The 81,577-nt window shown below is 69.5% G+C and carries 88 protein-coding genes, 1 tRNA gene and 3 pseudogenes; 36 read left to right on the forward strand and 56 right to left on the reverse strand.

Annotation, left to right across the window (positions count from 1 at the left end; genetic code table 11):
• Positions 1-162: 162 nt before the first annotated feature.
• Positions 163-663 (reverse strand): MogA/MoaB family molybdenum cofactor biosynthesis protein, encoded by a 501-nt coding sequence (locus AB0383_RS44845; protein WP_328604492.1) that lies wholly within the window; start codon positions 661-663, stop codon positions 163-165.
• A gap of 122 nt (positions 664-785) precedes the next feature.
• On the opposite strand from AB0383_RS44845, the gene AB0383_RS44850 reads away from it, so the two are divergent.
• Both AB0383_RS44850 and AB0383_RS44855 read left to right on the forward strand, forming a co-directional pair.
• Positions 786-1,847, forward strand: a complete 1,062-nt coding sequence (locus tag AB0383_RS44850) for an NAD-dependent epimerase/dehydratase family protein (protein WP_366190488.1) — start codon at positions 786-788, stop codon at positions 1,845-1,847.
• Positions 1,848-1,912: 65 nt separating this feature from the next.
• On the forward strand, positions 1,913-2,749 hold the full coding sequence (locus tag AB0383_RS44855) for an MBL fold metallo-hydrolase (RefSeq protein ID WP_366190490.1): 837 nt from the start codon (positions 1,913-1,915) through the stop codon (positions 2,747-2,749).
• A 27-nt stretch (positions 2,750-2,776) separates the two neighbouring features.
• Here AB0383_RS44855 and AB0383_RS44860 read toward each other — a convergent pair whose 3' ends face one another.
• Genes AB0383_RS44860 through AB0383_RS44870 form a run of 3 tightly spaced genes read right to left on the reverse strand, consistent with a single transcriptional unit; the run spans position 2,777 to position 5,954 of the window.
• Positions 2,777-3,838 carry a HAMP domain-containing sensor histidine kinase gene (locus tag AB0383_RS44860; RefSeq protein ID WP_220244412.1) on the reverse strand — a complete coding sequence of 354 codons (1,062 nt, stop codon included), beginning with the start codon at positions 3,836-3,838 and terminating at the stop codon, positions 2,777-2,779.
• Positions 3,835-4,536 (reverse strand): response regulator transcription factor, encoded by a 702-nt coding sequence (locus AB0383_RS44865; protein WP_220244413.1) that lies wholly within the window; start codon positions 4,534-4,536, stop codon positions 3,835-3,837. The genes AB0383_RS44860 and AB0383_RS44865 overlap by 4 nt, the downstream gene beginning before the upstream one ends.
• An 8-nt stretch (positions 4,537-4,544) precedes the next feature.
• Positions 4,545-5,954, reverse strand: a complete 1,410-nt coding sequence (locus AB0383_RS44870; protein ID WP_366190492.1) for a hypothetical protein — start codon at positions 5,952-5,954, stop codon at positions 4,545-4,547.
• 144 nt (positions 5,955-6,098) lie between these two features.
• On the opposite strand from AB0383_RS44870, the gene AB0383_RS44875 reads away from it, so the two are divergent.
• The 5 genes from AB0383_RS44875 to AB0383_RS44895 all read left to right on the forward strand — a co-directional run bounded on the left by AB0383_RS44875 (position 6,099) and on the right by AB0383_RS44895 (position 9,937).
• Positions 6,099-6,758 carry a glycosyltransferase family 2 protein gene (locus tag AB0383_RS44875; protein WP_364182131.1) on the forward strand — a complete coding sequence of 220 codons (660 nt, stop codon included), beginning with the start codon at positions 6,099-6,101 and terminating at the stop codon, positions 6,756-6,758.
• Entirely contained in the window at positions 6,755-7,438 is a 684-nt protein-coding gene (locus AB0383_RS44880; RefSeq protein WP_364182134.1) for a DUF2064 domain-containing protein, read from the forward strand. Before AB0383_RS44875 ends, AB0383_RS44880 begins: the two co-directional genes overlap by 4 nt.
• Complete coding sequence (locus AB0383_RS44885) at positions 7,435-8,064, forward strand: class I SAM-dependent methyltransferase (protein WP_364182136.1); 630 nt, start codon at positions 7,435-7,437, stop codon at positions 8,062-8,064. Before AB0383_RS44880 ends, AB0383_RS44885 begins: the two co-directional genes overlap by 4 nt.
• Before the next feature lie 254 nt (positions 8,065-8,318).
• Entirely contained in the window at positions 8,319-9,485 is a 1,167-nt protein-coding gene (locus AB0383_RS44890; protein WP_364182309.1) for a molybdopterin-dependent oxidoreductase, read from the forward strand.
• Complete coding sequence (locus AB0383_RS44895; RefSeq protein WP_366190495.1) at positions 9,482-9,937, forward strand: hypothetical protein; 456 nt, start codon at positions 9,482-9,484, stop codon at positions 9,935-9,937. Before AB0383_RS44890 ends, AB0383_RS44895 begins: the two co-directional genes overlap by 4 nt.
• Positions 9,938-10,456: 519 nt before the next feature.
• Here the strand turns inward: AB0383_RS44895 and AB0383_RS44900 are convergent.
• From AB0383_RS44900 to AB0383_RS44930, 7 genes are all read right to left on the reverse strand, one after another.
• Complete coding sequence (locus tag AB0383_RS44900) at positions 10,457-11,872, reverse strand: trypsin-like peptidase domain-containing protein (protein WP_366190497.1); 1,416 nt, start codon at positions 11,870-11,872, stop codon at positions 10,457-10,459.
• A 79-nt stretch (positions 11,873-11,951) separates the two neighbouring features.
• On the reverse strand, positions 11,952-13,034 hold the full coding sequence (gene galT / locus AB0383_RS44905; RefSeq protein ID WP_366190499.1) for a galactose-1-phosphate uridylyltransferase: 1,083 nt from the start codon (positions 13,032-13,034) through the stop codon (positions 11,952-11,954).
• Positions 13,031-13,831, reverse strand: coding sequence for a DeoR/GlpR family DNA-binding transcription regulator (locus AB0383_RS44910; protein ID WP_364182146.1), 801 nt, complete (start codon positions 13,829-13,831; stop codon positions 13,031-13,033). The genes galT and AB0383_RS44910 overlap by 4 nt, the downstream gene beginning before the upstream one ends.
• 104 nt (positions 13,832-13,935) lie before the next feature.
• Complete coding sequence (locus AB0383_RS44915) at positions 13,936-15,366, reverse strand: HAMP domain-containing sensor histidine kinase (RefSeq protein ID WP_364182149.1); 1,431 nt, start codon at positions 15,364-15,366, stop codon at positions 13,936-13,938.
• Positions 15,363-16,055, reverse strand: a complete 693-nt coding sequence (locus AB0383_RS44920; RefSeq protein ID WP_220244423.1) for a response regulator transcription factor — start codon at positions 16,053-16,055, stop codon at positions 15,363-15,365. Before AB0383_RS44920 ends, AB0383_RS44915 begins: the two co-directional genes overlap by 4 nt.
• Before the next feature lie 52 nt (positions 16,056-16,107).
• A complete protein-coding gene (locus AB0383_RS44925; protein ID WP_364182150.1) occupies positions 16,108-16,728 on the reverse strand; it encodes a trimeric intracellular cation channel family protein in 621 nt (206 codons plus the stop codon).
• A 3-nt stretch (positions 16,729-16,731) separates the two neighbouring features.
• On the reverse strand, positions 16,732-17,385 hold the full coding sequence (locus AB0383_RS44930) for a response regulator transcription factor (RefSeq protein ID WP_366190503.1): 654 nt from the start codon (positions 17,383-17,385) through the stop codon (positions 16,732-16,734).
• 403 nt (positions 17,386-17,788) lie between these two features.
• Between AB0383_RS44930 and rph the strand changes: the two genes are divergently transcribed.
• Positions 17,789-20,386, forward strand: coding sequence for a rifamycin-inactivating phosphotransferase (rph, locus tag AB0383_RS44935; protein WP_366190505.1), 2,598 nt, complete (start codon positions 17,789-17,791; stop codon positions 20,384-20,386).
• A 48-nt stretch (positions 20,387-20,434) separates the two neighbouring features.
• Here rph and AB0383_RS44940 read toward each other — a convergent pair whose 3' ends face one another.
• Positions 20,435-20,905, reverse strand: a complete 471-nt coding sequence (locus AB0383_RS44940) for a DUF4190 domain-containing protein (RefSeq protein ID WP_366190507.1) — start codon at positions 20,903-20,905, stop codon at positions 20,435-20,437.
• Positions 20,906-21,186: 281 nt separating this feature from the next.
• Here AB0383_RS44940 and AB0383_RS44945 point away from each other — a divergent pair.
• A tRNA-Arg gene (locus tag AB0383_RS44945) sits at positions 21,187-21,262 on the forward strand.
• Positions 21,263-22,214: 952 nt separating this feature from the next.
• On the opposite strand, the pseudogene AB0383_RS44950 reads toward AB0383_RS44945, so the two are convergent.
• Positions 22,215-23,540, reverse strand: a pseudogene (locus AB0383_RS44950) (recombinase family protein); the annotation flags it as partial.
• 84 nt (positions 23,541-23,624) lie between these two features.
• Here AB0383_RS44950 and AB0383_RS44955 point away from each other — a divergent pair.
• From AB0383_RS44955 to AB0383_RS44980, 6 genes are all read left to right on the forward strand, one after another.
• Positions 23,625-23,885: a hypothetical protein gene (locus AB0383_RS44955; protein ID WP_366190509.1), complete on the forward strand. Its 261-nt coding sequence runs from the start codon at positions 23,625-23,627 to the stop codon at positions 23,883-23,885.
• A gap of 410 nt (positions 23,886-24,295) precedes the next feature.
• A complete protein-coding gene (locus AB0383_RS44960; RefSeq protein ID WP_366190511.1) occupies positions 24,296-24,730 on the forward strand; it encodes a hypothetical protein in 435 nt (144 codons plus the stop codon).
• A 3-nt stretch (positions 24,731-24,733) separates the two neighbouring features.
• The gene (gene amcB, locus AB0383_RS44965) at positions 24,734-25,837 is read left to right on the forward strand and encodes a cyclophane-forming radical SAM peptide maturase AmcB (RefSeq protein ID WP_366190513.1); all 1,104 of its coding nucleotides are present in this window, start codon (positions 24,734-24,736) and stop codon (positions 25,835-25,837) included.
• Complete coding sequence (gene amcA / locus AB0383_RS44970; RefSeq protein ID WP_366190515.1) at positions 25,834-25,995, forward strand: multiple cyclophane-containing RiPP AmcA; 162 nt, start codon at positions 25,834-25,836, stop codon at positions 25,993-25,995. Before amcB ends, amcA begins: the two co-directional genes overlap by 4 nt.
• Positions 25,992-26,879 (forward strand): hypothetical protein, encoded by an 888-nt coding sequence (locus AB0383_RS44975; protein WP_366190517.1) that lies wholly within the window; start codon positions 25,992-25,994, stop codon positions 26,877-26,879. The genes amcA and AB0383_RS44975 overlap by 4 nt, the downstream gene beginning before the upstream one ends.
• A gap of 82 nt (positions 26,880-26,961) precedes the next feature.
• Positions 26,962-27,783 carry an alpha/beta fold hydrolase gene (locus tag AB0383_RS44980; protein ID WP_366190519.1) on the forward strand — a complete coding sequence of 274 codons (822 nt, stop codon included), beginning with the start codon at positions 26,962-26,964 and terminating at the stop codon, positions 27,781-27,783.
• Positions 27,784-27,787: 4 nt separating this feature from the next.
• On the opposite strand, the gene AB0383_RS44985 is transcribed toward AB0383_RS44980, so the two are convergent.
• From AB0383_RS44985 to AB0383_RS44995, 3 genes and pseudogenes are all read right to left on the reverse strand, one after another.
• Complete coding sequence (locus AB0383_RS44985) at positions 27,788-28,783, reverse strand: XRE family transcriptional regulator (RefSeq protein ID WP_366190616.1); 996 nt, start codon at positions 28,781-28,783, stop codon at positions 27,788-27,790.
• 234 nt (positions 28,784-29,017) lie between these two features.
• Positions 29,018-29,200, reverse strand: a pseudogene (locus AB0383_RS44990) (helix-turn-helix transcriptional regulator); the annotation flags it as partial.
• A 160-nt stretch (positions 29,201-29,360) separates the two neighbouring features.
• Positions 29,361-29,690: a hypothetical protein gene (locus tag AB0383_RS44995; RefSeq protein WP_366190521.1), complete on the reverse strand. Its 330-nt coding sequence runs from the start codon at positions 29,688-29,690 to the stop codon at positions 29,361-29,363.
• 37 nt (positions 29,691-29,727) lie between these two features.
• Here AB0383_RS44995 and AB0383_RS45000 point away from each other — a divergent pair, with 37 nt between their 5' ends.
• On the forward strand, positions 29,728-30,810 hold the full coding sequence (locus AB0383_RS45000; protein WP_366190606.1) for an LLM class flavin-dependent oxidoreductase: 1,083 nt from the start codon (positions 29,728-29,730) through the stop codon (positions 30,808-30,810).
• Here AB0383_RS45000 and AB0383_RS45005 read toward each other — a convergent pair.
• A complete protein-coding gene (locus AB0383_RS45005; RefSeq protein ID WP_366190523.1) occupies positions 30,771-31,397 on the reverse strand; it encodes a hypothetical protein in 627 nt (208 codons plus the stop codon). The two genes, AB0383_RS45000 and AB0383_RS45005, sit on opposite strands and share 40 nt — an antisense overlap.
• A 260-nt stretch (positions 31,398-31,657) precedes the next feature.
• Between AB0383_RS45005 and AB0383_RS45010 the strand changes: the two genes are divergently transcribed.
• Together AB0383_RS45010 and AB0383_RS45015 are read left to right on the forward strand one after the other, a co-directional pair.
• Positions 31,658-32,551 (forward strand): hypothetical protein, encoded by an 894-nt coding sequence (locus AB0383_RS45010; protein WP_366190525.1) that lies wholly within the window; start codon positions 31,658-31,660, stop codon positions 32,549-32,551.
• Between the two features lie 192 nt (positions 32,552-32,743).
• Entirely contained in the window at positions 32,744-32,929 is a 186-nt protein-coding gene (locus tag AB0383_RS45015) for a hypothetical protein (protein ID WP_366190527.1), read from the forward strand.
• 6 nt (positions 32,930-32,935) lie between these two features.
• Here AB0383_RS45015 and AB0383_RS45020 read toward each other — a convergent pair whose 3' ends face one another.
• The 6 genes from AB0383_RS45020 to AB0383_RS45045 form a co-directional block, all read right to left on the reverse strand.
• Complete coding sequence (locus AB0383_RS45020) at positions 32,936-33,526, reverse strand: hypothetical protein (RefSeq protein WP_366190529.1); 591 nt, start codon at positions 33,524-33,526, stop codon at positions 32,936-32,938.
• A 417-nt stretch (positions 33,527-33,943) separates the two neighbouring features.
• Positions 33,944-34,270, reverse strand: coding sequence for a transcriptional regulator (locus AB0383_RS45025; protein WP_366190531.1), 327 nt, complete (start codon positions 34,268-34,270; stop codon positions 33,944-33,946).
• Between the two features lie 4 nt (positions 34,271-34,274).
• Positions 34,275-34,742, reverse strand: a complete 468-nt coding sequence (locus AB0383_RS45030; protein ID WP_364182163.1) for a hypothetical protein — start codon at positions 34,740-34,742, stop codon at positions 34,275-34,277.
• Between the two features lie 252 nt (positions 34,743-34,994).
• A complete protein-coding gene (locus tag AB0383_RS45035) occupies positions 34,995-36,035 on the reverse strand; it encodes a hypothetical protein (protein WP_366190533.1) in 1,041 nt (346 codons plus the stop codon).
• Positions 36,036-36,037: 2 nt separating this feature from the next.
• Positions 36,038-36,607 (reverse strand): sigma-70 family RNA polymerase sigma factor, encoded by a 570-nt coding sequence (locus AB0383_RS45040; RefSeq protein WP_366190535.1) that lies wholly within the window; start codon positions 36,605-36,607, stop codon positions 36,038-36,040.
• A 61-nt stretch (positions 36,608-36,668) separates the two neighbouring features.
• Positions 36,669-38,612, reverse strand: coding sequence for a S53 family serine peptidase (locus tag AB0383_RS45045; RefSeq protein ID WP_366190537.1), 1,944 nt, complete (start codon positions 38,610-38,612; stop codon positions 36,669-36,671).
• A gap of 99 nt (positions 38,613-38,711) precedes the next feature.
• Between AB0383_RS45045 and AB0383_RS45050 the strand changes: the two genes are divergently transcribed.
• The 6 genes from AB0383_RS45050 to AB0383_RS45075 all read left to right on the forward strand — a co-directional run bounded on the left by AB0383_RS45050 (position 38,712) and on the right by AB0383_RS45075 (position 42,702).
• Positions 38,712-39,161 (forward strand): hypothetical protein, encoded by a 450-nt coding sequence (locus AB0383_RS45050; RefSeq protein ID WP_366190539.1) that lies wholly within the window; start codon positions 38,712-38,714, stop codon positions 39,159-39,161.
• Positions 39,162-39,277: 116 nt separating this feature from the next.
• Positions 39,278-39,856 (forward strand): VOC family protein, encoded by a 579-nt coding sequence (locus tag AB0383_RS45055; protein ID WP_364182177.1) that lies wholly within the window; start codon positions 39,278-39,280, stop codon positions 39,854-39,856.
• A complete protein-coding gene (locus AB0383_RS45060; RefSeq protein ID WP_366190542.1) occupies positions 39,853-40,254 on the forward strand; it encodes a nuclear transport factor 2 family protein in 402 nt (133 codons plus the stop codon). Before AB0383_RS45055 ends, AB0383_RS45060 begins: the two co-directional genes overlap by 4 nt.
• The gene (locus AB0383_RS45065; RefSeq protein WP_366190544.1) at positions 40,254-41,090 is read left to right on the forward strand and encodes a fumarylacetoacetate hydrolase family protein; all 837 of its coding nucleotides are present in this window, start codon (positions 40,254-40,256) and stop codon (positions 41,088-41,090) included. Before AB0383_RS45060 ends, AB0383_RS45065 begins: the two co-directional genes overlap by 1 nt.
• A gap of 1 nt (position 41,091) precedes the next feature.
• Entirely contained in the window at positions 41,092-41,730 is a 639-nt protein-coding gene (locus tag AB0383_RS45070; RefSeq protein ID WP_366190546.1) for a TetR/AcrR family transcriptional regulator, read from the forward strand.
• A 57-nt stretch (positions 41,731-41,787) separates the two neighbouring features.
• Positions 41,788-42,702 carry an NADP-dependent oxidoreductase gene (locus tag AB0383_RS45075; RefSeq protein WP_366190548.1) on the forward strand — a complete coding sequence of 305 codons (915 nt, stop codon included), beginning with the start codon at positions 41,788-41,790 and terminating at the stop codon, positions 42,700-42,702.
• A gap of 73 nt (positions 42,703-42,775) precedes the next feature.
• Here AB0383_RS45075 and AB0383_RS45080 read toward each other — a convergent pair whose 3' ends face one another.
• From AB0383_RS45080 to AB0383_RS45095, 4 genes are read right to left on the reverse strand one after another with little or no spacing between them, the layout of a single operon-like run.
• Entirely contained in the window at positions 42,776-43,270 is a 495-nt protein-coding gene (locus tag AB0383_RS45080; protein WP_366190550.1) for a flavin reductase family protein, read from the reverse strand.
• Entirely contained in the window at positions 43,201-43,662 is a 462-nt protein-coding gene (locus tag AB0383_RS45085; protein WP_364182194.1) for a hypothetical protein, read from the reverse strand. Before AB0383_RS45085 ends, AB0383_RS45080 begins: the two co-directional genes overlap by 70 nt.
• Before the next feature lie 17 nt (positions 43,663-43,679).
• Positions 43,680-44,282 carry an NADPH-dependent FMN reductase gene (locus tag AB0383_RS45090; protein ID WP_364182197.1) on the reverse strand — a complete coding sequence of 201 codons (603 nt, stop codon included), beginning with the start codon at positions 44,280-44,282 and terminating at the stop codon, positions 43,680-43,682.
• A gap of 5 nt (positions 44,283-44,287) precedes the next feature.
• Positions 44,288-44,572: a Rid family hydrolase gene (locus AB0383_RS45095; protein ID WP_366190553.1), complete on the reverse strand. Its 285-nt coding sequence runs from the start codon at positions 44,570-44,572 to the stop codon at positions 44,288-44,290.
• Here AB0383_RS45095 and AB0383_RS45100 point away from each other — a divergent pair.
• The gene (locus AB0383_RS45100) at positions 44,551-44,955 is read left to right on the forward strand and encodes an SDR family oxidoreductase (RefSeq protein ID WP_366190555.1); all 405 of its coding nucleotides are present in this window, start codon (positions 44,551-44,553) and stop codon (positions 44,953-44,955) included. The genes AB0383_RS45095 and AB0383_RS45100 overlap by 22 nt on opposite strands.
• Positions 44,956-44,989: 34 nt before the next feature.
• Here the strand turns inward: AB0383_RS45100 and AB0383_RS45105 are convergent, their stop codons facing one another.
• From AB0383_RS45105 to AB0383_RS45170, 14 genes and pseudogenes are all read right to left on the reverse strand, one after another.
• Positions 44,990-46,585, reverse strand: coding sequence for a cytochrome bc complex cytochrome b subunit (locus tag AB0383_RS45105; RefSeq protein WP_366190557.1), 1,596 nt, complete (start codon positions 46,583-46,585; stop codon positions 44,990-44,992).
• Positions 46,582-46,971 (reverse strand): hypothetical protein, encoded by a 390-nt coding sequence (locus AB0383_RS45110; RefSeq protein ID WP_364182208.1) that lies wholly within the window; start codon positions 46,969-46,971, stop codon positions 46,582-46,584. Before AB0383_RS45110 ends, AB0383_RS45105 begins: the two co-directional genes overlap by 4 nt.
• Positions 46,968-48,277 (reverse strand): annotated as a pseudogene (locus AB0383_RS45115) (FAD-dependent oxidoreductase). Before AB0383_RS45115 ends, AB0383_RS45110 begins: the two are co-directional and overlap by 4 nt.
• 245 nt (positions 48,278-48,522) lie before the next feature.
• On the reverse strand, positions 48,523-48,804 hold the full coding sequence (gene catC, locus AB0383_RS45120; RefSeq protein ID WP_364182213.1) for a muconolactone Delta-isomerase: 282 nt from the start codon (positions 48,802-48,804) through the stop codon (positions 48,523-48,525).
• A 7-nt stretch (positions 48,805-48,811) separates the two neighbouring features.
• A complete protein-coding gene (catA, locus tag AB0383_RS45125) occupies positions 48,812-49,657 on the reverse strand; it encodes a catechol 1,2-dioxygenase (protein WP_220244467.1) in 846 nt (281 codons plus the stop codon).
• A gap of 27 nt (positions 49,658-49,684) precedes the next feature.
• Positions 49,685-50,785: an enolase C-terminal domain-like protein gene (locus AB0383_RS45130; protein WP_364182218.1), complete on the reverse strand. Its 1,101-nt coding sequence runs from the start codon at positions 50,783-50,785 to the stop codon at positions 49,685-49,687.
• 24 nt (positions 50,786-50,809) lie between these two features.
• A complete protein-coding gene (locus AB0383_RS45135; RefSeq protein ID WP_366190561.1) occupies positions 50,810-51,862 on the reverse strand; it encodes a 2Fe-2S iron-sulfur cluster-binding protein in 1,053 nt (350 codons plus the stop codon).
• Positions 51,863-51,876: 14 nt separating this feature from the next.
• A complete protein-coding gene (locus AB0383_RS45140) occupies positions 51,877-52,197 on the reverse strand; it encodes a phenol hydroxylase subunit P4 (protein WP_220244470.1) in 321 nt (106 codons plus the stop codon).
• Between the two features lies 1 nt (position 52,198).
• On the reverse strand, positions 52,199-53,725 hold the full coding sequence (locus AB0383_RS45145) for a YHS domain-containing protein (RefSeq protein ID WP_364182225.1): 1,527 nt from the start codon (positions 53,723-53,725) through the stop codon (positions 52,199-52,201).
• Positions 53,726-53,728: 3 nt separating this feature from the next.
• Positions 53,729-54,013, reverse strand: coding sequence for an MmoB/DmpM family protein (locus AB0383_RS45150; protein WP_220244472.1), 285 nt, complete (start codon positions 54,011-54,013; stop codon positions 53,729-53,731).
• Positions 54,010-55,026 carry a phenol 2-monooxygenase gene (locus AB0383_RS45155; protein WP_366190564.1) on the reverse strand — a complete coding sequence of 339 codons (1,017 nt, stop codon included), beginning with the start codon at positions 55,024-55,026 and terminating at the stop codon, positions 54,010-54,012. The genes AB0383_RS45150 and AB0383_RS45155 overlap by 4 nt, the downstream gene beginning before the upstream one ends.
• Positions 55,027-55,041: 15 nt before the next feature.
• Positions 55,042-55,449, reverse strand: coding sequence for a hypothetical protein (locus AB0383_RS45160; RefSeq protein WP_220244474.1), 408 nt, complete (start codon positions 55,447-55,449; stop codon positions 55,042-55,044).
• Positions 55,450-55,580: 131 nt separating this feature from the next.
• Positions 55,581-56,474: a LysR family transcriptional regulator gene (locus tag AB0383_RS45165; protein WP_354874937.1), complete on the reverse strand. Its 894-nt coding sequence runs from the start codon at positions 56,472-56,474 to the stop codon at positions 55,581-55,583.
• A gap of 28 nt (positions 56,475-56,502) precedes the next feature.
• Positions 56,503-57,735: an FAD-dependent oxidoreductase gene (locus tag AB0383_RS45170; protein WP_364182234.1), complete on the reverse strand. Its 1,233-nt coding sequence runs from the start codon at positions 57,733-57,735 to the stop codon at positions 56,503-56,505.
• 225 nt (positions 57,736-57,960) lie between these two features.
• Here AB0383_RS45170 and AB0383_RS45175 point away from each other — a divergent pair, with 225 nt between their 5' ends.
• A complete protein-coding gene (locus tag AB0383_RS45175) occupies positions 57,961-58,638 on the forward strand; it encodes a fumarylacetoacetate hydrolase family protein (RefSeq protein ID WP_364182237.1) in 678 nt (225 codons plus the stop codon).
• Here the strand turns inward: AB0383_RS45175 and AB0383_RS45180 are convergent.
• Entirely contained in the window at positions 58,631-59,419 is a 789-nt protein-coding gene (locus AB0383_RS45180; RefSeq protein WP_366190568.1) for an IclR family transcriptional regulator, read from the reverse strand. The two genes, AB0383_RS45175 and AB0383_RS45180, sit on opposite strands and share 8 nt — an antisense overlap.
• Positions 59,420-59,590: 171 nt before the next feature.
• On the opposite strand from AB0383_RS45180, the gene AB0383_RS45185 reads away from it, so the two are divergent.
• Complete coding sequence (locus tag AB0383_RS45185) at positions 59,591-60,097, forward strand: RidA family protein (RefSeq protein ID WP_366190570.1); 507 nt, start codon at positions 59,591-59,593, stop codon at positions 60,095-60,097.
• Positions 60,098-60,114: 17 nt separating this feature from the next.
• On the opposite strand, the gene AB0383_RS45190 is transcribed toward AB0383_RS45185, so the two are convergent.
• Genes AB0383_RS45190 through AB0383_RS45205 form a run of 4 tightly spaced genes read right to left on the reverse strand, consistent with a single transcriptional unit; the run spans position 60,115 to position 63,293 of the window.
• Positions 60,115-60,885: an SDR family oxidoreductase gene (locus AB0383_RS45190; RefSeq protein WP_364182243.1), complete on the reverse strand. Its 771-nt coding sequence runs from the start codon at positions 60,883-60,885 to the stop codon at positions 60,115-60,117.
• Positions 60,886-60,897: 12 nt separating this feature from the next.
• Positions 60,898-61,494: an ester cyclase gene (locus AB0383_RS45195; protein WP_366190572.1), complete on the reverse strand. Its 597-nt coding sequence runs from the start codon at positions 61,492-61,494 to the stop codon at positions 60,898-60,900.
• A gap of 12 nt (positions 61,495-61,506) precedes the next feature.
• The gene (locus tag AB0383_RS45200) at positions 61,507-62,649 is read right to left on the reverse strand and encodes a phospholipase (RefSeq protein ID WP_366190574.1); all 1,143 of its coding nucleotides are present in this window, start codon (positions 62,647-62,649) and stop codon (positions 61,507-61,509) included.
• A gap of 14 nt (positions 62,650-62,663) precedes the next feature.
• Positions 62,664-63,293, reverse strand: a complete 630-nt coding sequence (locus AB0383_RS45205; protein WP_366190576.1) for a prephenate dehydrogenase/arogenate dehydrogenase family protein — start codon at positions 63,291-63,293, stop codon at positions 62,664-62,666.
• A gap of 109 nt (positions 63,294-63,402) precedes the next feature.
• Between AB0383_RS45205 and AB0383_RS45210 the strand changes: the two genes are divergently transcribed.
• From AB0383_RS45210 to AB0383_RS45220, 3 genes are all read left to right on the forward strand, one after another.
• Positions 63,403-63,849 (forward strand): MarR family transcriptional regulator, encoded by a 447-nt coding sequence (locus AB0383_RS45210; protein WP_364182252.1) that lies wholly within the window; start codon positions 63,403-63,405, stop codon positions 63,847-63,849.
• Between the two features lie 64 nt (positions 63,850-63,913).
• Complete coding sequence (locus AB0383_RS45215; protein WP_366190578.1) at positions 63,914-65,044, forward strand: LLM class flavin-dependent oxidoreductase; 1,131 nt, start codon at positions 63,914-63,916, stop codon at positions 65,042-65,044.
• Between the two features lie 117 nt (positions 65,045-65,161).
• Positions 65,162-66,034, forward strand: coding sequence for an SAM-dependent methyltransferase (locus AB0383_RS45220; RefSeq protein WP_366190580.1), 873 nt, complete (start codon positions 65,162-65,164; stop codon positions 66,032-66,034).
• Between the two features lie 20 nt (positions 66,035-66,054).
• On the opposite strand, the gene AB0383_RS45225 is transcribed toward AB0383_RS45220, so the two are convergent.
• The gene (locus AB0383_RS45225; RefSeq protein WP_366190582.1) at positions 66,055-67,044 is read right to left on the reverse strand and encodes a hypothetical protein; all 990 of its coding nucleotides are present in this window, start codon (positions 67,042-67,044) and stop codon (positions 66,055-66,057) included.
• 184 nt (positions 67,045-67,228) lie between these two features.
• On the opposite strand from AB0383_RS45225, the gene AB0383_RS45230 reads away from it, so the two are divergent.
• Positions 67,229-67,855 carry a MerR family transcriptional regulator gene (locus AB0383_RS45230; protein ID WP_366190608.1) on the forward strand — a complete coding sequence of 209 codons (627 nt, stop codon included), beginning with the start codon at positions 67,229-67,231 and terminating at the stop codon, positions 67,853-67,855.
• 32 nt (positions 67,856-67,887) lie between these two features.
• Here the strand turns inward: AB0383_RS45230 and AB0383_RS45235 are convergent, their stop codons facing one another.
• Complete coding sequence (locus tag AB0383_RS45235) at positions 67,888-68,412, reverse strand: PadR family transcriptional regulator (RefSeq protein ID WP_366190584.1); 525 nt, start codon at positions 68,410-68,412, stop codon at positions 67,888-67,890.
• An 80-nt stretch (positions 68,413-68,492) separates the two neighbouring features.
• Here AB0383_RS45235 and AB0383_RS45240 point away from each other — a divergent pair, with 80 nt between their 5' ends.
• Positions 68,493-69,062 (forward strand): hypothetical protein, encoded by a 570-nt coding sequence (locus tag AB0383_RS45240; protein ID WP_366190586.1) that lies wholly within the window; start codon positions 68,493-68,495, stop codon positions 69,060-69,062.
• A gap of 4 nt (positions 69,063-69,066) precedes the next feature.
• Here AB0383_RS45240 and AB0383_RS45245 read toward each other — a convergent pair whose 3' ends face one another.
• The 3 genes from AB0383_RS45245 to AB0383_RS45255 are packed head-to-tail and all read right to left on the reverse strand — an operon-like array spanning position 69,067 to position 72,340.
• Positions 69,067-69,939, reverse strand: coding sequence for an SDR family NAD(P)-dependent oxidoreductase (locus tag AB0383_RS45245; RefSeq protein WP_366190610.1), 873 nt, complete (start codon positions 69,937-69,939; stop codon positions 69,067-69,069).
• Positions 69,936-71,357 (reverse strand): neutral zinc metallopeptidase, encoded by a 1,422-nt coding sequence (locus AB0383_RS45250; RefSeq protein ID WP_366190588.1) that lies wholly within the window; start codon positions 71,355-71,357, stop codon positions 69,936-69,938. Before AB0383_RS45250 ends, AB0383_RS45245 begins: the two co-directional genes overlap by 4 nt.
• Before the next feature lie 59 nt (positions 71,358-71,416).
• Entirely contained in the window at positions 71,417-72,340 is a 924-nt protein-coding gene (locus AB0383_RS45255; RefSeq protein WP_366190590.1) for a hypothetical protein, read from the reverse strand.
• 183 nt (positions 72,341-72,523) lie between these two features.
• Between AB0383_RS45255 and AB0383_RS45260 the strand changes: the two genes are divergently transcribed.
• The gene (locus AB0383_RS45260) at positions 72,524-75,238 is read left to right on the forward strand and encodes a BTAD domain-containing putative transcriptional regulator (protein WP_366190592.1); all 2,715 of its coding nucleotides are present in this window, start codon (positions 72,524-72,526) and stop codon (positions 75,236-75,238) included.
• On the opposite strand, the gene AB0383_RS45265 is transcribed toward AB0383_RS45260, so the two are convergent.
• The 3 genes from AB0383_RS45265 to AB0383_RS45275 all read right to left on the reverse strand — a co-directional run bounded on the left by AB0383_RS45265 (position 75,224) and on the right by AB0383_RS45275 (position 77,286).
• Positions 75,224-75,625, reverse strand: a complete 402-nt coding sequence (locus AB0383_RS45265; RefSeq protein WP_366190594.1) for an SRPBCC family protein — start codon at positions 75,623-75,625, stop codon at positions 75,224-75,226. The two genes, AB0383_RS45260 and AB0383_RS45265, sit on opposite strands and share 15 nt — an antisense overlap.
• Positions 75,626-75,636: 11 nt before the next feature.
• Positions 75,637-76,368 (reverse strand): LLM class F420-dependent oxidoreductase, encoded by a 732-nt coding sequence (locus AB0383_RS45270; protein ID WP_366190612.1) that lies wholly within the window; start codon positions 76,366-76,368, stop codon positions 75,637-75,639.
• Positions 76,369-76,488: 120 nt separating this feature from the next.
• Positions 76,489-77,286, reverse strand: a complete 798-nt coding sequence (locus tag AB0383_RS45275) for a CDP-alcohol phosphatidyltransferase family protein (RefSeq protein WP_366190596.1) — start codon at positions 77,284-77,286, stop codon at positions 76,489-76,491.
• 69 nt (positions 77,287-77,355) lie between these two features.
• On the opposite strand from AB0383_RS45275, the gene AB0383_RS45280 reads away from it, so the two are divergent.
• From AB0383_RS45280 to AB0383_RS45290, 3 genes are read left to right on the forward strand one after another with little or no spacing between them, the layout of a single operon-like run.
• Positions 77,356-78,330 carry a zinc-binding alcohol dehydrogenase gene (locus AB0383_RS45280; RefSeq protein ID WP_366190598.1) on the forward strand — a complete coding sequence of 325 codons (975 nt, stop codon included), beginning with the start codon at positions 77,356-77,358 and terminating at the stop codon, positions 78,328-78,330.
• A 27-nt stretch (positions 78,331-78,357) separates the two neighbouring features.
• Positions 78,358-78,756, forward strand: a complete 399-nt coding sequence (locus AB0383_RS45285) for a 6-carboxytetrahydropterin synthase (RefSeq protein ID WP_354874893.1) — start codon at positions 78,358-78,360, stop codon at positions 78,754-78,756.
• 5 nt (positions 78,757-78,761) lie between these two features.
• On the forward strand, positions 78,762-79,496 hold the full coding sequence (locus AB0383_RS45290) for a class I SAM-dependent methyltransferase (protein WP_366190614.1): 735 nt from the start codon (positions 78,762-78,764) through the stop codon (positions 79,494-79,496).
• A gap of 22 nt (positions 79,497-79,518) precedes the next feature.
• Here AB0383_RS45290 and ligD read toward each other — a convergent pair whose 3' ends face one another.
• Both ligD and AB0383_RS45300 read right to left on the reverse strand, forming a co-directional pair.
• A complete protein-coding gene (gene ligD, locus AB0383_RS45295) occupies positions 79,519-80,478 on the reverse strand; it encodes a non-homologous end-joining DNA ligase (RefSeq protein ID WP_366190601.1) in 960 nt (319 codons plus the stop codon).
• A gap of 41 nt (positions 80,479-80,519) precedes the next feature.
• Positions 80,520-81,317: an oxygenase MpaB family protein gene (locus AB0383_RS45300; RefSeq protein ID WP_366190603.1), complete on the reverse strand. Its 798-nt coding sequence runs from the start codon at positions 81,315-81,317 to the stop codon at positions 80,520-80,522.
• Positions 81,318-81,577: the final 260 nt, after the last annotated feature.

An 81,577-nucleotide genomic window follows, 5' to 3' on the forward strand; every position in this document is an offset into this window, starting at 1 on the left:
GCCTCAAGCGAATCATCGCCCGCCAACTCTTCCGCACTCTCCAACAACACCACAACACCGCACCTACGACCCCTTGACGCCACATAGCAGCGTCACAGAGAGACGCGAATCGCCTGGCCCTCGTGGTGACGGGCCAGGCGCGGCGGCCGGTACGAGAGGGGTTCAGACCTCTTCGAGGCCGGAGAGCTCGTCGATCACGTGTGGCACGAGCGACGACAGGGTGGCCATGCCGTCGCGCACCGCGGCGCGCGAGCCGGCGAGGTTGACCACCAGCGTGCTGCCCGAGACGCCCGCGAGGCCCCGGGAGATGCCGGCATCGACCGCGCCCGCGGCAAGGCCGGACGCGCGCAGCGCCTCGCCGATGCCCGGGATCGGCCGGTCGAGCACGCCGGCCGTGGCGTCGGGCGTGCGGTCGCGCGGCGAAACGCCGGTGCCGCCGACGGTGATCACGAGGTCGGCACCGCCGATCACCGCGGTGTTGAGCGCGTTGCGGATGCCGGCGGTCTCGGCCTCGACCACCACGACGCCGTCGACTATGAAGCCGGCCTCTTCGAGCAGCTCGGTGACGAGCGGTCCGGTGTTGTCCTCGTGCTCCCCGTGGGCGACCCGGTCGTCCACGATCACCACGAGGGCCCGGCCCAGCCGCTGTGCGCTCCGTTCCATGCCGACACCGTATCCGGTGACGGCACCCGCCCGCCGCCGTGGGCGGGTGATTCCTGACGATTCGGTGACGTGGTCCGGTTGAACCGGGCGTGGTCCGGTCCGCGCGCCCTAGCGTCGGCAGGGTGCGAGTACTGATCACCGGTGGAGCCGGGTTCATCGGGTCCCACGTCGCGGACCAATTGGCCGACGCGGGCGACGAGGTCGTGGTGCTGGACACCCTCCTGCCCACTGCCCACGGCACGGCCACGCCGCCGGAGTACACGGGCCGCCACCGGTTCGTGCGCGGCGACGTCACGGACCCGGACGAGGTCGCCGAGCTGCTTGTCGGCGTCGATGCGGTGTGCCACCAGGCGGCCGTCGTCGGGCACGGCGTGGATCCGTCGGACGCGCCGTCGTACGCGCTGAACAACGACTACGGCACGGCGGTGCTGCTCGCCGGGATGCACGCGGCCGGCGTCCGCAAGCTCGTGCTGGCCTCGTCGATGGTGGTCTACGGCGAGGGCCGCTACTCGTGCCCGCGCCACGGGATCGTGCCGCCTTCGCCACGGCGGCAGTCCGATGTGGACGCCGGCCGTTTCGAGCCCACGTGCGGCGACTGTGGCGTGGAGCTGCACTGGCAACTCGTGCCCGAAGGTGCACCACTTCTGCCCAGGAGTACCTACGCCGCAACGAAACTGGCGCAGGAGCACCTCGCCGGCGCGTGGGCGCGCCAAACAGGCAGCACGGTGTGGGCGTTGCGCTACCACAACGTATACGGCCCGCGGATGCCGCAGAACACGCCGTACGCCGGGGTGGCGTCGCTGTTCCGCTCGTCGCTCGAGCGTGGTGACGCGCCGACCGTGCTGGAGGACGGGCGGCAGCAACGGGATTTCGTCCACGTCCACGACGTCGCGCGCATCAACGCCTTGGCGCTGCACGCCGAAGGGCCGAGTGGGGACATCACGCCGCTCAACGTCTGCTCGGGTGATCCGCACACGGTGGGCGACCTCGCGCGGGAACTGGCGCGTGCGTACGGCGGGCCGGAGCCGCGCATCGTCGGCGGCGCGCGGCCCGCGGACGTCCGGCACGTGGTCGCCGATCCCGCTCTGGCCAGGAAATTGCTGGGGTTCACGGCGGAAACGACGTTCGAGGACGGCATCACCTCGTTCGCCACGGCGGAGTTGCGCGCGCCCGTCTGCGCCTGAGACGCGCTTGAGATGAAGGTCACTTCCCGGAATTATTTCCGGGCACTGTGATCTTGGTCGTGTGCATGCGGTCCATCGAGGTGGGGAACATCGAGATCCATGCGCTGGCCGACGGCCGTATCCGGCTGCCGGCGCCGTTCTTCCCGGGACTCGACGCGGGGAGACATCCCGACGCGTTCGCGGAAGACGGCACCGTCCACGTCCCCACCGGTGCGTTCCTCGTCCGCGGTAACGGCCGGACGATCCTCGTCGACGCGGGGCTCGGCCCGCGTGAGATCGAGTTCCCGGAGGGCCTGCGGCCCGACGACGGCGACATGGGCGCGGGCGGCGGCCTGCCCGTCGCGCTCGCCGAGGCCGGGTGCTCGCCGGCCGACATCGACACGGTTCTGTTGACGCACTTGCATTCCGACCACGTCGGTTGGCTGGCGCCGCAGGGGAAGCCGTATTTCCCGAACGCCACGGTGCTCTACGGCGCGCAGGACTGGGCCGCGCTCGTCGAGCCGGTCGGGCGCCACGACTGGACGCGGATCGGCCTGGAAACCGTGCGCAGCCACGGACACCTGCGCGCGCTGAACGGGGACGCGGAGATCGCGCCGGGTGTCACCGCGCGGCACGCGCCCGGGCACACGCCGGGCCACTACGTCGTGGACATCACCGCGGACGACCGTCGCGTGGTGCTGCTCGGCGACGTGCTCCACACGCCGGCGCAGCTGGTCGACTCGAACATCCGGTTCATCAGCGACAGCGATCCCTCGCTCGCGCTGCTCACGCGCCAGCAGTGGCTGCGTCAGGTCGCGGGTACCGACACGATCGTCGCGCCTGCGCACTTCCCGGGGATGCAGTTCTTCCGCGTGACCGCGGAGCGGGTGGCGGAGCCGGTGGAGGCTGTCACCGTCGGCTGATCGCGCGCGTCCACTGTGGCCGGTCGGTCACACGGACGCGGCGACCTTGGCCAGCGGCAGCCGGACCTCGAACCGGCAGCCGGGGCCGTGGTTGTGCACGCCGATGTGACCGCTGTGGGCTTCCACGAGGCCCTTGGCGATCGCCAGGCCGAGGCCACCACCGGAGGTCGTGCCGCTGCGGTCGGGAGTGCGGGCCTGGGTGCCGCGGAAGGCGACGTCGAAGACGCGGCCGATCTCGTCGTCCGGGATGCCGCCGCAGGAGTCGTCGACGGCGAGGATGGCCTGGTCGCCGTCGATGTCGAGCTGCACGGCGACCGTGCCGTCCGGCGGGGTGTGGCGGATGGCGTTGGAGACGAGGTTGCGCACGATCCGCGCGAGCTCCGGGTCGCTGCCGGACACGACCGGCCAGGCCTCGGCGTTCTCCAGCACGCGCACGCGTTTGCGCTCGGCCACGGGTGACTGCGCGGCGACCGCGTCGCTCACGACGTCGCGCAGCGGCACGGCGGACATGGTGAGTTCCAGCGCGCCCGCGGTGATGCGGGAGAGCTCGAACAGGTCGCCCACCATGCCCGAGAGCCGGGTGGTCTCGCCGCTGATGCGCTGGGCGTAGTCGGCGACCTCGTGACGTTCCGAGACCACGCCGTCGGCCAGCGCCTCGGCCATGGCCTGGATGCCGGCGAGCGGGCTGCGCAGGTCGTGGCTGATCCAGGCGACGAGCTCGCGCCGGGACGCTTCGGCGGCGCGTTCGCGTTCGCGCGCCTCGCGCTCCCACACGCTGCGGCGCGCGATCACGCGGCCGAGCACGATCGCGGCGGGCACCGTGACGAGGGCGACGAGCAGGCAGACGAGCAGCTCCGTCATCAGAGCCTCGGTGAACATGAAGCCACTGATGCCGATGACGCCGACGAGCAGGGCGATCACGGGAATGAGTACCAGCACCGTCATCGTGGTGGCCAGCGAGCGGTTGCGCAGCTTGTAGAGCACCAGCCCGCCCACCGCGGCCACCGGAAGCGCGAACAGGAGCGCGAACGGCAGGATGTGCAGGACGTGGGTGAGCATGTCCAGGGCGGATTCACCGGTGTTGATCATGACTGCTCCCGGTCGTAGCGGTAGCCGACGCCCCAGACGGTGGCGACCCGCGTCGGCTTGGCCGGGTCGCGTTCGATCTTTTCGCGCAGCCGTCGCACGTGGACGGTCACCGTGGACTGGTCGCCGAAGTCCCAGCCCCACACCTTCTCGAGCAGGTCGGCGCGGGAGAAGGCCACTCCGGGGTGGCCGAGGAAGAACGCGAGCAGGTCGAACTCGCGTGTGGTCAACGGCAGCTCGGCGCCGCCGAGGGTGGCCTGGCGGGCGGTCATCTGCAGGCGCAGGTCGCCGTCGACGAGCTCAGGCGCGGGAGGCGCGGCGCGCGGCATGCGGGCGCGGCGCAGCACCGAGGCCACGCGCAGCGCCAGCTCCTTGGGGCTGAAGGGTTTGGTGACGTAATCGTCGGCGCCCAGCTGGAGGCCCGCGATGCGGTTCTCCTCCTCGCCGAGGGCGGTGAGCATCACGATGGGTACGTGGCTCACCTGGCGCAGGCGGCGACAGACCTCGAGGCCGTTGATGCCCGGCATCATCACGTCGAGCACCACCAGGTCGGGATCGCGTTCGGCGAACAGCGCGAGGCCCGCGGCGCCGTCACCCGCGACGTCGACCGTGAAACCGGCGACTTCGAGGTAGCGGCGGACGACGTCGCGCACCGTCTCGTCGTCGTCGACCACGAGCACGCGCCCGGCCTGGTCCTCCATGCCTCACCTCACCAGCTCGTCAGAAGAAGATGGTTGACCGCCAAGGCGGTCACTGCCTGCCCGGCCAGCCACCAGCGGCGGCCGGGTGCGGGCAACAGGGCCGTCATCGGCAGCAGCCACGCGCCGAACGGTAACCAGATGCGTTCCACCTCCGCCTTCGACAGGCCGGACACGTCGGCGAACACGATCGTGACCACGGCAGCGATGCCGAGCAGCAGCACCGGGTCGCGCAGCAGGCCGCGGCGCGACTCGGGCAGGAACGCCCCCGTGACCCCGCGGCGAGCGGCGGCCACCACCGCCGGGCCGGCAGCGACGGCGACGGCGGCCAGGTCGGCCCACACCCAGTACGAGTATGGCCGAAGTGTGGCGATGCCCTGGTAGTAGCGCTCGACGACGAGGTGGTAGCCGTCGAGCCACCAGAAGCCGGCCAGCGCGAAGGCGGCCACCACGGCCAGGGCGCCGACCACGGCGAGGGCGGCGGCGCGCCACTGGCGGCCGAGCACGGCGACAGCGAGCGCGACGAGGCCGAGCAGCACGAGGCCGTAGGAGAGAAAGGCGCCGTAGCCGAGGAGCACGCCCGAGGCCAGCGCGGTCGGCGCGGCGTAGCGGCGGCCGTGGGTGAAGCCGACGGCGGCCAGGGCGAGCAGGGCGATGCCGGTGGCCGTGACGCCGGCGAATAGGCCGTCGGCGGAGACGCCCAGCCACACCGCGCCCGGGGAGAGCACGGCGAAGGGCAGCACGGCGCGGGCGGCGCTCTGGCGGCCGAGGAGGGCGACGGTGGCCGGCACGGCGACGGCGATGAGCGCGGCAACCACGACCACGGCCGTGGAGGCCCAGGCGCCGCCGCGCAGGCCCAGATGATCGAGCCAGACGAACACCAGCGTCGCGCCCGGCGGGTGGCCGGAGACGTGCGTGGTCCACGAGTTCGGCTGGAAGTCGAGGATGCGGGAGCTGAACTCGCGCAGGAAACGCGGGATGTCCGTGATGCCGGGCACCTCGTGGAGGTACTCCTGCGGGGTGGTCAGGCGGCCGGTGAAGCCGCGCGACCAGCCGTCGATCATGGCGAGGGAGAAGATCCAGGCGAGTGACGTCGCGTACCCGGCGGCGAGGGCCCGTCGCCAGGACAGCCGGGCCGCGACCGCGGGGCCCCACAGGACCACGGTGGCCGCGACCAGCGCGGCGAACACCGAGCCCGGGCCCACGTGGGGCAGCCAATGGGCGAAGATCGGCGCGGTGGGCGCGTAGATCACCACGCCGGAGTTCGGACGGTTGTAGTAGACCCCGACGGCGGCCGCGGCGGCGACCAGCACGAGGGCGGCGCCGACCGCGATCACGTCGCCGCGCGTGTCGGCACGACGGGGCTCGGGTGGTGGCGCGGGCGGCTCGGCGAGCCGGGCAGCCGAAGTCGACTCGCTCATCGACCGCACGATAACCCCGGCCGAGGTGTCTCACGGGCCTGGAAGGGGCAGCTGTGAGAACTCGGTAAGAACTGGCCACGCGTCATGATTCGGTAAGCACCGCAAGGGTTCTCGACCGTCCTTTACGGACCTACCGTACGCCGTGTGAGCGATCTTCAGGTAGACGTCGTGCTCCCGTGCCTCGACGAGGCGGGCGCGCTGCCCGGTGTGCTGGCCGCGCTGCCGGCGGGATTCCGCGCGATCGTGGTGGACAACGGCTCGTCGGACGGCTCGCCCGACGTGGCGGCCGCGCTCGGCGCGAAGGTGGTGGACGAGCCCCGCCGCGGGTACGGCGCGGCCGTGCACACGGGGCTCGAGGCCGCGACGGCGGACATCGTGTGCTTCGCCGACGCCGACGGCTCCCTCGACCTCGGTGACCTGCCGCGCCTGGTGGCCGCGGTGGAAGGCGGCGCCGACCTCGCGGTGGGGCGCCGGGTGCCGACGCACGCGGGTGTGTGGCCGTGGCACGCGCGGGCGGGCAATGCCGTGCTTTCGCTGTTGCTACGCAGCCGGGGGCTGCCTGTACGGGACATCGCGCCCCTGCGGGCGGTGCGGCGGGACGCGTTGCTGGGGCTGGGCGTCACCGATCGCGCCTTCGGTTATCCGCTGGAGCTGCTGATCCGTGCGCAACGCGCGGGCTGGCGGGTGCGGGAGTTCGACGTGACCTACGGGGAGCGCGCGAAGGGCACGAAGTCGAAGGTGTCCGGGTCGGTGCGGGGCACGCTGCGCGCCGTCCGCGACTTCGGGCGGGTGCTGGCCCGATGACCTCCCGGTTCTGCGTGCTCGTGGTCGCCAAGGCGCCCGTGCCCGGCTTCGCGAAGACCCGCCTGTGCCCGCCGGCGACGGCGCGGCAGGCCGCGGAAATCGCCGCGGCGGCGTTGCTCGACACGCTCGACGCGGTGTGCGCGACGCCGGGCGCGCTGCCCGTGGTCGCGATGACCGGTGATCTCGGCTCGGCCGCGCGCGGAAGCGAGATCGGCCGGTCGCTGCGGCGGGCGACGGTGATCGCCCAGCGCGGCTGGGACTTCGGGGCGCGGCTGGCCAACGCCCACGCCGACACAGCGTCGGTGCACGCCGCGCTGCCGGTGCTGCAGATCGGCATGGACACACCGCAGGTGACGCCGGAGCTGCTGGGCGCGTCGATCGAGCCCGTGCTGCACGGGGTGCACGACGCGGTGCTGGGGCCGGCCGAAGACGGCGGTTGGTGGGGGCTCGGGCTCAGGGACCCGCACCACGCGCAGGTGCTGGCGGGCGTGCCGATGTCGCAAGAGGACACGGGCGTTCGCACGCTTCGGGCGCTGGCCGCGGTCGGCCTGGTGGCCGGGCCGCTGCCAGAGCTGTCCGATGTGGACACAATGGGTGACGCCGTGCGAGTGGCCGCGGAGGCGCCACGCGGGCGGTTCGCGGTGGCCGTGCGCGCGGTCGAAGGACGGGAAGTGGCGTGAGAAAACTGAGTACCGGCACGGAGTTCGACCGCGGGCTGCTGGGGCAGCACTGCTGGCTGGAGCTCGCCAACGGCGACCGGGTCGACCTGCCCGTCGACCGCTGGACCGACGGGTGCGACCTGGGCGACACCGTGCTGCTCGACGCGTGCGACGGCCCGACGCTCGACATCGGCTGCGGCCCGGGCCGGCTCACGGCGGCGCTGGCGAAGCGCGGTGTGGTGGCGCTGGGAGTGGACAGCTCGCCCACGGCCGTGCGGCTGACGCAGGAGCGGGGCGCGGTGGCGTTGCGGCGCGACGTCTTCCAGCCACTGCCCGGCGAGGGGCGCTGGCACCACGCGTTGCTGGCCGACGGGAACATCGGCATCGGGGGCGACCCGCGCTTGCTGCTGGACCGGATGCGGGAGCTGATCGCGCCCGACGGGGACGTGCTGGTGGAACTGGAGCCGCCGGGGCGGGGCATACGGCGGGAGGCGGTGCGGCTGCTGCCGGGCTCGTCCGGGCCGTGGTTCGGCTGGGCGTGGGTCGGGGCCGACGCGATCGCGGAAGTCGCCATGCGCGCGGGATTCCGCGTGGACTGGACCACGAGCCGGGGCCACCGCTGGTTCGCGAGGCTGGAGCGGGCATGACCGAAGAGAAGCCCACCGGCCGGGGTTTGGCCGACGAAACTCCCGCGGACGAGGCACGAGCCGAGGGCGCCGTAAATACCGCAGTAGAACCCGAGCCGTCACGGGAACACCGGCTCGGCGCGGCGTGGAGGCGCTTCGACGTGCGCGTGTCCGAGGCGCAGGTGCGGTTCGGCGAGCGGGCCGCACAGGCGCGGGCGGGTGCCACGCGCGCGAAAGTCCGTGCGGAGCACGCGAAAGCGCGCGTCGACGAGCGGATCGAGAAGCTGCCGATCCCGCGTGAGGAGCAGTTCAAAGGCGGGGCGCACGGCGAGCGCGTGACGGCGCGGATCGGCTCGCTGCTGGGGCTGGCGTTCCTCATCTGCTTCGTCACGGGCCTGCTCAGCCACCTGATCCAGCACCCGCCGGAGTGGTTCTTCTGGCCCAGCCGTCCGGTGTGGCTGTACCGCGTGACACAGGGCGCGCACGTGATCTCGGGTATCGCGGCGATCCCGTTGCTGCTGGCGAAGCTGTGGAGCGTCTTCCCGAAGCTGTTCGAGCGGCCGTTGGTGAAGTCGTTGCCGCACGCGCTGGAGCGGGTGTCGATCCTGGTGCTGTCGGGGTCGGCGTTCTTCGAGCTGAGCTCGGGGTTGCTGAACGTCGCGCAGAACTACCCGTGGAACTTCTACTTCCCGGAAGTGCACTACGCGGTGGCGTGGGTGGCGATCGGGTCGGTGGTGGTGCATGTGGCGGTGAAGCTGCCGATCGTGCGGCGGGCGCTGACCCGCGAGACCGAGCCGGAAGCTCAGCCCGAGGAACAGCCGGCGAAGAAAATCGAGAAAAAGCCGGTCTACGGGTTCACCCGCCGCGGTTTCCTGCGGACCACTTGGATCGCGACGGGTGTGGCGGTGCTGTCCACCGCGGGCGCGACGGTGCCGTGGCTGAAGGACGTCTCCGGGCTGTCGTGGAAGACCGACAAAGGCCTGCAGAAGCTGCCGGTGAACCGCACGGCCGTCGCGGCGCGCGTCACGCGGACGGCGGTCGATCCGAGCTGGCGGCTGTCGGTGGTGACGCGGGGCGGGACGAAGCAGTTCACGCTGGCCGACCTGCGAGCGCTGCCCCAGGTGAGCGCGGACCTGCCGATCGCGTGCGTCGAGGGCTGGAGCCAGATGGCGAGCTGGCGCGGGATCTCCTTCCCGACGCTGCTGCGCGCGGTCGGGGCCGAGCCGGGCGCGGAGGTGCGCGTGTCGTCGCTCGACAAGACCGGCCTGTACGGCGCCAGCACGCTCCCGGGCGAGCACACGGCCGACGACCTGACCCTGCTGGCGCTGGAACTCAACGGCGAGGTACTCGACGTCGACCACGGCTATCCGTGCCGTGTGATCGCGCCGAGTCGCCCTGGCGTGCTCCAGACGAAGTGGGTCGAAAAGCTGGAGGTGCTGTGAAGGTCATCCGAATCCTGCTCGCGCTCATGGGCCTGGCGGCGCTCGGCTTCGGCGCATCGCTGTTCATCGACTACGCCGCGCCCGCGTGGCCGGAGAGCTTCAAGACCGTGCTCTGGATCGGCGGCGGCCCGATCGCGAACGACGCTGTGTTCGCGCCCGTGGCGGGCGTCGTCGGTCTGCTGCTCTCGCGCGTGCTGCCCACGGCGTGGCGGGCACCGGTTCAGGTGGGCGCGGTGCTGACGGCCGTGCTCGGGTTCATCGCGTTCCCGTTGCTGTGGCGCACGTACGGCGTCATCCCCAAGCCGGGCCTGCACGACGGCAACACGTGGGCGGGGCTGCTGCTGACGCTGGCGGTGGTGTGGGCCGTCGTAATCCTCACCGGGGCGGCCCGCATGGTGCTCGCGCATCGGAAGCCGCGTCGCCGCGCGGCGAAGAGCGTTGCCGCGCAATAACCCCGAGAAGACGCCGAAGACCTCTCCGTACCGCCTCCGACTCGGTACGGAGAGGTCTCCGTGCGGGGTGTGAGGTGCCCACAGGTTGCGCGGGCTAAACATCGATTGCCCACTAATTTTCCTTACCGGGCAAAGAGCCTGGTCACAGTGCCGGGATGGCAGAGGATCTTCCGGACAACGCAGCCGCCCGCGTCTGAAGCGCCGCGAGCCGGCTGCCGCCATGCCGTTCGCGGAGACCAAACTTACCGACCAAACGCTCTACGAGCCGCCGAGCGCATTCGTCCGCGCCGGGAATCAGGTCGTGGAGTTCCGCCGCGAGCACCCTTGCCGATCCCCGGCAGCAACCGTGAACCGCCGCGAGACCACGTGAGCACGAGGCTGTTGCCGAACACCCCGGCAACGGAGACGGCCACGCGCGACCGGCATCGAGTGCCCGGTCGCGCGTGGCCTTCAAGGGTCCGGCCCCTGCCCAGGGGGTCGAGCCGTGGTTGGTCTCGGTCGCGCCCGGCGACCGAGCGATCAGTTGGCCGGTACGGGCTGGCCGCCGAGGGTCACCTGCAGGGTGCGGCCGTCGGAGAGGGTGAACGTCGCCTTCTCGTCGGGGGCGCGGGTGCGGATGGCCGCGATGAGCGTGTCGGCGCTGTCGATGGTGCGGTCGTCGATCTTCGTGACGATGTCGCCCGACTTGAGGCCGGCCTTCTCGGCGGGGCTGCCCGGCGTGATGTCGCCGAGCTGAGCGCCGCCCTGCGGGGCGTCGGCGACCTTGGCGCCGATGAACGTCTGCGTGGCGTGGCCGGTCTTGATGATGTCGTTGGCCGTGCGGCGTGCCTGGTCGATCGGGATGGCGAAACCGATGCCGACGTTGCCGCCCTGCGCCTGGCCGCCCTGGCCACCCTGCCCGCTGTTCGGGCTGTAGATGGCGGAGTTGATGCCGATGACCTGGCCGTTCATGTTGGCGAGCGGGCCACCGGAGTTGCCGGGGTTGATCGCGGCGTCGGTCTGGATGGCGTCCATGACCGTGGTCTGGTCGGTCTCATCGCCGCCGGCCTGCACCGGCCGGTGCAGGGAGCTGACGATGCCGGAGGTGACGGTGCCGCTGAGCTCGAACGGCGAGCCGATGGCGACCACCGGCTGGCCGACGCGCAGGTCGTCGGACCGGCCGAGCTCGACCGGGGTCAGGCCGCTGACGTTGTTGACCTTCACCACGGCGATGTCGGTCGTCGGGTCGCGCCCGACCACGCTCGCGGCGGCCTTCTTGCCGTCCTGGAACACGGCCTGGATCTGGCCGCCGTTGGCGGCGACCTCGACCACGTGGTTGTTGGTGAGGATGTAGCCGTCGGTGCTGAGCACGAACCCGGAGCCCTCGCCCGCGGCCGTGCGGCCGGAGACCTGCAGCTCGACGACGCTCGGCGACAGCTTCTGCGCCACGGACTCGATGGAGCCGGCCGGCGCGTTGCCCGTCTGCTGCGCGGGCTTCGGCTGGTCGAGCGCGTTGACCGACGGGCCGGACGAGCCGCCCGTGAGGTAGCCGACGGTGCCGCCCGCCACGCCGCCGATGACGAGCGCGATCGCGGCGACGGCCGCGAGCAGCTTGCCCGGGCCGGACTTCTTGGGCGCGGGCGCCGGGGGAACGCTATAGGTCCCTGGGGCGGCGTACTGCTGCTGCGTCGTGCCACCGGTGGGCGGGTACGGGTTGTTGTAGCCCATCGGACCGGTCTGCGCGCCCTGCGCGGACCACGGGTTCGGCGTGGCGTACCCGGGGTTCTGCTGCTGCGCCTGCTCGCTGTACGTGGGCTGCTCACCGGACGCGGGCGCGGGTGACGCGCCGGGGGCGGTAGGCTGGCTCCAGGCCGCCTGACCCTCGGTGCCCGGCTGGGCACCCGGGTTCTGGCGACCCGCCGCGGAGTCGTGCGCGTGGGGGTCGTTCTCGGTCATGTCCTCACCTAAGCGGCCGGGCCTGAGAGGTTCCTGAGCCGAACCTGTGTTTCGGAGATGAGTATGCCGCGCCCGGTACTCAGCCCGCCGCGCGAAGGCGCTCCGCGATCTGCTCGGGCGTCGCGTCGTTGATCCACACGGCCATGCCGGACTCGGAACCCGCGAGGTACTTGAGCTTGTCCTTGGCCCGCAACACCGAGAACAGCTCGAGGTGCAGCCACGCCAGGTCGCGGTCGCGGCGCACCGGTGCCTGGTGCCACGCGGCGATGTAGGGCAACGGGCGGTCGTACAGCGCGTCGCAGCGGCGCAGCACGTCGAGGTACACGCGGGCGAAGTCGTCGCGCTCGGCGTCGGTGAGCGCGGGAATGTCGGGCACCTGCCGGTGCGGCACGACCTGGATGTGCACCGGCCAGCGCGCGGCCGGCGGCACGAACGCCGTCCAGTGCTCACCTTCCACGAGCACGCGCGCGCCGGACTTCTGCTCGGCCGCCAGCACATCGCCCATCACCGCGCGGCCGTGTTCTTCGCGGTACGCGCGCGCGACGTCGAGCATCCGCTCGCTTTTGGGCGTGACGAAGGGGTAGCCGTAGATCTGGCCGTGGGGGTGCGAGAGCGTCACGCCGATCTCTTCGCCGCGGTTTTCGAACGGATAGACCTGCTCGACGCCCGGGGTCTCACCCAGTGCGAGAGTGCGGTCGGCCCACGCGTCCACGACGAGGCGCACGCGTTCGGGGCTCAGCTGGGAGAACGAGCCGCCGTGGTCGCTGGAGAAGCACACGACCTCGCAGCGCGCGCGGCCCGGCGCTGTCGGCACGAGGCCGAGCTCGTCCACAGTGGACGGATCGCCGTGCGCGTTCTGGGAGAAGGACGGGAACCGGTTCTCGAACACGACCACGTCGTAGTCGGGCTCCGGGATCTCCGTGGGGCGTCCCGGCGTCGTCGGATCGAGCGGGCACAGGTCGGCCGGCGGCTTGTACGTGCGCGTCTGCCGGTGCGCGGCCATGGCGACCCACTCGCGGGTCAGCGGGTCGAGGCGGATCTCCGACGCCGCGGCCACCGGCGGGAGGTCGCGGGTGTCCTCGGCCGTGCGCTCGTGGTCGCCGTCGTGGTCGAAGTAGATGATCTCCCGGCCGTCGGCCAGGTGTCGCAAGGTGCGTTTCACGCGTCTTCTGCCTCGAGGTTCTCCGCCGTTTCGGCGATCATCAGTTCTCCGACCCGCTCGGCGAGGCTCTCCCTCGCCGAGTCGGGAAGTCCGTCGTCGGTCACCACCACGTGGGCCTCTTCGAGGTCGGCGATCGTGGAGATGCCGACGGTGCCCCACTTCGTGTGGTCGGCGAGCACCACCAGCCGCCGGCCGGCCTCGACGAGCGCGCGGTCAGTCTCGCTCTCGGTGAGATTCGGGGTGGTGAACCCGGCGCCCTCGGCCATGCCGTGCACGCCGAGGAAAACGAGGTCCAGGTGCAGCGAACGCAGGCTGTGCACGGCGACCGGGCCGACGAGCGCGTCGGACGGCGTGCGCACGCCGCCGGTGAGCACCACCGTGCGGTCGGGTTGCGTGGACGCGCGCAGCACGTCGGCGACCTGGATGGAGTTGGTGACGATCGTCAGCCCCGGGATGGGGTCGAGCGCGCGGGCCAGCGTCCACGTGGTGGTTCCGGCGGACAGGCCGATCGCGGTGCCCGGCTTGACCAGGCCGGCGGCAAGCTCGGCAATGGCCTCCTTCTGGGCGCGCTGGCGCACGGACTTCGCCTCGAAGCCGGGCTCGTCGGTGCTCTTGCCGACCACCGACGTCGCGCCGCCGTAGACCTTCTCGACCAGGCCGCGGCCGGCGAGCACGTCGAGGTCGCGGCGCACCGTCATGTCGGACACGCCGAGCCGCGCGACGAGGTCACTGACCCGGACCGCACCGGTCCGGCGTGCCTCCTCGAGGATCACCGCCTGTCGCTGACGTGCGAGCACCACCACTCCTCAAGCACGAACCATCAACCACACAAAATCCTACACGATTAAACATGTGGTGTGCGGGACGTGCTTCGCGCGGCGTCCCCCGGACGGGCGAGGAGTCAGCCGGGAGCGCCCGGCAGCCGGATCGTGAGCAGCGCCCCACCTCCCGGGGCGTGCATGGCGTAGACCGCGCCGCCGTGACGTTCGGCGGCCTGCTTCACGATCGACAGGCCGAGGCCGGAACCCGGCAGCGTACGGGCTTCAGAGGAGCGGTAGAAGCGGTCGAACACCTTGGGCAGGTCCTCCTCGGCGATGCCCGGGCCGGAGTCGGCGACCTCGACCACGGCCGTGCCGTCGCCGAGGGGCCGCAGCATCACCCGCACGCGCGAACCGGACGGCGAGAACTTGACGGCGTTGTCCAGCAGGTTGAGCACGGCCCGTTCGAGGGAGCTGTTGTCGCCGGTGAGGACCCACGGCTGCAGGTCCACTTCAAACTCGATGTCCCCGGCGCGGCGGCGGGCGCGGTCGAGCGCGCGCTCGACGACGTCGACCAGCTCCACGCGTTCGGTCTGCTCGCGCGGCTCGTCCTGGCGGGCGAGCTCCACGAGGTCGCCGATGAGCTGGGTGAGCTCGTCGAGCTGCCCGCGGATGTCGGCCTCGATGTCGGCGCGGTCCTCCTCCGGCAGCGATCGGGCGCCCGGCCGGCTGGCTGAGAGCAGCAGCTCCAGGTTGGTGCGCAAGGAAGTCAGCGGCGTCCGTAGCTCATGGCCGGCGTCGGCGACGAGCTGGCGTTGCCGTTCTTGGGAATCAGCGACCGTGCCGAGCATCGTGTTGAAGCTCTGGGTGAGGCGGGCGAGCTCGTCGTCACCGCTCACGGGGATCGGCCGCAGGTCGCCGGTGGCGGCGACGCGCTCGGCGGCCGACGTCAGCCGGTCGACCGGCCGCAGCCCGGTGCGCGCGACGGCCGTGCCGGCGCCCGCGGCGACCACGATCCCGGCGCCGCCCACGAGGAAGAGGACGACGGCCAGCTCATTGAGCGTGCGTTTCGTCGGCTCCATCGACTGTGCGAGAACCATGGCCTCGCCGTGCCCGGACGGCAGCGCGACCACGCGCGTGTCCGTGGATACGTCGGTGCGCAGCGAGCGCGGCGACTCACCCGTGGCCACCGCCAGCTCCAACGGCCCGTACGGCGGCGGCGAGCCGGCCTGCGGGTAGATCAGCTTGTTGCTGTACGCGTTGAGCTGGCCGATCTGCAGGTCGGCGCTCGCCAGGAACGCGCCGGGCACCTGTTCGAGCTGCGTCTGCACCGGCGGCGAGTTCACGGCCGCTTGGGCGCGCGCGAGCAGATTGTCGTCGAGCTGCTGGTAGAGGTTGCTCGACACGATCATGTACGCGCCCAGCGACACGAGCGCCACGGCGCCGGCCACGCAGGCGGCGGCCAGCAGCGTCACGCGGCCGCGCAGCGAGAAGCGGCGCGTGCCCCAGCGGTCGCCGCGCGGGTCGCTGACGTCGACGGTCGGAACGGCGGTGCTCGGGGGGGCGTCGGTCACGGCGGGGTTTCGCGCAGGACGTAGCCCACTCCCCGCACCGTGTGGATCAGCCTCGGTTCGTTGCCGGCTTCCGTCTTTCGACGCAAATAGCCGACGTAGACCTCCAGCGCGTTGCCCGACGTCGGGAAGTCGTAACCCCATACTTCCTCCAGAATCCTTCCGCGGGTCAGCACGTGCTTGGGGTACGAGAGGAACAACTCGAGCAGCGCGAACTCGGTACGGGTGAGGCTAATCTCGCGGCCGCCGCGGCGGACTTCGCGAGTGCCGGGGTCCAGCGTGAGGTCGGCGAAAGACAGCACCTCGCTCGTCTCGCCCTGCTGGGGGTCCGGCACGGCGCGGCGCAGCAGGGCGCGCAGGCGGGCCAGCAGTTCTTCGAGGGCGAACGGTTTGGGCAGGTAGTCGTCGGCGCCGGCGTCGAGGCCGGAGACCCGGTCGGAGACGGTGTCGCGGGCGGTCAGCACGAGAATGGGCAGGTCGTCGCCGGTGCTGCGCAGGCGGCGGGCCACCTCGAGCCCGTCGAGGCGCGGCATCATCACGTCCAGCACCATCGCGTCCGGCCGGTTGGCGATGATCGTCTCCAGGGCCTGCGCACCGTCGCTGGCGAGCTCGACGGTGTACCCGTTGAACTCCAGGGACCGCCTGAGCGACTCACGGACGGCTCGATCGTCGTCCACCACAAGGATGCGCATGACGTCAGTCTTACGCAGAGTGCTGAGACCCGCCTAAGAACACACGCAGAACTCACAAAGAGTCGGTATCACCAGGCCTGGCCACGGGCGCGTTCCAGTGCCGCCACAGAGCCACCAGCCGAATCGTTACCACCACGGCCGCCGCGACGACCGTGACTGCGCCCGACGGCAGTGGCAGAGCGTGACCGATCGCGACGAGCACCGCCCCGGCGAGCGCGGCGACGGCGTAGATCTCCTTGCGGAGGACCAACGGGATCTCCCGCAGCAGCAGGTCACGCAGTGCGCCGCCACCGATGCCGCTGGTCATGCCGATCAAGCACGCGGCGTAGGCGGTGGCGCCGGCGTTGAGCGCGATCGTCGTGCCGGCCGTCGCGAAGACGCCCAGGCCCAGCGCGTCGGCGAGCAGCACCGCGCGCCTCAGCCGCGCGACCTGGGGGTGGAACGCGAACACGACGAGCGCCGTCGCCGCGCAGACGGCGAGGTACGGCCAGTTCCGCAACGTCGTGGGCGGGTGGATGCCGAGCAAGACGTCGCGGATGATGCCGCCGCCCAGCGCCGTGGTGAGGCCGACGACGATCACGCCGAACACGTCGAGGCGCGCCCGGACGGCGGCCAGCGCCCCGGACGCCGCGAACGCCACCAGCCCGAGCAGCTCGAGCGCGGTCAGGACCATCCGCTACTGGCCGAGCAGCCCGCCGCGGTAGGCCAGCAGCGCGGCCTGCACGCGGTTGGCGGCGCCGATCTTGGAGAGCACCGCGGACACGTACCCCTTCACCGTGGCCTCCGACAGGTGCAGCCGCCCGCCGATCTCCGCATTGGAGAGCCCCTGCCCGATCAGCGCGACGACCTCGCGCTCGCGTTCGGACAGACTCGCGAGGAGCTTGCGCGCCGGTTGCGCGGCCCGCTGCTCGTCGCGATGGGACTGGACCATGCGCGCCGCCACGCCCGGGTCCAGCACGGCGCCGCCTTTGGCCAGGTCGCGGATGGCGCGCAGGAGAGCCGACGGGTCGATGTCCTTCAGCAGGAAGCCATTGGCTCCGAGCCGCAGCGCGAGGCTCACGTACTCGTCGATGTCGAACGTCGTCAGCATCGCGACCATCGGCGGGTCCGGCAGCGCGAGGATGGCCCGCAGCGCGCGGATCCCGTCGTCGGGCGCCCGCATCTTGATGTCGAGCAACGCCACGTCGGGGTGGTAGCGCCGCGCCACCTCCACCGCGGATCTGCCGTCGCTCGCCTCACCCACGATCTCGATGTCCGCGGCCCCGGACATCATGGCGCGCAGGCCCGAACGAACCAGTTCCTCGTCGTCCGCGAACATGAGCTTGATCAACGAAGCCCTCCGGCAGCCGGTGGTCGAAGCGGTTCCCCGCTTCCCGTTAAGGAAGATTACCTACTGTTGTTCAAGGTTTCGAAACCAGACACGACCAGGTGACGCGACTGGTCCGGCCGGGTCCCTGATCGTGCTGGTCCCCGCCTACCGGGGTCACCCACACGGGCCACGCCATCGGTCGGGCGCGCAGGTGGTTCCGGACCCGCGGCCACCCGGCTTGCGAGGTGGGCGTCCGGACTCGACAGAAAAGGCAGAAAGAGTGATCACTCTTCCTGCCACTCCCAACGTATAGCGCACCCCCGGCCTTGCGGCAAGACCCCGGTGGTCCTGCAAAATCGTCGGCTCGGCCGGAATTCGCGGAGCTCTTCGCGCCGGCGACCATCGAAGTACGGGGGAACCAATAGTGAGCGGGACCGAGCTCGTGCTGGATTTCCGGGAGATCGACCGGGACCAGGTCGACCTCGTCGGGGGCAAGGGCGCACATCTGGGGGAGCTTTCACGGATCGACGGCGTCCGGGTACCGCCCGGGTACTGCGTGACGACGCACGCTTTCCGCCGGGTGCTGGCGGGCGTACCGGACCTCGGCCGCGGTCTGGACCGCTTGGCCCGGCTGGACCCCGACGACCGGGGCAAGATCGCCACGCTGAGCGGCGAGGTGCGCGAGGCCGTTGCCACGGCCGCGATTCCGGACGACCTCGCGGCGGCCTTGCTCGCGGCGCTGAGCCGGCTGGACGAAAGCGCGGCCTACGCCGTGCGTTCCAGCGCGACGGCCGAAGACCTGCCGACGGCCTCGTTCGCCGGCCAGCAGGACACGTACCTCAACGTTGTCGGGCCGGCGGCGGTCCTCGAGCACATCCGGCTGTGCTGGGCCTCGCTGTTCACCGACCGGGCCGTGACCTACCGGCTGCGCAATGGTTTCGACCACCGCCGGGTCCTTATGGCCGTGGTGGTTCAGCGGATGGTGCTGTCGGAGGCGTCCGGGATCCTGTTCACGGCCGACCCCATCACGTCGAACCGGAAGGTCACGACCATCGACGCGGGTTTCGGGCTCGGCGAGGCGCTCGTTTCCGGGCTGGTGAACGCCGACAGCTACCGGGTGCGCGAAGGGGAAATCGTCGAGAAGACGGTGTCGGCCAAGCAGCTCGCCATCCACGCGTTGCCCGGCGGCGGCACCCGGGAGGACGCACTCGCCCCAGAAGTGCAGGAACGGCCGGCGCTGACCGACGAGCAGGTGCTGGAGTTGGAGCGGCTCGGCCGCCGGATCGAGGCGCACTTCGGCCGGCCCCAGGACATCGAGTGGTGCCTGGCCGACGGTGAGTTCCAGGTCGTGCAGAGCCGACCGATCACCACGCTGTTCCCGATCCCGCCCGCCGTCGACGACGGCAATCACGTCTACCTCTCGGTCGGGCACCAGCAGATGATGACCGACGCGATGCGGCCGCTCGGGCTGTCCGTGTGGCAGCTGACCACGCCACGGCCCATGGCGGAGGCGGGAAGCCGGCTGTTCGTCGACGCGACCCCGGGCCTCGCGACGAAGGCCGGGCGCGCCGGGTACCTGGAGATGATGGGGGCGTCGGACCCGCTGATGCGCGACGCGCTGCAGACGGTGCTCGACCGGGGTTTCCTGCCGGAGCCGACCGACGGCGGCGCCGCCCCGCTGCCGTTCGGCGTCGCACCCGAGCCGATCGAGGCGGACCCTGCGATCGCCCGCGGGCTGATCGCGGAGAGCAAGGCGTCGTTGGCCGCGCTGGAGCGTGACATCCGCGAGAAACGCGGCGCGGAGTTGTTCGACTTCATCCTCGCGGATCTGCAGGAACTGCGGCGCCTGTTGTTCAATCCGCGCAGCCACCAGGCGATCATGGCCGGAATGGACGCGACGACGTGGCTGAACAAGCAGCTGCGCGAATGGCTGGCCGAGGAGAACGCCGCCGACACGCTTTCGCAGTCCGCGCCCGATAACGTCTCGTCGGAAATGGGCCTCGCCCTGCTGGACGTCGCCGACGTCGTCCGGCCCCACGCGGAAGTGGTGGCGTTTCTCCGGACCGTGCGGGACGAGGGCTTCCTGGACGAACTGCCCGCGCTGCCGGGCGGAAGCGAAGCGCGAGAGGCGATCCGGGGCTATCTGGACACCTACGGCATGCGTTGTGTCGGCGAAATCGACATCACGCGGCCACGGTGGAGCGAACGTCCCAGCACGCTGCTGCCCGTGCTGCTCGGCAACGTCGACAACTTCGAACCCGGCGCGGCGCGACGGCGCTTCGACCAAGGGCTGCGGGAAGCCGCGCAGAAAGAACAGGAACTGCTGGAGCGTTTGCAGGTTCTGCCCGACGGCGCGCGGAAAGCCGAAGAGACCAAGGCGATGATCAACCGGCTGCGCACCTTCGTCGGCTACCGCGAATACCCCAAGTACGGGATGATCAGCCGCTATTTCCAGTACAAGAAGGCGCTGCTGGCCGAGGCCGAGCGGCTCGTGGCGGCCGGCGTGCTCGATGCTCCGGAAGACATCTACTCGCTGCGGTTCCAGGAACTGCACGAGGTCGCGCGCACCGGTGTCGCCGACACCGACCTCATCCGGCGGCGCACGGAACAGTTCGCGGCGGACCAGGCGCTCACCCCGCAGCGGGTGCTCACCTCCGAGGGCGAAACCGTCTCCGGGAGCTACCGACGTTCGGACGCACCGGCCGGCGCACTGCCCGGCCTGCCGGTGTCCGCCGGGACCGTCGAGGGCCGCGCCCGCGTCGTCCTGGACCTCGCCGAGGCCGACCTGGACACGGGCGACATCCTCGTGACTGCCTACACCGACCCCAGCTGGTCACCGGTGTTCGTCACCATCGCCGGCCTGATCACGGAGGTGGGCGGCCTGATGACCCACGGCGCGGTGGTCGCCCGCGAATACGGCCTGCCCGCCGTCGTCGGCGTCAACCAGGCCACGCGGCTGATCCGAGACGGCCAGCGGGTCCGCGTGAACGGCACCAACGGCTACGTCGAGTTCCTCGACTGACGCCTGGCCGTCGGGGATCACCCGATCCCCGACGGCCCTACGGCTTGATCAGCGGTTCTGCACGTTGTCGCTGAACTGCTGCCGGCAGTTCTGGATCTGGGACTGGTCGGTGCCGGCCTTCTGCAGGCAGTCCTGCAGGTCGCCGATCTGGCTGCCGAACGTCGCGAAGATCGAGCCGACCAGGATGGCCAGCAGCAAGCCGATGACCAGGCCGATGCTGCCGGTGACGATGCCGGCGATGGAGGCACCCTTGTTCGTCGCCTGTCCGCGGTTGGCGCGCTTCACGCCGAGGATGCCGAAGACCAGCGCGAGGACGCCGAGGATGATGCCGCCCCACACCGTCCAGCACAGGACGAGGGCGATGATGCCCAGCACGAGGGCCGTGACGCCGAACCCGTTGCGCGGCGCGCCCACGGGCTGCTGCTGCCCGTAACCGGCGCCAACCGGCGGCGCGGCGAACGGGGCGCTCTGGCCGGCCTGGTACTGCTGGTACTGCTCAGGGTTGTCGGGCGTGCTCACGTGCTTCCTTTCAACGATGGGAACCGGAACTTTACGACCCGGCGCACGCCTTATCGGGCGGATGGCCTGATCGTTACCAATCGTGCGTACGTTGTTTGACCTGGTCGCCCGGAACCCGTCACGGTCTCCCCGGCGGGCCGGCCCCGAGCAGCCACCAGATCTGGTCCCCGGTGTGCCGGTTCCCCGCTGATCGGGTCCCCCACCTGGTCGATGCCGCCGGTCAGGCAGGTAGGTGCTTGTCAGAGGGTCCGGGACCGGTAAGCTGCTGGCTGGCTACACATGCCCTCGTAGCTCAGGGGATAGAGCACCGCTCTCCTAAAGCGGGTGTCGCAGGTTCGAATCCTGCCGGGGGCACCACGCAGACGGTCCCGGAAACACCGTCTACCACCCGCAGACGCTCAGCTGAGGCCGTGCCACTTTCAGACACGGCCCCAGCTGCCGTCCGGGCATCGCTGGCCTTCATGGCGTGGCCACGCTGCATATCCATTCCGGTCTCTCTCTGTTCGGAGAAGGGGATCACGACCGCCTCCCGCATCGTTCCGGCGACGACCTTGATGGTGTCGCCGAGCAAGGTCACGCGACACCGTGCATCACATGTGCTGTAGTCGTAGTGGATCTCCAGCCGCAGTGCCTCGAAGAGTCGGCGTGACAGTTCGTCGGGAAGTTCGGCGAGGTCGACCGCGGTGACCGGTAGGTGGTCGAGCAGAGCGGGGTTGGGCGCAAGGCGGATCTCGTCTTCGACCTCGGCGAGTTGTTGCTCCATCGCCTCCCGCTCTACCTTCAGTTCGGCGCGCCGCTCGTCGATGTCCCGGATGAAGTCCTTGTCCACGTCGTCTGCAACTTCGAGACTGCGGACCAGGCGCTTTCTCTTCGCTTCAGAGTCTGCAACGGAGCGTCGCAACGCAGCGATCTTCTCCCGACGTACGCGTTGAGCATCTTGGTCGCCGGCCCGAAGATTGGCATCGAGCAGCTCCCGTCGGTAGGGGCCGAACACGTTGTTCGCGAGAAACTCAGTCAACCCGTCCAGGAAGTAGCTTTCTCGAATCCACGGGGTCGAGTTCGGGTGGCCTTCAGGCAGCCACGCCTTCTTGGGCGCGCACACGTAGTAGGCGTGTTCGCGTTTGGTCTTGCCGTGAAGCCGTCGCCCACAGGCCACGCAGAAGATGTAGCTGCGCAGCCGGTACGTCCGTTTGGCCTGAGGGTCGCGGTTCTTGCTGGACGTCCGCGACCGTTCACGATGCTGCGCCACGAGTTGGGCCTGGACGAACGTTTCCAGATCGACGAGTGCCGCGTGGGTCTTGCAGGTGGACCAGACCCATTCCGAGACGGGGTTCATCCTGTTCTTGCCGGCACCCTTCCGCGCCCGGCGGTTCCACACCATGTGCCCGGTGTGCTTCGGGTTGGTCAGCATGTCGCGCACGCTGGAGTACGTCCAGATGCCGACCGCGCGGCCCGGTTCGACCGGGGTTGGCGGTGGGTTCGTGACGAGGTCCAGGTTGAGGCGGTCTGCGATGTCCTGATAGCCGAGTCGTTCGGCAACCCTCCAGCCGAAAGACTTGGTAACGACCGGCGCTTCGATCGGATGGGGTTCGAGCAGAGTCTTCTTGATGCCCTTCGCCCGCTTCGCCGGCACCGGGTGTGGGATCTTCCGTGCTTGATGGCCGTAGCACGGCTTGCCGATGTTGTAGCCCTGCTCGGTGTGGGTTTCGAAGCCATCCCAGCTTTTTTCGAGCATCTCCATGACGTACCACTCGGCGACACCTTGCTTAACGCGTCGAGTGAGGACCTGGGTGGAAGTCTTGGCCCGACGTCGCGGAACGTCAAGACGGAAGGGCTCGTCTGAGGCGACCAGGAGGACGCCGGCCATCTCCAGACGGTTCTCGATCTCGGTGGAGATGTAGGTCCGTCGGCCGATGCGACCGATGTCCTCGCAGATGACGACATCGAAGCGCCGGCCGGGTCGCTCGGCTTCCTCGAGAAGATCCTGGATTCCCCCGTCTCGGGGTACGGGGATCTGGAACAGCTCGTGTGCGTCGCCGTCGCCGCGGTCAGCGAGGTTCTTGCGCCCGGACTCGATGTCGTAGAAGCAGACAACGATGACCGCGTTCTCCGGCAAGGCCTGAGTGCAGTTGCGGAACTGGCGCGGAATCGACAGCGTCGGGTCCTGCTGATCCTTGGTCGACGTCCGTCCGACGAAGGCCACTCGGATGATCTGCGGCTCGCTCGACGCACTTGGCCCGGCGAGTGGGTTCGTACGATCTACGCGGCGCGGTCCTGCCCACTCTCGGAGTGCCTCTGGGCCATCCACTGCGTCACCTCTCACAAAACCTGTGTTTGCTCCAACCGAAGCCGGTCGGCTTCGGCGCCCAAGGCCGTCACGACTACAACTCGCGCGCGCCACGTTTCCGCAGGTCAAGCGAGTGGATGCACGAATCACGCCTGATACACGCTCTGGTAGTACGCCTCGTCCGGGTCCAAGGTCGATTCGGCATCCCGGCGGTCGGTCCAAGGAACATCCCCGCAGCGCCGAGCATCGAGCTAGTCGCCCCGACGTTTCAGCTCGCATGAATCGGCACTGCTCCTGCCGTCGGGATGCCCCATCGACGACGAGCGAGCCGAAAGAGGCGGTCTGCATGACCGGTCAGCGCGCAACTACAGCTTCAGGAAATCCCGGAACATACCCGGAACGAAACAGCCGTTCGACGATCGACGGCGTGTCGTGAAGCTGGAGACGGCGGAGTTGCTCCAGGCACTCGGCCTCGTCGCGCAGCACGCCCCCGAAGCCGTGCGCGCGCTCGCGACCGGCGCGATGACGGCGAAGCGCCAGCGTGAGTACGGGGATCTGCTCATCGAACTGGGCGCGCAGTTGAAGTCCCATGCCGATCGTGTCGCCGGCACGAACTTCGACCATCCGATCCAGCCGTCGCGAGCGGAATCGCAGCCTGACCATGGCGCGGGACACGGTGCCACGGAGACGTGATCGGTGCCCTCGCTGCGCTACTCGCTGTGGGCGGGATTGCGGCGGCGTGGGTCTTGTGCACGGTCAAGGCCGATCGACGTCACGCTCGCGAGATGCACCGCGCCGGCCGATCGGTCGCGTTCCTGCGAGATCGCGTCGACCGCGAGCGCATCTACGAGATGCCCACGGAGGTGCTTCCTGTGTCAACGAGTGAGCGTCCCGTGTCGTCGCTGCCACACCGGGTTCCTGGTCGAGTCCGACCCTACGTGCGAGACCTCGCCGATCCCGGCGTCGACCCGGTCGTGCTGCAGCGGGTCCTCACCGGTTTGCGGAACCTTCCCGACGCAGCGACCCCGTCTGAAGAGCCCAAGTACCCGACAACCGATCCCGACGCCTGCTGAAACCCATCCCGATCGGAAAGGACTCGAGTAATGACCGCCACCGTGATGAGCAAGACATCCTGGTCCGAGCTGTTGGCCGGCATGCTGCGCGTGCATCGCAGCTACAGCCGCCACACCGAACTCATCGCCGAGTTGCAGACGGCCCGGCTAACACCCGCGTGCATCGTCAAGGGCATCGAACACCAGAACGCCGAGGCGATCGTCCGAGCCGGGCTTCCCACGGTCGAATACCGGCGCCGCACTCTTCACCGCCACCTGGACGAGCACCTGTTCGTGGACACCACTGCCGATGCCGGCGTGCGAGTCCTGGCTTGCTGGGACACCCGAGCGAGCCGGATGCGTATGCACGTCGCCGAAGTCGGTGCGCCCGGGCTCTGGGACAGGATCGTCATCCACTTCACCGAGTGGGAGAAGGCCGGCCGACCCGTCCCCGGGCCGACGCGGTATTCCGGAACGCGGGGTTGAGCCGTGAGCCGGTGGATCAGTGACCGCCCGAAGACGATCGTCCTGCAGCCGACCACGCTGTGCCCGATGGACTGCGAGTACTGCTACCTGCTGCAACGGAGCCTGAAGCAAGAAATGTCACCGGCTGTCTCGGCGGCGATCGCGGCAGGAATCGAGCCCTCGTGGGCGCCGGTCGAGCTCGTCTGGCACGGCGGTGAGCCCTTGGCCGTCGGCGTGCCCCGGTTCAGGAAGCTGCTGGAGCCATTCGAGCCGCTCCGCCTGGCCGGACAGGTGCGGCATCAGGTGCAGACCGGCGGCGGAACGCCGATCACCGACACCTGGTGCGACATGTTCAAGCAGTACGACATCAGCGTGGGCGTCAGCCTCGACGGACCCCGCCACCTCAACCATCTCCGCGCGGACCGCGGCGGCCACCCCATGTTCGACCGCACGATCGCCGGCGTCGAGACACTCAAGCGCCGAGGCATCCCGTTCAGTGTCTTGGCCGTGGTCAGCGAGCACGGCGTCAACCAAGCCGTAGAGGTCCTCGATTTTCTGCGCGACCTCGGCACCACCTGGATCGGGTTCAACGTCGAAGCCAAGGAGGGCGCGAACGCGGATGCGACCACGCCTTCACGCGACCGCGCCGTCCGGTTCTGGCGCGACGCGTTCACCTGGTGCCGGGACCACCCCGCCATGACCGTGCGCGAAGTCGACAAGCTGTGGGGCTTCCTCGGACTCACGCGCGGCCAACGGGACGCGGACGCCCGACACGACCTCATCCCGACAATCGGATGGAACGGCGACGTGGTGCTGCTGTCCCCCGAACTGCTCGGCGTCCGCAGCGCCACCTATGACAACTTCGTCGCCGGCAACGTCCTCGCCGACGACCTGGCCACGATCGCGCGTCGCGCGGCCGGGTTGTCCTACGTCCAGGAGTTCGCGACCGGGCTCGAAAAGTGCAAGCAGACCTGCGAGTTCTTCGCCTTCTGCCAAGGCGCGCACGCCGGTGACCGGTTCTTCGAACACGGCACCTTCACAGCGACGGAGACCGACCACTGCCGGAACTCCGTTCAGGCGCCGATCCTGGCGCTGGCCGATCTCCTCCACGAAAGGCAGACCGCATGACTGTCCTCGACCAGATAGTCCTCACCATCGCCGAACGCGAGACTGACTGGGCACAGTTCGCGGCCACCCACACAGCGCCCTCACCCTCGGCGAACGCCACGGAGTGGGGCCGCAAGGGCGGCAGCGGGGGCAAAGAAGGGGAGTTCTGGAAGAAGTGAGCACCGACGCCGAGGAGATCGAGGCAGCCGTCGAGGAACGCCGGCTCTGGCTCGACAAACAGCTCGAAGCCGCGGCAGCCCGACTCGCCGTCAGCCTGATCGGCGAGCCGGTGAACACCTTCGACATGCGGTCAGCCGGCGCCGTAGGCCGTGACGCCAGCGGGAAAGTGTGGCTTCGGGTTGTGGTCGAAGACCCCGACTACGAACCCGTGTGCCGATGGGACGGCAACGTCGCGGCCAACGCCATCCTCGGCGTCGCCAAGCCCAGCGTGCTCAGATGGGTCGACTGGCGCCACAGTGACGCGTATCTGCGCGGAAGACGACTTCGGGGCGAGGTCATGACCCTCGCCCCGGGGTCCACCGTCGCACCCGGCGGCGTGCTCCACGGCGCCGCCGGCCTGCCCATCACGTGGTGGGAGGAACTGCGCCGATCCCTGGCCGTGCTCGAGACCTATCCCCTGAACTGGCACGATGAACTCGGCGCTGTGGCCGCCACCATCGGCGGTGCGCGCCAGCACTTCGACGTCACCCTGACCGAGGAAGACTTCGCCGGCACAAGCTGGACAACCGCACACGCGGACCTGCACTGGGGCAACGTCCGCCGACCCGAGCTGTGCATCCTCGACTGGGAAAGCTGGCGCCCGGCCTTCGCCGGGTACGACCTGGCCACCCTCTACTGCACCAGCCTCCTGCACCCACCAACCGCCCAACGGCTCCGCGCGATGCCGGAACTACAGACCCGAAGCGGGCACCTGGCCCTGCTGTCCGTGATCTGCCGCTACCTCTGGGTCGTCGGCAGCGGCAGCGACTGGGACCTGCTCGAACCACACCTACGAACCGAGGGCGAGAACCTCCTCAAGACGCTGCGGCCTGCCCGCAGGTGATCTCGAACCCGGCCGTGCGGCTCCTGCCGACTTTCGTCGCAACTGGCACGATGGGACCGACGCCGAAAGCAAGGAGCGCTGGATGCCGCCGCGCAGCACGGAAACGACCTTTTGCTCCCCCGACGGGACGACGCTCGCGGGAACCATAATGACCCCCGAGACCAGGTCGGGCACGTCCGTGGTGCTGGTGCACGGCGGCGGAGTCACACGGCACGAAGCTGGCTTCTTCACCCGGCTGGCGGCCGGACTCGCGGAGTACGGCATCAGCTCGCTGCGCTTCGACCTGCCCGGGCACGGAGAAAGCGACGGCCGGCAAGAAGACCTGTCGCTTGCCGGCGTCCTCAACAGCATCAGCGCCGCGCGCGCCCACCTGGTCGACCAGACGGGCGACGCCCAGGCGTCTCTGCTGGCCGCGAGCTTCTCCGGCGGACTTGCCGCTCTCTACGCCGCACACCGACCCGACGACGTCGACCGGCTCGTGCTCTTCAACCCTCTACTCGACTACAAGAACCGCTTCGTCGACCAAAAAGACTTCTGGCACAACGAATACCTCACGCCGGAAGCAGCCTACGACCTCACCGCCCACGGATTCCTGCCGCATTCGCCCAGTTTCAAGCTGAGCCGCGCGCTGCTCAACGAGGTCTTCTGGTTCGACGCGCGCGCGGCGCTGGCAGACGTTCAAGCACCGACCCTCATCATCCACGGCACGAAGGACACGTTCATCCCCGTCGATTCGTCGAGGAACGCGATCACCAGGCTCCAGCACGAGCACTGGCTGCTGGAACTGGAAGGCGCCCAACATGGGTTCGCCGTCCACGACGACCCGACCTACGCCGACCCACAAAGTCAGGCGTACCAAGCCGAAGCCATCGTGGCCGTACAGGACTGGCTGAGCCGCGCCTAGCGAATCAAGCCGTGACGACCTCACGGAGCCGGACAACCTCAGGCCGCCTGCTCCACGGCGCAAGGTAGTCGAGCACGCGCACGAGCTCCTGCTTCGTCCGGCGTGAGTTCGTGCTGTCGGCCCGTGCCGCCGACGCGATCCCCGTCCGTGCCGCCTCGTCCGGCTCACCCGCAAGCGCGAGCGAGCCGGCGCGCAGCGAGAGGAAGAACCCGTAGTCGCGCGGGGAAAAGCGGTCCTCGACCAAGGAATCGTCGTAGATCTCGACCGCGCGCCGTGGCGCCCCGGCCTCGGTGTAGCAGATCGCCGTCTGCATCGTGAGCAGCGTCGAGTTGTAATGCGCGCCGAGCTGCGAGGCCCCATCGTCGCGCGCATCTAGAAGAGCACGCGCTTCGTCCAGCTTCGGTGCCACCGCGTCCGCGGTCGCGCCGAGCATGACCTCCGCACGAGCCTCCTGCTGCACGGACTCGGCCTGCACCCGCTTCGGCAGCGACCGCTGCCCCCGGCGAGCCGCCTGGGCGAGCGTCAGCATCCGCAACGGCTCGCGCTCATCGAACGCGAGCTGCGACTTCTTCAGCAGGACGTAGCCCTGCATCGCGACGTCGTCGGCTTCCTGCGCCCACTCGACTGCGCGGTCGTACCAGAACAGCGTCCGACCGAAGTCGCGGATGTCGCGAAACAGCCAGCCGGCGAACTCCGCGCCGTCCGCGCCCAACCTGAGCAGCTCACGACGGACCTGCGGCTTCACGTCGCGAGCGTGCTCTTCGACCGCTCCGACGATCCCGAGCACCATGGGCAACGTCTTCGCGGGACCGAGCGCTCCGTCGTCGGCCTTACACGCGGCCAGCTGCCGTCGGAAGTAGTCCAGCGTCGTTCCGTCGAAGTACCGGCGCGCGTCGGCCACGGCCTGCGCGACGTGCTGCAGCTCGTCCAGCCCGAGCGCAGGCAGGGCCGTAGCCGCCACGCCGTACTTCAGCGGCGACCGGCGGTTCACTGGACTCATCGCGTCCCATTCGGAGCGGGCAAAACCTGATACCTCCCCACCGCTCTGCGTCGTTGCATCCGCGGGGAGCGGAGTACGGTCTGCGACTGCCGCCAACGCTTCCGCGTCGACAGGCAGCCACACCGACTCTCCCTTGACGATAACGGGCACCAAGCCGCCGGCGCGCGGTGCGGGAGCAGACTTTCCAGACTCCGGGATGTTGCCTTCGACGACGTCGTGCAGGAGATCATCGAGTTCGGCTGGCGTGATCCCCAGCAGCTTGGCCAGCTTGGGTCGCCGCCACAGCTCCGGCTCCGTCGCCGCCCTCTCCCAGCGACCCACCGTGCTCGGGTCGACGCCCAGCTCGAACGCGAAAGCCTCCTGGTTGTACCCAGCCCGCTGTCGTGCCCTCTTCAGACCCGGTCGGCGTCGCCCCATCGCCAGCACCCCCTCGATCACACCCCGAAGTCAACACATTACCGCAGGTCAGCTGGTTGCATGCAAGGAACGCGCTCGATTCGTGCTCTGGCCCGCTCTGCCGACGAGCACAAAACTTCCATCAGCACCTCGGCGGCCGGTTGACGTGACCGGAGAAAGGTCACCGGGCGACCTCCCGCAGATCCGCTCCCGCCCGACCATCCCGGCCGCCGGGGTGCACCCAACGACCAAGAAGTATGTCTGGGAAGAGGGCGATCATGATGATCGGTTCCAAGATCGAGCCGACACCACGACTCAAGCGCGCGCGAGGCGCCACCACGTCGATCACGGCCGCCCGAGGCCAGGCGGCCAACAGGTCGGCCGAATGAGTCCGCTCAGCACCGAACTGGCGGACAAGCTCGCCGCGCTCGCGTCGGCCTTGCCGGAGGTAGTCAGCTCCTTCCTCGACGGTGAGCTCGGACCTACCCCGCAGCGCCGCCTTGCCGACCAACTAGCCGACCTCGCCGACGTGCTCAATGACCACGCCGATGACCAGGAACGCGGAATTATCGAACTCTCGGCGATCCGAGCGTCAGCGGGCAGGCTTTCCAAATTGGCGAAACGGCGGGGGTGCGGGAAATTACGGTCAGCCGCTCGGTGAGCAGGTGATCGACAGGAGGCTCCGACAGGATCGGTCCTCCTTCACATCAACGGCAGATCGTCCGCCTTCCGGGCACCGGCGAACCGACAACGGCCGCGGATGCACCGCGCGCGACTCGACCTCGCCGCCGGCGACCTGCCGCCCGGCCACGGCACGGAGGAGCGGTGAGGCCGATGGCCGAGAAGAAGTCATCGGCAAGGACGCCCTCGCCCAGCTGGCCGTGCTCCTGGGTGCGACCGAGGCGCTGGCGGTCGGCACCTGCGTCGCCAACATCTCGGCCCGCCCGCCCCAGACCGCCCACGCCGCCGCGGCGTTCCTGGCGCAAGCGTTCCCCGCCCGGTTCACGCTCGGCCTCGGCGTCGGGCATCCGCAGCAGGCGTCGAGTGTGGACCGTCCTTTCGGGAGTCCGCTGTCCACCATGCGGTCCTATCTGGACGTAATGGCGGCGGAAACCTGGCCGCCCGCGCCGGATGCGCCGTACCCGGTCATCCTGGGCGCCAACGGTCCCCTGATGCTCGCCCTCGCCGCCGAACTGGCCGACGGCGCGCCGCCCGCTGGCCTGCCGCCCCAGCACACGGCGTCCGCCCGCCGCGTGCTCGGCCCGGACAAGCTGCTCGTGGTCGCCCAGCCGATCGCGGACTCGATCGAGACGGCCCGGCAGACCGTCTCGACCTGGCTCGGTCGCGCCGCGTTCCGCGCGATCCTCACGGAACTCGGCCACCCCGCCGAACCCACCGACGCCCTCGTGCGCGCCCTGGTCCCCTTCGGTGGCCCCGACTCCGTCGCTGCCGCCGTCCAAGCTCACCTCGATGCCCGGCGCCGACCACGTCACCCTGCTACCTCCGGTCGGCACGGAGTTCGGCCCGGGGATCGACCAGCTCGTGTCGCTGGCCCCGGCGCTGCGGTGATCACAACGCCGGGGCTCGGCGTTCACAAGCGGTCGAAGAGAGTCTTCGCGAGGGTGGCGTAACCGTCGGGGTGGTCGACGTCGAGTGGCACTCCCGACGACACGATCGCGATGCGCATCTGCCGGTGGCTGAGTTTGGTGACCACCAGGTCGGTGCCGTCGCTGTTGTTTGCTGCGTCGATGCAGTAGTACGCGTTGTCACCGAGGTAATGCGGCTTGGCGCTGCACGATCGCGCCGAGACCTCGAGTGAGGCCTTCACCGACGTCTCCCCTGTCGCGAAGACGTAGAGGTACGCCGAGGCGGTCGAGTGGCTGCTGGTGAAAAGGAAGTCGCACGTGTAGGAGGTGATGCCGTTGCTGTGGTCCGGCGGCTCTTCCTTCGTGACCAAATCCTGGTACACGTCGAACGTTCGCTGGTACTCGGCGATGTCCAGGAACGGACACGCGGAACTCAGCTTCGCGGGGGACACCGCCGGCACGAACGTCGAGGCGGTTGACGGCGGGGCACTGGTGTCCGGTTTCGTGTGGGCACCGACCGGTTCACGCAGCGTGCCGGCAGTGACAACGGGTTCCGTCGCCGCGGGGACCGAGCACCCCGCGGCAGCCGCCACCGCGAAGGCGGCGGCGATGAGTCTTCTGGGCAAAAGCATGCCCCGGATCCTGCCCGATCTTCGGGCCGATCCCGGTCTCGGAGACTCACTCGTGATCGTCCGAATAATCCGGTTTACGGGCCGATGGGGCAGAATTGCGGGGCCGGGGTGATCCAGGCCTCTTATCGGGAGGCCTGGATCACCCGCGTGGTCAGGCCTTCGGCTTCATCGGCCCGCAGCCGGCCCGCGAAAGGTCCACCTTCGATCCGGCTGTGAGGCAGGCGGGGATCCCGGCGGTCTACTGGCCGTAGGATCGTCCCATGTGGACGGTGACCATTCCGTTGCCGTCGACCGGCCTGGGACCCGAACTGCAGAACTGGAACACCCCCAGCACGTGGAAGGACACCTACAGCGGGAAGGCCGACGGATTGTTCTGCTTCGCGCAAGACCTATTCGGCCGCCAGTTCGCCATCGCCGGCAACCACGAGGTCGTCGTCTTCGATCCTGAAACCGCCGACCGCACCCCGATCGGCACCAGCCTCGAGGACTGGGCCGCCTGGCTGCTCGCCGACCCTGACGTCCTCGGCGCCCACGCCTTCGCCGGTGCCTGGCAAGACCGCCACGGCCCCCTTGCCCACGACCAACGCCTCATCCCGCTACGCCTGTTCACCATCGGTGGCGGCTACGACAACGCCAACCTCGCCGCCAAGGACGCCGTCACCTGCATGCGCGCCCGCGGCCCCCTCGCCTCCACCATCCACGACCTACCCGACGGAGCCCAGGTCCACCTCATGCCCGACCAACCACCCTCCACCACCGACCCCGACGCCGACAGCACCCGGCTGGCCTACACCGAGCTCGACGTGTTCGCCGACTACAACAGCTTCTTCGTCCAGGACGAAACCGCCCGGTTCGACCCCGACGACTGGACCATGCCCCTCATCAACGACCTCATCGCCGGCGCCAACGGCGTCTTCGGCGTCGGCACCGCCCGCCGCACCACCGTCCCCGTCATCCTCGACGTCCGCACCACCGCCCCCGACGACAACTTCGACGGCTGGGACCACGTCACCGAAGCCGGCCTTCACACCACCACCGGCCGCATCATCGTCTCGATGCTCAACTACACCCCCAACATCCCCCGCACCACCATCCCACCCGGCGACTACACCGCCCGCGTCTACGCCAAAGGTCGGTCGATGAGTGGGCCGTGAAGCCGTCGGCGGCCATCAGGCGTCGCCTCCGGGGACACGAACCTGGAAGTTGCCTTCGATCACCAGCATTCCGCTTTAAAGCCGCTGGTCAGAAGCGGGACCGTCTGCGTGTAGCCCTGCCGGGGGCACAAAACCCCTGGTCACGGAGTGTGTCCAGGGGTTTTGATTGCCGGGTGCCCACGCTTAACCCTCGTGTTTGGGAAGTTCGATCTTCGGGCGAGCCGCCAGCGCTGGGCCGACATCCTCGCCGACAACCCCACGCTCCATGTAGTCCTCCTGGGTCGTACTGATGCGCTCGTGCCCGAGGTAGTCGGCAATCTCGCGCGCCGTCAACCCGGCATCGTCGAGGACGCCGGCGACGTAGTGCCGCCCACTTGAAGAAATTCAGCCTGCGTTAACTTGCCTACTTGATCGCACGCTCGCAAACTCCTGCCACGGCGGCGTCCAGCCCGCCTGCTGGCACAGCCGATCGAACGATGACTCCATAAATTGCGGATATTCATATATGTCATTGATCCTTACACCCAGGAGATGCTCACGTTGCACAGCAGTGTCCGGGTATCCCATGTCCTTTCTGGCGGCAAGAATAAAGTCCGCATAAAGCCTCATCATTACAACAATGGGGCCATCCTTGAATGCGCCCTGCATAAAGTTATGGAAGGAAACTATCGCCTCATCAGAACCGAAGATTGTTATCCAAGTAGAAAAATCTTTCATCAAGACGATTAGCTCCGCCTGAGCGTCGCCCTCCGGGACCGCCGTACCCAGCAGATCACGAAGCATGTTGATCATGGGCTTATAGACGTCATACTTTTTCCCATGCAAACGCTCTTCGAGATCTCGAACTCTTTGCGCATTCAGCTCAGAACGCCGGATAGCCTTAGAAGTCCGGGAGGCAATAATGGCAGCGACGACGGCAGCAAGCGCCGAAACGGCTGCAGCCGCTATACTGACCCACCACTCTTGGTTAGACACACTGAACCCTCTCGCCTGCCTACGCTACGAACGAAGGTATGTCGACCGCCGCAGGAGATGCGTTACAGTACGTAACGACCCGACGCGCATATACTTCCTCCCGCCCGCCTGGATCGTACCGGCACCTGCCCATGTTTTACCCTCGCCAAACAACGGCCAATGATCGCCAAGGTTCCCCGGTAACGTGCGATTGCTTTTGCGAACATGCCTGATAGTGACCCACATTGATCACCAACACCCAACATCGCACACCATGATCCACAAAAGCGGGTGTCGCAGGTTCGAATCCTGCCGGGGGCACCCTGCTCCATCAACGCGGATCGCACGTTATGCGGCTGTGTGCGGTCAGATGTGGCCAGTCGCCCCGAGGGCGCCCCGAGGCCGAGGACCATCTGTCGCCTTCCCGGTCGGCTCGGTTCAGGGGGACTGCGTTTCGCGAGAATGAATGGCGCCGTCCGCGCGGGCTTTCTCGGCGATGGCCTGGAGGGCGGAGATGTGGTCGGCGAGGGTGGCGCGGCCGGCGGGGGTGAGGTTGAGCCAGGTGCGCGGCCGCTTGCCGACGTAGCCTTTGCGGACTTCGACGTAGTCGTTCTTGGACAGTGTGGTGACCTGTTTGGACAGTGCGGAATCGGAGAGCTGCACCGAGTCCCGGACGAATCCGAACTCGGCCCATTCCGCGGCGGCGAGCAGGGAGACGATGGCCAGTCTGGTGGGATCCAGCAGGAGCTGGTCGAAGTCGGCCACCGGTTCAGTACCTCTCCTGCCGGCGCAGCAGCCACAGCTTGAACGCGGGGTCCAGGAACACGATGTAGAGCCCGGTCAGCGCGCCGTAGTAGACCTTGCTGTGCGGCAGATCGAGCGTTCCGGTGACCACGGCGACGGCGATCCCGATGCCGAGGATGGGCGCGATGCGCAGCAGGCGCGCGGCGACGGACAAGCTCCGGTCCGACACCAGCACCGGGCGGCCGAGCAAGGTGCCGCCCGACCGGGTGGTCAGGCCGAGGGCCAGTGCGACGACGAGCCCCAAAATCGCCCAGCCCACCCAGGTTTGCGCGGGCGGGAGCAGGTCACTGGCCGCGCAGCCGAGGAAGACGGCCACGCCGACGGTGATCGACAGCCACCGGGAGCCCGCGATGGAGGCGATCACCTGCTCGCGGCTCTCGTGGATCGAGCGAAGCGCTGCCACCGCCTCGTCCGGTGTGGGTTCGTTCACCATTACCGCGCCCTTGTCGGTTCTGTCCACTTCACGTTCCGCCTCCCCTGGGCAAGACTTTCCTGAAGAGAAAGATAGTCTCTACTTTCCATCCAGGCAAGTACTTGCCTCAGGAGTGATTTAGCGGCGGAGGGGAACTTGGGTACACCAGAGACTGTCCACTAGAGACGGTGATCCCAGGGTTCGAGCGAGCCGGACAGGGCAGTGCGGGCCGCCCCTGGAGAGGGACGGCCCGCACCGTTTACCGGGGAGGGGTCAGAACTTGCCGGCGCGAACCTGCGCCAGCGTGACGCGCGAGGACTTGTAGGTGGCGGACACGTCCTTCCACGCGGAGATGAGCGGGAGGCCCGTGTGGGCGTCGATGGTGAGGACCTGGGCATCGGTGCCGCCGAAGAGGGACGGGCCGGCGGTCAGGGTGAGGGTGGGGCGGCCGCCGGTGGTGGAGTTGGCGACGGCGACGGCCGGAATGGTGGAGAGCAGGCGGAGGACGCCCGCGCGGACGTCCGGGTTCTCGGCGCCGCGGAAGAGGGCGTCGGTGGCGTTGGTCCAGAGGTTGTTGTCGATGCGGTTCTGCAGGTCCTGGCCGGTGGGGCGCGGCAGGGGCGTCTTGATGCCCTTCGCCTTGAAGATCGGCTCGTCCTTGGCCATGGCCTCGTCCCACGCGCGCTGCGCGTCGGCGGGGCTGAGGCCCAGGCCCCAGGCGTTGGGGACGGCGTTGACCATCCGCGTGCGGGCCTCGGTGAGGTCACCGGTCGCCGCGAAGCGGGCGGCGGCGACCTTGGCGGCGTCGATGGGCTCGGCGAGGTTGTCGTGGTGCGCGATGGCCGAGGAGAGCTGCTGCGCGGTTTCCGCGAAGTAGGCGTCGCCGCTGTCGGTGTAGAGGTTGTAGGTGACGTAGGGACTTCCGTCGGGGGCGGTCGTGGTCCGGATGACCAGCGACGCGTCGCCCTGCACGGAGGTGCTGCTCGCCTTCACCGACGCGGCCAGGGTCACGAGGCGAGACTCAGGAGCCGACGCGGCGGGCGCCTGGGCCGGGGACTGCGGTGCAGGCGCCGCGACGGACACGACGAGGGCCGCCACCGCGGCCGCGCCGACGGCGCCGAGGCCGATCTTGCCCGGCACGCCCAGGCGGAAACCTCGGGCCCAGGCGAACTTCGCGCGCCGGACCGGAGCAGCGACCGTTGCGGCCGGGGATTCCGCCATCGCCGCGCCGAGCGTCGCCCGCGCCCGTTCGTAGGCCTGGGGGCGAAGCGGCGCGACGTCCTTCAGACGGCCGACCAGTTCCAACTCGTCCATGATCACAAGCCTTCCTTCACAGTGGTGAGATTCGTCAAGAGCGCGGCCACTTCCGGCGCGTTCCGCAGCGTCTTCCGGGCCTGGTGCAACAGGCGGCGCGCGGTCCCGGCCGGCAGGCCGAGCACCCGCGCCGCGTCGGCGACGGTCAGGTCCTCCCAGGCGACCAGGGTCAGGACCTCGCGTTCCTCCGGTTTGAGCTCCGCCAGGGCCGTCCGCAGCCCCGCCTGCGTGTCGACCCGCGCGTCGACCGCCGACCAGGGGTCCCAGCCGTTGGCGAGATCCCCTGCGTCCGGCACGAGGTCTTCGGCCGGCCGCGAGCGCCAGTGCCGGCGCAGGGTATTGAGCGCGACGCCGTAGAGCCACGGGCGCGCCTCGGGGAACGACCGGTCGTACGTGCTCCGGGACGCGAAGGCCGCCACCCACACTTCGCCGAGCAGGTCCTCCGCCGTGTCACGGCCGACCCGCCGGGCGAGGTACGCGCCGATCGCGCCTTCGTGCCGGGTGATCACCTCCACGAAGGCTTCCCCGTCGCCGTCGAGCGACCTGCCGATCAGTTCCGCGTCCGACGTCATGCCGCTCCTCGTCTTTGCTCTGACCTTCCACCCGGGGATTGCCGGCTCGTCCCCAAAGTGTTCAGAACCTCCTCCCGAGAGCGCCGACGAACGCCGGTGTCGGCGCGCCGAGGCCGGTCACGTCGTCGTAGCCGGGGGTGGCGGTGAGCGCGTCGTCCTCGCCGAAAGTGGTCAGCCCGCCGGGGTCGATCTCGGTGAAGTCCTGCGCGCCGAGCGCGATCGGCGGGTCGGCCGGGTCCACGGGCAGGATGTCGCGCAGCGCATTGCCGCCGGACAGCCGGTAGAGCACGGCGTTGGCGAACCCGAGCGGGTGCCCGGCGGCCTGCATCGCGTCGGCCTCGAGGCCCGCGACCAGCGGCGCCGACGCGCTCGTGCCGCCGCCCTCGGGGAGTTCCTCGTAGCCGGCGTCGGGGTCGGACAGGCCGGTCGCGCCGATGAGCCAGCCGTTGCCGGCGCCGGCCGAGATGTCGGGGATGACGCGGCCCGCCACGGCGGTGCGGCCGTGCGTGGCGAGGCTGTCGGGCACGACGTGCTTCTGGTAGGCGGGTTCGGGGAACTTCCGGCTGACGCCGCCGCCGGAACCGTCCCGGAACGTACCGGGCGGCGGCGCGTCGTAGCCTGTGCCGGCCGCGTTGATCGACGTGAGGCGGTCGCCCCACGGGTAGTCGGCGACCACGGAGCCGTCCGCGCCGATGGCGAGGCTCGTCCCGCCGACGGCCGTGCTCCACGGGTCCGACGCCGGGAACAGCGGGTCGTCGTCGACACCCCCACCGCCGCCGTCGCCGCTGGAGAAGTCGAACCCGATGCCCTCCAGCGCGCCCTGCTGCAGGATCGGGTCCCACGGCGCAATCGACGCCGGCGAAAAGCCCAGCTCCGGCAGGCCGAACGAACCGGACGCGACGTCGGCCAGGTGCTCGTCGACGATCCGCGTCACCCCGTCCAGCCAGCTCGGCAGCAGGTCCACGTCGAAGTCGGCGCAATCGATGCCGAGGTACACGATGTGCGCGTCGGGCGCCGCGAGGTGCGCCGACTGGACGTCGATGGCCTCCTCTTCCGTCGGCGCGCCGCCCTTCGCCTCGCACGTGCTGTCCGCGTCCGGGCCGATGTTCTCGGTGTACTGCCCCGGCGCGAAGACAGGCTCACCGTGCGCGGCGAAGAAGCGGTTCGAGTCGGCCTCCAGCGTGGGCGTGTGACCGCTGAGCAGGACGGCGATGGTCGCGCCCTTGCCGGTGTACGGGCTCGAGGTCAGGCCGTACGCGTGGCGCACCTGGTCGGGGGTGTAGCCGCAGAGCTGGGTGGGTGCGGTGGTGTGGCCGAAGGCCGGCGGGATCGGCCGGGTGTGCTGGCTCCAGTACTGGGAGCAGGGGAAGTCCGTGGCTTTTGCGGTGGTTGCTCGGGGTGCGGCCGCGCTCGTGCTCGTGGTTCCGAGGGCGAGCTGGTCGATCCCCGTCACGCTGACGATGTCGGCCGCCACCGCAGCCGGCACCGAAAACCCGCCCACGACACCGGCTTCGCGGATCGTGGTCGAGCCCTTCGGCCCGCTGATGACCGTGTCGAACTCACTGATCTGCGTGGCGAACGCGGCATCGGCCTGCGCGACGGTCGCGCTCACCGCGAGGTAGTGCTGGTTGGTGGCGGTGACCGTCATCCCCTGCGCCCTCACCCACGCGCTGACGGCGGAGACCTGCGCCGTGGTCGGACCGAACTCGTGGTTGACCTGGGCGGGGGTGAGGAAGTGGCCGTAGCGGGCGTCGGCCGGGTCGGACACCGCCCGCGCGGCGGCCGCCAGCTCCGGCCGGTCGGCCAGGTACACGCGCAGCGCCACCTGCCGGCCGGCGTCGAGCGGGTGCGGCGTGCCACCGAGGTCCCCGGGATTCGGGCTGGGCAACTCGACGCGCCCGGACGTCCCCGCGGAGGCCGGCATCGCCGTGACCGTCATGACGCCCACGGCGGCCGCCGCGGCGAGCACAGCGCTTCGGCGGAAGAACCTCTTGTGTGTCTTCACATCCGGCTGTTGCCGGGAGGGGTGCGGAGTGTTCAGACCGGGCGGCGAGTTGATCTCGACGAGGTGCCGGACGGATCCGCGCGGACGGAGTTGGTGCGGTTGGCAGTGGTCGTGGCGCCGGCTGCGGTCCCCCATTTTCCCGAGTTCGGGTTCCTCGCTGGACGGGCCGACGAGCTGGTGTTGTGGCGGTGCGGGTTGCCGACGGCGAAGTTCCGGATGCCGGCGCCGGTGCCGGCCGCGACCTGTGTGTCGAACTCGTCGTTCGAGTCGCTGGTCGAGCTGGTCGAGGTCGACCGCGAGCTGGTGGTGCACATCGAGGGCGATCAGGACACCGACCTGCGCAAGCTGCACACGCCGATCGACATCCGCGTGGCCGGGGAGGACCGACTGGACCTTTCGCCGCTGTACCTCTGGCGCGGTCGTCGAGTTCCACGGGCCGGTGGTGCGCCACTACGACCTGCCCTGGCTCGCGGTGCGGCGCTCGGCTCACCTGATCGAGGGACTGGACATCGCGACCGCAGTGGTTCTGCGCCACGTCGAAACCGGTAGCTGACCAGGCCGAACGTCGACCCGAGCCGGTTCTACGGCGACGACGGCAGGAACTTGACTTGGAGTCAAGTCAGGCTTTAGCTTCAGAGACCGAAACGGCCTTGGAGGAGGAAGACATGGCTTCACCGGCGAAGCTTTCCCACGTCGTCCTGTACAGCAGGCAGGTGCCTGCGATGCGGGACTGGTACGTGAAAACCCTCGATGGCCGGGTGGTGCACGAGACGCCCGGCATGGTGTTCGTGACCTACGACGACGAGCACCACCGCATCGCGGTCGCGGATCCGACGTCGGCGATGCCCGACGAGGACGTTGCGGCGCTGCTGGGCGGCCCGAAAACCGATCTCTCGGCCGAAGAGCTGGCAGCGCTGCCGTTGCACGGCCTGGCCCACGTGGCGTTCACCTACGGCAGCCTGCGGGAGCTGCTCGAGACGTGGGAACGCCTCGACGCCGACGGGGTGCGGCCGCTGCAAGCCGTGAACCACGGGCCGACGACCTCGGTGTACTACGCCGACCCCGACGGCAACCAGATCGAGCTGCAGATCGACAACTTCCCGACCACCGAGGAGGGCACGGCCTTCATGCAGTCCGAAAGCTTCGCGCGCAATCCGTTCGGGGTGGTGTTCGACCCCGCGGCGCTGCTCACCGAGCTGCGCGCCGGGAAGACCGAAGCCGAGCTGACGGTGCCGACGTGGTGAGCGAGGCGCGGTTCGCGTGCGAGGACGTGGTGCGCACGTCGTTCCGGCTCATCGACGAGGGCCACGCGAGCGCGTCGACCGAGTGCTACACCGCCGACGCGACGCTGGTCATGGCCGGCACCAAGGAGATCCGTGCGGAGGGTGAGCAGATCCGCGAGGCCATGCGTCGCCGGGAGCAGGAGGACCGGCCGACGCTGCACGTGGTGTCGCCGTCGTGGTTCGACCTCGACGGCGACCGCGCCGAATGCCGCTGCGACCTGCAGGTGTACGCCCTCGGCGACCCGGCCGCGCCGCCGCACCTGCGGACGGTGAGCCGCGTCCACGACGTCCTGACTCGCGAAGCAGGACGCTGGCGCATCGCCGAGCGCCGCATCACCGTGCTGGCCGGGGCCGGCTGATGCGCCTCTACCGGACGACGCAGGGGCTGGCCCGCGGGGACGGCGAGGAGTTGCTGCTGCTCGACGTGCCGCACCACGACGTCGCCGAGCTGCTGGCGGACAACGCGCAGGACGCCGCCGTGCGAGGGCGGTTGCCGCTCGCGGAAGCCACGTTGCTGACGCCCGTCGCGCGGCCGAAGACGGTGGTGATCGTCGGGGCCAACTACGCCGGGCACATCGCGGAGGCCGCGCTGAAAGTCCCGATCACGCCCGCGTTTTTCCCGATCACGCCGGGGCCGGAGCTGTTCGTCGGGACCGGGAAGCCGATCGTCCTGCCCGCCGAGGCACCGGATCGGGTCGACTACGAAGCCGAGCTGGCCGTCGTCCTCGGGGCACCGGCCGCCGACGTCAAAGCCGAGGACGCCGCTCGCTATATCGCGGGTTTCACCGTCGCCAACGACGTGTCGGCGCGCGACGTCCAGTTCCGCGGGATGCGCGACGGCGCCGTCGTCGACTTGTCACTTCTCCAGCGCGCCAAGGGGTTTCCGACGTTCAAGCCCCTCGGCCCCGCGCTCGTGACGCCGGACGAGCTCGGCGACGACCTCACCGTCACCACCCGGGTGAACGGTTTGCTCAGGCAACAAGGGCGCACGAGTGAGATGCTGTTCCCGGTGGCCGAGCTCGTCGCGGCTGTTTCGGCGAAGATCCCGCTGGCGGCGGGAGACGTCATCCTCACCGGAACGCCCGCCGGCGTCGCACTCGCGTCGGGTGAGTACCTGCGGGCGGGTGACGTCGTCGAGGTGAGTGTCGAAGGGATCGGCAGCCTGCGCAACGAGGTGAGCACAGGAGGCAGCTGACATGAGTTCCGAGAAGCGCACGGCGCCGCCCCGCGGGCAGCGGCGCGCGGCGCTGATCGAGGTGGCCGCCGACCTGTTCGCCCTCAAGCCCTACGACGAGATCTACATCAGCGAGATCGCCGAAGCCGCGGGCGTCGCGCACGGACTGTTGTTCTACCACTTCAAGGACAAGCGCGGCCTGTACCTCGCGGTGCTGGAGCAGGCGCTCGACGAGCTCATCGAGCTGCACCGGCCGCGCGACGACGAGCACACGCGCGAACAACGCATGCGTGGCCTGCTGCGCCGCCACATCGAATACCGGCGCGCGCACGTCCACACCATGCTCGCGTTCATCCGCGCCGGCGGCCAGGACCCGGAGGTGGACGAGCTCTTCGAACGCGCCCGCCGCGCCGGCGCCGAGTTCGTGGTCGACCTGCTGGGCCTCACCACGGAACCGCCGCCGCGCGTTCGCGTCGCGATCCGCGGCATCATGGGCATGCTCGACGAAACCACGCTCGACTGGCTCACCCACGACTGCGACGTCCCCGCCGCCGAACTCGAAAACCTCGTGTACGACGCGGTTGTCGCCATCCTCGTCACGGTGTCGTCGGCGCACCCCGAGCTGGGCGAGGCGGTCGCGGAGCTGCACGCGGCGGCGTGATGCGAGCCGCGGCGGTAAGTTCTCGATGGACCGCACCGGAATCAGGTTAGGGGAAGCATGAAAGCCATCACCGTCCAGGATCGAGCCGCCGGTGTCGGCGGGATGTCTCTTGTGGACCGGCCCCATCCGCACGCCGCCGAGAACGATGTAGTCGTGCGGGTGCACGCGGCCGGCTTCACGCCTGGCGAGCTCGAGTGGCCCGGCACGTGGACCGACCGGGCCGGGCGGGACCGGACGCCGAGCGTGCCCGGGCACGAGCTGTCCGGGGTGGTGGCCGAACTCGGGTACGGCACGACCGGGCTCACAGTGGGACAACGCGTGTTCGGACTCGCGGACTGGACGCGGGACGGGTCGCTCGCCGAGTTCGCGGCCGTGGAGGCGCGCAATCTGGCGCCGCTGCCCGCGGACATCGACTACACGGTGGGTGCGGCGTTGCCGATCTCGGGACTGACGGCGTGGCAGGCGCTGTTCGACCACGGCGGGCTCGAGCCCGGGCAGTCGGTGCTGGTCCACGGCGCGGCAGGGGGCGTCGGGTCGATCGCGGTGCAGCTCGCCCGGGAGGCGGGGGCGACGGTGATCGGGACCGGGCGGGGGCACAACCGTGAGGCGGCCCTCGACCTCGGCGTGCATTCCTTCGTTGACTTGGAGGCCGACCGGCTGGAGGACGTCGGTGAGGTCGACCTGGTGCTGGACGTGTTCGGCGGAGAAATCGGGGACCGTTCGGCCGGGGTCGTCCGCGCCGGTGGGACTTTGGTGACCATCGCGGGGCCGCCGAACGCGTGGCCGCGGGACGGGCGCGCCATCTTCTTCGTGGTCGAAGCCGACCGGGCGCGGCTGGCCGACCTGGCGCAGCGGGTTCGCGACGGGCGGCTGCGGGTGCTGGTCGGGGCCGTTCATCCGCTGGAGGAAGCCGCCGCGGCTCTCGCGCCGGGCCGGCGCAGTCAGGGAAAGACGATCATCCGCACGATCTGAACCGGCGTGAACGCGCGGGATCGAGCGCGTTCACGCCGACTTGCAATCGTTTGCAACCCTACCCAAGAAGCCGTCACGCACTCTGAGCCAGCAACGAATGCGTCCCGAACGTCCGTGAGTGGTACGTCAGCGGAGCCGCCGTGGCCGTCGAAGCGGAGACGACCTGTCCGAAAAGGACGATGTGGTCCCCGCCCTCGACTTCCTGGCTCACCGTGCACGCCAGCCACCCGGGAACACCCGCCAGCCGAGGCAGCTCGTTGTCGTGCTGCCAGTCGACGCCGGCGAACTTCTCCCCCATCTCGAGCTTCTTCGCGAACGAGCGCGCCGTCTCGGCCTGCGCCGCGCCGAGTACGTTCACCCCAAAGCGCCGCGACTTCCGGACCAACCCCAGGAGCCGAGACGTTTTGTCCAGCGACACCAGCACCATCGGCGGATCCATGGAAAGTGACGTGAAGGCGCTGACCGTCGTCCCGTGCGGCGAGCCCTCGTGGAACGCGGTCACCACCGAGACCGGCGTGGCGACTCCGGCCATGACGTCGCGAAAGTCGTTCTGCAACTGCGTGAGCATGCTACCTCCTTGTGGCATGGCTGACGTCGGTCGAAAAAATCCACAATGGACCCGGTGAGGTCACTGGCCGGGTCGGCGAGTGCATCGAGTTCGTCGAAGTGGGTGAAGCCGGGCCGCGGCGAGATGCCGTAGTTCTCGGCCCAGCGCGTGGCCAGCGCCATCGCGACCCCGTGCCCGCCCGCCGAATGTCCGGCGACCGCCGCGCGCTCCTGCCGGACGATCTCGTCGAGCGACACCGCCGGGCACAGTGAATACATCGGAATGTCGAGGAAACACTTCAGGCGGTGACGGGTTTCGGCACTACGGGCGAGGCGCCGGTTCGGCGCGAGGTAGAGCGTTTCGCCGGTCGACGGGACACCCGGCGGCGCACCGAGGTCGAGTGGACCGTCCACAAGACACCATCCCTTCGTCAGAAAACGAATTCCCGTTCCCGCGGGTCGAGGCCGCGTGCGTTGGTGCTCTGGGTGAATTCCGCGAAGTCGGACAGGAACCGGCGAAGCAGGGACCGGACCTCTTCGTCCTTCAGGTTTCCCTCGTCGTCGAACTTCATCTTGCCCAGGCTGACCGCCACTTCCGGCCGGCCCATCAGCATCGCGTCGAAGAACAGCAGGGCACCGCGCAACGCCGACTGGCCGCGCAGCGTGCCGCCGGTGCCGATGCTCGCGCCGACCAAGCCGATCGGCTTGAACCGCAGGCAGTTGAACGGCGGCGGGAACGACAGCCAGTCGAGCAGGTTCTTGAACGCGCCCGGCACGCTGTTGCAGTACTCCGGCGTCGCGAGCACGAGGCCGTCTGCCGCACGCACCTTTTCGGCGATGGCCCGCACCACCGCGGGCGGCTGCCCGTCTTCGGGGAGGTCGACGTTGAGGTTCGGCACCTCGCTCCAGTCGTCGAGGAGATCGAGCGTGACGTCGGCGGGCGCCTCGTCAGCGAGAGCCTTCAGCAGGCCGTGGTTGTAGGAGCCCGAACGAAGGCTTCCGCAAATTCCGAGAAGACGAAGATCTTTGGTCATGAGAATCAGCCGCTCTGATCCAGGACCACGGGACCAGAACGAGCTGGCACGGCCGCGATCGCGTTGACTTCGAAATGAAGACCCCTGGGCACGAGACGGGAAACCTCGACTGTGGTCGAAGTAGGCATCGCGGGGAACAGTTCGCGCATCACGGTCGTGACGATCGCGTTGTCCCGTTCGACATCGGTCAGGAACTTGGTGAGGGAAACTACGTGCTCCAGGCCCGCTCCCGCAAGCGCCAGAACCCGTGTGAGGTAGCGGAAAGGTTTTGTTTCCCTGTCCCGCGACACGGCGTTCTCACCACGCTCGGGACGACGTCTCTCGACGAAGTGCAGTCCCTTGTGGACTCCACTTCACCGGTGTCTACTTCCTCATCCAGCAGCTCGCTCCCCGCATCGCCGACGGCGGCTCGATCGTGAACATCTCCAGTGTGCTCGCGCGATCCGCCGGCGAAGGGTGGTCGATCTACGGGGCGATGAAGGGCGCGGTTGAGGTGCTCACCCGCTACCACACCCAGGAGCTCGGCAAGCGCGGCATTCGCGTCAACGTGGTCGCGCCGGGCCCTGTCGCCACCGGCTTCCTCGACGGCACGATCCGCGACAACGCCGCCGTGCCGGAAATGCTCGGCGGGCAGGCCGCCCTGGGCCGCGTCGCGGGGCGAAATCTCTCGTGAGATTCGCCCCGGCGGTCGCGGTGGTCGGGCGTGGTCAGTGACCTCGTCTGACGTGCTGCACAGCCGCTGTTTCCTCCGGTGGGTCCGGGGTCAGGAGTGAGCCAGGCACGGCGTGGCCGGCGGCGCCGAGTTTGTTCATCTTCTTGGGGACCGTCGCGCCTTGGTAGTCGAGCGGGACGGGGTGGCCGTGGCTGTCCACGGTGCCGAGAGGCTGGTGGATTTCCAGGTAGCCGCCCGAGGGCGAGCGGGTGATGATGCCCGTCTCGATGCCGTGTTCGAGCACTTCCCGGTCCGCGCGTTGCAGGCCCAGGCACACGCGGTAGGTGATGAAGTACGCCAACGGCGGCACGACCAGCACACCGATGCGCCCGGCCCACGTCGTGGCGTTGAGGGAAATGTCGAACTGGTCGGCGATGATGTCGTTGAAGCCGGACAGCTCGATCACCAGGAAGAAACCCAGCCCCATCATGCCCAGCGACGTGCGCACGGGCGCGTCACGCGGGCGTTGCAGGATGTTGTGGTGCGCGGTGTCCTTCGACAGCCGCCGCTCGATCCACGGATAGGACAGCAACAACGTGAACAGGACCCCCACCCCGACCGCCCCGGCGAAGAAGACCGCCGGAACCGTGTAGTCGCCCAAATACAGCTCCCACGCCGGCCAGATCCGCAGCAGGCCGTCGGCCCACGCCAGGTAGAAGTCGGGCTGCGAACCCGCCGAGACCTGCGACGGGTTGTACGGGCCGATGTTCCAAATCGCGTTGATCTGGAACAGCCCGGCCAGCAACGCGATCACACCGGTGACGATCGTGAAGAACGCACCCGCCTTCAGCGCGAACGCCGGGAAGATCCGGATACCGACGACGTTCGTTTCTTTGCGCTTCACCCCGGGGAACTGGGTGTGTTTCTGGTACCACACGATCGCCAGATGCGCGGCGATCAACGCCAGCATGGTCCCCGGGATGATCAGAATGTGCACCGTGTAGAGCCGCGGAATGATCTGGTTCCCGGGGAACTCGCTGCCGAACACCGCCCAGTGGATCCACGTGCCGATCACCGGGACCGACAGGATGATCCCCGACAACGTCGCCCGAATCCCCGTACCCGACAGCAAATCGTCGGGCAGCGAGTAGCCGAAAAAGCCTTCGAACATACCCAGGATCAGCAGCGTCGCACCGATCAGCCACGTCGCCTCCCGCGGCCGGCGGAACGCGCCGGTGAAGAACACCCGGCACATGTGCACCATCATCGCGGCGATGAAGATCAACGCCGCCCAATGGTGCACCTGCCGCACGAACAACCCGCCACGGACCTCCATCGAGATGTCCAGCGTGCTGGCAAACGCCCGCGACATCTCCAGACCCTGCATGTTCGTGTACACACCGTGATAGGCGACCTCCTGCATGGAGGGATCGAAAAACAACGTCAGATAAACACCGCTGAGCAGCAGCACGATGAACGCGTACAGCCCTATCTCGCCCAGCAGGAACGACCAGTGCGTCGGGAACACCTTGTTCATCTGGTGCCGCAGACCCTTGGACACGTGATAGCGGTCATCGACCGCCTTCGCCACCACGCCGGCGGCCTTGAGCGCGCCCGGGTCGGACTTGGTCGGACTGGTCAGTGAGCTCATGTGATCCTCACTCGCCTACGCAGGACGGCCACCGCGAACACGGCGCCCAAAACTTCGACGACGGACAGCACCCCATTTGTGACAACTCCCGGCCCCAACCACGCTCCGAACACGAACGACAACACCATCGAGACGCCGAGCAACACCGCGCCCGACCGCCCGCGCGTGCGGAAGTGCCACCAGATCCCCACCGCCGACAGCCCCAGGATCCCGATGGCCACACCCACCGACGCCACGCTCGGGTGCACCACCGCGCGGGCCACCACGCCGGCGCAGTGCAGCGCGACGATCACCGCCAGCACCCGATCGATCCGCACCACCAGCGGGGGGTCCTTCACCACGGCATGGCCATTCACCCGCCGCGCGACCTCCGGCCCCGGCGTCATCGCTGCTCACCCGGAGTCGTGGTGGCCGAGGGAACCGAGGCCGACTGGACCAGGCCCAGCTGCACGGACTGGCGAGGCGACAGCGCGTCCAGCAGCCAGTCGACCGCCGCGCACAGGCGGTTGCCCGGCAGGGCAAGCAGGTGGTAACCGCGCGTGACGAGCTTCGCGACCCAGCCGGCCAGCGGGATGTGCAGCGGGTTGGCGGCCGCCTGCGCACCACCGAGGTCGACCACGAACCCCAGGTCGTGGTGCTTGTACTCGCGCGCGATGCCGAAGCCGAGGGAGGCGGCGACGTTGCGGCCGGCGAGGGCGCCCTGGCGGGTGGCGGGTTGGGCAGTCATGGCGGTGACCTCGCCGGGGCGGGTGAGGTCGGGGACGGCGGACGCGTCGCCGCAGGCGAAGATGCGGGGGTGGCCGGGGATGGCGAGGGTGGTGTCGACGACGAGGCGCCCGCGTTGCGTCTCGAAGCCGGCGCCGGCGACCAGCGGGTGCGGGCTGACACCGACGCACCAGGCGATGGTGCGCGTCGGCACGAACTCGCCCGAGGTGAGCCAGACACCGTCGTTGGTGCCTCGCGGACGGATGTGCCCGTGAGCACCTCGACGCCACGCTTGCGGAGGACCCGATCCGCGGCCCGGGAAAGCCGCGGATCGAGCTCCGGCAGCACCTGGGGAGCGAGGTCGAGCAGCAGCCAGCGCGTCCGCTGCCCCTCGAGCTCCCGGTGCCGCCGCTGGATGGCTTGGGTGAACAGCGGGCCCTGGGCAGCCACCTCGGTCCCGGTGTAGCCGGCGCCGACCACGACGAACGTGCACCGCGCGTCACGCTCCTCCGGTGAATCGCCGGCGGCGGCCAGCTCAACCTGGCGGATCACGTGGTCGGGGAGGTACCAGGCTTCGGCGACACCGCGGGAACCGTGCGCGTGTTCGGCGACGCCGGGGATCGGCAGGAGTTTGGTGACACTGCCCGCCGCGAGGATCAGGCGGTCGTAACGAAGCTCGTGGACCGCGCCCTCGGGGTCCGTATAGGACAGTCGATCTTTCTCCGGCGCGAGCGCCGTCACCGTGCCGAGAGCCAAACGGACGCCAGGCAAGGCGGCCGGGAGCGACACCGTCACCCGCCGAGGGTCGACGACGACGGCGGCGGCCACTTCCGGGAGCAGCGGCAGGTACAGGAAGTAGTCCGTCTCGTTGACGATCACGATCTCGATCCCCGCCGCCTTGGGCAAAGACCGCCGCAACGCGCGGGCGGCGCGGTAGCCGGCGAACCCGCCGCCGACGATGACGACTCTGGTCGGATCCCCGTCCATGCGTCCTGGCCTTTCTCCACGAGAGCCTGACTCGGGTCAGCCTGCCATCGCGTGCCCGATTTGTAGCTTCAGTCGCCCGACCACACAGGACACTGCGAAATCTGGATGCTCAATATCCAGATTCAAGCCACAAGCTATCGACAACTGCCCTTTGACTCCTCATAACCAGGACACTAAACATCCCGATTAACCGTGTCAAGACGGGCGCGCGAGCCGGACGAACCGGCCCGCGCGCCCGAGAACTCTCAGCCCACCAACGCAGATGGGTGCTGCGCCAACGGCGTCACACTGACACTCATGTACTTGAACAACGGCAGGTTCCACAGCAGGTCGTGCAGCTCGCCGTTGTCCGAGACGTCGAACACACTCAGGTTCGAGTACTCACCCACGACCCGCCACAGATGGACCCACTTCCCCTCCCGCTGCAGCTTCTGGCTGTACGCCTTCTCCGTCGCCAGCAGCTCGTCCCGGAATTCGGGGTCGAGGTCCAGCGGCAACGAGACGTCCATCCGCACCGCGAACAACATGCCGGCCTCAGGCGGGGTCGAGCACGAAGTCGTACCTGACCTCTTCGCCGGCGCCCGACGAAGCCGCAGTCGGTGCGAGGATCAGCGCGTCCTTCACCGCCGTGGCGATGTCGTCGCCGACGTGCTCACCACCGTCGAAGTACAGCTGCGTCGTGATCACCTGGTGCCCCGGCGCGTAAACCTTGATGTGCAGGTGCGCCGGACGCCACGCGTGCCAGCCGGCTGCGGCGATCAACGCGCCCGTCGCGCCGTCGGTCGGGATCTGGTACGGCGCCGGGTGGATCGTGTGGATCGAGAAATTGCCCTCGGCGTCCGTGGTGAAGCGGCCGCGCAGGTTCCACTCCGGGATGCCGGGCGCGAACTGCGAGTACAGACCGTCGTCGTCGGCCTGCCAGAAGTCCACCACCGCACCCGCGAGCGGTTCGCCCGCCACCGAGCGCGCCTGGCCGAAGAAGCGCAAGGGCTGCCCGCCCTCGCCTTCGCGCATCGGCAGGGTGCCTTCCGCGCCGAACTCCGGCGCACCCTCCACGTAGTACGGACCTTCGATGCTCCCGGCGGTCCCCTCGCGGCTGGCGTTCGCCACCTTCTCCACCTCGTGCTCGATGAACACGTCGAGGAACAGCGGCCACTCACCGTCTTCGCCGACCCGGATCAGCCACGCCTTGAAGGCGTTGTACTCGTCGTAGGTCAGCTGGTGCTTGCGGACGACCTCGTGCAGCGCGGCCAGCGCGTCCGTCGCGATCGCGTCCACGCGGGCCGCGTCCGCCGCGGCGGAACCCTTGGCCCGCTCCTGGAAACGCTCGGTCGCCGACGCACCCGAAGCTGCGGCTGTGGGCGAAACGACTTCAGTCATGGCAAATACCTCTCTTCGTGGTGGGAATCAGTCCTGGCGGTAACGCGCGAGCTTTCCGTCGTCCAGCTGGATGCCGATGCCGTGGCCTTGCGGCACGCGCAGCTCGCCGTGCTCGATGCGCAGGGGTTCGGCGAGCAGGTCGTCGGTCATGTCGAGGAAGTTCGACAGCTCACCCGCCCGCCGCGAGGTGAGCTCGAACGCGGCCCCGAACGTCGCCGCGCACAGCGAGCCGATCTGCCCGTCGATCTGGTTGCCGAGCACGACCTCGACGCCGAGCCCGGAACACTGGCTGAGCACCCGCTGCGAGTACGTGAAGCCGGTGCGCGCCGTTTTGATGCTGACGCCGTGGGCCGCGCCGGCCAGCAGCTCGCGCGTGACCTCGCCGGGCCGCGTCGCGCTTTCGTCGGCGTAGAGCGGGATCCGGCTCTGCGTGGCGAGCCACCGGCGACCGAGCACGTCGTCGGCCGGGCACAGCTCCTCGGCGAACAGCAGGCCGACGTCCTCGAGCGCCCGCAACGCGGCGGCCGACTCCGAGGCCGTCCAGCCGCGGTTGCCGTCGATATAGAGCTCGACGTCGTCGCCGAGCCCGGCCCGCAGTGCGCGGCAGACGTCCACGTCGAGGCGGATCGGCTTGCGGCCCACCTTCACCTTGAACGTGGTGATGCCGTGGAGGTCGCGCACGCGCTCGGCCTCGTCCACCATCTCGCCCGGCTGCGCGAACCCGACCATGTGGCACACGCGCATGCGGTCGGTGTAGCCGCCGAGCAGCTCGGTCACGGACACGCCGAGGCTCTGTCCGATGAGGTCCCACAGCGCCATGTCGATCGCGCTCTTCGCGGCCGGGTTCCCCACCGTACGGTCGAGTTTGGCGTGCACGGCCTCACGGGCCAGCGGCGACATCCCCAGCAGCTGAGGCGCGAAAACCGAGTCGATGACGGCCTTGATCGAGCCCTGGGTCTCCCCGTAGGTGAACGGCCGGGGCGGCGCTTCGGCGGTCCCCACCAGACCCTCGTCGGTGTGCACCCGCACGAGGATGTGCGCGGCCGTGTCCACCTCGCCGCTCGCGAACCGCAGGGGTTTGCGGTACGGGATGGCGAACGGGATCGCCTCGATTTCGGTGACTTTCATCGCGATCCTTTCACAGGGGCCGGATCAGCGCCTGATCAGCGGACTGCGCACCACGTGGGTGCCCGCGGCGCGGTCGGCGGAGTCGAAGAAGTCCTCGCGGTAGATGTCCCGGGGGAACAACCGCGCCTTCATCAGCGCCTTCATGGTGTCCGAGACCATGTCCGGGCTGCCGCAGATGTAGGCGACGTTCCCGCCCGCCCGGGGGAAGTCCTCGGCCAGCAGCGCCGGAACCCGTCCGGAGCGGCCGTTCCAGTCGTCGCGCGAGAGCGCCGGCCGGTAGGTGAACCAGTCCGTGCGCGCTTCGAGCTCCTCGAAGTACTCCCGGTCGTACAGATCGTCCTTGGTGGCCACTCCGTGGTACAGCGTGACCTGGTGCTCGCCACCCTCCTCGTCGATGTGGCGGATCATCGCCTTCAGCGGCGCCAGGCCCGTGCCCGAGCCCAGCAGCAGGATCGGCTGCGTCCGAAGTGGACGGAACGAGAACCGGCCGTACGGGCCGGACAGGGTGACCTCGTCGCCGGCCTTCAGGCTGGAGAAGACCCAGCCGTCGGTGGCGACACCGTTTTCGGAGCGCTTCAGGTGCAGCTCGATCAGCGACCCGTTCGACGGCGTGCTGGCGATCGAGTACGGCCGCTGGTGCCCGCCCGGCACGTCGAGCAGCACGTACTGCCCGGGGTTGAACCGCATCGGTTCCTCGAGGGCGAGCACCAGCCGACGGACGTCGGGCGCGATCTCCTCGAGGCTGCCCACCCGGGCGCGGAAGTCGCGCACCGGGTGGACGCCGACGCCCTCGTCCATGTCGACTTCACCCTCGAGCACCACGTCGCCGCGCGGCTGGGCCACGCAGATCAACGCGGCGCCCTCGTCGCGCTCGCTTTCCAGCAACGCGTACGGCGACGCGTCGCCCAGGTCGACCTCACCGTCGAGGATCTGGGCCTTGCAGGTGCCGCACGTGCCGTGGGTGCACGCGTGCGGCAGCCAGATGCCCTCGCGCAGGCACGCGTCGAGCACGGTCTGGTCCTCCCGGCACTGAATCTCGGCGCCGATCGGTTCCACGCGGATGGTGTGCGTCGTCAAGACGAATTCTCCGTTCAGGCGGTGAACTGCAGCAGCGCCTTGTGGCCGATGCCGAGTTCGGTGAGCGGGGCTTCGGCGGAGCCGTCGAGTGGCCGGCCGTTCACCCGCCAGTCGCGCACCGCCGTCGGGTCGAAGTCCGGGTCGGACGCGGCCCAGGGGCCGACGACCGTCTCCACGAACTCGCCGAAGCCCAATGCCTTCGGCACGCGGAAGCAGGCAGCCGAGCAGAACAGCGGGTTGCCTTCCCAATGCACGTAGACGAGCTGGTCGTCGCCGAAGAGCTCGGCGCGGTCGGCCGACGGGAAGTCGTAGTCGTAAAGAGCTTTCACCGCCATGTCAGGCTCCCTGTTCCACGTCGCCGTTGTGCCAGCCGATCCACGACTTGTGGTCGGGCGACCCCTTGTACTCGCCGTTGTCGCCTTCCTGGATCCCGTACCACTCCAGGACTTCAGGCACTGACGGGCCACCGCAGTTGCCCTGGTAGATCTGGTGCACGGGCAGCCACGCCTGCACGAACTTCTCCGGCTCGCGCTCGAAGATCCACTGGCAGCCGTCGCTGCAGGTGTGGAACCGCTCGCCGCGGAACTCGCTGGAGCGGAAGGAAGTCTTGGCCGGGTCGTCCTTTTCGGTGAACACCATGGGGATCTGGCAGACCTGGCACAGCTGCGGCAGGCCCTGGAAGAACATCCGGCCGCCCTCGGCCTCGATGCGGTGGTGCTTCTCCCACACGGGCCGGTAGTGCTGGTCGAACGTCTCCGGGTACTGCTCGGCCAGCCACTTCATGTGCTGCTCGTTCGGCGCCTGTGTGGTGAACGAAGCGGCGAACGAGAAGTTGTGCAGGACCTTGTAAACCTCGTGCGACAGCTTGTCCTTCTCCGCGATCGCGTCCTGCACGTGGCGCGGCGGGCGGATGCCGTAGAACTCCAGGTCCGGGAAGAGGCCGCCGAGCATCTGGTCCTCGAAGTAGAGCTCGAACGCCTCCTTCCAGCTCATCACCGGCTTCGGCAGCATGTAGTCCATCATCCCGGCGACCAGCGCGGACATCCGGTACGCGCGCCAGAACCACTTGTCGATCCAGTCCTGGATGATCGGCACGTTGCCCTCGTCCTGCTCCAGCAGGAACTTGATGGCCTCCAGGCCGAGCGTCATGTGCCGGCTTTCGTCGGACTGCGCCGAGAACCCGAACGACATCGTCGGCATGTCACCGTTGAAGCTCGCGCCACTCATGAACGGCACGAACAGCAGGTTGGTCAGCAGGTACTCGAAGCTGAACGAGATCGAGATCAGGAACTCGAACGGCCCGGCCGTCATGGCGTCGTCGAACAGCGACTTCGGCACCGACAGGTACCACACGCGGTCGTGCATCTTGGACCAGCTGTGGAAGCCGCCGTAGTACTTGTTGTAGTTGCTGATGGTGTGGATCTGCGTCTGGCAGTGGCGCAGCTCGTCCACGCTCTGGCACAGCGCGGCGAACCGCGGCGCCGGGCCTTCGAGGTAGCGCCCGAGGTAAGCGAAGTGCCGGTGCGCGGCGTACTCCAGCGGCGTCACGCCCTGGATGAACAGCTTGATCGCGTTGAGGTAGCTGGCGTCCGCGAGGCCCAGGTGGCCCTGGCTCTGCGCGAACCCGTCGAGCACGGCGTAGAGCCGCTTGTCCTTTTCGGCCTGGTACTTGTAGTACGCGTCCACGGTGAGGCGGAACGGGTCTTCCCAGCCGTCCCAGTCGTGGACCTTGATGCCCTCGTAGCTGGTGTAGGGGAACAGCTGTTCCTTGGTGACGTAGCTGGGATCCCAGTCCAGGTCACGGGTCAGCAGCGCGTAGCGCTCCTTGAGCGGCAGCTTGCGGCGCGGTGCGGTCTGAGTCATGTCCTAGTGCTCCCACTTCACGATGATCCGGTCGTCGTCCCACTCGGAGAGGTTCCCGGCGAACGAGACGATGGCCAGCTGGAACTCGCCGGTCTCCCATTCGCGCCCGAGCTCGCGTTCCACCGACTCCCGGTTGATCACGATCTGGCCCGCGGCCTGGATCTTCACCAGACCCGGCAGGTGGCGGACGGTCAGCTCCGGGTTGTCGGCCCGGATGGCGGCGACGAGGCCGCGGTTCTCTTCGGATTCCTGGATGTCGATGCCGACCTGGCGCAGGGTGTCGCTCACGCCGTACCTCCAGTGACCTGGGCCCAGCGCTGTTCGGCGGCGGCTGTGGTGCGCGCGAGCGCGGCGACCGTGCCGGCGTCGGGCAGCTGGTGGTCGACGACGCGCGCCAGCTCCGTGGCCGCCTCGTGCGCGAGCGGGTTCCACGTCGCGACGATGCGGGACAGGTGCTCGCGGTTGTCCGCGCCGTGTTCCTCGTCGGCGGCCCACGCCTTGATCAGCGCGTCGAGCCACTTGCGCTGGTCCTTGAACCAGGTGTGCAGGTACTGCGTGAACAGGCTGTACGCGCCGGCGCCGCTGGTGAGCGCGATCTCGTCGAGCTCGCGGTAGAGCACCGGGTAGATCAGCGAGTCGACGAGGTCGACCGCGACCAGGCCCTCGGCCCAGTCGGGCGTGACCATGGCTTCTTCGGTGAACCGGCGCAGCGGCTGCAGGTGCTCGCTGTCCAGCCACTCGCGCTTGGCGACCTGCAGCAGGTCACCGGTGCCCGCGCCCAGCGCGATGCCGACGCGCGAGAGCATCTGCGCGTTGCCGATGCGGTCGAACGCCGCGTAGGTGCAGCACTGCTCCAGCGAGGTACCGTACGCGAACCGCGCACCGCCGACGCTCACCATCTGCGCGCCGGATTCGTAGTGGCGCAAAGGAAGGATGGCCGTGGTGAGCACCGTCCGCCACGCCGTGGGCAGCTTCGCCAGCAGCTCGCGCTCTTCGAGGTACGCCATCTGCTTGGTGAACTCGTCGTGCAGGTTCGCCCGGTTGGTGACGTAGGGCGTGTAGTAGAACTGGCGCGGATCCGTGTAGCTGTAAGGATCCGTGAGCTTCAGCGCGGTGTAGTCCGCGTCGTAGAGCTCACGGTGCTGGTCCCACGTGGGCCGGTAGTGGAAGTTCTCGCGCGGTTCGACGTCGAGCGTCGCCTCGAGGTAGCGGCTGGCCGGCTGGTCGCCGAACCGGTCGATCACGTTCTGGTAGGTCTGCCTCTTCGGCTCGATGACCTGATACCGCAGTTCGTATTGCATCAGTCCTCTTCCAGGTCAGTGGTGGGCGGGGAGGGGGTCCAGCCTCAGCAGGCTCAGCAGCAGCGCCCGGAGCTCCTCGTCGCCGGCCAGGCGCCGCGGGACCTCGTCGGCTTCACCGGCGATCACGAGCTGCACGGTCGCTTCCCGGCCGGACATCGCGGTGCGGATGCGCGCGCTGCGGTCGGAAAAGCCCACGGTGAAGGCGAGTTCGCCGTCGTTGCTGTCGTCGACGAGGCTGAACACCGGCCCGTGCTCGCGGAGGATCGCGTTGGCTTCGCACACCAGCTGCTCGGCGAGGGAACGGATGATCACCTGCTCGTCGGTGGCCACGGCCACCGATCTCGGGGCGGCCGGTTCGGTGGCCGGCACGGGGGCTTCCTCCCCGTCCAGCAACGACTGGACAGCCAGCATGAACGGGGTCACGGCTCCTCCTTGAGTCCGGAAAACCTCGACCAGGGAACACCTGGCATTTCACGATTGTTTCCGACGGATTCGGAAATGAGAAATACTTACAACTTCCCGATCGATAGATGCGGTTTATCAATCGCGCTGGCTCAGCGCGGGCCGCCGAGCAGCGAGTGGGCGCGCGAGAGCACCTTGGCGACGTGCGGCGAGAGGTCGTCGGCACGCGTCGCGGCGGCCAGCTGGACCTCACGGGTCGTGCCCGCCAGCGGCCGGTACTGCGAGCCGGTGATCTGCAGGTGCCGCACCGACGCGGGCACCAGGGCGACGCCCAGCCCACCCGCGACGAACGAGACCAAAGTGGACGTCTCGCCGACTTCCTGCACCACGGACGGCACGAACCCGGCCTGCTGGCACGCGTCGAACACGGCGTCGTAGACCACCGAACGGTGCCGCGACGGATAGCAGATGAACGGCTCGTCGCGCAGGTCCGCGAGCCGCACCGTGTCACGGTCGGTGAGCGGGTGACTGGCGGGCAGCACCGCGATCAGCGGCTCACGGCGCAGGACCTGCACGACCAGCCCCGGCTCCCGGACGGGCGGGCGGAGGAAACCGATGTCGAGGGTCTCCTCCACCAGCGCCGTCACCTGGTCGGGGGTGAGCATCTCGCCCTTGAGGTCCAGCTCGATGCCCGGGAAGTCGCGGCGCAGCACCCGCGCGAGCGAGGGCAGCAGCTCGTAGGTGGCCGAGCCGGTGAAGCCGATGGCCACCCGGCCGACGTCACCCCGGGCGACCCGGCCGGCCTCGACGCTCGCGGCGTCCACCGAGGCCAGCACGGCGCGCGCCCGGTCGAGGTACCGCTGCCCGGCGGGCGTGAGCTGCACCTTGCGCGTGGTGCGCGTCAGCAGTTCGACGCCGAGCTCGGCCTCGAGCTGCTTGATCTGGTGAGACAACGCGGGCTGGGCGATGTGCAGCCGGTCGGCGGCGCGGCCGAAGTGGCACTCCTCGGCGACGGCGACGAAGTACCGCAGGTGCCGCAGCTCCATCCGGACCTCACCTCCGACCGACCTCGGCTCACACCGCGAGCGACTCCACTGTTCCAGCCGGCTCGTACTCCGGCCAGGCCGCGTACGGACCGGCCTGGTTCAGCAATTCTGCCGGGTCGTCGACCGGAGGGTAGATCCACTGCTCGTTGATCGTGTGCTTGAGGTCCTTCGCGATGTGCTCGGTCATCTGCACCTCACGGTCCCAGCCCGACGTGACGACCGCGCCCGCCGGCCCCAGTGAGAGGCAGGTGACATACGGCGCCGGCTCGAACCGGACCAGGGCCTCGTCCAGCAGGTCCGCGGCGACGTTGTGCCCCGCGAACTTCCCCTGGGGAAGGGCGTGCTGGCAGCTCTGCATCACCACGCGGCCCTCGGCCGGCGACAGCGCGGCGGCCGTGTCACCGGCCGCGTACACGTCGGGGACACCGCGAACGCGCAGGAACTCGTCCACGTCCAGGCGGCCGAGGTGGTCCTTCTCCGCCGCGATGAACGACGTGAGCGGGCTGGCCGTCATGCCGGCCGTCCACACGACCGTCGACGTCGGGATCACCGTGCCGTCGGACAGGCGCACCTTGTCGTGGGCGAGCTCCTTTAGGCTGACGCCGAGCCGGACCTCGACGCCGAGGTCGGCCAAGGCCTTCTCGATCGCCGGCCGCGGGCCCTCGCCCAGCTCCGGCCCGACGGCGTCGAGCCGCTCCACGAGCACGACGCGGACGTCGTCGGCCAGCTCCTTCAGCCGTCCGACGAGCTCCGTCGCGATCTCCAACCCGGTGAACCCGGCGCCGACGACCACGGCCGTGAACCTGCCTGCCCCGGCTTCGCGGTCCGGCAGCCGGCGCAGGTGCGAGTCGAGCGTGGCCGCACCGGCGAGGGTGTCGATGTCGAAGAGGTGCTCGGCGCCGGGCAGGGCGGGCCGCACGACCTGGCTGCCCGAGGCGAGCACGAGTCGGTCGTAGTCCAGCGTGGCGGTGGTCCCGTCGCGGCGGACCGCGGAGACCGTGCGCGCGTCGGTGTCGATGCCGACGACAGTGCCGGCGACGCGGCGCACGCCGATCGGGCCGAGCACCCGGTCGAGCGGAACGCGCATGCGGTCGGGATCCGCCTCGTAGAGCCGCGGCCGGATCACCATGTCGTCACCGGCGTTCACCACGGTGACCTGAAGGTCCTTTTCGGACAGTCCGCGTTCCTGGCGGAGCTTCACCGCGCTCGCGGCGCTCCACACCCCGGCGAAGCCACCGCCTACGATCAGGATCCTTGACATCCGGATTCTCCTCCTGCACGACACTGTGTCGACCACCGTCGGTCAGCGGTCGGTGACGTCGAACGATACGAATCTGGATATATACTGTCAAGGTTCCACGTGCCCGAACACCGACTGATACACGGGAACGACAGATCCATACCTTCGCCGTCCGAATGTCGCCGGGCCACCCCGGCGTCCCACTGATCCGGACGTCACCCGCGCGAACCTTCCAGGAGGCTCGGCATGAAACTGACCACGATCCGCACGAGCGGCGGCACGCGCGCGGCGCGGGCCGAAGACGACGGCACGCTCGTCGAACTGCCGTACCCGGACGTCGGTGCGCTGCTTCTTGATCCACAATGGCCGGTCGCCGCGGCCGGCCGGGCGCACGAGGCGATGTTCTGCGACCGGGCGCCACTGTTGGCGCGCCCGGGGAAGGTGGTCCGGGTCGACCTGGGCCGGCGGTCTTTCCACGTGACCCGGCCGGAGTCGCTCGCCGGGCCGCGAGACGCGATCGTGCTGTCTCGAGAATCCGTGGCCGCCACGTGGAAGGCCGAGCCGGCGGTGGTCATGGGGCGACTCGGCACCATCGCGGGATTCTCGATCCTGAACGAGGTCACCGTGCCGTGGCTGTCACTCGGCCCGGCGCTGGTGACTCCCGACGAGCTGCCGGGAGGTCTGCGACCCCGGCTCGCCCTGCACAGCTTCGTCGACGGCCGGCCGGTACAGAAGACCGACACCGCAGATCTGGACTTCGTCGCGTTGGTCCACCGCGTTTCGCAACACGTGCGGCTCGAGCCGGGTGACGTCGTCGCGGCGGGGTGCGAGGAGGTTCCGCTGTTGCTGAGCGAAGGTTCCGTCCTCGAAACGGAGATCGACGAGATCGGTTTCCACGAGAACGTCCTGGCGCGGGTTATGTGAGCGTCGCCGTCGCCCGGAAGGTGCCGAGGCGGTCGGCGATGCGGTGGCTGATGGCGAGGCCGGCCTCGGTGACGTTGCGCGCGGCCTCCGCGACGGCTTTGCGCGTGAACGTCTCGCTCAACCCGGCGATGGAGACCGCGCCCACCGGGGTGCCGGTGAGGTCGGTGATCGCGGCGGCGACCGATGTGGTGCCGCGCTGGAACGAGTGGCTGACGACGAACCCGTCGCGCCTCGCCGTCGTCAGCACGGCATTCAGCTCGGTGAGATCGGGCGCGGGCAACCGTTCCGCTTCACAGGTCAGCGAGACGAGCCGCTCCACCACCTCCGGCTCCAGCGCGCTGAGCGCGGCCTTGCCGCAGCCCGTGCGGTGCGCGGGCGCGCGAAGGCCGACGCGGTTGCGCATCGGCCGTGGCTCCCGGCCGGTGATGCGGTCGAGGTACACGACCCAGCCATCGACGAACTGCGCGAGGTGCGTTTCCTGGCAGGTGCGCAACGGCAGCCGCCGCAGCAGCCCTTCCGACGCGGTGGCCAGGCCGGTGCGGTCGATCACCTGGCCGCCGAGCCCGACCAGCGCGGACCCGAGCCGGTACCCGCGGCGCGGCACCTGTTCGAGCATCCCGGCCTGGCACAGGGCCAGGCACAACGAGTGCGTGGTGCTGCGCGGAAGCTGCGTGCGTTCGGCGAGCTGCCGCACGCTGAGTGTCGGCTGACCGGGGCTGAACGCGTTGAGCACGACCATCGCCTTCGCGACGGACGCGTTCCCTTTCGACGCGACGACCATGGCGTGCCTCCGTTCGACCCGATGCGGAAAATACGCCTCCCCGGCCGGATCGGCGATCCGGTGTCCGGCTGTACCGGACGCGAGAATTGCGCTTGCGGTGCAGAAAAAGGAGTCCGGTCAGGCCGGACGCTTCGGCTGTGTTCCGCCGTTGCGGCCTCTAGCGTGCCGAGGATGTCCAGCGTGTTCCGGATGTCCCCCGAGAGGAGCGCCCGCGTGCCTGGTGCGATGCCGGAAGACCGGTTGCGAGCCACCGGTCTGACCCTGCCCGCGCTGCGGCCGGTCGCGGGCAACTACGTCGGCGCATACCAGGAAGGCTCCCTCGTCTACCTGGCCGGGCAAGGCTCCGAGGGCTGGCTCGGTCGGGTCGGCGAGACCCTCACGGCCGAAGACGGCTACGCGGCGGCGCGTGAGTGCATGCTGCACTTGCTGGCTCAGCTGCGTCAGACGCTGGGCAGCCTCGACCGGGTGCGCGGCATCGCGAGGGTCGTCGGCTACGTCTCGTGCGCCGACGATTTCACCGGCGTGGCGCAGGTCCTCAACGGTGCGTCCGACCTGCTGGTCGAGGTCTTCGGCGACGCCGGGCGCCATCCCCGCTCGGTCGTCGGCGCGAAGGCGCTGCCCAAGGGCATCGCCGTCGAAGTGGACCTGATCGCTGTCGTGGAGCCCGCCGGCCGCTGACCGGCGGGCCCACGCGGTCACGGGATGATGGCGGTGACCACGCCACCGTCGACCCGCAGCGCGCCACCGGTCGTCGCCGCGGCCTGGTCGGAGGCGACGTAGGTGATCATGTTCGCCACCTCCTCGGGACGGATCAGGCGGCCGAGCAGCGATGTCGGCCGCTCGCGGGTCATGAACTGCCGCTCCGCACCGGCGAAATCGAGGTCCGGGTACAGGCCCTGCACGAACTCGCGCACGCCTTCCGTCAACGTCGGTCCTGGCAGGACACTGTTCACGGTGACGCCCGTGCCCGCCACTTCCTGCGCCATGCCACGGGAAATGGCCAGCTGCGCGGTCTTCGTCATGCCGTAGTGGACCATCTCGGTCGGATTCTGGATCGCCGACTCACTGCTGACGAAGATCACCCGTCCCCACCCGCGCGTGACCATCCGCGGTGTGTAGTGCCGGGCCAGGCGCACGCCCGAAAGCACGTTGACCTCGTAGATCCGCAGCCAGTCCGCGTCGGGGATCTCGAACACAGACACCGGCGCGAAATAGCCCGCGTTGTTCACGAGCACGTCCACGTCGGGCAGCTGTTCCACGAGGGTCGCCACGCCCTCGGCCGTGCCGACGTCGGCCGCGATCCCGCGTACGCCAAGGCGTTTGGCGACCTCGTCGACCCGGTCGGCATTACGGCCGTTCACCACCACATCGGCACCGGCGGCGGCGAGTGCGGCGGCCGTGGCCGCGCCGATCCCGGCCGTCGACCCGGTGACCAGCGCGGTCCTGCCGTTGAAGTCGAGCTTCACTTGGTCCTCCGATCAGCCCAGGCCGAGCTGCTGGTTGAAGGTCTGGTTGTCCCAGAACAGAAATTCCTCGTCCATCGTGCCGCGGCGGTTCCAGATGCCGACGGTCGCCATGTTGATCGCGTACTTCCGGCCGGTCGGCTGGATGAAGCCGCCCTTGCCGTCGGGCATCGGCCGGGTGAAGGTGCCCTGCATCACGCCGGTGACGGCGGTGAGCTCGTTTTTGGCCACGCGCAAGGGATGCGAGTGGATACGCGTGTCGGGCGCCCAGACGAACATCGCGGCGAGGTCGGCGATGTGCTGATCGATGCCGTCGGTGTAGTGCCCGTCGGGCCAGTGGACGCGGATGGTGTGGGCGTGGCTTTCGTCGAGGCGCTTCCAGTCGGCGTGGGAGAAGACGTCGAAGTCGAGCTCGTCGAACGTCTCCAAGTGCTTGCGCTCGTCGTGCGTCAGGTTGCGCGGATAAGGCGGGTTCGGCACGGGGTGGGCGGCCGGGTCCGGCAGCAGCGGCTGTCCTGCGGCCTCGGCCACGTTGCCGCTCGCGACGGCGGTGAGGGCGAAAGCACCGAACGCGGCGGCGGCTCCGCCTTTGAGCGCGGTACGGCGATCCATGATTGCTCGCTTTCAGCTGACAGAGGGGAGTTCACGCCCGGTCGCCCAGGCATGGCTGGTGGAGACGATGGCGGTGACGACGTCCAGCTCGGTCTCGTCGCGGGGCCCGTAGACGAGGACCATGCCCGGCGTGAGCCGGATCCCGGCGAGCGGATGGGCGACGGCCCAGCCACGTTCGATCGCTTCCGCGGCAAGGGAAACCGGCAGGGCGACGTGCAGGGAACCGTCGGAGCGCGGGTGCAGGTGGGCGAACTCGCCGGCCTGCGGCACGAGGAACGCGTCCGCCGGCCCCGCCTGGCCGTCGGCGAGCATGAACCCGCGCGCGCCCGGCACGGAGATGGCCGACTGCGTGCTGTGCACCCCGGGCAGCGCGTTGATGCGGGCGAACAGCTTTTCCTGCAGTTCGGCCGAGGCGTTGTCGGTGAGCTGCTGCTGGGGGATGGTGACGCTGACGTCCGACCGCTTTCCCGTTCTCGGTGGCAGCTCCTCGAGCCCGTCCCACCTCGTCGGCTGAGGCCCGGGCACGCGGCGCCGCTCGAGAAAGTCCGCGCGCTCGGCGAGCCAGCCGCCGAGGGAGGCCAGCGCGTCGGGCGCGAAGCCGTGACCCACCGGGTCGCGCCGCGCGATGGTGGGCGCTCCGGACTCGGCCGTGAGATAACGCCAGGTCCGGTCCTGCAGGTCGCGCGGAATGACCTGGTCGTGCTCACCGTGCGCGAGGAACACGGGCAGGCCGGCCAGGCGCGCCGGGCCGGTCGGCACGCCCGCGTCGAACGGCAAAGTGCCGTACAGGATGGCGGCGCCGGCGAACCGGTCCGGATCGTCCAGGACCAGGCCGCCCGCGAACGCGGCCCCGCCCCTGAACCCGATCAGCAGCACGGGCCCGCGTTGCCGGTCGAGCCAGGCGAGGAACCAGTCCATGGTGATCCGGAGCGACTCCGGCGTCGGGCGGCCGATGCCGCGGTTGGCGAACCACGCGAAGCCGCCACCTTCCGCGATCGGTGCTCGCACTGCTGCGTAACGGAAACCCTTGGGCAACGCGTCGGCGAGCCCGATGATCTCGCTCTCGCGCGAGCCGCGGCCGTGCAGCAGCACGACCAACGGCCCTTCGGCACCTCGGGTTTCGACGACGGGGGTTTCGACGACCGGCTCGTTCATCGAAGTGTCGGCGTTCAGACGGTCGGGCCGAGCAGCGCCCAGCCCGACTGCCAGGGCCAGTTGTTGCCGGCGTTGAGGGCGATGTTGAGGAACGCCATCTCCTCCAGCGCGCGGGCCATGCGCAGGCCGCCGGCGTCGATCGGGCGGAAACCCAGCGAGGTGAGCAGCTCCGCGACGACCTTCTTGGCGTCGGTGTCGTCACCGGCGTAGAGGGCGTCGAGCCGGTGGCCGCTCTCGGTGGGAGTGCCGAGTCGGCCGGCGAAGATCGTGTTGAAGGCCTTGACCACGGCAGCGTCGTTGACCAAGCGCTGCAGCGTCTGCACGGCGGCGGTCTCTTCGATGTCGAGGTCGGTGAACGTCGCGTTGAGCGGGTTGGTGGCGTCGACCACGACCTTGCCGCGCACGGCGGGCGCGATTTCCTGGGCGACGGCACCGACGGCGCTGCCCGGCACGGCCAGCACCACGACGTCGGCGTCGGCCACCGCGTCGAGGTTGCTCGCCGCAGCCCGCGCGCCCGTCTCGGCGGCGACCTTGGCGGCCTTCTCCGGACTGGGCGCGGTCAGGGTCACCGCGTGCCCGGCGTCGACGGCGGCCATGCTGAGAGCCGAGCCGACGTTGCCGGCTCCGATGATGGCGATCCGCATGATTACCTGCTCCTTCAATATCTGACTGTTCAGATACTGACACGGTAACCACAAGATGCCTTCCAGTGCAATAGCTGACGCGTCAACCTTCTCCGCGTACACTCGGGACATGGACCCGATCGACGACCGCCTGATCACGACGTTCGGCAGGCTGGTCGAGGCCAGCAGCCAGCTGGAACGCCGGCTCGGGCCCGCCATGCAGGCCGAGACCGGGCTGCAGCACACGTGGTTCGAGGTGCTGATCCGGCTCGCCCGCTCCGACGGCGGGCAGCTGACGATGAGCGCGCTCGCCGGCGAAGTGGCACTCACCACAGGCGGCATCACGCGGCTGATCGACCGCATCGAGGCGGCCGGCTACGTCGAGCGCCGCCCGTGCCCGACCGACCGCCGCGTCGCCTACGCCGGTATCACCGACGCGGGGCGCAAGGTGCTCGACCAGGCCGCGACCGTCCACGCGCGCAACTTGCGCGCCGCGTTCTCCGCGTTCTCCGAGACCGACCTGGACACCCTCGACGGACTGCTGGACCGGGTCCGGTGCGGTTTTGAGATTGCTTGAAGGTTCAAGTCGAGCGGCGTAGCGTTTTGGCTGAACGTTCAACTGCCCACGCTTGGAGACGTCCGTGCGATTCCAGCTGCTCGACATCCTGCCGCACCTGCAGAACCCGGTCACCGGGCGAATCGTCAGCACGTCCGACCGGTACGCGCAGGCGCTGAACACCGCGCAGCGCGCCGAGCAGATCGGCTTCGACGCGGTGGCGCTCGGCGAGCGGCACGCGGGCCCGTTCCTGTCGGCCGGCGTGACCGTGCTGCTGGGCGCGATCGCCGCGACCACGAGCCGCGTCCGGATCCAGACCGGCGTCACCGTGCTGTCCATTTCGGACCCGGTGCGCATTGCCGAGGACTTCGCCACGATCGACCAGCTCTCGCGCGGCCGCGTCGAGATCGTGATCGGCAAGGGCAACGAGGCCCGGCAGCTGCCGATGTTCGGCGTCGAGCCCGGGCAGCAATGGGACCAGCTGGCGGAGAAGTACGAGCTGCTGCGCCGGCTGTGGCGCGAGGAAAACGTGACGTGGGAAGGAAAGTTCCGCGGCGCGCTCGACGGCGTGACCACCCTGCCCCGCGCGTACGCCGGCGCACCCCGCGTCTGGCACGGCTCCGCGACCACCCTGACGTCCGCCGAACTCGCCGGAAAGTGGGGCGACCCGCTGTTCAGCGCCAACGCCATCCAGCCGCGCGACAACTACAAGATCCTCATCGACCACTACCGCGCCGAGTACGACCGTCACGACCACGACCCCCGCTACGCCTTCGTCGGCGCCGGGGCGGGCTTCCTGTACCTGGCCGATTCCACACAGGACGCTCGCGAGCACTTCGGCCCGGTGTACGAGAAGATGGTCGAGTTCTTCAACAAGCCGGGCAACCACACGCCCGGCAACGAAATGGTCTTCCGCGACATCGACCACGCCATCGCCGAAGGTCCCGTGCTCGTCGGCAGCCCGCAGCAGATCATCGAAAAGATCCTGTACTTCCACGCCGCCTTCGGCCACGACCTCCAGTCGTTCAGCCTGCCCACGATGCTCCCGCACGAACAGCAGCTCGAAATGCTGGAACGCTTCGCCGCCGAGGTGATCCCCGTGGTGCGCAAGGAAGCCCCCACGACACTGTGGACAGACGCCGACCCGTACGGCGCCCGCCCCGCCTTCGCCGGCAAGCAGGTCCCCGACGCCGCCGCCCTCGTCGACGGCCGCTGACTTTCCCTGTCCCGCCAGGCAGGACGCGGGTTTCGATCACCCCGATGGAGGCATCCGTTTCGGGCGGGCTTGCCGGTACCGTGAGCGCCGACTCGACGGCCGAAAGGTGCCCAGCAGGTGTCGGACTCAGATCTCGCGGCGGGCGTCAGCTCCACCGCCCTCATGGTCGCCGCCGCGCGCGCCATCGAAACCCACCACCCGCACAGCCTGCTGCGCGACGAGTACGCCGAGCACTTCGTCCGCTCGGCCAACTCCCCCGTCGCCCTGCCCACCCGCATCGAGGACGTCCCCCTCGGCGACGCGGACCCCTTCTGGGGCCACCTGGGCCGCTTCTTCGCCGTCCGCGCCCGCACCTTCGACGACTTCCTGGCGGACTCCGCACCGCACACCCCGCAAATCGCCATCCTCGGCGCCGGCCTGGACACCCGCGCGCTGCGCCTTGGTCTGCCCCCTTCGGCGACCTGCTACGAGATCGACCGCCACGACGTCCTCACCTTCAAATCGAAGATCCTGGGCTCCCTGGGCGCTCTTTCGCCCGCGTCCCACCACCTCCTCACCGCCGACTTGGCCGACGACTGGCCCACTGTCCTGCTGTCCGCGGGCTTCAACCCCTCCGTGCCCACCACCTGGATCGCCGAAGGCCTCCTCCTCTACCTCCCCGCACCGGCCGAGACCTCCCTCATCGACACCCTCGACACCCTCTCGGCCCCCGGCAGCCGCGTCGGCCTGGAAACCCTCCCCGGCCAGGACTCCCTCCGGGACCACACGCTCTTCGACACCAGCACTTCGGAGACGGGGTCGCACCTGGGCAGCCTCTTCGATCCTGACCCTCGTCCCGATACGCCCGCTGCTCTGCGCGCTGCCGGCTGGACCCTCACGACCTCGCCGGTGGACACCTTCACCAGGCGGTACGGGCGAGGCCCGGACCCGTCGATTCCGGGGCCGATCCTTCAGTCCCGCTTCACCTTCGGCGAGAAGGCCACGACCTGAACGCCCGCGACGACACCGAGTCAGAGCCGAGCCGTCGGCCGGTATTCGACGCTTCCCTCTCGGACGGTCACCGGTCGCGCCAGTGACACCGCGGCACCCGCGACGACGCCGATGACCAGCACTCCCAAAGCCGCCAACGTGAGCACGTCGGGGTGGATGATCGACTGCCCGCGTTCGGCTTGCCAGGTCACCAATCCGACCAAGCCCGCGTAGCCGGCCGCGGCGACCACGACCAGGCGAGCCCGCACGACCGCGGAGCGCAGCCGTGGCACGCGCGGTGCGAGGAGAACCAGCAGACCGAGGACGATCGGCAGCGCCTGGAGCGCGTGCATGCCGACGAAGTGCGGGATGCGGAGGTCGCCACCGGTGGCACTCCAGCCCGTCACGGGCATGGTCGCGCCGCCGTCTTCGACGCCGACGCTGTGCGCACCGATCATGCCGGCGAATGCGCCGCTCTGCATGGCCTCCAGCTGCGTCGCCGTGGGGGTGACCATGAGCGCACCCAGGCTGATGCCCGCCAGGGAGATCAAGACGCCCAGCCGCAGCGACCAGCGGACGGCGATGTCGGCGATGGGCGCGCGGAGGACGAGGATCGTCAGGATCAGCGCGCCGGTCCACAGGACGCCGATCGATACACCCATCACGGAATAGATGATCGAGTCGGCCGGCGTGGAGAAGTTGAAGTGGCTGGGCCGTCCGCGCAGGACCTGGACCAGGATCAGCGCGTACTCGACGTAGATCACCGCCACCAGCACGTTCGTCGTGCCATTGGCGAGCACGCGGTTCTTCTTCAGCAGCGAGAACAGCCACGCCCACGTGAGGGCGTAGATCGCGTTGGACACGGCGAACTTGAACGGCTTGAGCCAAATCGGCGCGCCGAGCAGGACCCGGTGGTCCACGAGAAGCCCGATCACGGACGCGACGGCCAGTGCCGCCATGACGACGGCGACCGACAACATCGGCCGGTGCCAGCCCTCGACGCGCCGGGCCAGCGGGGACAACGTGCTCATGGAGACCTTCCAAATGAGTAGTGCAACTATAGATAACGTGAAGCTATACTATTGATACTGGGCCGACAAGCTTCGCGGTAGATTGGGGCAGTCATCGAAGACGACGGGGCAACCACGGGCAGCCGCTGGTCCGCGCACCCGCGTGCGTCGGCCTCGTCCGGGAAAAGGAGAAGCCCGCGTGCGCATGGCGGAACTGAGCGAAGAGTCCGGCGTCGCCATTCCGACGATCAGGTACTACCTGCGCGAAGGCCTCCTGCCGCCCGGCGAGCACACCAGCCCGAACCAGGCGCGCTACAGCGGCACGCACGTGCGACGGCTCAAGCTGATCCGCGCACTCCTCGATGTCGGCGGCCTGTCCGTGGCGGAGGTGCGCCACGTCGCGCAGGCGCTCGACTCCCAGGCTCCGACACTCGACGTCCTCGACCTCGCACACACCAACCTGATCACCCCCAAGGGCGAGGTCGACGAGGAAAGCCGCACGTGGGCCTTGACCATGCTGCAGCAAGCCGCGAAACAGGTGGGCTGGGTCGTCGAGCCCGACGACAAGTCGACGGAGACGATCATCGGCCTGCTGTGCACGCTCCGCGCGATCGGTCACGGCAGCTTGCTCGACGACCTGGACGGCTACGCGGACCTCGCCGCCCAAGCGGCCCGGCTCGACCTGGCGACCCTGCGGAACCTGACCACACCCGAGTCCATAGTGGAGAGTGCCGTGGTCGGCACTGTGCTGGGCGACGCATTGTTCAGCGCCCTGCGCAAGCTCGGGCAGCAGAACGAGTCGAAGAGGCTCTACGGCTCATCGCATGCCTGAGCAACCTTTGTCCTCCGCGGAGTGGGCCGGCCCTACTCCTTCAATGCGCCTTTGACTTCGCCCGCAGCCCATTCGGCCCATTCGCGCTGCATCGTGGAGTACCGCTTCCCGAACTCGAGCGCGAGGCGGCCGTAGACGGACGGATCGTCCTCGTCCCAGTCGATCGACGTCTCCAGCGCCGCGAGGTGCTCGCCGCGCCGCGCCGCCGTCTCGCCGACCTGCTCGAGGTAACCCCGCGCCTGGGCCGGGTCGAGCGAGCCGAGGAAGTACACGCGCAGCAACATCTCACTGCGCGGCGGCGCGGCGAGCGGCGACAGCAGCCAGTCCCTCAACTCCGCACGACCGGTCTCGGTGATCTCGTATTCCTTGCGACCCCGCGGCCCCTCGTCGGTGACCTTGATCAGCCCCGTCTTCTCGAGCTTCGCGAGCTCGCCGTACAGCTGACTCTGGGTCGCCGACCACACGTTGGCCATCGCCGTCTGGAAGCGTTTCAGCAGGTCATAGCCACTGCCGGGTTGATCGGCCAGCAACCCGAGCGCAGCGTGTCGGAGACTCATGACCTCAGTCTACCCTCCACTCTTGACATGTCTAGTCAGAACGTTTTAGCTACGACATGTCATAAGTGGAACGTCGAAGGATGTGCGCCGTGAACTACCTCAAGAGCTTCGCCCCGTGGATCGGTTTTGCGATCGTGTCGACGCAGGCCGACTGGCGGTACTCCGGCCTCGTCGGCCTGCTGCTCGCCGGCGGCCTGTTGCTGCTCGAACGTCTCCGTGGCAAGGCCTGGGACACCTTGATCATCGAGCTGAGCGCCACGGGGTTCTTCGCTCTGCTGTCGGCCTACTCGTTCGCTGATCCGACTTCGCCGCTGCACACCTACGTCGGCACACTGTCCGACGCCTGGCTGGCCCTCACGGCGTGGGGGTCCGTCCTGATCCGCCGGCCGTTCACACTCGGCATCGCCCGCACGATGGCCCCGCGCGAGGTGTGGGACCACCCGCTGTTTCGCCGGATCAACGTCGTCATCACGACGGTGTGGGCGGCGAGCTTCACGGCTTCCGCGCTGGCCGGCGGGTTGCTGCTGCACTACGCGCCGCACGCCACCGTCGCGTTGATCGTGATCAAGGTGCTCGGCTTCGTCGTGCCGGTCGCCTTCACCGTGCGCTACACGCGGATGTCCAGGGCCCGAGCGCAGCAGGCCGCCTGACTTGTCAGCGCATTTCCTGGTGGTAGAAGCTGCTGAAGGTGCCGTTCTCCAGGGCGGCGTGCTCGCGGAACAACCGGTCGCGAGGACGGCTGCCGCCAAGGCGACGATGGCGATTCGGATGTGAATGGCCACCTTGGGCGAAGACGCCGGGGACGACGATCGTGGTCTCGATGTCGAAGCGGGCGGGCTCGGCGGCGTAGGAGACGGCGAACGCGTCCATGGCCGCTTTGGCCGCGAAGTATGGCGCGAGGTAGGGCGGGGTGCCGCCCTTGGTGCTGGAGGAGCCGATCCACACCACCAGGCCGTGGCGGCGCTCGCGGAACTGCGGCAGCACGGCACGGTTGACGCGTTGGGGGCCGGAGACGTTGGTGTTCATGACCTCCGCGATGTCATCCGGGGTGAAGGCTTCGGCCGGGCCCATGGCGAGGTGGGCGGCGTTGTGGACGACGACGTCCAGCGGCTCGGGGATCGAGGCGACGGCGCTGTCCACCGAATCCTGTGAGCGGACGTCGAGTTCCACTGCGGACAGGGCCACCGACCGGGAGGACGCGTAGGTCGCCAGCGCGGCTGCCGCGGGGGCGTTGCGGCCGGCGAGGTCGCGGATGCCCGCGTAGACGGTGTGGCCGGCGCGCGCACGATCAGCGCGCCGAAGCCGAAGCCCGCGCCGGTGACGGTCTTGCCCATGGCACTCCCTTGGTTCAGCGTGGGCAGCCGTCGAAAGGGCTGCCGAATGGTCGAACCATGGAGCGGGCGGAAACCATTGCCCGGTAACGAACTTCGGCGTGATCCGTGGATTTGGCGGGATCCGTGCACCGATAAAAACGGCCCTCCCCCGCCGAAAACCCGGCGAGAGAGGGTCGCGAGAAGAAGAACTCAGCCGCCGTACTTACTGGTGCACGTGGCAACAGTCGGCGAAGTGAACCCGTCGCGGAAGGCCTCCACCCGGGCAAAACCGGAGGGCACCGTCGTACCGGAAGGGTCGGAAGCGATGACGCTCTTCGGCGACAACAGCTCCGCGATGGCCTCGTCCAGGTCACCCGGCGAAAGCTCCAGCGAAGCCTTCTTGTCCGGCGTCAACGTCCCCGCCCACATGCCCGTCAGGCAGGCCGTGAGCTGGCCGGTGGAAGCCGTGTCCAAGCGCAGCCCGTAGGCCTTTTCGACCGCCAACGCGTACCGGGAGGCCACCTCGGCGAACGCGGCGAAGTCGCCGAAGCCGCCGGAGGTGCCGCGTGCCGGTGGGGTGCCGACGCGGCGCAGGGAGTTCAGGTCGACGGACACGGTGTCGGTCGACGGGCAGTACGCGGCGGGGCTCGTCACGCGAGCGTCCGAGCAGGGCTCGGGGTCGGAGGTGAGCTTGGGGGCGCCCTTGGGGAAAGCTGCGCGCAGGGTGGACTCCAGGTCCTGCAGGTTCGCCGGGTCGACGACGTCCAGGTTGCCCTTGCCGTCGCCCGTGTCGAGGTCCTTGGAGGAGAACGGCAGCTGGCTGGTGCGGCTCACGACCTCGGCGTTGTCGATGGCGGCGCAGCGCTTCGGGCCGTCGGTGAAGCCGAACTGGAAGGCGGACACGCGGTCGAACGCGCTGCCGTGGGCGCCGGCGGTGTCGAAGCTGGAGCCGGCGGAATCGCGGATGAAGAAGAGCGTCGCCATGATTTGGTTGAGGCCCGTGCCGGTCGACACCTGGAAGTGCGGCGAATTGCCTTCCGCGACCCAGCGGAAGAAGGTGCCCGCGTAGCAGTCGGCCTGCTGTTCCTTCACGATCGACGGGGTGTTGGGGCTCAGGCCCAGGCGCGTCTGGACGGCGTGACCCAGTTCGTGCGCCAGGACGGCGACCACGGACATCGGGCCGAAGGAGTCGTTCAGCATGGGCAGGAGCTCGCCGCGGTCCCACGCGACCAGGTCGCCGGAGGGGCAGTAGAACGCGTTCACGAGGCCGGCGGTGCTGGAGCCGCAGAGGTTCAGGCCCTGGCCGCGCGAGTCGTAGGAAATGAGCTGGCCGACGGATTTGTAGTCCTTGCCGAAGTTCTCCGGCAGCTGCTCGGTCCAGTACTGCTGCACGTCGGCGACGGCGTTGGCGGCGAGCTTGTCGATCGCGCCGCCGTCGGTGTTGGCGACGGGCAGGTCGGTGTCCGCGACGCCGGCCTTCGGGCCGCTCGGACCGTCGGTGATGGCGAGGCCGGCGACCTTGGCCGGGTCGGGCCGGTCGACGCCCGCGCTGCCCTGGACGGCCGTGGTGCACCCGGCCAGCAGCACGGCGCCCGCGACCAGCGTCGCCACCCACGTGAACCGCGAAGTCATAGCTCCTCCAAGGAAAAAGAGCCGGTGCGACCGAGGGGGCCGCACCGGCTCGAAGTAGATCAGGCGCCGAAGTGGACAGACTGGATGGCGTCGTCGAAGCCGATCGTGGAGAGGTCCTTCACGTCGCTGTCGACGACCGTCGACTTGCCGGTGCAGTTCGGGCCGGTCCACAGCTTGAGCGTGCCGTCGGTGGTCAGCGAAGACGTGACGCCGGGGCGGGCCAGATTCTGGCAGGCGTTGTCACCGGAACCGAAGGACAGGCCCTGCGAAGCGCCGTTGTCGCTGAAGAACGCGTCGTCGAACAGGATCGTGCTGGTGGCGGCCTTCGAGTCGCCGGACGGGGTCGGGTCGTCCGAGGGCGGGGTCGTGGTGCCGGAGGCCGAACCGTCGAGCACCTTGCCACCGGTCGGGCTCATGCCGAACCAGGTGCCGCCGACGCCCTCGCCGTTGGTGTCGCCGGGGTTCTTGTCGCCGGAGAACGTGTAGGCGGGCCAGTTGCCGATCGTCAGCTGCAGCGAGCCGTCGTCGCGCTTCACGACGCCGATCGCGGACTTCTTGATGCCGGCGATGAAGACCTTGGTGCCCTTGGTGACCTTGACCGGCGGCCACTTCTTCTCGCAGTCGGCGTTGCAAGTGGACTTCGGCGGCTTCGGGGAGTCGTTGTCGAAGCGGTAGATCGTCATCCCGGCGCCGTTGATCACGACCGGGTTCAGGTTGCCCGCCTTGCCGGCTCGCAGCGACACCCACTTGGTGCGCACGTCCGCGGGCGCGCTGGCCGGGGCGAGGTCGCCGGTGTCACGAGCGGCGTTGTTGCTTCGGGCGGTGCCGCTCAGCAGGTCGAGGCCACCGGCGTCCCCGGCGTTCACCGCGGCGCCGGCCGGGGCCGCGCTCGGGGTGCCGTCATTCTGGCCGCCGCAGGCCGACAGCAGGGCCGCGCCCGCCGTCACGAAGGCAGCGAAAAACAGGGCGTGCTTGCGAAACATGGGGGAACTCCAGGGGGTTCGACCGGGGCTCCTGGACCGTCCGGAGCCGCTCTTGCCCGTGACACGGGGCCGGGGTCGTGTTCGGTTCACGCGAGTTCGAAAGTTTTTTGAGGAATCGGGAACTCGCAGGTCACGCCGGATTCCCGGTCGCACACCCCGGCCCGGTTGCGGTAAGCATGGGCCATGACCAAGGTCCGGTTCGGCTTGCTCGGCCCCGTGGAGGCGCACGTCGCCGGCGAGCCCGTCGACCTCGGGCACGCGCGGCAGCGCTGGGTGCTGGCCGCGCTGCTCGCCGACGCCAACCGGCCCGTGTCCACGGAACGGCTCGTCGAACGCGTGTGGGCGGACGAGCCGCCGTACCGCGCGCACCGGCTGCTCGCCAGCTACCTCTCCCGGCTGCGCCGCACGCTCGCCACGGCCGAGGGCGTCGCGATCAAGCACGGCCCGAGCGGTTACGTGCTGACCACGCCGCCCGGGAGCGTCGACGTGCTGCGGTTCCGTGCACTCGTCGCGCAGGCGCGCGCGCAACGGGAGCCGGAGCTGTTCGACGAGGCCCTCGACCTGTGGCGCGACGACGCCTTCGCCGGCCTCGACACCCCGTGGGCCGACGCGGTGCGCGACAAGCTCGCCGCCGAACGCTTGTCCGCGCAGCTCGATCGCACGGACCTCGCGCTGCAACTCGGCGAGCACAACGCCGTGCTCGCCGACACGGCCCAGCGCGCCGCGGCTTTCCCGCTCGACGAGCGCATCGCCGGCCAGCTGATGCTCGCCCGCTACCGCGCCGGGCGGCAGGCGGGCGCGCTCGAGGAGTACGACCGGATCCGCCGCCGGCTCGCCGACGAGTTCGGCGCCGACCCCGGACCCGCGCTGCGCGAGCTGCACCAGCGCATCCTCACCACCGACCCGGAGCTCAGCCCGCCGCGCGAGACGCCCGTGCCGCGTCAGCTGCCCGCGCCACCGCGGTGGTTCGTCGGGCGCGACGCGGAGCTGGGCGAGCTCGACGCCGCGATGGCCGGCGGCTCGGGTACGGTCGCGATCTCCGCGATCGGCGGCGCCGGCGGCATCGGCAAGACGTCGCTCGCCCTGCGGTGGGCGCACCGCAACGTCGCACGGTTCCCCGATGGCCAGCTGTACGTGAACCTCCGCGGCTTCGACCCGGCCGGTTCGCCGCTGCGCCCCGAGGCCGTGGTGCGCCACTTCCTCGACGCGTTCGGCGTCGCGCCCGCGGCCGTGCCCGCCGACCCCGAAGGCGGCTTCGCGCTGTACCGCAGCCTCGTCGCGGGCCGGCGCCTGCTCGTGCTGCTGGACAACGCGCGCGACGCGGCGCAGGTCGAACCGCTGCTGCCGGGCAGCGAGACGTGCACCGTGATGATCACCAGCCGGCACCGGCTCGGCGGCCTCGGCGTGCGCGGCGCGCAGCTGCTCGACCTGGGCGAGCTGGCCGAACGTGAGGCGCGCGAGCTGCTCACGCGCCGCCTCGGCGACCAGCGCGTGGCCGCGGAGCCCGCGGCCGTCAACGACCTCGTGCGCTGGTGCGGCGGCCTGCCGCTGGCGATCAGCGTTGTCGCGAGCCGGGCCGGGGCGAACCCGCGCTTCCGCCTGGAGGTGCTGGCGCGCGAGCTCGCGGACGCCTCGGCGCGGCTCGACGCGCTGGACGCCGGCGACCTGGCCACGAACGTCCGCGCGGTGTTCTCGTGGTCCTACGAAGCCCTCGACGCGGGCGCCCAGCGCGTGTTCCGGCTGCTCGGCGCAGTGCCGGGACCGGACGTGAGCCTCGCGGGCGCGGGCGCGCTGGCCGCTCTCGAGCGGCCCCGGGCGTTGCTGCGCCGCCTCGTCGACGCGCACCTGCTGCAGGAGCACCTGCCCGGCCGCTACCGGATGCACGACCTGCTGCGGCTGTACGCGGATGAGCTTGTCACCCCGATGGAACGCGTCGAAGCACTGCGGCGCTTCACCGACTTCCTACTTCACACGGCCGGCGACGCGAACCGGTTGCTGCGGCCGGAACGCCAGTCGATCGACCTCCCGGCGGCGAGCGCGCCCCCGCTGGCCGACCGCCGCGCCGCGACGCGCTGGTTCGACGACGAACAGCACAGCCTCCGCGCGACGCTGGATTCCGCGGTGCGGCGTGGCGCGCACGAGGACGTGTGGCGGCTCGCGTGGAGCGTCAGCGGTTACCAGGTGATCCACGGCCAGCTCGTCGAAGACCTCACGGCGTGGCAGGCCGGGCTCGCGGCCGCCCGCGTCCTCGACGACCCCGAACCGCAGGCCATCGCGGCGATGTACCTCGGCACGGCCTACACGCGCACCGGATCCCACGACCTCGCCCTCCGACACCTGCGTGAAGCGCTTTCCCTTGCACAGCAAGCGGATCTGGCCGCCGACGCCGCCCGCGCGCTCGGCTGGGCGCTCGGGCAGAGCGGCGACTTCGACGGCGCCCTGCACCACACCGCCGTCGCGCTGAAGCACTACCGCGCCACCGACAACGGCCTGCGCCAGGCCGACGCGTTGAACACCCTCGGCTGGTACTCCGCGCAGCTCGGGTTCCTCGCCGAAGCCCGCGAGCACTGCGAACAGGCGCTCGTGCTGTGCCGCAAGCACAACCACCACCGCGCGGAGACCGTGACGCTCGACAGCCTGGGGTACATCGCCTCAGCGATGGGCGAGCGCGAGGAGGCGCTGGCGCACTACACCGCCGCCCTCGCGCTCGCCCGCGACACCGAGGACGCCTACGACGAGCCCGTGATCCTCGCCAACCTCGGCGACACCCACGCCGCTCTCGGCGACCTGGCCGCCGCCCGCGACGAGTGGGCCCGGGCGCGCGAGCTGTTCCAGGCGCACGGCCGCACCGGCGACGTCGAGCGGATCGCGGCGAAGCTCGCGTCAGCGGAGCAGTGACGCGAGGTTGTCCAGCGCCGCTTGGAAAGTCGCCTCGACGTACGGGCGCACGGCGTCGGGAGCGGTGAAGGTGCCGGTGGACTCCAGGACGGCGCCACCGTCGGGGGCGGCGCGGACGACGAACGTGCCGACGTAGTCGCGGATCGGCCCGTTGTCGCCGAGCACGCGCCAGCGCAGCGTGCGCGTGTCGGCGGAGGACTCCATGAGCTCTTCGAACGCGACGGCACCGGTTTCGGTGGTCACGCGGCGCGTGTCGATGAGACCCGGTGCCGGTTCGCTGAACTCGGTGGCAGAGAACCAGGTGTGGACGTTGTGGAAGTCCGCGATCCGCTCCCACACCACGGCCGGATCGGCGGTCATCCGCTTGCGCAGCTGCACGGTGGTCATGGGCTGTCCCTTCAGTACTTCGAGACGAACTCGGCCAGCTTGTCCAGCTCCGCCAGCGACTCGTCGCGCGAGAGCGTGGGCAGGATCAGGGCGACGCGCTCGACGCCGAGGTCCTCGTAGGCGTGGATCACGCCGGCGTCGGTCGGGGTGTAGGTGACGGTGACGGGCACCGGGCGGCCCGCGCGTTCGCGCAGGTCTTCGGTGTAGGCGCGCATGGCGTCGACGGGCAGGGGCGGCGCGAGCCAGCCGTCGCCGCGCTCGACGGTGCGGCGCGCGGCCGCCTTGCTCCAGCCGCCGATGTAGATCGGCGGGTGCGGCCGTTGCACGGGCTTGGGCCAGCTGTAGATCGGGTCGAAGTCGACGTATTCACCGTGGTACTCGGCCTTTTCCTGCGTCCACATCGCCTTCACGGCGTCGATGCGCTCGTCGAGGACCTTGCCGCGCTCGGCCGGGGCGACGCCGTGGTTCTGCAGCTCGTCGAGCACGTTGCCCGCGCCGACGCCGACGATCAGGCGGCCGCCGGACAGCTCGTCGAGCGTCGCGGCTTCCTTCGCGAAGACGATCGGTTCGCGCTGCACCAGCAGCGTCACGGCGAGGATGAGCTTGAGCCGCTCCGTCACCGCGGCCACCGCGCCGAGGGAGACGAACGGGTCGGGCATGCGGAACCACGTCGGGTCCATCTCGGCGCCGAGCTCGACGAGCCGCGGGCCATCGGTGACCGGAATGTGAGTGTGCTCGGGGATCGTTCGTGATCAACGCTGACACGAGGGGGCACCCCGGACCTGCCCCTGAGGTGGGTACCCGCAAGGCCCTGGCACGAGGGAAAACCGGGCAACCCGGGCGCGTGATCCCCGTCTCTTCGGCTACGGGTTGCGGGTCGCCAGGTGGCGCCGGCGACGCAGGGTCGAGCGGGGCCGGACGACGCACGTCGCGTGGGGGACTCGGGGTGCCGGGCGAGCGGCGGCGCGGTGGGCGCGGTGCGCGCTGTGCAGCCACAGGACGTCGCGGCCGAAGGACCACACGAGTGAGATCAGGGCGGCCATCGTGACGGCCAGGCCCGCCGGGTGCGGCAGCAGGCCCGAGCCTGCGGCCACCAGCAGCACACCCTGCAGCGCGGCGACGACCTTGCGCGCCCGGCTGGGCGGCAGCGCGCCGTTGAGCCACGGCAGGGTCCAGGACGCCGCGACGAACGCGTAACGCATCAGGCCGATGGCGAGGACCCAGTAGCCGAACGTCTCCGCGGCCAGCACGCTGAGCACCAGGATGAGGAACGCGTCGGACTCCATGTCGAACCGCGCGCCGAGCGCCGAGGACGTGCCAGTGCGGCGCGCGACCTGCCCGTCGACGGCGTCCAGCGCCAGTGCGAGGGACGCCAGCGGCACGAGCACCGCGAGCGGCACTCCCCCGTTCAGGTGGTCTACGACCAGCGCCGTGACGCCGCCGATGAGGATGGCGCGCGTGAGCGTGACGTGGTCGGCGGGGCCCAGTGACCGGGCTCCGGCTTTGCGCGCGGCGCCCGCGAGCAGGGCCCACAGGCCGACGGTGTACGCCAGGCCCGCGGCCCAGCCGGCCGCACCGAGGCCGACGGTCAGGGCGAGCACGCCCAGCAGCGCCACCTGGGCTCCGGCACCCGCGGCCTGCTGCCGAACGAGTGAACCCACGGTGGAACGTGATCGTGTAGTGGTGGTGACAGCCATATCGCCTCGATCTCGCGGCAGAGGAGGACCACCATGACACGTACGGGACAGGCCTTCTGGTTCAAATCCGCCGGAACCGGTGAGATCCGGGCGGCGGAGATTCCGGCGCCGGGACCGGACGAAGTGCTGGTCAGGACCCTGTTTTCCGGCATGAGCCGCGGTACCGAAAGTTTGGTACTGCGCGGCGGCGTGCCCGAGAACCAGCGCGAGGTGATGCGCGCGCCGTTCCAGGAGGGCGACTTCCCGTTCCCGGTGAAGTATGGCTATCTGAACGTCGGGCGCGTCGAAGCCGGGCCGGATGAGCTGGTGGGGCAAACGGTGTTCAGTCTGTTCCCACACCAGACCGAGTTCGTGGTGCCGGCCTCGGCGGTCACGGTGGTGCCGGACGACGTGCCGGCCGCGCGGGCCATCCTCGCGGGCACCGTGGAGACGGCCGTGAACGCGCTGTGGGACGCCGCGCCGCTGGTCGGCGACCGGATCGCCGTGGTGGGGGCCGGGATGGTCGGCAGCAGCGTCGCGGGGCTGCTTTCCCGCTTTCCCGGAGTGGACGTCCAGCTCGTGGACACCGATCCGGCTCGGGAGAAGGTCGCGGCGGCGTTCGGCATCCGCTACGTGCGGCCGGAGGACGCCGAGGGCGATCTCGACCTCGTGGTGCACGCCAGCGCGACCGACGGCGGGCTCGCGCGGTCGCTGGAGCTGCTGGGCCGCGAGGCGACGGTGGTGGACCTGAGCTGGTACGGCGACCGGCGCGTGAGCGTGCCGCTGGGCGAGAACTTCCACTCGCGGCGGCTGACGATCCGCAGCAGCCAGGTGGGCACGGTCTCCCCCGCTCGCTCCGCGCGGCGCACCTACGGTGACCGCATGGCCACGGCGCTGCGGTTGCTGGCCGATCCGTCGTTCGACGTGCTCGTGACCGGCGAGACCGCGTTCGAAGATCTGCCGGACCTGATCTCCCGCCTGGCCGGCGGGGACCTGCCGGGGCTCGCGCACCGGATCGTTTATCCGTAAGTTCTTGTGATTCCTAAGGAGAAAACTTTGTTCAGCGTCACCGTCCGCGACCACATCATGGTCGCCCACAGCTTCCGCGGTGAGGTGTTCGGCCCGGCGCAGAAGCTGCACGGCGCCACGTTCGTCGTCGACGCCACGTTCCGCCGCACCGACCTCGACGCCGACAACATCGTGGTCGACATCGGCCTCGCGACGCAGAAGCTGGGGTCCGTACTGGCCGACCTCAACTACCGCAACCTCGACGACGACCCGGCGTTCGAGGGCATCAACACTTCCACGGAGTACCTGGCGAAGGTGATCGCCGACCGGCTGGCCGACGCCGTGCACGCCGGGGAGCTCGGCGAAGGCGCACACGGGCTTTCGGGGATTTCGGTGACGCTGCACGAGTCGCACGTCGCTTCGGCCGGGTACGAGCGTTCGCTTTGACCGAGGTGGATCCGTCCGGCTACGCGCCGGAATGGTTGCGGCTGCGGGAAGGCGCTGATTCCGTCGCGCGTGCTGCGTCCCTTGTGGACTCGCTCGCGTTGCCTGCTCCGGTCGTGGTCCGTGATCTGGGCTGTGGCACCGGTTCCATGAGCCGCTGGCTCACGGAGCGGTTGCCGCAGCCGCAGCGGTGGATCTTGCACGACCAGGATCCGGAGCTGGTGCGGCTGGCTGTCGCGGCTGTTCAGAATGCGACAGGCGAGGTTCGAGATGTCACACGGCTGACGGCGGCGGATCTCTCGGGCACTTCGTTGGTGACCGCGTCGGCGTTGCTGGACCTGTTCACGGCCGAGGAGATCCGGCGGTTGGTCGACGCTTGTGCGGGAGCGCGGGTGCCCGCGTTGCTGACGTTGTCGGTGGTCGGGCGGGTCGCGCTCACTCCGGCGGACCCGCGCGACGAGGCGGTGGGTGCGGCGTTCAACGCGCACCAGCGCCGGGAGGACCGGCTGGGGCCGGAGGCGGTGGCGTTCGCGGCGGCCGAGTTCGCTGCGCGCGGGTTCACGGTGCGGCGGGTGGCGACGCCGTGGCGGCTGGAGGCCGGGGATGCGGCGTTGATGGAGACGTGGTTCTCGGGCTGGGTTTCCGCGGCGGCGGAGGAGAACCCGTCGTTGGATTTGTCGGGGTATCGCCGGGCGCTCGCCGCGGTGGTTGTGGAGCACGAGGATTTGCTGGCTCTGCCTTAGCTGGCTTAGCTGCCTGGCTGCCTCAGCTGTCGGCTTCTCGGCGGGCTTTGGCTCGCCGTTTGCCCTCGTGCATCGCGGCGACGCGGGCGATAGGGATGGTGTGGCCTTCGGCGACGAGGTCGTCCGGAAGTGCCTGCGGTGCGGGCATTTCCGTCGCCCACGGGTCGGTGTCGCCGAGGCTGTCGAGTGCCGTGTGGACGGTGAAGTCGCGCGGGGTCACGTCGTCGGCCGCGGCCCACGGGATCGGGAACGACACGGTCAGACCGGGCCGCACGCGCGGGCTGTAGGTGGCGACCACGGTGGCGCCGCCGGCGCGGGTGGAGTCGAGGAACACCTTGCCGTGGCGGTCTTCGCGGATGAACGCGGTGGTGGCGAGCTCCGGGTCGAGGCGTTCGGCGCGGGCGGCGATCGCGCGGGTGGCGGCGGCGACGTCTTCGTGGGCCTGGCCGGGTTTGAGGGGCACGAAGACGTGGACGCCTTTGGAACCGCTGGTTTTCAACGCGCCGGCCAGCCCTGCGTCGGTGAGGGCTTGGCGGACCAGGCGCGCACCCGCGACGGCCAGTCCGAACTTCGCGCCCTCGGGCGGGTCCAGGTCCATGATCAGGTGGGTCGGGCCCTGGGTGTGTTCGAAAAGCGTCAACGTGGGGTGGTATTCGATCGCGCGCTGGTTGCCGAACCACAGAAGCGTGGGGCGATCGTTGCACAACGCGTAGGAAACTTCCCGCTTCGAACTCTCGGCCCACAGCTTCACGCGCGGCACCCACTCGGGCGTGTACTTCGGCAGGTTCTTCTGCATGAACGCGTCCTGCCCGCGCAGCACGCGCACGACCGACAGCGGCCGGTCGTGCAGCACCGGCAGCAGCCGCTCCGAGACGCCGTCGAGGTAGTCGAGCAGATCGCGTTTGGTCGCGCCGGCGTCGGCGAACAGCGGCTGGTCGAGATTGGTCAGTTTGACACCCTCGCGTTCGTCGTCGCTGCTCATCGGCCTACCTTCGCCCACCACGCGGGCGCCGGTCAACCGCTTCACACGAGCGGACGGCCCTCGCGGCGGCGCTTGCGGAGGTCGCGCAGGTACGCGTTGTAGGGGAACCGCTGCACGCTGCGCGGGAGGCGCCGCACGACGTGTCCGATACCGCGCATGAGACGTTCGAATGTGCGCTGATCGCGTTCGGTCCACGACAGCCGCATGTGCTCGCGGAAACACGCGGGCAGGAACCCGGTCGTCACGAACCGGTGGAACCGCCCGAACACCAGCGCCAACGGCCACGGCAGGAACCGCAGATCGACGAGGTCCCCGAGGTACGCGCGGGTGCGGTCATCGATGGTGACGCGCTGGAGCCCCTCGGCCCAGTACTTCGCGAACGCCTCGCGGTCCTCGGGCCACATCTCCGGCCGCACCTGCAACGTCGTGCCGAGCACCGCGGCCTCCGCGTACAACTCCTCGGGCGCGGCGCCACCGAAGAACGCCACGTGGACGTCCTCGAGTCCCTTGTAGAGACACGCGGCAACCCAGAGCTGCAACTCGGGATCGAAGGCGTTGTACTCGACGGCGCTGTCCTTTGTGGATTTCACGTACCGGTGAGACCCGTTGACCGCCTCGCGGTACGCCTCGCGCTCCTCGTCCGTCCCGAACGTCGCCACCGCCAGGTAGGTCCCCGTGGTGCGCGCGCGTTTGACCGGGTGCCGGAACAGATTCCCGCTCTCGACGCCACTCTCCATCACCCCATACCCCACCGGGGCCCACCCGAGCTGCATGATCACGTTGGCACTGCCGGCCATCAGCCCGATTCCCACCATGGCCTTCTTGAGCGCGTCACCCATGGCACCTCCCGTCGGATCAAGAAAACGCCACTGTTTACGCCGAGTCAAGAGCCACCCGAGCCGCGCCCACCCTCCCCACCGCCACCCAGCGAACCCTGCACCCAGGCCCCGTCCACCCCCGCAACCGCCGCCCACCCACGCAACCCAACCTGCACCCAGACCCGCCCCCGCACCCCGATCCGAAGCCTCCTTGCGGCCGGCGACGTGTTGTCAAGGCACGCTTTCCCGCCTTGACAACACGTCACCGGCCGTCAACACAA

It is taken from the genome of Amycolatopsis sp. NPDC051373 (assembly GCF_040689465.1).
GTDB lineage: Bacteria > Actinomycetota > Actinomycetes > Mycobacteriales > Pseudonocardiaceae > Amycolatopsis.

Coding starts and splice junctions, on each gene's coding strand:
- AB0383_RS45250 (WP_366190588.1), bottom strand. CDS start 71,357: ATGACTTCGCGGTTCACGTGGGTGGCGACGCTGGTCGCGGGCGCCGTG.
- AB0383_RS44845 (WP_328604492.1), bottom strand. CDS start 663: ATGGAACGGAGCGCACAGCGGCTGGGCCGGGCCCTCGTGGTGATCGTG.
- AB0383_RS45010 (WP_366190525.1), top strand. CDS start 31,658: ATGTGGACGGTGACCATTCCGTTGCCGTCGACCGGCCTGGGACCCGAA.
- AB0383_RS45195 (WP_366190572.1), bottom strand. CDS start 61,494: ATGGATCGCCGTACCGCGCTCAAAGGCGGAGCCGCCGCCGCGTTCGGT.
- catA (WP_220244467.1), bottom strand. CDS start 49,657: ATGACTGAAGTCGTTTCGCCCACAGCCGCAGCTTCGGGTGCGTCGGCG.
- AB0383_RS45165 (WP_354874937.1), bottom strand. CDS start 56,474: ATGGAGCTGCGGCACCTGCGGTACTTCGTCGCCGTCGCCGAGGAGTGC.
- AB0383_RS44920 (WP_220244423.1), bottom strand. CDS start 16,055: ATGCGCATCCTTGTGGTGGACGACGATCGAGCCGTCCGTGAGTCGCTC.
- catC (WP_364182213.1), bottom strand. CDS start 48,804: ATGTTGTTCGCGGTGCGGATGGACGTCTCGTTGCCGCTGGACCTCGAC.
- AB0383_RS44925 (WP_364182150.1), bottom strand. CDS start 16,728: ATGGTCCTGACCGCGCTCGAGCTGCTCGGGCTGGTGGCGTTCGCGGCG.
- AB0383_RS45075 (WP_366190548.1), top strand. CDS start 41,788: ATGAAAGCCATCACCGTCCAGGATCGAGCCGCCGGTGTCGGCGGGATG.
- AB0383_RS45180 (WP_366190568.1), bottom strand. CDS start 59,419: ATGGTCGTCGCGTCGAAAGGGAACGCGTCCGTCGCGAAGGCGATGGTC.
- AB0383_RS44980 (WP_366190519.1), top strand. CDS start 26,962: ATGCCGCCGCGCAGCACGGAAACGACCTTTTGCTCCCCCGACGGGACG.
- AB0383_RS45260 (WP_366190592.1), top strand. CDS start 72,524: ATGACCAAGGTCCGGTTCGGCTTGCTCGGCCCCGTGGAGGCGCACGTC.
- AB0383_RS45230 (WP_366190608.1), top strand. CDS start 67,229: ATGGCGGAACTGAGCGAAGAGTCCGGCGTCGCCATTCCGACGATCAGG.
- AB0383_RS45205 (WP_366190576.1), bottom strand. CDS start 63,293: ATGCGGATCGCCATCATCGGAGCCGGCAACGTCGGCTCGGCTCTCAGC.
- AB0383_RS44865 (WP_220244413.1), bottom strand. CDS start 4,536: ATGGAGGACCAGGCCGGGCGCGTGCTCGTGGTCGACGACGACGAGACG.
- AB0383_RS45110 (WP_364182208.1), bottom strand. CDS start 46,971: ATGACGCCGGGGCCGGAGGTCGCGCGGCGGGTGAATGGCCATGCCGTG.
- AB0383_RS45030 (WP_364182163.1), bottom strand. CDS start 34,742: ATGGTGAACGAACCCACACCGGACGAGGCGGTGGCAGCGCTTCGCTCG.
- AB0383_RS45225 (WP_366190582.1), bottom strand. CDS start 67,044: ATGAGCACGTTGTCCCCGCTGGCCCGGCGCGTCGAGGGCTGGCACCGG.
- AB0383_RS45200 (WP_366190574.1), bottom strand. CDS start 62,649: ATGAACGAGCCGGTCGTCGAAACCCCCGTCGTCGAAACCCGAGGTGCC.
- AB0383_RS45240 (WP_366190586.1), top strand. CDS start 68,493: ATGTGCGCCGTGAACTACCTCAAGAGCTTCGCCCCGTGGATCGGTTTT.
- AB0383_RS45145 (WP_364182225.1), bottom strand. CDS start 53,725: ATGACTCAGACCGCACCGCGCCGCAAGCTGCCGCTCAAGGAGCGCTAC.
- AB0383_RS45280 (WP_366190598.1), top strand. CDS start 77,356: ATGACACGTACGGGACAGGCCTTCTGGTTCAAATCCGCCGGAACCGGT.
- AB0383_RS44960 (WP_366190511.1), top strand. CDS start 24,296: ATGACCGCCACCGTGATGAGCAAGACATCCTGGTCCGAGCTGTTGGCC.
- amcA (WP_366190515.1), top strand. CDS start 25,834: ATGACTGTCCTCGACCAGATAGTCCTCACCATCGCCGAACGCGAGACT.
- AB0383_RS44900 (WP_366190497.1), bottom strand. CDS start 11,872: ATGACCGAGAACGACCCCCACGCGCACGACTCCGCGGCGGGTCGCCAG.
- AB0383_RS45185 (WP_366190570.1), top strand. CDS start 59,591: ATGTCCAGCGTGTTCCGGATGTCCCCCGAGAGGAGCGCCCGCGTGCCT.
- AB0383_RS45155 (WP_366190564.1), bottom strand. CDS start 55,026: ATGCAATACGAACTGCGGTATCAGGTCATCGAGCCGAAGAGGCAGACC.
- AB0383_RS45265 (WP_366190594.1), bottom strand. CDS start 75,625: ATGACCACCGTGCAGCTGCGCAAGCGGATGACCGCCGATCCGGCCGTG.
- AB0383_RS45040 (WP_366190535.1), bottom strand. CDS start 36,607: ATGACGTCGGACGCGGAACTGATCGGCAGGTCGCTCGACGGCGACGGG.
- AB0383_RS45000 (WP_366190606.1), top strand. CDS start 29,728: ATGACCAGGAACGCGGAATTATCGAACTCTCGGCGATCCGAGCGTCAG.
- AB0383_RS44870 (WP_366190492.1), bottom strand. CDS start 5,954: ATGAGCGAGTCGACTTCGGCTGCCCGGCTCGCCGAGCCGCCCGCGCCA.
- AB0383_RS45090 (WP_364182197.1), bottom strand. CDS start 44,282: ATGACCAAAGATCTTCGTCTTCTCGGAATTTGCGGAAGCCTTCGTTCG.
- AB0383_RS45065 (WP_366190544.1), top strand. CDS start 40,254: ATGCGCCTCTACCGGACGACGCAGGGGCTGGCCCGCGGGGACGGCGAG.
- AB0383_RS45170 (WP_364182234.1), bottom strand. CDS start 57,735: ATGTCAAGGATCCTGATCGTAGGCGGTGGCTTCGCCGGGGTGTGGAGC.
- AB0383_RS45035 (WP_366190533.1), bottom strand. CDS start 36,035: ATGGACGAGTTGGAACTGGTCGGCCGTCTGAAGGACGTCGCGCCGCTT.
- AB0383_RS44855 (WP_366190490.1), top strand. CDS start 1,913: ATGCGGTCCATCGAGGTGGGGAACATCGAGATCCATGCGCTGGCCGAC.
- AB0383_RS44860 (WP_220244412.1), bottom strand. CDS start 3,838: ATGATCAACACCGGTGAATCCGCCCTGGACATGCTCACCCACGTCCTG.
- AB0383_RS45175 (WP_364182237.1), top strand. CDS start 57,961: ATGAAACTGACCACGATCCGCACGAGCGGCGGCACGCGCGCGGCGCGG.
- AB0383_RS45140 (WP_220244470.1), bottom strand. CDS start 52,197: ATGGCGGTGAAAGCTCTTTACGACTACGACTTCCCGTCGGCCGACCGC.
- AB0383_RS45080 (WP_366190550.1), bottom strand. CDS start 43,270: ATGCTCACGCAGTTGCAGAACGACTTTCGCGACGTCATGGCCGGAGTC.
- AB0383_RS45055 (WP_364182177.1), top strand. CDS start 39,278: ATGGCTTCACCGGCGAAGCTTTCCCACGTCGTCCTGTACAGCAGGCAG.
- AB0383_RS45255 (WP_366190590.1), bottom strand. CDS start 72,340: ATGTTTCGCAAGCACGCCCTGTTTTTCGCTGCCTTCGTGACGGCGGGC.
- AB0383_RS45070 (WP_366190546.1), top strand. CDS start 41,092: ATGAGTTCCGAGAAGCGCACGGCGCCGCCCCGCGGGCAGCGGCGCGCG.
- AB0383_RS45130 (WP_364182218.1), bottom strand. CDS start 50,785: ATGAAAGTCACCGAAATCGAGGCGATCCCGTTCGCCATCCCGTACCGC.
- AB0383_RS44985 (WP_366190616.1), bottom strand. CDS start 28,783: ATGAGTCCAGTGAACCGCCGGTCGCCGCTGAAGTACGGCGTGGCGGCT.
- AB0383_RS45300 (WP_366190603.1), bottom strand. CDS start 81,317: ATGGGTGACGCGCTCAAGAAGGCCATGGTGGGAATCGGGCTGATGGCC.
- AB0383_RS44880 (WP_364182134.1), top strand. CDS start 6,755: ATGACCTCCCGGTTCTGCGTGCTCGTGGTCGCCAAGGCGCCCGTGCCC.
- AB0383_RS45210 (WP_364182252.1), top strand. CDS start 63,403: ATGGACCCGATCGACGACCGCCTGATCACGACGTTCGGCAGGCTGGTC.
- AB0383_RS45235 (WP_366190584.1), bottom strand. CDS start 68,412: ATGAGTCTCCGACACGCTGCGCTCGGGTTGCTGGCCGATCAACCCGGC.
- ligD (WP_366190601.1), bottom strand. CDS start 80,478: ATGAGCAGCGACGACGAACGCGAGGGTGTCAAACTGACCAATCTCGAC.
- AB0383_RS45105 (WP_366190557.1), bottom strand. CDS start 46,585: ATGAGCTCACTGACCAGTCCGACCAAGTCCGACCCGGGCGCGCTCAAG.
- AB0383_RS45005 (WP_366190523.1), bottom strand. CDS start 31,397: ATGCTTTTGCCCAGAAGACTCATCGCCGCCGCCTTCGCGGTGGCGGCT.